Annotated in this window: 97 protein-coding genes and 1 tRNA gene (1 of these 98 only partly in view); 59 read left to right on the top strand and 39 right to left on the bottom strand. The window is 73.5% G+C overall.

Translation table 11 applies throughout. The features are described from left to right. Positions 1-26 precede the first annotated feature (26 nt). From ACFVVU_RS06565 to ACFVVU_RS06445, 25 genes are all read left to right on the top strand, one after another. Positions 27-1,553 (top strand): efflux RND transporter periplasmic adaptor subunit, encoded by a 1,527-nt coding sequence (locus ACFVVU_RS06565; protein ID WP_387788598.1) that lies wholly within the window; start codon positions 27-29, stop codon positions 1,551-1,553. Next, a complete protein-coding gene (locus tag ACFVVU_RS06560) occupies positions 1,553-2,383 on the top strand; it encodes an ABC transporter ATP-binding protein (RefSeq protein WP_380689350.1) in 831 nt (276 codons plus the stop codon). The genes ACFVVU_RS06565 and ACFVVU_RS06560 overlap by 1 nt, the downstream gene beginning before the upstream one ends. Next, positions 2,380-3,591 carry an ABC transporter permease gene (locus ACFVVU_RS06555; protein WP_387788597.1) on the top strand — a complete coding sequence of 404 codons (1,212 nt, stop codon included), beginning with the start codon at positions 2,380-2,382 and terminating at the stop codon, positions 3,589-3,591. Before ACFVVU_RS06560 ends, ACFVVU_RS06555 begins: the two co-directional genes overlap by 4 nt. Positions 3,592-3,607: 16 nt before the next feature. Next, complete coding sequence (locus ACFVVU_RS06550; RefSeq protein ID WP_380689345.1) at positions 3,608-4,207, top strand: hypothetical protein; 600 nt, start codon at positions 3,608-3,610, stop codon at positions 4,205-4,207. A gap of 293 nt (positions 4,208-4,500) precedes the next feature. Beyond that, positions 4,501-5,256 (top strand): response regulator transcription factor, encoded by a 756-nt coding sequence (locus ACFVVU_RS06545; RefSeq protein ID WP_380690397.1) that lies wholly within the window; start codon positions 4,501-4,503, stop codon positions 5,254-5,256. Between the two features lie 20 nt (positions 5,257-5,276). Next, positions 5,277-6,842, top strand: coding sequence for a sensor histidine kinase (locus ACFVVU_RS06540; protein WP_387788596.1), 1,566 nt, complete (start codon positions 5,277-5,279; stop codon positions 6,840-6,842). A 127-nt stretch (positions 6,843-6,969) separates the two neighbouring features. Further along, positions 6,970-7,581: a Uma2 family endonuclease gene (locus ACFVVU_RS06535; protein WP_387788595.1), complete on the top strand. Its 612-nt coding sequence runs from the start codon at positions 6,970-6,972 to the stop codon at positions 7,579-7,581. A 39-nt stretch (positions 7,582-7,620) separates the two neighbouring features. Next, positions 7,621-8,517 (top strand): oxidoreductase, encoded by an 897-nt coding sequence (locus ACFVVU_RS06530; RefSeq protein ID WP_387788594.1) that lies wholly within the window; start codon positions 7,621-7,623, stop codon positions 8,515-8,517. Positions 8,518-8,614: 97 nt separating this feature from the next. Further along, positions 8,615-10,027, top strand: a complete 1,413-nt coding sequence (locus ACFVVU_RS06525) for an oxygenase MpaB family protein (RefSeq protein ID WP_387788593.1) — start codon at positions 8,615-8,617, stop codon at positions 10,025-10,027. Between the two features lie 353 nt (positions 10,028-10,380). Continuing rightward, a complete protein-coding gene (locus ACFVVU_RS06520; RefSeq protein ID WP_387788592.1) occupies positions 10,381-11,925 on the top strand; it encodes a cytochrome ubiquinol oxidase subunit I in 1,545 nt (514 codons plus the stop codon). A 31-nt stretch (positions 11,926-11,956) separates the two neighbouring features. Next, positions 11,957-12,982 (top strand): cytochrome d ubiquinol oxidase subunit II, encoded by a 1,026-nt coding sequence (gene cydB / locus ACFVVU_RS06515; RefSeq protein ID WP_387788591.1) that lies wholly within the window; start codon positions 11,957-11,959, stop codon positions 12,980-12,982. 4 nt (positions 12,983-12,986) lie between these two features. Next, entirely contained in the window at positions 12,987-16,478 is a 3,492-nt protein-coding gene (cydD, locus tag ACFVVU_RS06510; protein WP_387788590.1) for a thiol reductant ABC exporter subunit CydD, read from the top strand. Between the two features lie 66 nt (positions 16,479-16,544). After that, positions 16,545-18,371: a GAF domain-containing sensor histidine kinase gene (locus ACFVVU_RS06505; protein WP_387788589.1), complete on the top strand. Its 1,827-nt coding sequence runs from the start codon at positions 16,545-16,547 to the stop codon at positions 18,369-18,371. Positions 18,372-18,603: 232 nt separating this feature from the next. Then, complete coding sequence (locus tag ACFVVU_RS06500; RefSeq protein WP_380683817.1) at positions 18,604-19,026, top strand: DUF1508 domain-containing protein; 423 nt, start codon at positions 18,604-18,606, stop codon at positions 19,024-19,026. After that, positions 19,016-19,423, top strand: coding sequence for a hypothetical protein (locus ACFVVU_RS06495; protein WP_380683816.1), 408 nt, complete (start codon positions 19,016-19,018; stop codon positions 19,421-19,423). Before ACFVVU_RS06500 ends, ACFVVU_RS06495 begins: the two co-directional genes overlap by 11 nt. A 379-nt stretch (positions 19,424-19,802) precedes the next feature. Beyond that, positions 19,803-20,876 carry a PstS family phosphate ABC transporter substrate-binding protein gene (locus ACFVVU_RS06490; protein WP_387788588.1) on the top strand — a complete coding sequence of 358 codons (1,074 nt, stop codon included), beginning with the start codon at positions 19,803-19,805 and terminating at the stop codon, positions 20,874-20,876. A gap of 133 nt (positions 20,877-21,009) precedes the next feature. After that, entirely contained in the window at positions 21,010-22,050 is a 1,041-nt protein-coding gene (locus ACFVVU_RS06485) for a substrate-binding domain-containing protein (RefSeq protein WP_387788587.1), read from the top strand. 44 nt (positions 22,051-22,094) lie between these two features. Further along, a complete protein-coding gene (locus ACFVVU_RS06480; RefSeq protein ID WP_387788586.1) occupies positions 22,095-23,132 on the top strand; it encodes a substrate-binding domain-containing protein in 1,038 nt (345 codons plus the stop codon). Positions 23,133-23,263: 131 nt separating this feature from the next. Further along, on the top strand, positions 23,264-23,863 hold the full coding sequence (locus ACFVVU_RS06475; protein ID WP_387788585.1) for a hypothetical protein: 600 nt from the start codon (positions 23,264-23,266) through the stop codon (positions 23,861-23,863). Positions 23,864-24,098: 235 nt separating this feature from the next. Further along, the gene (locus tag ACFVVU_RS06470) at positions 24,099-26,879 is read left to right on the top strand and encodes a hypothetical protein (protein ID WP_387788584.1); all 2,781 of its coding nucleotides are present in this window, start codon (positions 24,099-24,101) and stop codon (positions 26,877-26,879) included. A gap of 166 nt (positions 26,880-27,045) precedes the next feature. Further along, positions 27,046-28,065: a phosphate ABC transporter permease subunit PstC gene (pstC, locus tag ACFVVU_RS06465; RefSeq protein WP_387788583.1), complete on the top strand. Its 1,020-nt coding sequence runs from the start codon at positions 27,046-27,048 to the stop codon at positions 28,063-28,065. Positions 28,066-28,160: 95 nt separating this feature from the next. Further along, positions 28,161-29,420, top strand: coding sequence for a phosphate ABC transporter permease PstA (gene pstA, locus ACFVVU_RS06460; protein WP_387788582.1), 1,260 nt, complete (start codon positions 28,161-28,163; stop codon positions 29,418-29,420). A gap of 38 nt (positions 29,421-29,458) precedes the next feature. Then, on the top strand, positions 29,459-31,438 hold the full coding sequence (locus ACFVVU_RS06455) for a phosphate ABC transporter substrate-binding protein PstS (RefSeq protein WP_387788581.1): 1,980 nt from the start codon (positions 29,459-29,461) through the stop codon (positions 31,436-31,438). After that, positions 31,435-32,370 carry a sortase gene (locus ACFVVU_RS06450; protein ID WP_387788580.1) on the top strand — a complete coding sequence of 312 codons (936 nt, stop codon included), beginning with the start codon at positions 31,435-31,437 and terminating at the stop codon, positions 32,368-32,370. Before ACFVVU_RS06455 ends, ACFVVU_RS06450 begins: the two co-directional genes overlap by 4 nt. Positions 32,371-32,408: 38 nt before the next feature. After that, a complete protein-coding gene (locus ACFVVU_RS06445; RefSeq protein WP_387788579.1) occupies positions 32,409-33,371 on the top strand; it encodes a phosphate ABC transporter ATP-binding protein in 963 nt (320 codons plus the stop codon). 18 nt (positions 33,372-33,389) lie between these two features. On the opposite strand, the gene ACFVVU_RS06440 is transcribed toward ACFVVU_RS06445, so the two are convergent. After that, positions 33,390-34,229: an HAD-IIB family hydrolase gene (locus ACFVVU_RS06440; RefSeq protein WP_380715341.1), complete on the bottom strand. Its 840-nt coding sequence runs from the start codon at positions 34,227-34,229 to the stop codon at positions 33,390-33,392. Positions 34,230-34,391: 162 nt separating this feature from the next. Here ACFVVU_RS06440 and ACFVVU_RS06435 point away from each other — a divergent pair, with 162 nt between their 5' ends. The 6 genes from ACFVVU_RS06435 (at position 34,392) to ACFVVU_RS06410 (ending at position 39,274) form a co-directional block, all read left to right on the top strand. Then, positions 34,392-34,580, top strand: coding sequence for a hypothetical protein (locus ACFVVU_RS06435; protein ID WP_380682664.1), 189 nt, complete (start codon positions 34,392-34,394; stop codon positions 34,578-34,580). 77 nt (positions 34,581-34,657) lie between these two features. Beyond that, complete coding sequence (locus ACFVVU_RS06430) at positions 34,658-35,545, top strand: LLM class flavin-dependent oxidoreductase (RefSeq protein WP_387788578.1); 888 nt, start codon at positions 34,658-34,660, stop codon at positions 35,543-35,545. A gap of 149 nt (positions 35,546-35,694) precedes the next feature. Continuing rightward, a complete protein-coding gene (locus ACFVVU_RS06425; RefSeq protein ID WP_380682661.1) occupies positions 35,695-36,669 on the top strand; it encodes an ABC transporter ATP-binding protein in 975 nt (324 codons plus the stop codon). Further along, complete coding sequence (locus tag ACFVVU_RS06420) at positions 36,653-37,567, top strand: ABC transporter permease (RefSeq protein WP_380682660.1); 915 nt, start codon at positions 36,653-36,655, stop codon at positions 37,565-37,567. The genes ACFVVU_RS06425 and ACFVVU_RS06420 overlap by 17 nt, the downstream gene beginning before the upstream one ends. A gap of 9 nt (positions 37,568-37,576) precedes the next feature. Further along, positions 37,577-38,494: an ABC transporter ATP-binding protein gene (locus ACFVVU_RS06415; protein WP_355362282.1), complete on the top strand. Its 918-nt coding sequence runs from the start codon at positions 37,577-37,579 to the stop codon at positions 38,492-38,494. Positions 38,495-38,557: 63 nt separating this feature from the next. Next, positions 38,558-39,274, top strand: coding sequence for an ABC transporter permease subunit (locus tag ACFVVU_RS06410; RefSeq protein WP_355362280.1), 717 nt, complete (start codon positions 38,558-38,560; stop codon positions 39,272-39,274). A 43-nt stretch (positions 39,275-39,317) separates the two neighbouring features. On the opposite strand, the gene ACFVVU_RS06405 is transcribed toward ACFVVU_RS06410, so the two are convergent. Next, entirely contained in the window at positions 39,318-40,586 is a 1,269-nt protein-coding gene (locus ACFVVU_RS06405; RefSeq protein WP_387788577.1) for a CynX/NimT family MFS transporter, read from the bottom strand. A 76-nt stretch (positions 40,587-40,662) separates the two neighbouring features. Then, on the bottom strand, positions 40,663-41,412 hold the full coding sequence (locus ACFVVU_RS06400; protein ID WP_387788576.1) for a FadR/GntR family transcriptional regulator: 750 nt from the start codon (positions 41,410-41,412) through the stop codon (positions 40,663-40,665). 178 nt (positions 41,413-41,590) lie between these two features. Here ACFVVU_RS06400 and ACFVVU_RS06395 point away from each other — a divergent pair, with 178 nt between their 5' ends. Then, positions 41,591-42,355 carry a sporulation protein gene (locus tag ACFVVU_RS06395; protein ID WP_380682657.1) on the top strand — a complete coding sequence of 255 codons (765 nt, stop codon included), beginning with the start codon at positions 41,591-41,593 and terminating at the stop codon, positions 42,353-42,355. Between the two features lie 27 nt (positions 42,356-42,382). Here the strand turns inward: ACFVVU_RS06395 and ACFVVU_RS06390 are convergent, their stop codons facing one another. From ACFVVU_RS06390 to ACFVVU_RS06345, 10 genes are all read right to left on the bottom strand, one after another. After that, a complete protein-coding gene (locus ACFVVU_RS06390) occupies positions 42,383-44,284 on the bottom strand; it encodes an LCP family protein (protein WP_387788575.1) in 1,902 nt (633 codons plus the stop codon). A 169-nt stretch (positions 44,285-44,453) separates the two neighbouring features. Then, the gene (locus ACFVVU_RS06385) at positions 44,454-45,302 is read right to left on the bottom strand and encodes an HAD family hydrolase (protein ID WP_380682655.1); all 849 of its coding nucleotides are present in this window, start codon (positions 45,300-45,302) and stop codon (positions 44,454-44,456) included. 100 nt (positions 45,303-45,402) lie between these two features. Continuing rightward, a complete protein-coding gene (gene serS, locus ACFVVU_RS06380) occupies positions 45,403-46,677 on the bottom strand; it encodes a serine--tRNA ligase (RefSeq protein WP_355362268.1) in 1,275 nt (424 codons plus the stop codon). A gap of 546 nt (positions 46,678-47,223) precedes the next feature. Next, a complete protein-coding gene (gene pheA, locus ACFVVU_RS06375; protein WP_387788574.1) occupies positions 47,224-48,159 on the bottom strand; it encodes a prephenate dehydratase in 936 nt (311 codons plus the stop codon). 168 nt (positions 48,160-48,327) lie between these two features. Further along, the gene (gene efeB / locus ACFVVU_RS06370; protein WP_387788573.1) at positions 48,328-49,626 is read right to left on the bottom strand and encodes an iron uptake transporter deferrochelatase/peroxidase subunit; all 1,299 of its coding nucleotides are present in this window, start codon (positions 49,624-49,626) and stop codon (positions 48,328-48,330) included. Positions 49,627-49,635: 9 nt separating this feature from the next. After that, positions 49,636-51,732: a FixH family protein gene (locus ACFVVU_RS06365; RefSeq protein WP_387788572.1), complete on the bottom strand. Its 2,097-nt coding sequence runs from the start codon at positions 51,730-51,732 to the stop codon at positions 49,636-49,638. Positions 51,733-51,745: 13 nt separating this feature from the next. Beyond that, positions 51,746-52,258, bottom strand: coding sequence for a copper chaperone PCu(A)C (locus tag ACFVVU_RS06360; RefSeq protein ID WP_380682650.1), 513 nt, complete (start codon positions 52,256-52,258; stop codon positions 51,746-51,748). Then, positions 52,255-52,935 (bottom strand): SCO family protein, encoded by a 681-nt coding sequence (locus ACFVVU_RS06355; RefSeq protein WP_380682649.1) that lies wholly within the window; start codon positions 52,933-52,935, stop codon positions 52,255-52,257. The genes ACFVVU_RS06360 and ACFVVU_RS06355 overlap by 4 nt, the downstream gene beginning before the upstream one ends. A gap of 77 nt (positions 52,936-53,012) precedes the next feature. Next, positions 53,013-53,783, bottom strand: a complete 771-nt coding sequence (locus tag ACFVVU_RS06350) for a YcnI family protein (RefSeq protein WP_387788571.1) — start codon at positions 53,781-53,783, stop codon at positions 53,013-53,015. Between the two features lie 211 nt (positions 53,784-53,994). Next, positions 53,995-54,834, bottom strand: a complete 840-nt coding sequence (locus ACFVVU_RS06345; RefSeq protein WP_387788570.1) for a hypothetical protein — start codon at positions 54,832-54,834, stop codon at positions 53,995-53,997. Positions 54,835-55,085: 251 nt separating this feature from the next. Between ACFVVU_RS06345 and ACFVVU_RS06340 the strand changes: the two genes are divergently transcribed. Further along, complete coding sequence (locus ACFVVU_RS06340; protein WP_387788569.1) at positions 55,086-55,742, top strand: ATP-binding protein; 657 nt, start codon at positions 55,086-55,088, stop codon at positions 55,740-55,742. A gap of 57 nt (positions 55,743-55,799) precedes the next feature. On the opposite strand, the gene ACFVVU_RS06335 is transcribed toward ACFVVU_RS06340, so the two are convergent. After that, positions 55,800-56,810 (bottom strand): LPXTG cell wall anchor domain-containing protein, encoded by a 1,011-nt coding sequence (locus tag ACFVVU_RS06335; RefSeq protein ID WP_387788568.1) that lies wholly within the window; start codon positions 56,808-56,810, stop codon positions 55,800-55,802. Between the two features lie 111 nt (positions 56,811-56,921). Continuing rightward, positions 56,922-57,911 (bottom strand): LAETG motif-containing sortase-dependent surface protein, encoded by a 990-nt coding sequence (locus ACFVVU_RS06330; RefSeq protein WP_387788567.1) that lies wholly within the window; start codon positions 57,909-57,911, stop codon positions 56,922-56,924. Positions 57,912-58,122: 211 nt separating this feature from the next. On the opposite strand from ACFVVU_RS06330, the gene alc reads away from it, so the two are divergent. The 3 genes from alc to ACFVVU_RS06315 all read left to right on the top strand — a co-directional run bounded on the left by alc (position 58,123) and on the right by ACFVVU_RS06315 (position 60,956). Further along, positions 58,123-59,235, top strand: a complete 1,113-nt coding sequence (gene alc / locus ACFVVU_RS06325; RefSeq protein WP_387788566.1) for an allantoicase — start codon at positions 58,123-58,125, stop codon at positions 59,233-59,235. Between the two features lie 85 nt (positions 59,236-59,320). Further along, a complete protein-coding gene (locus ACFVVU_RS06320) occupies positions 59,321-59,584 on the top strand; it encodes a hypothetical protein (RefSeq protein ID WP_355362218.1) in 264 nt (87 codons plus the stop codon). Positions 59,585-59,642: 58 nt separating this feature from the next. Next, complete coding sequence (locus ACFVVU_RS06315) at positions 59,643-60,956, top strand: amidase (RefSeq protein WP_387788565.1); 1,314 nt, start codon at positions 59,643-59,645, stop codon at positions 60,954-60,956. Positions 60,957-60,960: 4 nt separating this feature from the next. On the opposite strand, the gene ACFVVU_RS06310 is transcribed toward ACFVVU_RS06315, so the two are convergent. Beyond that, a complete protein-coding gene (locus tag ACFVVU_RS06310) occupies positions 60,961-61,617 on the bottom strand; it encodes a TetR/AcrR family transcriptional regulator (protein WP_387788564.1) in 657 nt (218 codons plus the stop codon). Between the two features lie 172 nt (positions 61,618-61,789). Here ACFVVU_RS06310 and ACFVVU_RS06305 point away from each other — a divergent pair, with 172 nt between their 5' ends. Beyond that, positions 61,790-62,680 carry an alpha/beta fold hydrolase gene (locus ACFVVU_RS06305; RefSeq protein ID WP_387788563.1) on the top strand — a complete coding sequence of 297 codons (891 nt, stop codon included), beginning with the start codon at positions 61,790-61,792 and terminating at the stop codon, positions 62,678-62,680. After that, positions 62,677-63,300 carry a TIGR03086 family metal-binding protein gene (locus tag ACFVVU_RS06300; RefSeq protein ID WP_387788562.1) on the top strand — a complete coding sequence of 208 codons (624 nt, stop codon included), beginning with the start codon at positions 62,677-62,679 and terminating at the stop codon, positions 63,298-63,300. The genes ACFVVU_RS06305 and ACFVVU_RS06300 overlap by 4 nt, the downstream gene beginning before the upstream one ends. A 349-nt stretch (positions 63,301-63,649) precedes the next feature. Here the strand turns inward: ACFVVU_RS06300 and ACFVVU_RS06295 are convergent, their stop codons facing one another. After that, positions 63,650-64,606, bottom strand: coding sequence for a pirin family protein (locus tag ACFVVU_RS06295; protein WP_380683844.1), 957 nt, complete (start codon positions 64,604-64,606; stop codon positions 63,650-63,652). A 141-nt stretch (positions 64,607-64,747) separates the two neighbouring features. Next, positions 64,748-65,251, bottom strand: a complete 504-nt coding sequence (locus tag ACFVVU_RS06290; protein WP_380683843.1) for an SseB family protein — start codon at positions 65,249-65,251, stop codon at positions 64,748-64,750. Between the two features lie 226 nt (positions 65,252-65,477). Here ACFVVU_RS06290 and ACFVVU_RS06285 point away from each other — a divergent pair, with 226 nt between their 5' ends. Together ACFVVU_RS06285 and ACFVVU_RS06280 are read left to right on the top strand one after the other, a co-directional pair. Beyond that, positions 65,478-67,307, top strand: coding sequence for an acyl-CoA dehydrogenase (locus ACFVVU_RS06285; protein WP_380683842.1), 1,830 nt, complete (start codon positions 65,478-65,480; stop codon positions 67,305-67,307). 314 nt (positions 67,308-67,621) lie between these two features. Then, positions 67,622-68,935: a M18 family aminopeptidase gene (locus ACFVVU_RS06280; protein WP_380690263.1), complete on the top strand. Its 1,314-nt coding sequence runs from the start codon at positions 67,622-67,624 to the stop codon at positions 68,933-68,935. Between the two features lie 90 nt (positions 68,936-69,025). Here ACFVVU_RS06280 and ACFVVU_RS06275 read toward each other — a convergent pair whose 3' ends face one another. Further along, a complete protein-coding gene (locus ACFVVU_RS06275) occupies positions 69,026-70,843 on the bottom strand; it encodes an NHL domain-containing thioredoxin family protein (RefSeq protein WP_387788561.1) in 1,818 nt (605 codons plus the stop codon). 320 nt (positions 70,844-71,163) lie between these two features. Here ACFVVU_RS06275 and ACFVVU_RS06270 point away from each other — a divergent pair, with 320 nt between their 5' ends. Next, the gene (locus ACFVVU_RS06270) at positions 71,164-71,586 is read left to right on the top strand and encodes a DUF350 domain-containing protein (RefSeq protein ID WP_380683049.1); all 423 of its coding nucleotides are present in this window, start codon (positions 71,164-71,166) and stop codon (positions 71,584-71,586) included. A 51-nt stretch (positions 71,587-71,637) separates the two neighbouring features. On the opposite strand, the gene ACFVVU_RS06265 is transcribed toward ACFVVU_RS06270, so the two are convergent. Next, positions 71,638-71,991, bottom strand: a complete 354-nt coding sequence (locus tag ACFVVU_RS06265; protein ID WP_380683050.1) for a winged helix-turn-helix transcriptional regulator — start codon at positions 71,989-71,991, stop codon at positions 71,638-71,640. A gap of 105 nt (positions 71,992-72,096) precedes the next feature. Between ACFVVU_RS06265 and ACFVVU_RS06260 the strand changes: the two genes are divergently transcribed. Beyond that, positions 72,097-73,005, top strand: a complete 909-nt coding sequence (locus tag ACFVVU_RS06260; protein WP_380683051.1) for an NAD(P)-binding domain-containing protein — start codon at positions 72,097-72,099, stop codon at positions 73,003-73,005. A 22-nt stretch (positions 73,006-73,027) separates the two neighbouring features. Here ACFVVU_RS06260 and ACFVVU_RS06255 read toward each other — a convergent pair whose 3' ends face one another. Then, positions 73,028-74,086, bottom strand: a complete 1,059-nt coding sequence (locus tag ACFVVU_RS06255; RefSeq protein WP_380683052.1) for an aldo/keto reductase — start codon at positions 74,084-74,086, stop codon at positions 73,028-73,030. Between the two features lie 196 nt (positions 74,087-74,282). Here ACFVVU_RS06255 and ACFVVU_RS06250 point away from each other — a divergent pair, with 196 nt between their 5' ends. From ACFVVU_RS06250 to ACFVVU_RS06240, 3 genes are all read left to right on the top strand, one after another. Then, positions 74,283-75,344 carry a hypothetical protein gene (locus tag ACFVVU_RS06250; RefSeq protein ID WP_387788560.1) on the top strand — a complete coding sequence of 354 codons (1,062 nt, stop codon included), beginning with the start codon at positions 74,283-74,285 and terminating at the stop codon, positions 75,342-75,344. Positions 75,345-75,438: 94 nt separating this feature from the next. After that, a complete protein-coding gene (locus ACFVVU_RS06245) occupies positions 75,439-76,401 on the top strand; it encodes an NAD(P)/FAD-dependent oxidoreductase (protein ID WP_387788692.1) in 963 nt (320 codons plus the stop codon). Between the two features lie 29 nt (positions 76,402-76,430). Then, positions 76,431-77,345 carry a class I SAM-dependent methyltransferase gene (locus ACFVVU_RS06240; protein WP_387788559.1) on the top strand — a complete coding sequence of 305 codons (915 nt, stop codon included), beginning with the start codon at positions 76,431-76,433 and terminating at the stop codon, positions 77,343-77,345. Between the two features lie 61 nt (positions 77,346-77,406). Here the strand turns inward: ACFVVU_RS06240 and ACFVVU_RS06235 are convergent, their stop codons facing one another. From ACFVVU_RS06235 to ACFVVU_RS06205, 7 genes are all read right to left on the bottom strand, one after another. Next, the gene (locus tag ACFVVU_RS06235) at positions 77,407-77,760 is read right to left on the bottom strand and encodes a DUF6087 family protein (protein ID WP_380683055.1); all 354 of its coding nucleotides are present in this window, start codon (positions 77,758-77,760) and stop codon (positions 77,407-77,409) included. Positions 77,761-77,924: 164 nt separating this feature from the next. Beyond that, a complete protein-coding gene (gene metG, locus ACFVVU_RS06230) occupies positions 77,925-79,655 on the bottom strand; it encodes a methionine--tRNA ligase (protein ID WP_387788558.1) in 1,731 nt (576 codons plus the stop codon). Between the two features lie 249 nt (positions 79,656-79,904). Next, positions 79,905-80,096, bottom strand: a complete 192-nt coding sequence (locus ACFVVU_RS06225) for a DUF397 domain-containing protein (protein ID WP_380683057.1) — start codon at positions 80,094-80,096, stop codon at positions 79,905-79,907. A gap of 31 nt (positions 80,097-80,127) precedes the next feature. After that, positions 80,128-80,319, bottom strand: a complete 192-nt coding sequence (locus ACFVVU_RS06220) for a DUF397 domain-containing protein (RefSeq protein WP_380683058.1) — start codon at positions 80,317-80,319, stop codon at positions 80,128-80,130. Next, positions 80,316-81,179 carry a helix-turn-helix domain-containing protein gene (locus ACFVVU_RS06215; protein WP_380683059.1) on the bottom strand — a complete coding sequence of 288 codons (864 nt, stop codon included), beginning with the start codon at positions 81,177-81,179 and terminating at the stop codon, positions 80,316-80,318. Before ACFVVU_RS06215 ends, ACFVVU_RS06220 begins: the two co-directional genes overlap by 4 nt. A 529-nt stretch (positions 81,180-81,708) precedes the next feature. Further along, a complete protein-coding gene (locus ACFVVU_RS06210; protein WP_387788557.1) occupies positions 81,709-82,311 on the bottom strand; it encodes a GNAT family N-acetyltransferase in 603 nt (200 codons plus the stop codon). A 127-nt stretch (positions 82,312-82,438) separates the two neighbouring features. Then, positions 82,439-83,722, bottom strand: coding sequence for an adenylosuccinate synthase (locus tag ACFVVU_RS06205; protein WP_380683061.1), 1,284 nt, complete (start codon positions 83,720-83,722; stop codon positions 82,439-82,441). Positions 83,723-83,848: 126 nt separating this feature from the next. Here ACFVVU_RS06205 and ACFVVU_RS06200 point away from each other — a divergent pair, with 126 nt between their 5' ends. The 3 genes from ACFVVU_RS06200 to purM all read left to right on the top strand — a co-directional run bounded on the left by ACFVVU_RS06200 (position 83,849) and on the right by purM (position 87,737). Further along, positions 83,849-84,757: a diacylglycerol kinase gene (locus ACFVVU_RS06200; protein ID WP_380683062.1), complete on the top strand. Its 909-nt coding sequence runs from the start codon at positions 83,849-83,851 to the stop codon at positions 84,755-84,757. Between the two features lie 231 nt (positions 84,758-84,988). Then, entirely contained in the window at positions 84,989-86,572 is a 1,584-nt protein-coding gene (gene purF / locus ACFVVU_RS06195) for an amidophosphoribosyltransferase (protein WP_355362164.1), read from the top strand. Between the two features lie 76 nt (positions 86,573-86,648). Next, positions 86,649-87,737, top strand: coding sequence for a phosphoribosylformylglycinamidine cyclo-ligase (gene purM, locus ACFVVU_RS06190; RefSeq protein WP_355362162.1), 1,089 nt, complete (start codon positions 86,649-86,651; stop codon positions 87,735-87,737). Positions 87,738-87,904: 167 nt separating this feature from the next. On the opposite strand, the gene ACFVVU_RS06185 is transcribed toward purM, so the two are convergent. Next, entirely contained in the window at positions 87,905-88,162 is a 258-nt protein-coding gene (locus ACFVVU_RS06185; RefSeq protein WP_327679361.1) for a DUF3073 domain-containing protein, read from the bottom strand. A 415-nt stretch (positions 88,163-88,577) separates the two neighbouring features. Continuing rightward, the gene (locus ACFVVU_RS06180) at positions 88,578-89,738 is read right to left on the bottom strand and encodes a Glu/Leu/Phe/Val dehydrogenase dimerization domain-containing protein (RefSeq protein WP_380685288.1); all 1,161 of its coding nucleotides are present in this window, start codon (positions 89,736-89,738) and stop codon (positions 88,578-88,580) included. A gap of 245 nt (positions 89,739-89,983) precedes the next feature. On the opposite strand from ACFVVU_RS06180, the gene ACFVVU_RS06175 reads away from it, so the two are divergent. Both ACFVVU_RS06175 and bldC read left to right on the top strand, forming a co-directional pair. Next, positions 89,984-90,889 carry a hypothetical protein gene (locus ACFVVU_RS06175; RefSeq protein WP_387788556.1) on the top strand — a complete coding sequence of 302 codons (906 nt, stop codon included), beginning with the start codon at positions 89,984-89,986 and terminating at the stop codon, positions 90,887-90,889. Positions 90,890-91,435: 546 nt separating this feature from the next. Continuing rightward, on the top strand, positions 91,436-91,642 hold the full coding sequence (gene bldC / locus ACFVVU_RS06170) for a developmental transcriptional regulator BldC (protein WP_014137253.1): 207 nt from the start codon (positions 91,436-91,438) through the stop codon (positions 91,640-91,642). A gap of 387 nt (positions 91,643-92,029) precedes the next feature. On the opposite strand, the gene ACFVVU_RS06165 is transcribed toward bldC, so the two are convergent. From ACFVVU_RS06165 to ACFVVU_RS06135, 7 genes are all read right to left on the bottom strand, one after another. Then, positions 92,030-92,103, bottom strand: a tRNA-Asp gene (locus ACFVVU_RS06165). A gap of 129 nt (positions 92,104-92,232) precedes the next feature. After that, positions 92,233-96,234, bottom strand: coding sequence for an ATP-dependent RNA helicase HrpA (hrpA, locus tag ACFVVU_RS06160; protein WP_387788555.1), 4,002 nt, complete (start codon positions 96,232-96,234; stop codon positions 92,233-92,235). A 155-nt stretch (positions 96,235-96,389) separates the two neighbouring features. After that, positions 96,390-96,995 carry a hypothetical protein gene (locus ACFVVU_RS06155; protein ID WP_387788554.1) on the bottom strand — a complete coding sequence of 202 codons (606 nt, stop codon included), beginning with the start codon at positions 96,993-96,995 and terminating at the stop codon, positions 96,390-96,392. Continuing rightward, positions 96,992-97,561 carry a hypothetical protein gene (locus ACFVVU_RS06150; RefSeq protein ID WP_387788553.1) on the bottom strand — a complete coding sequence of 190 codons (570 nt, stop codon included), beginning with the start codon at positions 97,559-97,561 and terminating at the stop codon, positions 96,992-96,994. The genes ACFVVU_RS06155 and ACFVVU_RS06150 overlap by 4 nt, the downstream gene beginning before the upstream one ends. Before the next feature lie 69 nt (positions 97,562-97,630). After that, positions 97,631-98,416, bottom strand: a complete 786-nt coding sequence (locus ACFVVU_RS06145; RefSeq protein WP_387788552.1) for an alpha/beta fold hydrolase — start codon at positions 98,414-98,416, stop codon at positions 97,631-97,633. Positions 98,417-98,500: 84 nt separating this feature from the next. After that, positions 98,501-99,961, bottom strand: a complete 1,461-nt coding sequence (locus tag ACFVVU_RS06140) for an MFS transporter (RefSeq protein ID WP_387788551.1) — start codon at positions 99,959-99,961, stop codon at positions 98,501-98,503. A gap of 105 nt (positions 99,962-100,066) precedes the next feature. Then, positions 100,067-101,047 carry an NADPH:quinone reductase gene (locus tag ACFVVU_RS06135; RefSeq protein WP_387788550.1) on the bottom strand — a complete coding sequence of 327 codons (981 nt, stop codon included), beginning with the start codon at positions 101,045-101,047 and terminating at the stop codon, positions 100,067-100,069. Positions 101,048-101,276: 229 nt separating this feature from the next. On the opposite strand from ACFVVU_RS06135, the gene ACFVVU_RS06130 reads away from it, so the two are divergent. The 3 genes from ACFVVU_RS06130 (at position 101,277) to ACFVVU_RS06120 (ending at position 104,819) form a co-directional block, all read left to right on the top strand. After that, on the top strand, positions 101,277-102,509 hold the full coding sequence (locus ACFVVU_RS06130; RefSeq protein ID WP_387788549.1) for an acyltransferase family protein: 1,233 nt from the start codon (positions 101,277-101,279) through the stop codon (positions 102,507-102,509). Between the two features lie 36 nt (positions 102,510-102,545). Continuing rightward, positions 102,546-103,394 (top strand): NAD(P)H-binding protein, encoded by an 849-nt coding sequence (locus ACFVVU_RS06125; RefSeq protein ID WP_380686561.1) that lies wholly within the window; start codon positions 102,546-102,548, stop codon positions 103,392-103,394. Between the two features lie 210 nt (positions 103,395-103,604). Then, complete coding sequence (locus ACFVVU_RS06120) at positions 103,605-104,819, top strand: IS701 family transposase (RefSeq protein WP_387788548.1); 1,215 nt, start codon at positions 103,605-103,607, stop codon at positions 104,817-104,819. 14 nt (positions 104,820-104,833) lie between these two features. Here the strand turns inward: ACFVVU_RS06120 and ACFVVU_RS06115 are convergent, their stop codons facing one another. Both ACFVVU_RS06115 and ACFVVU_RS06110 read right to left on the bottom strand, forming a co-directional pair. Continuing rightward, positions 104,834-106,999, bottom strand: a complete 2,166-nt coding sequence (locus tag ACFVVU_RS06115; protein WP_387788547.1) for a helix-turn-helix domain-containing protein — start codon at positions 106,997-106,999, stop codon at positions 104,834-104,836. A gap of 156 nt (positions 107,000-107,155) precedes the next feature. Next, the gene (locus tag ACFVVU_RS06110) at positions 107,156-108,313 is read right to left on the bottom strand and encodes a transaldolase family protein (protein ID WP_380685095.1); all 1,158 of its coding nucleotides are present in this window, start codon (positions 108,311-108,313) and stop codon (positions 107,156-107,158) included. 250 nt (positions 108,314-108,563) lie between these two features. Between ACFVVU_RS06110 and ACFVVU_RS06105 the strand changes: the two genes are divergently transcribed. The 6 genes from ACFVVU_RS06105 to ACFVVU_RS06080 form a co-directional block, all read left to right on the top strand. Further along, complete coding sequence (locus tag ACFVVU_RS06105; RefSeq protein ID WP_387788546.1) at positions 108,564-109,178, top strand: flavodoxin family protein; 615 nt, start codon at positions 108,564-108,566, stop codon at positions 109,176-109,178. Between the two features lie 38 nt (positions 109,179-109,216). Next, on the top strand, positions 109,217-110,392 hold the full coding sequence (locus ACFVVU_RS06100; RefSeq protein ID WP_380685094.1) for a 3-deoxy-7-phosphoheptulonate synthase: 1,176 nt from the start codon (positions 109,217-109,219) through the stop codon (positions 110,390-110,392). A 148-nt stretch (positions 110,393-110,540) separates the two neighbouring features. Further along, positions 110,541-111,314 carry a 2,3-dihydro-2,3-dihydroxybenzoate dehydrogenase gene (locus ACFVVU_RS06095; RefSeq protein ID WP_380685093.1) on the top strand — a complete coding sequence of 258 codons (774 nt, stop codon included), beginning with the start codon at positions 110,541-110,543 and terminating at the stop codon, positions 111,312-111,314. Next, complete coding sequence (locus ACFVVU_RS06090; RefSeq protein ID WP_387788545.1) at positions 111,307-113,286, top strand: anthranilate synthase family protein; 1,980 nt, start codon at positions 111,307-111,309, stop codon at positions 113,284-113,286. The genes ACFVVU_RS06095 and ACFVVU_RS06090 overlap by 8 nt, the downstream gene beginning before the upstream one ends. A gap of 107 nt (positions 113,287-113,393) precedes the next feature. Beyond that, positions 113,394-114,197, top strand: coding sequence for an arylamine N-acetyltransferase (locus ACFVVU_RS06085; protein ID WP_380685091.1), 804 nt, complete (start codon positions 113,394-113,396; stop codon positions 114,195-114,197). Positions 114,198-114,205: 8 nt separating this feature from the next. Continuing rightward, on the top strand, positions 114,206-114,296 hold the start of the coding sequence (locus ACFVVU_RS06080; protein WP_355362129.1) for a DUF4440 domain-containing protein. It continues 317 nt past the right edge of the window; 91 of the gene's 408 nt are visible here — the first part of the coding sequence; it begins with the start codon at positions 114,206-114,208; its stop codon lies off the right edge, out of view.

Genomic DNA, 114,296 nt, shown 5'->3' with positions numbered 1-114,296 from the left:
AAGAGCGCCCCGGGAAGCTGTCCGCCATGAAGGTGTTCCCGCGACGGCGAGGTGCCGTCCTCGTCAACTCCGCGCTCGGCGTGGCCCTGCTCGGTGCCGCCGCCCTGGCGTACACCGTGCTGGACGACGGCACCGGCACGGCGGCCGCCAAGGCCCCGGTCCGGACGGCCACCGTCACCAAGGGCACGGTCCTGGCCACGGTGTCCGGAACCGGCACCCTGGCGTCGCCCACCGACGCGGCCCAGGACTTCACCACCGGCGGGCGGCTCACCGCCGTCAAGGTGGCCGTCGGTGACACGGTGACCAAGGGGCAGGTGCTCGCCACCGTCGACACCACCGCGGCGCAGCAGCAGGTGGACGCCGCGCAGGCCGCGTTGAACACCGCCACCGTCAACCTGGCCAAGGCGCGCGCGGGGGTCACCACGACCACCGTGCAGCAGCTGCCGGCCAGGGCCAACGGCTCGTCCGGCACGTCGGGGTCCTCCGGCGCGGGCGGGTCGGGCGGCCGCGGGGCGGACGGGAGCAGCGCGTCCGCCCCGCAGGCCGACCAGCCGGCGGCGGCCGGTCCCTCGGCGACGGCCGACCCGTCCGCGCAGACCAGCCCGTCCGCGCGGGCCACCGTCCCGGCGGCGACGGCCGGCGTCCCCGAGCCGCAGACCACCACCATCACCACCACCAAGGTCGACGACGCGGCGGTCGCCCAGGCCGAGCAGCAGCTCGCCACCGCGCAGACCAATCTCGCCAACGCCCAGGCGGCGCTGGCCGGCACCACGCTCACCGCCTCGGTGGACGGCACGGTCGCCTCGGTGGCGGGCCGGGTCGGCGACACCGTCGGATCGACCGGCGGCTCCTCGTCCTCCTCCGCGGGCGCCAAGTCGTCCACGGGCGCCTCCTCCGCCCCCAGCGGCTTCATCGTGCTGACCAACCCGACCGGGATGCAGGTCACCGCCAACTTCTCCGAGCTGGACTCGCTCAAGCTGAAGAAGGGCGAGGCCGCCACCGTCACGCTCAACGCGCAGTCCGACAGCAGGTTCAACGCCTCCGTGCTGTCGGTGAGCCCGCTGCCGGTGAGCGGCTCCGGCGGGGGCTCGGCCGCCGTCCAGTACGCGGCGACGCTGCAGCTCTCCGGGGACACCGGCAAGCTGCGCACCGGGCTGAGCGCGACCGTCTCGGTGGTCACCGGCGAGGCGGACGACGCCCTGTCGCTGCCGACCGCCGCCCTGTCCGGCACCGGCGCGAGCCGGACCGCCACCGTGGTGCACCCGGACGGGAGCACCGAGCGGGTCACCGTCGAGGTGGGCGTCGAGGGGGACACCACCGTGCAGGTGGTCTCCGGGCTGGCCGAGGGCGACAAGGTCGAACTGGCCTCCACCAGCGGGTCGAACGGCTTCCCCAACGGCTCCTTCCCGGGCGTGAACGGCGGCCAGGGCGGCAACGGCAACCGGGGAGGCGGTACGGGAACCGGCGGCGCGGGGGTGGCCGGCATCGGCGGCGCCGTCGGCGCTGCCGGAGGTGCCGGTGGCACGGGCGCCGGCCGGGGCGGTGGCCGCTGATGCCCCACCGCCTCCCCGCCCCCGCCCGTACCGACGCCCACCCCCACCCGTTCCCCGCCGCGCCGGCCCCGGTGATCCGGATCCGCCGCCTCACCAAGTCCTACGGCCACGGCGACGCCACCGTGCACGCGCTGCGCGGCCCCGACGACCCGGCCACCGGCGCCCCGCTGGGCGTCGACCTGGACGTCGAGCAGGGTGACTACGTCGCCGTGATGGGCAGCTCCGGCTCCGGCAAGTCCACCCTGATGAACATCCTCGGCTGCCTCGACGTGCCGACCTCCGGCCGCTACCTGCTGGACGGCATCGACGTCGGCCACCTGGACGAGCAGCAGCTCGCGCTGGTCCGCAACCGCAAGATCGGCTTCGTCTTCCAGTCCTTCAACCTCGTCCCCCGCACCACCGCGCTGGCCCAGGTCGAGCTGCCGCTCGCCTACGCGGGCGTGCGGGCCGCCGAGCGCCGCCGCCGGGCACTCGCCGCGCTCTCCCTGGTCGGCCTCGCCGAGCGCTCCGGGCACCGGCCCAACGAGCTCTCCGGCGGCCAGCAGCAGCGCGTCGCGGTGGCCCGGGCGCTGGTCACCGCGCCCGCGATGCTGCTCGCCGACGAGCCCACCGGCAACCTGGACAGCCGCTCCACCGAGGAGGTGCTCGCGCTCGTCGACGGCCTCAACGCCACCGGCCGCACGGTCGTGCTGATCACCCACGAGGACGAGGTCGCCCGGCACGCCAAGCGGGTGCTGCGGCTGGTCGACGGCGCGATCGTCGCCGACGTCCGGCAGGCCCCGGTGGACGGGCCGCCCCCCGCGCTGCTCCGGGCGGGGGTGCCGGCGTGATCCTCTGGCAGACGCTCCGCTTCGCCGCCGGCGGCCTGGCCGCCAACAAGGTGCGCTCCGCGCTCACCATGCTGGGGGTGCTGATCGGCGTGGCCTCGGTGATCCTGCTGCTGGCCGTCGGCAACGGCTCCTCGGTCGCGGTCAAGGAGTCGATCACCTCGCTCGGCACCAACGCGCTGACCGTGACCGCCGGTTCCGCCACCGGCGGCGCGCGCTCCGCCGGCACCGCCAGGAAGCTGACCGTCGCCGACGCCAGGGCGCTGGCCACCGAGGCGGACGCCAGGGCGGTCCGGTCGGTGGCGCCGGTGGTGACGGCGAGCGGCACCGCGCTGTACGGGGACATCTCCTACAGCCCCGGTTCGATCGTCGGCACCTACCCGGCGTACTTCGAGACCGCCAACCAGCGGATCGAGCACGGCGAGTACTTCACCCAGGACGACGTGCTGGCCTCCCGCAAGGTGGCGGTGCTCGGGGCGACCACCGCCAAGCAGCTGTTCGCCGGCGCCGACCCGGTGGGCAAGGCGATCACCGTCGGCGGCACCCCGTTCACCGTGGTCGGCGTGCTGCGGGCCAAGGGCGGCACCGGCTTCACCGACCCGGACGACGTGCTGATCGCCCCGCTGCCGACGGTGCAGAACGCCTTCACCGGCTTCGGCTCGGTCAACCAGATCCTGGTCCAGGCCGGTTCGGCGGACGACACGGCGGCGGCCCAGGCCGAGATCACCCGCGTCCTGCTCGGCGCGCACGCGATCGCCGACCCGAGCCGGGCGGACTTCCGGATCAGCAGCCAGGCCTCGCTGCTCAGCACCCGCGAGTCGACGACCAGGACCTTCACGGTGTTGCTCGGCGCGGTGGCCGCGATCTCGCTGCTGGTCGGCGGGATCGGCATCACCAACATCATGCTGGTCACGGTCACCGAGCGGACCAGGGAGATCGGCATCCGCAAGGCGCTGGGCGCCCCGCGCGGGGTGATCCTCGGGCAGTTCCTCACCGAGGCCACCCTGCTGTCGGTGGTCGGCGCCGGGCTGGGGGTGCTGGCCGGGATCGCCGGCGCGCACTTCAGGATCGTCGGCATCGAGCCGGTGGTGATCCCCGAGTCGGTGCTCGGGGCGTTCGGGATCGCCGTCGCCATCGGTCTGTTCTTCGGCAGCTACCCCGCCAACCGGGCCGCCTCGCTGCGCCCGATCGACGCCCTCCGCCACGAGTGAGCAAGGACCGCAGACCATGAGCAACGAGATCGAGCCGCGCACCCCCGCCGAGCAGGTCGCCCTGCTCTCCACCGCGCCGGACGCCCGGGACGTCAGCGCCGAGCTGGCCGCGCCGCCGCGCCGCCGGCTGCCGTGGCTGCCGCTCGCCCTGGCCGGGGCGGTGATCGCCACGGCGGCGTTCGCCGGCGGCGCCTGGTACCAGCGGGACCGGGGCTCCGACCGCGCCGCCGGGTCCGGGCGGACCACCGCCTCCGGCGCGCAGCAGCCGCGGGCGGGCGCGTCCGGCTACCCGGGCAACGGCAACGGCACCCGCCGCAACGGCCAGGGCGGTCAGGGCGGCCAGAACGGCACCCGGGGCACGGTCAAGGCCGTGGACGGCAGCACCGTCTACCTCACCGACGCCAACGGCAACACGATCAAGGTGACCACCGGGGACGGCACCAAGGTGCAGCTCAACAAGGAGGGCAAGGTCGGCGACCTGCAGCCCGGCCAGAGCGTCACCGTGATCGGCACCCCGGCCGGGGACGGCGGCTACGCCGCGACCCAGCTCGTCGAGGGCGCCACCGGCTTCGGCCCCGGCCCGTCCGCCCCCTCCCGCCCCGCCTCCACCGGCTGACCCGGCCGCTCCCCGGACACCCGCGCGGCCCGGCCCCACCTCCCCGGGGCCGGGCCGCGCACCCCTTCCGCTCCACCGTTCCGGGGGCCCGGTGGTCCGGGGTGGAGGCCGTGCGCACACCATCCAGCCCCGCCCTGCGGGGCTGTCCACAGGAAACCGCCCGATAAGGTGTTAATCCAACATTCATCGATGGCCCATAGCCTCCCCGGGCTAGCCTCGAGCTGAACGCCATCGTCCGACCGGGAGGCGGAACCCCCGTGCAAGGCACTGTGTCGACACCAGGAACTCCGGCGGTGAACAGCGGCGGCCAGGGGGAGGCCTACCTCCTCGTCGTCGACGACGAACCGAACATCCGCGAGCTGCTGTCCGCCTCGCTGCGCTTCTCCGGCTTCCGGGTGGCGTCGGCCGCGACCGGTGCCGAGGCGCTGCGGCTGGTCGCCGCGGACCGTCCGGACCTGGTCGTGCTCGACGTGATGCTGCCCGACCTGGACGGCTTCACCGTCGTCGAGCGGCTGCGCGAGCAGACCAGCCGCGGCCTCATCGCCGGGCCCGCCCACGGCCACCCCGGCGACCACCTGCCGGTGCTCCTGCTCACCGCCAAGGACGGCGTCGGGGACAAGGTGCAGGGCCTGGCCGCCGGGGCCGACGACTACGTGACCAAGCCGTTCAGCCTGGAGGAGCTGATCGCCCGGATCCGCGCCATCCTGCGCCGCTCCGGCGGACCGGCCGAGGACGGCCGGCTGATGGTCGCCGACCTCGTCCTCGACCCGATAGCCCACGAGGTCACCCGCGGCGGCGGTGTCGTCGCGCTCTCCCCGACCGAGTTCAAGCTGCTGCACTACCTGATGGCCAACGTCGGCCGGGTGGTCTCCAAGGCGCAGATCCTCGACCACGTCTGGGCCTACGACTTCGGCGGCGACCTGTCCATCGTCGAGTCCTACATCTCCTACCTGCGCCGCAAGCTCGACTCCGGTCCGGCCCACGGGCCCAAGCTGATCCACACCGTGCGCGGCATCGGCTACGCCCTGCGCCGCCCGCCGCAGGGTTGAGCGGCACGGAGCCGTCCGCCGTGGAGACCGCCGTGGTGGGGACCGCGGCGCCGCCGGGCCCGGCCCGGCCGCGCCGCCGCGTGCGGCTGTCGCTGCGCGCCCGGCTGCTGGTGCTCGCGCTCGCGCTGGTCACCACCGGGCTGGTGATCAGCGACACCGTGGTGCTCGGCACCGTCCGGCACCAGCTGGTGCAGCGGCTCGACGAACAACTGGAGCGCTACGGCGAGCCGCTCGCCCACCGGGCCCCGTCCCGGCTCAACTGGCCGGACGCCAAGCAGCAACAGCAGCTCTCGGTCACCGGCAAGCGCGGCTCCTCGCAGTACCTGGCCACCCTGCCCAGCCAGTACCTGGTCCAGTACCTGTCCGCCGACGGCAAGGTGCAGTTCGTGGTGCGCCAGCCGGTCTCCGAGAACGACCCGGCTCCGCAGCTGGCCGGCTTCGACCCGGCCAAGGTCGACCCGGACACCCCCTTCGACCTGCCCGACCAGCGCCGCGGCCGGGACCGCTGGCGGGTGCTGGTGGTACCGGTCCAGCGGCAGAGCGCCCCGGTGGCCAGCGTCTTCGCCGCGCCCACGCCCACCTCCGCGTACGTGATGGTCGCCGTCTCCCGGGAGGACGTCGACGGCACCGTCGCCCGGCTGCGCACCGCCTTCCTCGGCATCGGCGGCGCCGTCCTGGTGCTGATCGCCGCGCTGGGCCTCTTCGCGGTGCGGGCCGGTCTGCGGCCGCTGCGCCGGATCGAGGAGGGTGCCCAGCGGATCGCCGCCGGCGAGCTCTCGCACCGGATGCCCGTCCTGCCGCCGCACACCGAGGTCGGCCGGCTGTCCATCGCGCTGAACGGCATGCTGGCGCAGATCGAGTCCGCGTTCGCCGCCCGCGCGGAGTCCGAGGCCCGGATGCGGCGGTTCGTCGCGGACGCCTCGCACGAGCTGCGCACCCCGCTGGCCGGCATCCGCGGCTTCGCCGAGCTGTACCGGATGGGCGCCCTGCCGTCCGAGGCCGACGTGGCGCGCACCATGGACCGGATCGAGAACGAGGCGGTGCGGATGGGCGCCCTGGTCGAGGACCTGCTGGTGCTCGCCCGGCTCGACGAGGAGCGCCCGCTCGACCTCGCCCCGATGGACCTGCGCACGCTCGCGGCCGACGCCCTGCACGACCTCACCGCGCTCGACCCGGGCCGCCCGGTCGCGCTCACCGGACCGGCCGGCAGCGGCCCGCCGGGGCCGGCGCCGGTGCTCGGCGACGAGGCGCGGCTGCGCCAGGTGGTCACCAACCTGGTCGGCAACGCGGTCAAGCACACCCCGCCCGGCACCCCGGTGCGGATCGGCGTGGGCACCGACGGCGGCCGGTGCCTCCTGGAGGTCGCCGACTCCGGCCCGGGCCTGACCGCCGACCAGGCCGCCCTGGTCTTCCACCGCTTCTACCGCGTCGACGCCTCCCGCAGCCGCAACGACCGCCGCGGCGGCGCCGGCCTCGGCCTCGCCATCGCCACCGCCCTCACCCACGCCCACGGCGGCGCCCTCACCCTCCACACCGCCCCGGGCACCGGCGCCACCTTCCGCCTGGAACTCCCCCACCAGGGCTGAAACCCCCTGATCGAGTGAACCTCGCTCGCTCACCCCCGCCATCGGCCGACGGCGTGTGAGGGTACGGCCGTGGCTTGTGCGGGGCCGCGCGGGCTGATCACACTGGACGGGAATGAGGGGTGTCTCGATGTTCGCGCTCGTAGCCGAGGAGACCGTCGTGGACCTGGACCAGGCGCTGTGGCAGGTGTGGAAGGCGATGGAGGTTCCCGAGGGCTTCCACGCGGAGATCATCGAAGGAGCCATCGAGATGTCACCTGCGGGCGGGGCCCGGCACATGATGATCAACCGGCGGATGCTTCTCGCCCTCCATGACCATCTGCGGGGCACCGGATGGGCTCCGGGAAACGACGGAAACGTCATCAGCGGTCTCAACGTCACGATTACCGACATCTACGTCGCGCCGGACGATCTTGAGGAGATCGTGCACCCCGAGGGCCTGGGGATCCTCGCCTCCGGCGTCGCCGTGATGGTCGAGACCGTCTCCCCCGGCCACAAGAACCGCCAGCGCGACCGCGTCCTCAAGCATCGTGCGTACGCAACCGCCGGCGTCCCCGTGTACGTGATCATCGATGACTACGACGACGGCGGTGCCGTCACCGTCCTCACCGGCCCCGACCCCGATCGGGGTGCCTACGCCCGCTCCGAGCGGACGCCGTACGGTGAGGAGGCGGTGATCCCGGAGGGACCGGCGAAGGGGTTCGCGATCGGTCCGGGGATCACCGGAGGCCGGCAGGACTGACCCGCTCGGCGGAGCGCTTTCCGGGGGAGGATGGTGATCATGACGACCACTCATGTCCCCGTCCCCGACGCCTCCGCGGCCGGCTCCTTCCTCCTCGGCGGCGAGCTGCCGGTGTCCCGGATGGGCTTCGGCGCGATGAAACTGCCCTCCCGCGACTGGGGCGGCCCCGCCTGCGACCCCGAGCAGAGCCTGCGGGTGCTGCGCCGGGCGCTGGAGCTGGGCATCGACCACATCGACACCGCCTGGTTCTACTTCTTCCGCGAGGTCTCCGCCAACGGACTGATCCGGCGGGCCCTGCACCCCTACCGGGACGAGCTGGTGATCGCCACCAAGGTCGGCCCCGGCCGGGAACCGGACGGGTCGTGGATGGACCCGGCCGACCGGGACGGCGTGCGCGCGGCCGTCCACCGCAATCTGCGCGAGCTCGGCGTGGACCATCTCGACCTGGTCTACCTGCGCCGGATGCCCAGCCAGTCCTCGATCGCCGAACCCTTCGCCGAGCTGGCCGAGTTGCGCGCGCAGGGGCTGATCCGGCAGCTGGGCGTCAGCAATGTGGACGCGGCGCAGCTGGCCGAGGCCGAGGCGCTCGCCCCGGTGGTGGCGGTGCAGAACAAGTACAGCGTGCTGGAGCACGACGAGGCCGACGACCGGCTGCTGGCCGACTGCGCCGAGCGGGGCATCGCCTTCGTGCCATTCTACCCGCTGGGCGGCACCGGCGTGCCCGACCACCCGGCCCTGCGCCGGGTCGCCGAGCGGTACGGCGCCACCCGGGCCCAGGTGATGGTGGCCTGGCTGCTGGCGCTCTCGCCGGCGATCCTCGCCATTCCGGGCACCTCCTCGCCGGCGCACCTGGAGGAGAACACCGCCGCCGCCGCGCTGCGCCTGGACGCGGCGGACCTGGCGGACCTCGCAGAACTGACAGAAGCTGCTATGTAGGACTGTCTGACCAATCCAGCGTCTGGTTTCCCCGCCGGACGGCCGGGAAGGGCCCCGCCCGTACGCGAAGGTCCCGCAACTCCCAGGAGATTCCCGGATGGCAGCGTCAGCAGCGTCGGCAGCGGCAACGGCGTCGGCACCCTCGGCGGCACGTTCCGAGGTGTCCTTCCGCCGGGACCTCTCGGAGTGGCGGATCGTGCTCGTCGCCTGGCGGCTGCTGGTGCTCCAGGCCTCCCATCCGGTGGTCGCGGCCGGGATGGAGGAGCACTCCACCTACCGCGGCCACCCCTGGCGCCGGATCGAGCACACCCTCCGCAGCGGGCGCCGGCTGTTCCAGGCGGACCAGGAGCAGCTCTGGCGCGAGGTCCAGCGGCTCGACCGGGCGCACCGGAGGATCCGCGGCACCACCGAGGACGGCCGGGCGTACGACGCCCACGACCCGGCCACCCGGGCCTGGGTTTTGCTCACCCTCTTCGAAGCGGTCGCCGCCATGCGGGAGTTGAGCGGGGATCCGTACACGCCGGACGAACTGGATTCGCTGTACCGGGAGTTCGCCGAGATCGCGGCGGTGTTCGGGCTGCCCGCCGGGGAGTTGCCCGCCACCGTCGCCGAGCTGCCCGGCTACCTGCGGCGGACGACCGTCGAGCGGCTGGAGTTCACCGGGACGGCGCGACACCTGCTGTACGACATGCTGCACGAGGCCCCCTGCCCGCGCCGGCTGCGCTTCCTCGGGCCGGTGGGCTGGCGGGTGCTGCGGTCGCTGGTGGCCCGGGTGGTCACCGAGCTGACCGTCGCGGACCTCCCGGCGGTCTACCGGGAGCGGTTCGGCCTGGTCCGCACCCGCCGCGGGGCGCTGCTGTCCGGGCTGCTGCACCGGGGCGGCCGCGCGGTGCTGACCGGCCTGCCGGACCGCTACCGCTACCGCGCCCCGGGCGTGCGCCCGCCGTCCCGGCCCCGCCGGATGCCGCGCCAGGACACCCGGCCGCCCCGGCTGGAACGCTTCTTCCGGGAGGTCCTCGACCAGACCGGCGACGGCCTGCTCACCGCCCGCGACCTGCAGGCGATGGCGCACAACGTCTGCTGGCAGCTGGAGCTCTCCGAGGAGGGCGAGGGCCGGGTGCACGCCGCGTTCGAGGCGTGGTGGGAGCAGCTGCGGGCGACCATGGACACCGACGGCGACGGCCGGATCAGCCGGGACGAGTACGTCGCCGCGACGCTGGCCGGCTGCGACCGCGACCCGGCCTACCTGGAGGGCGGCCTGCTGCCCGCGCTGCGCGCCGTCTTCGCGGCGGTCGACACCGACGGGGACGGCCTGCTGGACTTCGCCGAGTACCGGGTGCTGTTCGACGGCCGCCGGGTGCACCCGGCCGAGCTCTCGCACGGCTTCCGCCGTCTGGACACCGACGGCGACGGCGTCATCACGGTGGCCGAGTTCCTGCGCGGCTTCGTCGACTTCTTCACCGCCCGCGCCCCCTCCGCCCCCGGCACCCAGCTCCTCGGCCGGGCCTAGGACCGGCAAGGCCCAGCAGGCCCGGAGCACGGCCTCGGGGGAGGGGCCCGAATGGGGCCGCCTTGGAGGATCCGGTGGCTGTCAATGTACGGATCGTCCAGATTTTCCGCGGCGCGCGCCCGGTCGCTCGTTGTGGTCCGACGGGGCCCTTCGCAGACTGTGCCCACGGCATCGCTGCCGGTCAAACCCCACCCCGCCGGTGAATCACCTGTAAGAGTGGTGGATACTGATGCTTGTGAACGTGTTCACGTTCACAAGCGGACAAGCTTGCGCGCTTGAGCAGCGGTCTCCGGCTATAGATGAAGTTTGTCCTGAAATATGACCTCGACAGGGTCGGTTGGAGAGAGGGCGACGTGGAACTGGCAATCGCTCACGAAACCATCGCGCGATGGCAATTCGGCATCACCACCGTCTACCACTTCCTCTTCGTTCCGCTCACCATCAGCCTCGCCGCGATCGTCGCCGGGCTGGAGACCGCGTGGGTGCGGACGAACAAGGAGAAGTACTTCCACGCCACCAAGTTCTGGGGCAAGCTCTTCCTGATCAACATCGCGATGGGCGTGGTCACCGGCATCGTCCAGGAGTTCCAGTTCGGCATGAACTGGTCCGACTACTCCCGCTTCGTCGGCGACGTCTTCGGCGCCCCGCTCGCGATGGAGGCGCTGATCGCCTTCTTCTTCGAGTCGACCTTCATCGGCCTGTGGATCTTCGGCTGGGACAAGCTGCCGAGGAAGCTGCACTGCGCCTGCATCTGGATGGTCGCGCTCGGCACCGTGCTCTCCGCCTACTTCATCCTGGCGGCCAACTCCTGGATGCAGCACCCGGTCGGCTACGCGGTCGACCCGGTCACCGGGAAGGCCCAGCTCAACGACATCGCGCGGGTGCTGTTCCAGGACACCACCGTCACCGTCGTCCTGCACACCCTGACCGCGGCCTTCCTCACCGGTGCGGCGTTCGTGGTCGGCATCGCCTCCTTCCACCTCTGGAAGGCCAAGCGCAAGCCGGAGGGCGCCAACCCCAAGCGGGTCGCCGCGATGCGCACCTCGCTGCGCATCGGCCTGGTGCTCGCCGTCGTCGCCGGCCTCGGCACCGCGCTCAGCGGCGACCAGCTGGCCAAGGTCATGTTCCGTCAGCAGCCGATGAAGATGGCCGCCGCCGAGGCGCTCTGGGACACCAAGGCCCCCGCGCCGTTCTCGATCTTCGCGGTCGGCGACGTCAGCAAGGGCCACAACTCGGTCGAGCTGGAGATCCCCGCGGCGCTGTCCTTCCTCGCGAACAGCGACTTCAGCTCCTCCGTCCCCGGCATCAACGACACCGCCGCCGCCGAGGCCGCCAAGTACGGCGGCGACCCCAAGGACTACATCCCCAGCATCTTCGTCACCTACTGGGGCTTCCGCCTCATGATCGGCTTCGGGATGACCTCCTTCGTGGCCGGCCTGATCGGACTCTGGACCACCCGGAAGAAGCGCTTCCTGGCACCGGAGTTCCGCACCGGCGACGAGGAGGTGCCGCGCCTGATGCTCACCCCGACGAAGGAGCTCGGCCCCTTCCTCACCAAGTGGAGCTGGCGGATCGGCATCCTCACCATGGGCTTCCCGCTGATCGCCAACAGCTTCGGCTGGATCTTCACCGAGATGGGCCGGCAGCCCTGGGCCGTCTTCGGACTGATGACCACCGCGAGCGCCGTCTCGCCCAACGTCGGCATCGGCACCCAGATCGGCGCGCTGACCACCTTCACCGCGCTGTACGCGATCCTCGCCGTCATCGAGGTCAAGCTGCTGGTCAAGTACGCCAAGGCCGGCCCGGCCACCGACGAGCAGCCGCCCGCCAAGGACCCGTCCCTGCGCGGCCCGGCCGCCGACGACGACGCCGACAAGCCGCTCGCCTTCGCCTACTGAGGCCCCCGAGGATCGATAGGACCGACACACCATGGAACTTCACGACGTCTGGTTCGTCCTGATCGCCGTCCTCTGGATCGGCTACTTCTTCCTGGAGGGCTTCGACTTCGGCATCGGCGTCCTGACCAAGACGCTGGCCAGGAACACCACCGAGCGGCGGGTGCTGATCAACACCATCGGCCCGGTCTGGGACGGCAACGAGGTCTGGCTGCTGACCGCCGGCGGCGCCACCTTCGCGGCCTTCCCGGACTGGTACGCCACCCTGTTCAGCGGCTTCTACATCCCGCTGCTGATCATCCTGGTCTGCCTGATCGTGCGCGGCGTCGCCTTCGAGTACCGGGCCAAGCGGCCCGAGCCGCGCTGGCAGCGCAACTGGGAGGAGGCGATCTTCTGGACCTCGCTGATCCCGGCCTTCCTCTGGGGCGTCGCCTTCGCCAACATCGTGCGCGGTGTCGACATCGACGCGCAGAAGAACTTCGTCGGAAGCTTCTGGGACCTGCTCAACCCGTACGCGCTGCTCGGCGGCCTGGTGACGCTCGTCCTGTTCGTCTTCCACGGCTCGGTGTTCGCCGCGCTCAAGACGGTCGGCGAGATCCGCGACCGGGCCCGGGCCACCGCCCTGCGCACCGGCCTGGCGACGGCGGCGCTCGCCGCGGTCTTCCTGATCTGGACCCAGGCCGACCACGGCAACGGCTGGAGCCTCGCCGCCCTGGTGATCGCGGTGCTCGCGCTGGTCGGCGCGCTCGCCGCCAACCAGGTGGCCCGCGAGGGCTGGGCGTTCGTCCTGTCGGGCGTGACGATCGTGGCCGCCGTGGCCATGCTCTTCCTCTCGCTCTTCCCCGACGTCATGCCGTCCACGCTCAACCCGGACTGGAGCCTGACCGTGAGCAACGCGGCCTCCTCGGCCTACACGCTCAAGCTGATGACCATCGTGGCGGTGGTCTTCACCCCGCTGGTGCTGCTCTACCAGGGCTGGACGTACTGGGTGTTCCGCAAGCGGATCGGTGTCCAGCACATCCCTGGGCACGACCCGGCCGCCGCCCTCGAAAAGGCCTGACGCCGTGAAGCCGGTCGACCCCCGACTCCTCGGGTACGCCCGCACCACCCGGGTCTTCCTCGCCGGGACCGTCCTGCTGGGCGCGGCGAACGCGGCCCTGGTGGTCGCCCAGGCGGGCCTGATCGCCGAGCTCGTGGTCCGCGGCTTCCAGCAGCGGACCGGGCTCGACGAGCTCACCGCGCCGCTGGCGCTGCTGGTGCTCACCGCGATCGGGCGCGGGCTGGTCGGCTGGCTCACCGAACTCACCGCGCACCGGTCCGTCGCCCGGGTGAAGTCCACCCTGCGGCGCCGGCTGCTCGACCACGCCACCGCGCTCGGCCCGGCCCACCTGGCGGGCCGGCGCACCGGCGAACTCACCGCCCTCGCCACCCGGGGCGTCGACGCGCTCGACGACTACTTCGCCCGCTACCTGCCGCAGCTGGCGCTCGCCGTGGTCGTGCCGGTCACCGTGCTGCTGCGGATCGTCGGCGCCGACGTCACCTCGGCCGCGATCATCGCCGGCACCCTGCCGCTGATCCCGCTGTTCATGGTGCTGATCGGGATGGCCACCCAGGCCCGGATGGACCGCCAGTGGACCACCCTCGCCCGGCTCTCCCACCACTTCCTGGACGTGGTCGCCGGGCTGCCCACCCTCAAGGTCTTCAATCGGGCCCGCGCCCAGGCCGCCACCATCGCCCGGATCACCGCCGACTACCGCCGGGCCACCCTGCGCACCCTGCGGATCGCCTTCATCTCCTCCTTCGCCCTGGAACTGCTCTCCACCCTCTCGGTCGCGCTGGTCGCCGTCTCGATCGGCTTCCGGCTGGTGAACGGCAGCCTCGACCTGGAGACCGGGCTGCTGATCCTGATCCTCGCCCCCGAGGTCTACTTCCCGATCCGCCAGGTCGGCGCGCTCTACCACTCCAGCGTCGAGGGCCTGACCGCCGCCGACCGGATCTTCGAGGTGCTGGAGACGCCGCTGCCGGCCGCCGGCACCGCCCCCGCGCCGGACCTCGCCGGGGCCGTCGTCGAGGCCGACGGCCTCACCGTGCGCTTCCCCGACCGCACCGCGCCCGCCCTGGACGGCGCCGCGCTGGTGCTGCGCCCGGGCGAGACGGTCGCGCTCACCGGCCCGTCCGGCGCCGGCAAGTCCACCCTGCTCGGCGTCCTGCTCGGGCTCACCGCCCCGGACGCCGGCACCGTCCGGATCACCGCCGCCGACGGCCGCACCCATGACCTGGCCGACCTGGACCCGGGGAGCTGGCGGCGGCAGATCGCCTGGGTGCCCCAGCACCCGCACCTGTTCGCCGGCACCGTCGCCGACAACCTGCGGCTCTACCGGCCCGAGGCCACCGACGACCAGCTGTGGGCGGCCCTGCGCTCCGCCCACGCCCTCGACTTCGTCACCCGGCTGGACACCCCGCTCGGCGAGGACGGCGCGGGGCTCTCCGCCGGCCAGCGCCAGCGGCTCGCGCTCGCCCGGGTGCTGCTCGCCGACGACCGGCCGCTCGTCCTGCTCGACGAGCCCACCGCCAACCTGGACGGCGCCTCCGAGGCGGCCGTGGTGGACACCGTGCGGGCACTGGCCGCCGACCCGGCGCGCACCGTGCTGCTGGTCGCCCACCGGCCCGCGCTGCTGGCCGCCGCCGACCGGCGGGTCCGGCTGGACGGCCCCGCCGCTCCCCCGGCCTCCCCGGCGGCCGTCCCGGTGCTCGCGCACCGCGGCCGGCCCACCCCGCCGGCCCCGGAGGACGCGCCCGCGCCCGGTCCGGACGCGGCCAGGCCCCGCCTCGCGCTGTCCGTCCTGCTGGGCGCGCTCGCGCTCGGCTGCGCCGTCGCCCTGATGGCCACCTCGGGCTACCTCATCTCCTACGCCTCCGAGATGCCGCCCGTCCTCTACCTGATGATGGCCGTCACCTCGGTGCGCGCCTTCGGCATCGGCCGCAGCGTCTTCCGCTACGCCGAGCGGCTGGTCTCGCACGACGCCGTGCTGCGCACCCTCGGCACCCTGCGGGCCGCGGTGTACCGCCGGCTCACCGCGCTCGCCCCGGCCGCGCTGCCCGCGTTCCGGCGCGGCGACCTGCTCTCCCGGCTGGTCGCCGACGTCGACGCCGTCCAGGACCACTACCTGCGCTGGCGCCTGCCGGCCGCGGTGGCCGCGGTGGTCTCGCTGGCCGCCGCCGTCGCGATGGGCGCCTTCCTGCCCGCCGCCGGTCTGGTGCTCGGCGCCGGCCTGCTGCTCGCCGGCCTGGTGGTGCCCGCGCTGACCGCCCGCTGGTCGGCCGCCGCCGAGCGCCGCCAGGCCCCGGCGCGCGGACGGCTCGCCACCACCGTGCTGGACGCGTTCAGCGGGACGGCCGAGCTCACCGTGGCCGGCGCGCTGCCCGCCCGGCTCACCGCCGTCCGCGCCGCCGACACCGCGCTGACCGGGCTGGCCGCCCGCTCGGCCACCACCGCCGCGCTCGGCACCGGGCTGATCACCCTGCTCACCGGCCTCACCGTGGCCGCCGCCGCTGCCGTCGGCCTGCGCGGCGTCGAGTCCGGGGCGCTCGCCCCGGTCTGCCTGGCCGTTGTGGTGCTCACCCCGCTGGCCGCCTTCGAGGCCGTCACCGGCATGCCGCTCGCCGTCCAGGCCCGCCGGCGCAGCCTGGCCGCCTCGGAGCGGCTCGCCGAGGTGCTGGACGCGCCCGCCGCCGTCGCCGAGCCCGCCGCGCCGAAGGCCCTGCCCGAGCAGCCGCTGCCGATCGCCGTCCGCGGGCTGACCGCCCGCCACCCCGGCCAGGAGGCCGACGCGCTGTCCGGCGTCGACCTCGACCTCGCCCCGGGCCGGCGGATCGCCGTGGTCGGCCCGTCCGGCTCCGGCAAGACCACCCTCGCCCAGGCGCTGCTGCGCTTCCTCGACCAGGACGCCGGGAGCGTGGTGCTGGCCGCCGGCCGCCCGCAGGCGGTGGACAGCCGGGAACTCGCCGGGGAGGACGTCCGCCGGGTGATCGGGCTCTGCGCCCAGGACGCGCACGTCTTCGACAGCTCGCTGCGCGAGAACCTCCGCCTCGCCCGGCCGGACGCGGACGAGGACGAGCTGCGCGCCGCCCTCGCCGCCGCCCGGCTGCTGGACTTCACCGAGACCCTGCCGGACGGCCTGGACACCATGGTCGGCGAGCACGGCGCCGCCCTCTCCGGCGGTCAGCGCCAGCGGCTCGCGCTCGCCCGGGCGCTGCTCGCCGACTTCCCGGTGCTCGTCCTGGACGAGCCCGCCGAGCACCTCGACCTGCCCACCGCCGACGCCCTCACCGCGGACCTGCTCACCGCCACCGCCGGCCGCACCACCGTCCTGATCACCCACCGCCTGGCCGGTCTCGACGACTCCACGGTCGACGAGGTGATCGTCCTGGACGCCGGCCGGGTCGTCGAGCGCGGTGGCTGGTCCGAGCTGCTGGCCCTCCCGGCCGGCCGCCTGCGCGCCATGCACGCCCGGGAGCGGGAGGCCGACGGCCTGCTGACGACCGCGGTCGGATAACCGGAGCGGACCGCCGCCCTCGCGTCGTTCCTTATGTCTAAAAGCGTACAAACTACGCTCTTCCTCATGGACCCCACGCCAGAGCCGCCCGACGCCGCCACCCCCGGTGAGCCCGAGCCCGACCAGGCCCCGCACCGGGTGCCCGAGATCTCCTCGCTCGGGCTGGACACGCTGGTCACCGAGGTGTCCGAGCGGCTGCAGTCCGCCGCCGCCGTCACCGACCGGATGCAGCGGCTGCTGGAGGCGGTGGTCTCGGTCGGCGCCGGGCTCGACCTGCACGCGACACTGCACCGGATCGCCGCCGGCGCGGCCGAGCTGGTGGACGCCCGGTACGCCGCGCTCGGGGTGGTCGCACCCGGCGGCCACGGGCTGCAGGACTTCATCCACGTCGGCGTCGACGACGAGACCGTCCGCGAGATCGGCGAGCTGCCGGTCGGCCGCGGCATCCTGGGCGCGCTGATCGACCGGCCCGAGCCGCTGCGGCTGAGCGACCTCACCGCCGACCCGCGCTCCTACGGCTTCCCGCCGCACCACCCGGGGATGAAGACCTTCCTCGGCGAGCCGATCCGGATCCGTGACGAGGTGTTCGGCAACCTCTACCTCACCGAGAAGCGCAGCGGCGGCGCCTTCACCCCGGAGGACGAGCAGGTGGTGCACGCGCTGGCCGCCGCGGCCGGGGTCGCGATCGAGAACTCCCGCCTCTACGAGGAGGGCCGGCGCCGGGAGCGGTGGATCGCCGGCGCGGCCGCCGTCACCACGGCGCTGCTCTCCACCGACGAGGCGGAGGTGGCGCTCAACGTCGCCGCCGAGCAGGTCCGGGAGCTGGCGGACGCCGCGCTGGGCATGATCCTGCTGCCGGTCACGGACGGGGACTCGGGCACGGTCCGGATGCGGGTCGCCCACGCCTCCGGGGAGGACGCCGAGTTCGTCCGCGGCGAGCTGCTGCCGTCGGACAGCTTCGCCTCCCGGCTGCTCCAGCGGGAGAGCGTGCACCTCGACGACATGTCCACCGACCCGACCGTGGTGATCCGGCTCGCCCGCCGCTTCGGTCCCTCGCTGGCCGTGCCGATGGTCGCCGCCGGCCGGGTGCTCGGCGGGCTCTGCGTCTGGCGCTCACGCGGCGCGGTGCCGTTCTCCGAGGCCGAGAAGCAGCTCGCCGAGACCTTCGCCTCGCAGGCCGCGCTCGCGCTGCGGCTCGCCGAGGGGCAGCGCGACCAGCAGCGGCTCGCCGTCTTCCAGGACCGCGACCGGATCGCCCGGGATCTCCACGACCTCGTCATCCAGCGGCTGTTCGCCACCGGCATGATGCTGGAGGGCGCCGCCCGGCGGGCCGTCGTGCCGGAGGTGAAGGTCCGCATCGGCGAAGCGGTGGACGAGCTGGACGCCACCATCCAGGAGGTCCGCACCACGATCTACGCGCTCCAGCACGGCGATCAGGGTGACGCGGCCGACACGCTGCGGACCCGGGTGCTGCGCGAGTGCAGCCAGACCGCGGCGGCGCTCGGCTTCAAGCCCTCGGTCTCCTTCGTCGGTCCGGTGGAGAGCCTGGTCGGCGAGAAGACCGGACGTCAACTGCTCGCCGCGCTGCGGGAGATGCTGTCCAACACGGCCCGGCACGCCCGGGCCTCCCGGGTCGGCGTCGAGGCCGACGCGACCGTGCACCTGGACGACGGCGGGCGCCCGGTCGGCGGCGACCCGGAGTCGCTGGACCGGGGCGGCCGGCCCGGCGTGCTGCTGACCGTCACCGACGACGGCGTCGGCATCCCCGCGGGCGGGCGGCGCAGCGGACTGCGCAACCTGGCGCGGCGCGCCGAGGCGCTCGGCGGCGACGCCTGGCACGAGCCCGGCCCGTACGGCCGGGGGACCAGGGTGCGGTGGACGGCGCGGCTGTGAACACCCGTCCGGTCGATGGGTGCGCCCTCATGGCTCTTCGAACGGTTCGTGAACGACGGGGATCCGGCGCGGGGTCGGTTGGCGCGCAGTTGGTGTGCACCCGGTGAAAGTTTAACGAGAGAGAACTTCCCGGCCAACGGAGCAAGTTGTGTATTTCGTGCCCTTCCGGCGCTCTCGTGTGCACACATAGCTTTACTCCCGTCTCGGAGAGGAACCGGACGGTGGGGGAGCAGTGGACGCGTCGAGCCGCGGTCACACCGCAGCAGGGGCAAGTCGTGGGGGGTTCCGGGCCGAACGGGCGCCGGACGGGCGGTACCGCTGGCAGTTGAAAGCACCGAACGGACGCGTCGTCGCGGTCACTCCGGCCGCGTACGAGACGGCCGGGGACGCGGAGCGCGGCTTCGACGGCTTACGGGCCGCCGCGGAGGGGCTCACGGCCCGGATCACGCACGTCCGGGACGGCATCGGCTGGGTCTGGGTGATCCCCGGCTCGCGCAGCCTGCCGGAGGTGCGGTCCAGCCGTGCCTACGAGCGGTACGCCACCTGCCAGAACGCCTTCCGGCGGTTCGTCGTGCTGCTGGCCAAGCAGCCGGCCCTGGAACGTACCGAACTCTCCGAACGGGGGCCGTCGTTGAGAACCTCAGATGTCCGCTGACCGGCGCGGGCCGCGCCTGCTGACCGTACCGGTCGGCGACCGCTCGCTGTCCTGGGCGCTGCGCGCGGCGAACGGGCGGCAGCTCGGCGTCGGCGTGCGCACCTATCGCGGCGAGCACGAACTCGCCGACGCGGTCAGAGAGTTGATCATCGAGCGGACCTCGCTGCGATGTACCGTCGGCCAGTCCGAGGCGCGTCTGTGGGTGTGGACGGCCTTCCTGCCGGTCCGCTCCACCCGCCCGGGGGCCGCCGACGCCGCCGGACCGGTGGCCCGCAGCGCCCGCGGATACCTGCGGCGTGACCAGTGCCAGGCCGGCGTGACCGGCTTCCTGGCCGGACTCCAGCGGCTGGGGCAGGAGTTGCGCCGCCCCGGCCGGGAGGACACCTGGCCGTTCTGACGGTCAGTCCGCCGCCGCCCCCAGCCGCCTTCGGGCGGCTTCTCGCGTTGTCCCCCGGCGCGGACCCCGTTTCCCCCTCTTCCGGTGAAGCGCAGGTATCCGGCAACCCCCCGAGCCGCCACCTGGAGAAGAACGTCACCGGCCCCTGACCTGCGACTTTCCACCCCTCCACGGCCGTGCTGACCTGTTGCTAAACCTCTCCGAACCGAGAAATCGACAATTGCCGGCGCCGGCTGTCGGCCCTTCCGACGGAACCGCGCCGACCGACAGGATCGGCACTGCCGGAACGGGCCGCCGCGGACGCGGCTCAACGGCCCCGGGACTGACGACCAGTACCCGGGCAAGCGATGTACGTCTCTCCCACCGGAGGAACAGGAACATGCGCAAGACCGCTGCCAAGCTGCTCGCCGCCGCCGCCATCGCCACCTCGGTCGCCACCGTCGCGAGCGGCGTTGCCGTCGCCGACCCGTCGACCCTGCCCACCCTGCCGGCCGCGCAGGACATCGTGGGTGTCGGCTCGGACACGACCCAGGAGGTCCTGAACGGCCTGTCGCTCGGCTACAACGCCGCGCTGACCGCCGCGGGCGACACCACCTCGCCGCGTCTGTACAGCTGGGACGCGACCGGCACCTCGCCGATCACCACCAAGACCGGTGCCACCTCGATCGCCCGCCCGAACGGCTCCGGCGCCGGCATCGGCCGTCTGGAGAACCTCACCAGCGCCACCGTCGACTTCGCCCGCTCCTCGCGTGGCCCGGCCAACGGCACCGACCAGGTCACCGACGTCTTCGTCGCCTACGCGAAGGACGCGGTCTCCTGGGCGGCCAAGGCGGGCGGCAACGCCCCGGCCGACCTCACCACGGCGCAGCTGAAGGACATCTACACCTGCAACAAGACCACCTGGAACGCGCTCAACCCGGCGTGGCCAGCCACCACCATCAAGCCGTACCTGCCGCAGTCCGCCTCCGGCACCCGCGCCTTCTTCCTGAAGGCCCTCGGCGGCGCCGTCCCGCTCGTCCCGGGCACCTGCGTCGTCGACGGTCTGCAGGAGAACACGGGCACCGAGGCGGCCCTGAACGACAACAACGCGCTCGTTCCCTACTCCGTCGCCCACTACATCGGCCAGGTCTACTACGGCCACACCAGCCCCAGCGACAACGCGGGCCCGGTGACCATCCGCAACATCAACGGCATCAACCCGGTCACCACCAGCCCGTCGGCCGTCATCACCGGCTCGTTCTCGACCTCCGCCTTCGGCCGCAACGTCTACAACGTGGTCCGCAGCGCGGAGTGGACCGCCACCGACGCCCACGGTGTCGCCCTGCAGAAGATCTTCGGCTCCAACGGCTACATCTGCAGCACCGCCGGCGCCACCATCCTGAAGAACTACGGCTTCCTGCCGATCCTCACCTGCGGCATCACCTCGCAGCCGCAGCCGCCGGCCGGCTCCTGATCCACCCCGCCCCATCTGCTCCACCTGTAGGAACCGGCGGCCACGGGCCTCGTGCCCGTGGCCGCCGGCCCGGTGGTTCGCCGGGAGCGCTCACCGACACACCGTCACCGTCGCACAGGGACCGGGAGAAACGATGCGAAAGACCATGGGCAAGCCGCTCGCCGTCGCCGCGCTCGCCGCCTCGCTGGTCGGTCTGACCGCCGGTGCCGCGCTCGCCGACCCGCCCGTCGTACCGAACCCCGGCGACATCGTCGGGGTCGGCTCGCAGACCACCGCGCCGCTGTTCAACCAGTACTCCACGGACTACAACGCCGCCCTGACCGCGGCGGGTGACACGACCTCGCCGCGGCTGTACAGCTTCGACGCGGTCGGCCCCTCGCCGATCGTCCTGAAGGCCGGGACCGGACCCGTCGCCCGGCCGACCGGGAGCACGAGCGGCCTGGCCTACCTGCACGCCGTCCCGAGCTCGGTGGACTTCGTCCGCATGGACCGGGGCCGGCTGACCACCGACCCGCTGTCCGACACCTTCGTGGCGTTCGCCAAGGACGCGGTGTCCTGGGCGGCGAAGTCCGGGGGCCACGCGCCGGCGAACCTGTCCACGGCGCAGCTGAAGGACATCTACACCTGTGTCTCGACCAGCTGGACGCAGATCGATCCGACGCTGCCGAACGCGACGATCAAGCCGTTCCTCCCGCAGCTCGGATCCGGCCTGCGCGACTTCTTCCTGAAGGCCCTCGGAGGCGGTACGCCGATCACCCCCGGTGCCTGTGTGACCAGCGGCGTCCAGGACAACCAGGGCACCGACCCGGTCCTGAACGACGCCGACGCGCTGGTCCCGTACTCGGTGGGCCACTACGTCGGCCAGGCCTTCTTCGGCCGCAGCACCGGCTCCGACGCGCCCGGAACGCTGACCGTCCGCAGCATCAACGGCATCGCGGCGGTGAACGCGGTGGCCCAGACCATCAACGCCCCGTTCGCCGCGACCGTCTACGGCCGGGCGCTCCACAACGTGGTCCGGGGCGCCGACTGGACGGCGACGGACGCGCACGGGGCGGCGCTGCGGAACATCTTCGGCCCCAGCGGCTTCATCTGCCGCAGCGCGACGGCCATCGCCGACCTCAAGAGCCACGGCTTCCTGCCCCTTCCGAGCGTCGCCTGCGGCAGCACCAGCTGAGCCGACGACCACAAGCCCCTCACCGACACCGGAGAACCCCGAGCATGCGCAAGGCTTTTGCCCGAACAACGGCGAGCACCGCCCTCGCCACCTCCCTCGTCCTGGTGGGAGGGCTGGCCGCCGCCGACCCGGCCGTGCTGCCGAGGGCCGAGGACATCGTCGGGATCGGGGCCGAGACCACGGCGCCGCTGTTCAACCAGCTGTCCACGGACTACAACGCCTTCCTGGCGGCCGCCGGTGACAGCACCTCGCCGCGTCTCTACAGCTGGGACACGAAGGGCAGTCCGTCGATCGTCCCGAAGGCCGGAGCCGCCCAGCGCTCCCGTGTGGACGGCTCGGGCGCCGGCATCTCAGGTCTGGAGAACACCACGACCGAGGTGGACTTCGCCCGGTCCTCCCGTGGCCGGCAGCCGATCGACCAGCAGTCCGACGTCTTCATCGCGTTCGCCAAGGACGCGGTGTCCTGGGCGGCGAAGTCCGGGGGCCACGCGCCGGCGAACCTGTCCACGGCGCAGTTGAAGGACATCTACACCTGCGTCACGACGAACTGGCAGCAGATCGACCCGGCACTGCCGAACGCGACGATCAAGCCGTTCCTGCCCCACACGTTCTCCGAGTCCCGCGAGTACTTCCTGAAGACCGTCGGCGGGGGCGTCCCGGTCAACCCGGGTGGCTGTGTCGTCACCGCCCCCCAGGAGAACCAGGGCACCGATCCTCTGCTGAACGACGACGACGCCGTCGTCCCGTACTCGGTGAGCCGCTACATCTCCCAGGTGTACTACGGCCACACGTCGGGTGCCGATGCCCCGGGGCTGCTGACCGTCCGGAGCGTCAACGGGAAGGCGCCGGTGGACGAGGTCGAGAAGACCATCGGCGCGGGCTTCCTCGCGTCGCCCTACACGTTCGTGGTCCACAACGTCGTCCGCCAGTCGCAGTGGACGGCGGCCGACGCCCGGGGCACCGCGCTGCGTGCCGTCTTCGACCGGGCCGGGTGGCTCTGCGCGAATCCGGCTGCGAGGGCGGCGGTCAAGAGCCACGGTTTCGTGCAACTGCCGTCCCAGGCGTGCGGAACCACCTTCTAGAGCGCCTGATTCCAGGCGCTGGAATCTTCGGCCGCCGTCACCCGCCGGGCAGTGCGGGGCGGCCGGCCGCGGGGGCGACCTTCTCCGGTCGCCTGCACCACCCAGCACACACCTCTCCCAAGGAGCACAGCATGTCCCGTACCCGCGCCCGTCTCGCCGCGACCGGCACCGCCGTCGTCCTCGCCGTCACCGGTATGAGTGGTGCGGCCGTCGCCGACACGGCCCCGGCGAGCACGCCGTCCACCGGCAGCGCGGTGGTCAACTCCAGCACCACCTTCCTGAAGGACCAGGCGCTCAACGGCATCGTCGTCATCCCGCTGCCGTCCGCCACCCCCTCGTACGACAGCACCACCGGCATCAACACCACCTTCCAGGTGACCGGTGGCAGCGCCGACCTGTTCAACTTCTACGGTGACATCGAGCTCGGCGGTGGCCTGCTCTTCGTCAACATCTTCACGGGCAAGAGCGTCACCTTCGGTCAGCTCCACTTCAACGTCGACGCCTGGTCGCTGACCGGCGTTCCGGTGGGCTCCACCGACGCGGTGCAGCTGCTGGACCCGAAGGGCCGTCTCCAGCTCGGTGGCAGCGCCGCCAACGCGACCCTGTCCTCCTCGGACCTCCAGCTGGACGCGGCCGGCGCGACCTACCTGGACACCAAGCTGAAGACCGACTTCTTCAAGGCCGGTCAGTCGGTCGGCTCGTTCTCCCTGAAGTTCACCCAGGGCAGCTGATCGGCCATCAGATAGCCCTTCGGGTATGACGACGGACCCGCGCCACGGCGCGGGTCCGTCGCATGCGGAGTTCCCAACTCCGCTACGGAGTCGTTGCGTTGTGTTCTCGTACACCCTGGCGACCGGATTCGGCCATGTCGGGCTGGCCGAATAGTAGGCAACCGGAGCCGTCAGCCTGAGCGCGACCATTCCCTCGTGCCGCCCCGGCGGCTCGCACATCCCGGAGGTGCCCGCCATGAGATTCCGCGTACCCGATCCGAGAGAACGAGGGCGGTGGCGCCGGCGACTACCTCCGCTGGCCCTCGTCCTGGCCGTGGTCGGCGCGGTGGTGACGGTGCCGGTCGGGCTCGGCGCCGTGACCGAGGCGCACGCGGCCTCGTCGAAGACGGTGACGGCGAAGCCGATCTGGATTCCGGACTTCCAGGGCGGCGGGACCTACGGGCCCGAGGGGCACGTCACCGTCTCGCAGACCGAGAACCTGATGGACCAGGTGATCGATGTCTCCTGGACCGGCTTCACCCCGAGCGTGAACCGGTACGACCCCAGCACCCCGCCCACCACCGTGGTGGCGGGTGGCGAGGACGTGGTCTATCCCGTGCGGGTCTACCAGTGCCGCGGTACGGACCCGAAGGTCACGGACTGCTACGGAAGCAGTCTGTTCGAGGCGGATCCGGCCAAGGGCTTCGAGAATCCCAGGCCCGAGCCGGGCACGACCGCGCCGGACTTCCCGTCGAACATGCGGATCGGCGTGACCGGAACGGACGGCTCCGGGCGCCTCACCATGGAGCTCTGGTCGAGCCGGCTGAGCCCGCACCTGGGCTGCGACGCGACGCACCCCTGCTCCATCGTGGTCGAGCCCAACTACGGTGGCGACCCGCTGGACCTGATCAACCGTCACCAGGGGAAGCCCGACTGTTCGAGGCACCTGTACGACTTCAGCTACGACTACGACCTCTACTCGGCGACCGACCAGTGGACGAACGGCGCGTACACGAACCCGAGGACAGGTGCCCTGGCCGGTGAGATGTGCGCCTGGGAGAACCGGACCGTCGTCCCGATCAGCTTCGCCGCCACGCCCAAGGAGTGCGGGGACACCACCCCGAACGTGATCGCCACGGGCCTGGAGATGCTCAACCGGGCCATGCAGCAGTGGATCACCGGACTCTGCGGGGACAAGACGCCGCTGACGGTGCAGTACACCTCGGCCGGCGGTGAGCCGGCGGCCCGCAAGTCGTTCCTCGCGGGCTCCCGCATCGATGTCGGCCTCACGGCCGTACCGGACCGGGAGACCCCCACCCGGCCGTACGTGTACGCGCCGCTCGCCACGACCGGGATCTCGATCGCCTTCTGGGTGGACGACCCGTCGACCGGTCGGCAGATCCGGGACATGCGGCTGAACCCACGGCTCGTCGCCAAGATGTTGACCCAGACCTACCAGGCCGTGGGCGGTAGGACGCCGACGGTCGACGGGAACCCCGCCTGCATCTTTGCGGACCAGGAGTTCCAGCAGCTCAACAAGCTGCCGGAGGGGATGTCCTGGCCGGGCTGTGACACCGGGCCGGACGGTCCCAGCCCGGTGGTGCTGGGCACCTCGACCGACCTCACGTACCAGCTGACCTCGTGGATCGCCGGCGACCCCGACGCGGCGCGCTTCCTGGAGGGCGAGCGCGACCCGTGGGGCACCCGGGTCAACCTGCGCTACCTGCGGCCGGGTCTCTACCCGACCGATCAGCTCATTCGCGAGGACGAGAGCGGCCTGATCCCGGCCCCGGACGACACGAAGCCGCAGCCCGACTCCGTCAAGTACTGGAAGCGGTTCGAGTGGAACCCGCTGCAGACCGGCCTCAGTGAGGTGATCCGGTACATCCAGCAGGGCCAGTCGACCGCGCGGAGCCGGAACCCCGACTCGAACGGCGGCTACCCGAAGATCGCCGCGCGGCCGGCGGGTACCCGTTTCAGCTTCGCGATCCTCGACAGCGGCCAGGCCAAGGCCTACCGGCTGCCCGAGGCCGCGCTGCAGAACGCGGCCGGCGCCTTCGTCCAGCCCTCGCTCAACTCCTTCCAGGCCGCGGTGGGGGACATGCCGGTCGACCCGGTGACCGGTACCCAGCTGCTGCCCTACGGAGAGGCCAACACCCTCTACGCCCTCGACCAGCGGCCGTACCCGCTCACCGTCGTGCAGTACGCGATGGTGCCGACCGCCAAGCTGTCGGAGACGAAGACCGCCGACGTGAGCCGCTTCCTGAGCACGGTCATCGACAGCGGTCAGCTGTACGGCGTCGAGGCCGGCCGGCTGCCCGAGGGCTTCCTCGCGCTCACCAAGGAGCAGAAGGCCCAGGCCCAGGAGGCGCTGACCCACCTGCAGGCGCAGGACGGCAAGCTGCCCGGCAACCAGAAGCCGGCCACCCAGCCCACTGGGCCCACCGAGCCGACCGAGCCCGGGACGCCGACCGAGGGCGGGAACGGCTCCGGCACCATCGGCGGCTCCGGTGTCGACCCGGGTACGACCGCAGGCGGCGCCGGGACGACCGGCGGTACGTCGGGTTCCGGCAGCAGCGGCTCCACCGGGGGCGACTCCGGCTCCGGGATCGGCGGCGGCTCCGGCCTGTCCGACGGCTCCGGTTCGTCCGGTGGCTCCGGCTCCTCGGGCGGGCTCGGCTCCTCGGGCGGGCTCGGCTCCTCCGGCGGCGGTTCGGACAGCGCCACCACGGGTGGCGCCGGCGGGACCACCCCGGTGGCCACCGGGGCGACGCAGCCCGGTGCCAAGCCGGCCACGACCCCAGGCCAGGGCTCCGGTCAGGGCGCCGGCCCGCTCGCGGCGGCCCCGGTGGCCGCGGGTTCGCCGCTGCCGGACCGCTCCGGCGGTGCGCGGCTGCTGCTGCCGATCGCGCTGATCGCCGGCCTGGTGCTGCTGGTCGGCGGCCCGGCGGCGCTCGTCCTGGGCGGGACCACGGCCGGTGCGCGGATGACCGCGACCGCCCAGTCCCTGTGGGCGCGGATCCGCCGCCGCCCCTGACCCCCGCCCGACCGCCCGTGACTCGGCGGGGCCGCCGTTCCGGCCCCGCCGAGTCCCCTTCCCGGGGGCGGGTACCCCTGTTCCGGCGCCTCGCGCCGGGGCGGCGGTGTTCGTCCACCGATCCCTGTACCGAGCACTTTCCACCGAGCGCGCCGGAGAGCAGACCATGACAGCCGCCGCCGAGCCCGCGGCACCCCACGCCGGGGCTCCAAGCCAGCCCGATCCCGATGTACCCCGCACCATCACCGCCCCCGCCACCAACGGCGACCGGGTGTTCCGCGGCCTGCTGCGCGCGGCCGGCCTCTCGGTCTTCGCGATCATGGGGCTGATCGCGTTCTTCCTGATCCTGCGCGGCGCCCAGGCGCTGCGCGCGGTCGGCTTCGACTTCTTCACCGAGAAGAAGTGGCAGACCCAGGCGCACAACTTCGGCATCGCCTCCGTGCTGCCGAACGGCATCCTGATCGCGGTGATCGCGCTGATCATCGCCGTCCCGGTGGCGATCGCGGCGGCGATCTTCATCTCCGAGTACGCGCCGGTGAGGCTGCGTGCGACGCTGATCTCGCTCGTCGACCTGATGGCCGCGATCCCCAGCATCGTCTACGGCCTCTGGGGCCTGTTCTTCCTCCAGCCCCGGATCATCGGCACCGTCCGCTGGATGTCGAACCACTTGGGCGACGCGATTCCCTTCCTGAAGGTGCGCACCGGAGACATCGGCACCTCGTACACCTCGTCGACCTTCATCGCCGGCGTGGTCGTCTCGCTGATGATCATCCCGATCATCATCTCGCTGAGCCGCGAGGTCTTCTCCCAGGCCCCGCAGGGCGAGCGCGAGGGCGCGTACGCGCTGGGCTCGACCCGGTGGGGCATGGTGCGCACGGTCGTCCTGCCCTTCGGCAAGGGCGGCGTGATCGGCGCGGTCATGCTCGGCTTCGGTCGCGCGATGGGCGAGACCATCGCCGTCGCACTGATCATCTCGCCGAGCTTCGACGTGATGAGCCATGTGCTGGAGAACGGCGCCAACTCGATCTCGGCGCTGATCGCGCTGCGGTTCGGAGAGTCGGACGCGCTGTCGCTGTCCGCGCTGATGGCGGCCGGCCTGGTGCTCTTCGGGATCACGCTGCTGGTCAACGTGGCCGCGAGCTTCGTGATCAGCCGCTCCCGTTCCGGCGCGGCGACGGCGGACTGAGCCGTGGCCGCTCCGAGAAACCGCCGTCAGGACGCCCGGGCCACCGCCCGCCCGGTCCGCCGACCGCTTCCGCTCCGCTGTGAAGGGACGCCCCGATGACCACCCTCGACAAGCCGCCGGCCGAGGCGCTCGTGCCGGGGTCGGCCCCGGCGCCCGGGCCGACCCCGGCGTCCGCGACCGCTTCGCCGCCGGAAACCCAGCGCCCGGAGCGGAAGCTGAAGCTCGGCGGGGTGACGCGCGAGGACTTCTTCACCATCCTCGGCGCGGGTGCCGGCTCGCTCGGCCTGATCTGGGTCCTGTTCGAGCGCGTGCTGCCGTTCAGCGGTGTGCTGGGCTTCCTGATCTGCTGGTACGTGCTCTTCCTGGCCGGCTACTTCATGCTCGGCCGGCTCCAGTGGGGCGGGCCGATGGTCCGCGAGCGCCTGGTGTCGGTGGTCGCCTGGACCTCCGGTCTGCTGGTGGTCGGCCTGATCGCCGACCAGATCGGCTACGTCACCTCGCGCGGCTGGGAAGCGGCCCAGCACGTCAACTTCTTCACCGAGTCGATGGAGAAGACCGCCTCGCTGTCGCCGATCACCTCCGGCGGCGCGCTCCACGCCATCGTCGGCTCGCTCGAACAGCTGGGCCTGGCCACGTTGTTCGCCGTCCCGCTGGGCATCGCGGCCGCCGTCTTCATGTCCGAGATCGGCGGCCGGATGGCCCGCCCGGTGCGCACCCTGGTCGAGGCGATGACCGCGCTCCCGTCGATCGTCGCCGGTCTGTTCATCTTCGGCGTCATCATCCTCACCCTCGGCTTCGACCGGAGCGGTTTCGCCGCCTCGCTGGCGCTGACCGTGATGATGATGCCGATCGTCACCCGGGCCGCCGAGGTGGTCATCCGCCTCGTCCCGGGCACCCTGCGGGAGGCCTCGTACGCGCTCGGCGGCAGCCAGTGGCGGACGGTGTGGAACGTCGTCCTTCCGACCGCCCGCCGTGGTCTGATGACGGCGGTCGTGCTCGGCATGGCGCGTGCCGTGGGCGAGACCTCGCCCGTCCTGCTGACCGCCGGCTTCACCTCCCGGTTCAACGCCAACCCCCTTGAGGGCCCGCAGACCTCGCTGCCGCTGTACATCTGGAGCTACGTCAAGCTCCCGTACGACGCGATGATCGCCCGAGGCTTCGCCGCCGCCCTGACCCTGATGGCGGTGGTGCTCATCCTGTTCGTCACCGCCCGCATCCTCGGCGGCCGAGCCGCCGGGGAGATGAGCCGTCGTCAGAAACGCAAGCTGGCCCGCGCCGCGCGGACCGCGGCCCGGTCGGCGGCGGCACCCGAGGCACCGACCGGCCACCTGGCCGTCGCCACCGGAGAGCACTGATGTTCCGACCCACCACCCTCCGCACCAGAGGAGTTCCCATGTCGCGGGAGGCCGAACGCCGCCCCCTGGCACGTCCGTTGGGCGTGCTGATGTCCACCCTGCTCGCGGCCGGTTCCCTGCTGCTGGGGCAGGCCGTCCCGGCGCACGCCGCCGTCGCGCTCACCGCGAGTGGCTCCAGCTGGGCCTTCCCGGCGATCGACCAGTGGCGCCAGGACGTCGGTCCGCAGGGCATCCAGATCGACTTCAACGCGGTGGGCTCGGCCCGCGGCCGCACCGAGTGGAACATCGGCCGCAACGACTTCAGCGCCTCCGACGTCCCGTTCCGCACCAAGGAGGACACCGGCGCCAGCTCCGGCGTCAAGCAGAACGGTGAAGGCGGTGTCGAGAACGTGGTCTACGGCTACTCCTACGTGCCGATCACCGCCGGCGGCACCGCGCTGATGTACCACCTGACCGTCGGCGGCAAGCAGGTCCGCGACCTGCGGCTGTCGGCCCAGACCATCATGGACATCTTCACCAAGAAGATCACCAACTGGAACGACCCGAAGATCACCGCCGACTACGGCAAGACGCTGCCGAACCTGCCGATCACCCCGGTGGTCCGCTCCGACGGCTCCGGCGCGACCGCCCAGTTCACCCGGTGGATGGGCCGCTCCTTCCCCACCCAGTGGGACGAGTACTGCAAGTCCGTGAACGGCGTCTCCTGCGGCGAGTACACCGAGTTCTACCCGAAGTCCGGTCAGATGACCGCGCAGAGCGGCTCCGACGTCGTCGCCGGCTACATCAAGGCCGCCGCCGGCGAGGGCACCATCGGCTACGACGAGTACGCCTTCGCCAAGCGCAGCGACATCCCGGTCGTGAAGGTCCTCAACCCGGCCGGGTACTACACCCTGCCGACCGCGTCCAACGTGGCCGTCGCGCTCACTGCCGCCCAGATCCGCGGTGTCGACGACGACACCCCGCAGGACGACCCGAACTACCTCCAGCAGAACCTGAACGGCGTCTACACCAACGCGGACCCGCGCTCGTACCCGCTCTCCAGCTACAGCTACCTGATCGTGCCGCGCACCAATTCGCTCAAGGCGCTCCCCCGGTTCAACAACGACAAGGGCGCCGCGCTGAGCAAGTTCCTCTCCTACGTGCTCTGCCAGGGGCAGGGCGAGGCGGACGAGCTGGGCTACTCGCCGATCCCGCGCAACCTCGTCCGCGGCGGGCTGCTCCAGACCCAGCACATCCCCGGCAACGCCAGCCCGGTGGACCCCAACACCCTGTCCAACTGCGGCAACCCGACCTTCAACTCGGCCGGTGAGCTGACCCTTCTCAAGAACGCCCCGCAGCCCAACCCCTGCGACGCCAAGGGCCAGCCGCTGGACTGCAAGCTCGACGGGAACGGCAAGCCCGTGAGCGCCGGCGGCGCCTCCGGCGGTACGGGCGGCACCGGTGGCGCGGCCTCCGGCGGCGCTACTGGCGGCACCGGCACTACCGGTGGCGCGGCCTCCGGCGGCACGGGCGGTACGGGCGGCACCGGTGGCGCGGCCTCCGGCGGCGCTACTGGCGGCACCGGCGCCAAGACCGGCAACGGCAAGAACAGCCAGACGCCGGGCGCCGGCGGCACGGGTGGAACGGGCGGTACGGGCGGCACCGGTGGCGCGGCCTCCGGTGGCACGGGCGGCACCGGCACGGGTGGAACGGGCGGCGCGGCCGGCACCGGCGGTGCCGCGGCCGCCGACCCGAACGCGCCCGTCGCCGACCCGAACGCGCCCGCCGGCGACGGCACGGGCACGGACGGCGCGGCCGAGGACGTCGTCGACCCGCAGACCGGCCAGGTGGTCGCCCGGGGCCGCGGGTCCGGCGGCACCACCGAGGTCGCCGCCGACGTGGTGAACGTCGGCGGCCGGCCCGAGGACTGGACGCTGAGCGTCCTCACCGCGCTCGAACTGCTCGCCGTCGTCGTCGTCCCGCCGCTGCTCGGCCGCCGTCTGCTGCGCCGCCGCTCGCAGACGGGCGGCCGGTCATGACGGCCCCCGCCCTGGAGAAGCCGGTCGGCGCGGCGCAGCCCGCGCCGGCCCCGGCGGCCCTCGGGCCCGCGCCCGTGCCCGCCGCGGCCGGGCCGGGCCGGGACGGCTCCGGCCGGACGGCGAAGCGGGTCCGGTTCCTGCAGGCGGCCTGGGCGGTGAGCCTGCTGGCGGCGCTCACCATGGGCTTCGTCGGCTACCTGTTCACGCTCTCGCACGTGCAGGAGAAGCACTTCCAGTCCACCTCCTACAAGTCCTTCCGGGACCAGCTCGCCAAGGCGACCGCCCCGACCGGCAAGGCCGGGGACGGCGCCCCCGTCGCGCTGCTGGACATCCCGGCGATCGGGCTGCACCAGGCGGTCGTGGTGGAGGGCACCACCGGCCGGGACCTCATGCGCGGTCCCGGCCACCGCCGGGACACCGCGCTGCCCGGGCAGACCGGGGTGTCGGTGGTGTTCGGCCGCGGGGCGACCTTCGGGGCGCCGTTCGGCGAGCTGACCAAGCTGCGGGTGGGCGACAAGATCCAGGCCACCACCGGGCAGGGCACCTTCACCTACACCGTCAACGTGTACGGCGACGAGGACCACCCGATCGTGGACCCGGTGCGCAACCGCCTGGTGCTGGTGACCAGCGACTCCAACTGGATCGCGAGCTCGACGGTGCTGATCGGCGCCCGGCTCGACGGCGACCCGGCGGCCAACCCCGGCGGGCGCCCCGCCACCGTGCCGTTCGACAAGGCGCTGGCCGCCGACAAGGGCGCGCTGGCCGCACTGCAGCTGTGGACGCTGGGCCTGCTCGGCGCGGTCGTCGCCGCCGTCGTGCTCGCCCGGTACTGGCACCGCTCGGCCGCCTACCTCAGCCTCGCGCCGGTGATCGGCGCGCTGCTCTGGGCGGTCTACGAGAACGCCGCCGCCCTGCTGCCCAACCTCTACTGAAGCGCGCCCGGAGGACCGTACCGATGACGGATGCACCGATGACCGACCTACCGCACGACCAGGCCCCGGGGCCCGACGAGACCACCATGACGCTGCCGGCCGCCGACTACGCGGGCCACGCCGACCAAGCGGACCACGACGGCTACGACGGGCACGACGGCTACGACGGGCAGCACCTGCTGTACCCGCAGGACGCGCACTACGAGGGCTACGACCAGGAGCCCGCCCTCGCCGGACTGGAGACCCGGGACGTCTCCGCCTGGTTCGGCTCCCGCAAGGTGCTGGAGCGGGTCTCGCTCGCCATGCCCGCCGGCGAGGTGACCGCGCTGATCGGCCCGTCCGGCTGCGGCAAGTCCACTTACCTGCGGATCCTCAACCGGATGCACGAGATGGTCCGCGGCGCCGCGCTCTCCGGCGAGGTGCTGCTGGACGGCGACGACGTCTACCGGCCCGGCCGGCGCCCCGCCGACGTGCGCCGCCGGATCGGCATGGTGTTCCAGCGGCCCAACCCGTTCCCGGCGATGTCCATCAAGGACAACGTCTCCAGCGGGCTCAAGCTCGCCGGCATCAAGGTCGCCAGGGACGAGCGCGACCACCTGGTGGAGACCAGCCTGCGCCAGGCCGGCCTCTGGGACGAGGTGGCCAGCCGCCTCGACGCCCCCGGCGGCTCGCTCTCCGGCGGCCAGCAGCAGCGCCTGTGCATCGCGCGGTCGCTGGCCGTCTCGCCGGACATCCTGCTGATGGACGAGCCCTGCTCGGCGCTCGACCCGACCTCGACCCGCCGGGTCGAGGAGACCATCGCCGAGCTGCGCGGCCGGCTCACCATCGTGATCGTGACCCACAACATGCAGCAGGCCCAGCGAGTGTCGCAGAGCTGCGCGTTCTTCCTGGCCACCCACGACACCCCCGGCCGGATCGTCGAGGCCGGGCCGACCGAGCAGGTGTTCCACCAGCCGCACGACCAGCGGACCTCGGACTACGTCAACGGCCGCTTCGGCTGATCCGACCCGCTCGCGCCCTCAGTCGCCGCGGTGCCGGAGGATCTCCTCCAGCACCGCGGCGACGCCGTTCTGCTCATTGCTCATCGTGTGTAGCGGCACCGCCGCCAGCACCTGCGGATGGGCGTTCGCGACGGCGTACGCGGTGCCGGCCCAGGCCAGCATCTCCAGGTCGTTCGGCATGTCGCCGAAGGCCACCACCTCGCTCCGGTCGATCCCCCGCCCGGCGCACCAACGGGCCAGCGTGCTGGCCTTGGTGACGCCGGGCGCACTGATCTCCAGCAGCGGTATCGGCGCCGAGCGGGTGATCTCGGCGAGTTCCCCGGCGGCGTCCCGGGCCTCGCTCAGCAGCTTGTCCGGGTCCAGGTCCGGGTGCTTGGCGAGCAGCTTGTACAGCCCGCGCACCGGGCCGCCCGGGCCGAGCAGCTCCTCGGCCGGGCCGACCGGGTGGTTCTCGTCCTGCCCCCACATCCGCACCTCGTAGCCGGGCTCGCGGGCGAACCCGGCCGGGTACTCGAAGGCGAACGCGGTGCCCGGCAGCTTCGCCCGCAGCCGGGCCACCACCGCGAGCGCGTCCTCCCCGGCCAGCGGGAAGGACTCCAGCAGCTCGCCGCGCCGCACGTCCACCACCGCGCCGCCGTTGGAGCAGATCGCCACCCCGTGGCCGCCGATGTGCGCGCTCACCTGCTGCATCCAGCGCGGCGGGCGGCCGGTCACGAACACCACCTGGATCCCGGCCGCCTCGGCGGCGGCCAGGGCGGCGGCGGTTCGCTCGGTGACGGTGCCGCCGGAGCAGAGCAGCGTGCCGTCCAGATCGGTGGCGATCAGCCGGGTCGGGGGAGCGGTGCGCGGTGTGGTCACCGCTCCATCTTCGCCCACCGCCGCCGCTCTCCCCCACTCCCCGTCCGGCGCACGTTTCGGCCCCCGCTGCGCCAGTTCCGGCCGATCAGCCCGCTTCCGGGGTGTCCCACCGCCTCCGACCGGGCAGGACTCTCCTCGGCCACCCCGTCGGCAGGAAGAGCCATGCGAACTCGCCAGGTCCCAGACGAGATCGAGATCGAGCCCGCGCCCCTCCCCGAGGAGGCGGTCCCGCCGCCTTCCCGCGAACCCGTGCTGATCGGCGACATCCTCTTCGACACCCTCGCCGACCTCGCCCGCCGCGGCAGCCCCGCCCACCCCCTCCGCCTCCCCGCCCAGCGCCCCCACCCCTGACCTCCCCGCACCCGGCTCCCCGCACCCGGCTCCCCGCCTCCCGCACCGCCCCCGGCGGCCCGCGTAGGGTCGGGGCCATGCGACTGAGCACGGTGATCCTCCCCATCCACCGGTGGGGCGAGGGGCAGAAGATCTGGCGGCGGGCCGAGGACCTCGGGTTCCACGCCGCGTACACCTACGACCACCTCTCGTGGCGGTCGTTCCGGGACGAGCCGTGGTTCGGCGCGGTGCCGACGCTCACGGCGGCGGCCACGGCGACCGAGCGGCTGAGGATCGGGACGCTGGTGACCTCGCCGAACTTCCGGCACCCGGTGACGCTGGCGAAGGACCTGATCACGCTCGACGACGTGTCCGGCGGGCGGCTGACGGTGGGGATCGGGGCCGGCGGGACCGGGTTCGACGCGACGGCGATGGGCCAGGAGGCGTGGTCGCCGAAGGAGCGGGCGGACCGGTTCGGGGAGTTCCTGCCGCTGCTGGACGAGTTGCTGCTGCGCGACGCCACGACCCGCGAGGGCGCGTACTACTCGGCGGTCGAGGCCCGGAACATCCCCGGCTGCGTGCAGACCCCGCGGGTGCCCTTCTACGTCGCCGCGGCCGGGCCGCGCGGGATGCGGCTGGCCGCGGAGTACGGGCAGGGCTGGGTGACGTACGGGGACCCGAAGGCCCCGGCGGACGTGCCGGTGGAGCAGGCGCCGGCGGTGGTCGCCCAGCAGATCGCGAAGCTGGCGGCGGCCTGCGAGCAGCGGGGCCGGGACGTCGCGACGCTGGAGAAGGTGCTGCTCCAGGGTTCGACCGCGGAGAAGCCGCTCCAGTCGCTGGACGCCTTCGTGGACTGGGCCGGGACGTACCGGGAGGTCGGCATCACCGAGCTGGTGATCCACTGGCCGGTGCCGGACTCGATCTTCGCCAACGACCTGGCCGTCTTCGAGCGGATCGCCACCGAGGGCCTCGCCCAGCTGGCCTGACGGCGCGTCGACGCCCCCGGGGTCCGGTACCCGGGGGCGGGCGCGGTGTCCCCTAGGGGAAGGGCGGGGCGGCGTCATACCCGAGCAGCAGGCGGGCTCGTCATCGCAGCTCATGACCGGGCGCGGGGCCGGACACTACGGTGAGGAACGTGTCCACTGTCATCAAGACGGACGGCCTCACCAAGAGGTTCCCCCGGGTGACCGCCCTCGATCAGCTGACCGTTGAGGTCGAGCCCGGGGTGGTCGGTCTGGTGGGGGCGAACGGGGCGGGCAAGTCCACACTCATCAAGATCCTGCTGGGGCTGGCCCCGGCGACCTCCGGGACCGGGCGGGTGCTCGGGCTGGACATCGCCACCCAGGGGTCGGAGATCCGCGAGCAGGTCGGCTACATGCCGGAGCACGACTGCCTGCCGCCGGACGTCTCGGCCACCGAGTTCGTGGTGCACATGGCGCGGATGGCCGGGCTGCCGGCCGCCGCCGCCCGCGAACGGACGGCGGACACGCTGCGGCACGTCGGGCTGTACGAGGAGCGCTACCGCCCGATGGGCGGCTACTCGACGGGCATGAAGCAACGGGTGAAGCTGGCGCAGGCGCTGGTGCACGACCCGAAGCTGGTGCTGCTGGACGAGCCGACCAACGGTCTGGACCCGGTCGGCCGGGACGACATGCTGGCGCTGATCCGCCGGGTGTACACGGACTTCGGAATCTCGGTGCTGGTCACCACCCACCTGCTGGGCGAGCTGGAGCGCACCTGCGACCACCTGGTGGTCATCGACGGCGGCAAGCTGCTGCGCTCCTCGTCCACCGCCTCGTTCACCGGCACGACGGCCACCCTGGCCGTCGAGGTGACGGACCACCCGGAGGACCACGCCCTGGACGCGGGCGCCGCGGTGCGCGAGCGGCTGGCGGCGGCGGGGCTCTCGGTGGAGCCGGAGGGCACGCGGATCCTGCTGGTCCGGCTGGCGGGTGACGACACGTACGACACCATCCGGGACGCGGTCGCGGACCTCGGGCTGGGGCTGGTGCGGCTGGAGGAGCGGCGGCACCGGGTCGCCGAACTGTTCACCCGGGACGCGGGGACGACGGAGAACGAGGGGGTTACCGCAGATGTCACTGCCTCCTGAGTTCAGGCCGGTCGACACCGGCGTCATCCACGACATCGGCTACCGCGGCTACACCGGCCCCCGGCTCGGCCGGGCGTACGCCACGCGCTCGCTGTTCACCCAGAGCCTGCGCGCCGCGTACGGCCTCGGACGGTCCGGCAAGTCCAAGGTGCTGCCGATGATCGTGCTGGGCGCGGCCACCGTGCCGGCCGTGATCATCGTGGCGGTCGCGCTGATGACCGCGTCCGACCGGCTCCCGGTGGACTACGCGCAGTACCTGAGCGCGATCGGGCTGGTGACCTCGATCTTCCTCGCCTCGCAGGCACCGGTGCTGTTCTCCCGGGACCTGCGCCACCACACCGTGCCGCTGTACTTCTCCCGCCCGATCACCCGCGCCGACTACGTTCGGGCCAAGTTCGGGGCGATGGCCTGCGCCCAGCTGCTGCTGATGGTCGCGCCACTGGTGGTGCTGTACGTCGGTTCGCTGCTGATCAAGCTGGACTTCGGCGACCAGACCGAGCACTTCTGCTACGGCCTGGTGGCCGCGGTGCTGTACGCGCTGGTGCCGACCTCGGTCGCGGTGGTGATCGCCGCCGCCACGCCGCGGCGCGGCTTCGGGGTGGCCGCGATCATGGGCTACCTCGCGGTCAGCACCACGGTGGTCGCGGTCGTGGTCGGGATGAGCATGTCCACCGTCGCCGTCGGCGGGAACCTCCCGGACTCCACCCAGTGGGCGGTGCTGCTGTCGCCGGGCGGGCTGGTGGAGAGCCTGGTCAACGAGCTGTTCGACCTCGGTGGTACCGGCCCCGAGCGGATGCACGCGCCGGGCGGGCTCGGCCTGCTGGTGTTCACCGCCGTCGCCGTCGCGATGGTGGCCGGCTCGTACCGGCTGCTGCTGCGCCGCTACCGGAACGTTTGAGAGGGCGTCATGGCCACCATCACCATCGACAAGGTCTCCCGCTGGTTCGGGAACGTGGTCGCCGTCAACGACGTCAGCATGGCGATCGGCCCCGGCATCACCGGCCTGCTGGGGCCGAACGGGGCCGGCAAGTCGACCCTGATCCACATGATGAGCGGCTTCCTGGCGCCGTCGACCGGGGCGGTGACCCTGGACGGCGCGCCGATCTGGCGCAACCAGGAGGTGTACCGGCAGATCGGCCTGGTCCCCGAGCGGGAGTCGATGTACGACTACCTGACCGGCTGGGAGTTCGTCCTCGCCAACGCCGAACTGCATGGGCTGCCCCACCCGGGTGCCGCGGCCCGCAAGGCGCTCGCCCTGGTCGAGATGGAGTACGCCCAGGAGCGGCGGACCGGCACCTACTCCAAGGGCATGAAGCAGCGGGTCAAGATGGCCTCGGCGCTGGTCCACGACCCGGCCGTGCTGCTGCTCGACGAGCCGTTCAACGGCATGGACCCCCGCCAGCGGCTCCAGCTGATGGACCTGCTGCGGCGGTTCGGCTCGGACGGCCGGACGGTGCTGTTCTCCTCGCACATCCTGGAGGAGGTCGAGCAGCTGGCCCGGCACATCGAGGTCGTGGTGGCCGGCCGGCACGCCGCCTCCGGTGACTTCCGGAAGATCCGCCGGCTGATGACCGACCGCCCGCACCGCTACCTGGTCCGCTCCAGCGACGACCGGCGGCTCGCGGCGGCGCTGATCGCCGACCCGTCGACCGCCGGCATCGAGCTGGACCTGCAGGAGCGGGCGCTGCGGATCCAGGCGGTGAACTTCCAGGGGTTCACCACCCTGCTGCCGAAGGTCGCCCAGCGGGCCGGTATCCGGCTGTACACCGTGGCACCGGCGGACGAGTCGCTGGAGAGCGTGTTCTCCTACCTCGTCTCCGCGTAGCGGCCCGGACGCCGTCCCGCCGACCGGCACCCACCTCCAGGACCTCAGGAAGGCCGACCCACCATGAACCCGACCGTCGCCAGGCTGACGCTGCGCGGCCTGCTCGGCCGCCGCCGCGGCCTGCTGCTGCTGGTGGTCCCCGCCCTGCTGCTGGCCGTCTCGGCGATCACCGCCGGGTCGAACGGCGACAAGCACGAGCTCGTCGTGAACGTCCTCGGCAAGCTCGGCCTCGGTACCCTGCTGCCGATCCTCGGCCTGGTCGTCGGTACCGGAGCCATCGCCACCGAGATCGACGACGGCTCGATCGTCTACCTGCTGGCCAAGCCGTTGCCGCGGTGGAAGATCATCACCACCAAGCTGACCGTCGCGATCGGCACCACCTGGGCCTTCGCGGCGCTGCCGATGCTGCTCGCGGGCCTGCTGCTGTACGGGACGAAGGAGGGCCTGGCGCTCGCCTACACCGTCGCCGCGCTGGTCGCCGGGGCCGCGTACAGCGCGCTGTTCCTGCTGCTCGGCGTGGTGACCCGGCACGCGGTGGTGGCCGGGCTGGCGTACGCGCTGGTGTGGGAGTCGCTGGTCGGCAACTTCGTCGCGGGCGCCCGCACGCTCAGCATCCAGCAGTGGGGGCTGGCGGTGGCCGAGTCGGTGGCGGCCGAGGGCTCGATCACCTCGGCGGTCTCGCTCGGCGCGGCCGTGCCGCTGCTGCTGGTGGTCGGCGTGGCGGCGACCGCGCTGGCCTCGGTGCGGCTGGCCGGGCTCACCCTCGCCTCGGAGGAGTGAGGAGCGGGGCGCGCCCGGCCCGGGCCGGCGGGGGCGGACGGGGTCAGAGCGTCCGGTCGCGTCCGGCGCCCCAGCCGGCGGCGGCGACCACGGTGGCCAGCACCAGCATCAGCGCCAGCGGGGTGGTCCAGCCGCCGGTCAGCTGGTGCAGGGCGCCGGCACCGACGGGGCCGGCCGCCGCGACCAGATAGCCGACCGCCTGCGACATGCCGCCCAGCTGGGCGGCGCCGGCGACGCTGTCGGTGCGCAGCACGATGAAGGCGAGTCCGAGGCCGAGCGAACCGCCCTGGGCGACACCGAGGATGGTGGCCGACACCCAGGCGCCGGGCACCGGGGCGATCAGCAGGACGGCGATGCCGAGGCCGTTGAGCGCGGCCATCGAGACGGCCAGCGCCCGCTGGCGGGTCATCCGGCCGGCGAACAGCGGCACCAGGAAGGCGCCCGCCACCTGCACCAGGTTGGAGAAGGCGAAGACCAGACCGGCCTCGCCGCGGTCCATCCCGTGGTCGGCCAGGATGGTCGGCATCCAGGCGACCAGGGTGTAGACCAGCAGCGACGAGATGCCCATGAACAGGCTGATCTGCCAGGCCAGCGGCGAGCGCCAGATGCCCTCGATCGGACGGGAGGCGGCGGCCGGCGCGACCGGCGCCGCGGTGCTTCCGGCGGTGGTCCCGGCGGCGGCCCGGGCCCGCAGCACCTGCGGCAGCCAGGCCACCGTGGCGACCAGCGCCAGCACCGACCAGGAACCGAGCGAGGCCTGCCAGCCGCCGCCCAGCGCGTGCTCCAGCGGCACCGAGAGGCCGGCCGCCATCGTCGCGCCGACCAGCATGGTGGTCGAGTAGACGCCGGTCATCGCCGCGGCCCGGCCCGGGAACTCACGCTTGACCAGGCCCGGCATCGAGACGTTCAGCACGGCGATCGCGACGCCGATCACCACGCACCCGGCGTACAGCGCCACCACCGAGGGCAGCACCCGCAGCAGCACGCCCGCGCCGAGCACCAGCACCGCGCCCAGCACCACCCGCTCGGTGCCGAACCGCCGGGTCAGCCGCGGGGTGAGCGGGGCGCCGACGCCCTGGAAGAGCACCGGCACGGTGGTGATCAGCCCGCTCGCGGTGGCGGAGAGCCCGAAGGTGTGCTGGATCTCGGCCACCATCGGCGACACCGCCGCCAGGCAGGCGCGCATGTTCAGGGCGACCAGCACGATGCCGGTCAGCAGCAGCGCGGGGTGCGCCAGCCGGCTGCGGACGGGGAGCGGGACGGTACCCGCGGAGGTGGTGGCAACCGGCTGCTGGGCACGGGTGACGGCCATGGGTGGTGCTGCTTTCGTGGAGTTCAAGGCGTGCGGGGGCACACCGGGTGAGCGGGGAACGGGGGCCTCGGCCCGTTCACTTCCGGGCGGCGATGGCGGCGAGGAGCTGCTCGACGGCCGCGGTCGGCTCGGCGAGCAGCGCGCGACACGCGCGCTCGGCCAGTTCCGGGTCGCCGCTCTCGATCGCGTCGACGAGGGCCTGATGGGTCGCCACGACCACCTCGGGCATCTCGTGGTCGCCGAACGCCGTCCGCATCGACTCGCGCACCGAGGCGCCGAAGTAGCGGTACACCTCGGTCAGTGCCGGGTTGTGCGCGGCCTCGACGACGGCGGTGTGGAACTCCAGGTCGTGCTCGACGGTCGCCTCGCGGCCGGCCCGCTCGGGGTGCGCCGCGATCACCTCGGCCTCGCGGGCCAGCGCGGCCCGCATCCGCCGGATGTCCTCGGGGGTGTGCCGCAGCGCCGCCAGCCGGGCGGCCTCGGTCTCCAGCGCGGCGCGGACCTCCAGGACGTCCCGCACCCCGGAGCGCTGCACGCCGCGCAGCACGGCGGCCGGGTCGCTGGTGGAGCGCACGAAGGTGCCCTCGCCCTGCCGGGAGACCAGCATGCCCGCGTGCACCAGGACCCGGATCGCCTCGCGGACGGTGTTGCGTCCGATGCCGAGGCGCTCGGCGAGCTCGTGCTCGGTCGGGATCCGCGAGCCGACCGGCCAGACGCCGGCGCTCAGCTGCTCCCGCAGCTGCTCGATCGCGGTGTCGACGAGGGAGCGCCGCCCGGCGGTCTGCAGTGTGTCCTGGGCGCTGTGGGCGCTGTGGGCGCTGCTCATGGCGGGCTCTCCTCCCCGGGCGTGGGCCGGCTACGGGCTGGTCATCGGTCATCCTACAACTGCTTGTCCGGTCATCCTACAACCGGCGGTGAACAGCGCGGGAACCGCTCGCGTCGGCCTGGCGTTCCTCCCGACGACCGGTGAGTCCACACCCCTTTGATACGAGGAGAGCGTCCGCATGGTGTTCAAGAAGCTGCTCGGTGCCCTGGGCGTCGGCGGTCCCGGCGTCGACACCGTCCTGAGCACGCCGGTCGTGCAGCCCGGCGGGACGATGGCCGGCACGGTCGAGCTGACCGGGGGGACGGTGGAGGCGGACATCCGGGGGATCACGCTGACCCTGGTCGCCCAGGTGGAGATCGAGCACGAGGACGGCGAGAGCACCGGCCTGTACCCGTTCGCCCGCTTCTCGGTGACCGCGCCGCTGAAGCTGGCGCCGGGCGAGAACCGCTCGATCCCGTTCGCCGTCCAGGTGCCGTGGGAGACGCCGGTCACCACCATCGCCGGGCAGCACCTGCACGGCATGCGGCTCGGGGTGCGCACCGAGGTCGACATCGCCGGCGCGCTGGACAAGGGCGACTCCGACCCGCTGGAGGTCGAGCCGCTGCCGGTGCAGCGCCGGATCCTGGACACCCTGCTCCAGCTGGGCTTCCGGTTCCGCTCGGCGGACCTGGAGGCCGGGCACATCCGCGGCACCGGGCAGACGCTGCCGTTCTACCAGGAGATCGAGTTCTCCTCGGCGCCGCGGTACGCGCACGCCTGCAACTCGCTGGAGGTCAGCTTCGTGACCACCCCGGGCAAGGTGGAGGTGGTGCTGGAGGCGGACCGGCGCGGCGGTCTGTTCGGCGGTGGCGGGGACGTGATCCGCACCCATGTGGTCGACCACGGCCAGGCCGGCGAGGACCTCACGGAGCTGGTGGACGGCTGGATCCGCGCCGCGCTCTGAGGCCCCCGCGCGCCCCCGCTCCCTCCGTCAGCCGTAGGAGACGTTGCTGCAGATGTCGTCGTCGGCGGAGCGGGCCTGGCCGACCACCTCGGCGGGCAGCGGGGCCGGGCCGCCGGACGGCCCGGCGGCAGCCGGAGCGGGCCCGCCGGACGCCGCGCCGGTGGCGTAGTCCAGACCGAGCCGCAGGCTGATCCCGGCGCCCGGCCCGGGGGCCACCGCGGCGCCCGGGAAGAGGGCGGCGACCTTCTGCGCGTTGCTCCGCTGCCCGGCCCCGTACTCGACGGTGGTGGTCGCCGCCCGGGCGGTGCCGCGCGCGGTGGCCGTCCCGGCCACGGTGACCCGGGCCGCCCGGAGCGTGTCGGCGGCCCGGGCGGCCAGGCCGGGGGTGCCGGTGCCGTTCTGGACGGTGACCCGGATCGGCGCACCGTCGGCGCCGAGCGGCGGGAGCGGTGGGGTCCTCGGGGCGGTCGGTGCCGTCGGGGTGGACGGTGGGGACGGTGGTGCGGCCGGTGACGGTGCGGGCGGCGCGGCGACCGCGTCCGGCTGGTGGCCGGTGGCGTCCTGGCCGTCGATGGTCCGGTCGGCCTGCAGGGTCCGCCACAGGGTGTCGACCGCCGGGTGCACCAGGTCGATCCGCGCGCCGTTGTAACGCCAGGGCGTGGTCAGGAACTTGACCTCGTGCAGGTCGATGTCCTTGAGCGTCAGGGCGAAGTCCACCAGCTTGGCGGCCGAGTCGAGGCCCGGGTCGACGGTCATCGAGCGGGTCGCGGCGTCGGCCAGCGGCAGCAGCGTGCCGGGGTTCAGGCCCCTGGTCTTGATCCGGGCCAGCAGCGAGGCGAGAAAGGCCTGCTGACGCTTCATCCGCCCGACGTCGGAGTCGTCGCCGATGCCGTGCCGGAGCCGGACGTAGTCCAGTGCCCGCTGCCCGGAGACCCGCTGGCGGCCCTTGGTGAGCACCACCTTGCCCTTCCGGCCCAGATTGGGGTTGATGTTCCCCTCGTGCACGGCGTTCGGCAGGCAGACGTCCACGCCGCCGACGGCGCCGGTCATCGCGGCGAAGCCGGCGAAGTTGACCTCGATGGTGTGGTCGATCCGGATGCCGGTGAGCTTCTCCACCGTGTTCTGCGTACAGGCCGGGTTGCCCGACTCGGAATTGCCCACCGAGAAGGCGGAGTTGAACATCTGCCCGGGCTGCTCCCGGGTCCAGCCGCCGTTCGGGAGCTTGCACCGGGGGACGGTCACCAGGGCGTCGCGCGGGATCGAGACGCCGACCGCGTGCCGGTGGTCGGCGTGGACGTGCAGCAGGATCGTGGTGTCGGAGCGGGCGCCGCCCTCGTTGCCGCCGCCGAGGTCGCCGTTGCCTCCGGCGCGCGAGTCGGAGCCGATCAGCAGCACGTTGACGGGCCGGTGGCCGTGCGCGTCGGCGCTGGGTTCGGGCGGGCGGTCGGGGGCGATGGCGTCGGGGTCGAAGGACCGGAGGTTGCCGTTCAGCCGGTAGTACACCGCGGCGCCGGCGCCGGCCAGGGCCACCAGCATCCCGGCCAGTGACCAGGCGATCAGCCGCCGGGCGCCGCGCCGGCCGCACCGGGCCGCCGCCCGCCGACCGGTGCGGGTCCGGGCGGTGCGGGCCGGCGTCGTCCGGCCCTGGGCGGCCCGGGCCTGCGCGGTGTGAGTCTGGGCGGCGCGGGTCTGTGCGGTGTGAGTCTGGGCGGCGCGGGTCGGTGCCATCCGGCCCTGCGCGACGCGGGTCTGCGCGGCGAGGGCCTGCCCGGTACGGCCCTGCGCGGCCCGGCGGGCCTCGGCCCGGCCGCCGGAACGCGGCAGCGGGAACCGGCCGGGGGCCTCTTCGGGGGGTTCGGTCCGGACGCCGCCGTCGGCGCGCCGCCGCCCAGCCGGATCCGGCGGGCCCTGGTCCCACTGGACTGACATGGCGCGCACCTCTCAGCGGCGGAAGCGGGCAACCCTGGGAGCATACAAACCCCTCCGGTGCCCGCCCGGCGGCCCGGGACGGCCGCACCCCCGCCGACCCGCGGCTTCGCCGTGGCGGCTCACCGCAGCATCACCCCAACGGCTGAACCGGCGGGGGCCGCGGCGAGGTTCACCCGTTCGGGTAGAGCCGCTCCAGCACGGCCGCGACGCCGTCCTCGTCATTGCTCAGGGTGACCTCGTCGGCCACCGCGAGCAGCTCCTGGTGCGCGTTGGCCATCGCGACGCCGTGCCGGGCCCAGCCGAACATCGGCACGTCGTTGGGCATGTCGCCGAAGGCGATGGTGTCGGCGGCCTTCACCCCGAGCCGGTGGGCGGCGACGGCCAGCCCGGTGGCCTTGGAGAGGCCGAGCGGCAGCAGCTCGACGATGCCGGCGCCGGCCATCACCACGCCGACCAGGTCGCCGGCCGCATGGCGGGCGGCCTCGGCCAGGGCGTCGTCGGTCAGCTCGGGGTGCTGGATGTACAGCTTGCTGACCGGGGCGCTGAGCAGTTCGTCCTTCGCGGTCCGGACCACCGGCAGCTCGGAGCCGATCTGCAGTTCGTAGCCGGGGCCGGCCAGCACGTCGCCGTCCAGGCCGTCCTGGCTGGCGGCGACCGCCAGCGGGCCGGTCTCCTCCTCGATCCGCTGGATCGCGAGGGCGGCCACCCGGCGGTCCAGGGTGAGCGAGGTGAGCAGCCGGTGCTCGCCCGCGTCGTAGACCTGGGCGCCCTGGCCGCAGACGGCTATGCCGCGGTAGCCGATCTCGTCGAAGACCGGGCGGGCCCAGGTGGCCGAGCGGCCGGTGACGATGATGTGCAGCGCCCCGGCCGCGGTGGCGTCGGCCAGCGCCGCGCGGTTGCGCGCCGAGACGCTCTCCACGCTGTTCAGCAGGGTGCCGTCGAGGTCGGTGGCGACCAGCTTGAAGGGCAGGTCGCCACCGTCCACGGGGGAGACGGGGCTGGGGCTGGTGGTGCTCATGGGCCGTGTCTCCCGGGAGTTGCTTCGTTGCTGCGTCCGCGTCGCTGCGTCCGCGTCGCCGCGGCTGCGGCCGGTGCCGGTTCCGGCACCGGCGGCGGTCCTACTTGGCCGGCTCCAGGACGGCGCGGCCACCGAGGTACGGGCGGAGCGCCTCGGGCACGACGACCGAGCCGTCGGCCTGCTGGTGGTTCTCCAGGATCGCCACGATGGTGCGCGGGACGGCGACCAGGGTGCCGTTCAGCGTGGCCAGCGGGCGCACCTTGCCCTCCTCGCGCATCCGGATGGCGAGGCGGCGCGACTGGTACTCGGTGGTGTTGGAGGTCGAGGTGACCTCGCGGTACTTGCCCTGGGTCGGGATCCAGGCCTCGATGTCGAACTTGCGCGCGGCCGAGGCCCCGAGGTCGCCGGAGGCGACGTCGATCACCCGGTAGGGCAGTTCGAGGGCGTTGAGGAAGTCCTTCTCCCACTGGAGCAGGCGGCGGTGCTCGTTCTCGGCGTCCTCGGGCGTGGTGAAGACGAACATCTCCACCTTCTCGAACTGGTGGACGCGGATGATGCCGCGGGTGTCCTTGCCGTAGGTGCCGGCCTCGCGGCGGAAGCAGGACGAGTAGCCGGCGTAGCGCAGCGGCAGCTTCTCGGCGTCGAGGATCTCGTCCATGTGGTACGCCGCGAGCGGGACCTCGCTGGTGCCGACCAGGTAGCGGTCGTCGCCCTCCAGGAAGTACACGTTCTCGGCGGCCTGGCCGAGGAAGCCGGTGCCGTCCATGGCGGCCGGGCGGACCAGGGCCGGGGTGATCATCGGGGTGAAGCCGGCGGCGGTGGCCTGGGCGATCGCCATGTTGACCAGGGCGAGCTCCAGCAGCGCGCCGACACCGGTCAGGTAGTACGACCGGGCACCGGCGACCTTGGCGCCGCGCTCGGTGTCGATCGCGCCGAGCAGCTGGCCCAGCTCGACGTGGTCGCGGGGCTCGAAGCCCTCGGCGGCGAAGTCGCGCGGGGTGCCGATCTCCTCCAGGGTGACGAAGTCCTCCTCGCCGCCGACCGGGGCGGCTGGGTCGATGAGGTTCGCCAGCGAGCGGAGCAGGCGCTCGGCCTCCTCCTTGGCCTCGGTCTGCTCGGCGTCGGCGGCCTTGACCTCGGCGGCCAGCTCCTTGGTGCGCTGGAGCAGGGCGGCCTTCTCCTCGCCCTGGGCCTTGGCGACGAGCTTGCCGAGGCCCTTCTGCTCGTTGCGCAGTTCGTCGAAGCGCGTGCCCGAGGACCGGCGACGCTCGTCGGCGGAGAGGAGGGCGTCGACCAGGTCGACGTCCTCGCCACGGACGCGCTGCGAGGCGCGCACTCGGTCAGGGTCCTCACGGAGCAGGCGAAGGTCAATCACGGGCCCAAGCCTACCGGGCGGGCGCCTGTCCACCGGTACCGGTTTTCCCCTGGGGATAACTCGCTCCAGCCTGTGGATAACCGCTGTGGGAAACCGCCCGGAGGCCGGTTATCCACAGGTTCGGGGCGGAGGCTGTGGATCGTGGGGCGGCGCCGGTGGACGAGGAGGCGAACCATGGAATTCGGGTTTCAAACCTGAATTGACCTTCTCGGGCGAGCGAATTGAAGCACTCGGACGGGTGATTTGCTGGCACCCGGGTGACTCTGGTCCGATTAGTCATCTCTGCGACGCAAACCGATGATCCGACCGAAACGTGCAGTGGCTAAACCGGTTTGTCGATTCATCCCCAGGCCTGTGGATAACTCGGACCTGTGGACAGTGCCCACCCCTGTGGACAAGCCCCGCACCGGGGCGACCGCCCTGTGGACGGCCGCCCGGCGGGGTGGAAAACGGTTCGAAAAGGACACGTGGCCGCCGAATGGCGCCCGGATGTCCGACCGGCTCGGCCGGCCGGACTCGGCCGCACTCGGCCCGACCCGACCGGACTCAGATGTCCCCGCGGCCGTCGAGGCAGCGCGAGAGCCAGTCCGAGGCCGCGCCGAAATCCGCGTCCGAGGTACCCGGCCGCTGGTGCTCCGACGTCTGCCGGCCGGCGCGCGGATAGGACCCGAGGAAGCGCACCTGCGGGCAGATCCGCTTGAGGCCCATCATCGCCTCGCCCACCCGGCGGTCGCTGAGGTGCCCCTCGCAGTCGATGAGGAAGCAGTAGTTGCCCAGCCCCTCCCCGGTCGGCCGGGACTCGATCCGCATCAGGTTGACCCCGCGCACGGCGAACTCCTGCAGCAGCTCCAGCAGCGCGCCCGGGTGGTCGTCCGGCAGCCAGACCACCATCGAGGTCTTGTCCGCCCCGGTCGGCGAGGAGACCCGGCCGGGCCGCCCCACCAGCACGAACCGGGTGGTCGCGCTCTGCGCGTCCACGATGTCCTTGACCAGCGGGTCGAGACCGTAGATCGGCGCCGCGAACTCGCCCGCGAACGCCCCGTCGTACCGCCCCTCGGCCACCAGCCGGGCGCCGTCCGCGTTGGACGCGGCGGACTCCCAGTGCGCGTCCGGCAGGTTGGCGGCCAGCCAGCGGCGGACCTGCGCCTGGGCCACCGGGTGGCTGGTGACCGTCTTCACGTCGGACAGCGCGGTGCCCGGGCGGACCAGCAGCGCGAAGGTGATCGGCAGCAGCACCTCGCGGTAGATCATCAGCGGCGCGCCGGAGGCCAGTTCGTCGTTGGTCGCCGTGACGGCGCCCTCGACCGAGTTCTCGATCGGCACGAACGCACCGGACGCCTCGCCGCCGCGCACCGCGTCCAGCACCAGCTGCACCGAGGACATCGGCACCAGCTCCCGGGTCGCCGCCTCCGGCAGGGTGCGCAGGGCCGCCTCGGTAAAGGTGCCCGCCGGCCCGAGGTACGTGTAGCGGGTTGCCGACATGACGCCTCCAAGGGGAACGGGACCTGTGGGGAACAACGGCGGATCGCCGAAAGGAGTCACCTTAGCCACTCCGCCGTCCTCCTGTGACCGCGGTCCGCTCCGTGGGAGGAGGACGGACGATCCGTGGACGGCGGATGGCCCGGGCGCGGGGTCGGGCACCGGGACGGGTCAGTCGAGCAGGGTCTGCCCGATGTACCCGCCCTGCGGCGCGCCCGGCGGGACGGCGTACACGCCGCTCGCCTCGTGCCGCAGGAAGCGGGAGAGCCCGTCGCCCCGGGCCAGCTTGCGCTGCACGGGGGTGAACCCCTTGCGCGGGTCGGCCTGGAAGGCGAGGAACAGCAGTCCGGCGTCCGGCGAGCCGTCGGCCAGCAGCCCGTCGTGGTACGAGAACCCGCGCCGCAGCATGGCGGCCCCGCCGTTGGCGGCCGGTGCCGCGACCCGGATGTGGGCGTCCGAGGGGACGGCCAGCGACCCGTCCGGGGCCTGGGCGGCGAGGTCCACCGGTGTCCGCTCGCCCGCCCCGGCGGGCGCGCCGAGCGGGGCGCCGTCCGACTTGCGCCGCCCGATCACCCGCTCCTGGCGGTCCACCGGGAGCGCCTCCCAGTTGTCCAGCAGCATCCGGATCCGCCGGAACACCAGGAAGGAGCCGCCCGCCAGCCAGGCCGGCTGCTCCCCCCCGGCGGCGACGAACACCTTGGCCGCGAAGCCGTCCTCGGTGGGCTGCGGGTTGTTGGTGCCGTCGATCTGGCCCATCAGGTTGCGCCCGGTCATCGGCGCGGCGGTGGCGCCGGGCGTCCGGGCGAAGCCGGACGCCTGCCAGCGCAGCGCCGCCGTGCCGGCCGCCTGACGCTGCAGCACCCGCAGCGCGTGCACGGCGACCAGCGCGTCGTCGGCGCCGATCTGCACGAACAGGTCGCCGTCGCCGCGCGCCGGGTCCAGCGCGTCGGCCGGGAAGGCCGGCAGCGGCTCCAGCCCGGCCGGGCGGTGGTCGGCCAGGCCGGCCTTGTCGAACAGGCCCGCGCCGAAGCCGAAGGTGACGGTGAGCGAGCAGGGGCCGGCGTCCAGGGCGACCTGGTTCTCGAACTCGTCGGCCGGCTCGCCCACGGCCATCCGGGCGGCCGTCCGGGACCAGCGCCGGAGCAGGGTGCGCAGGCCGTCCCGGCCGACCCCGCCGGCCAGGTCGAAGGCGGCCAGCTGGACCCGGGCCTGCTGGGGTTCGAGGATGCCGCCCTGGTGCTCGCCGTGGAACGCCACCCGGGCGGGCCCGAGGCCGGCGCCGGCCTCGGCCGCCGGGCGGTGCGGGCCGGGCCGGTCCACGGCCACGGCCGTGCCGGCCCCGGCGCCCGCGCCGATCACCAGGCCCGCCCCGGCGGTGCCCAGCAGGGCCCGCCGGGTGAAGCCGGTGGCGGTGCCGTCGGACGTGCCGTCCTGCCCGGTGGTGCTGTCGGTGCCGGTCTCCGTGGCCATGATCCGTCCCTATCCGATCTTCAGCTGCTTGATCTCCGTGGTCTGGTCGATGTCGGAGGATCTGATGACCACCGACACGACCCAGTTCCCGGCGAGCGGCAGCTGCGCGGTCCCGGTCCAGCGCCCGGTGCCCTCGGGGGTGAGCGGGACGGTGAGCGGGCCGAGGTCGCGGTCCGGCAGGGTGAAGGCGAGCTGCACCTCCGGCACCTCGACCGGCTGTCCGTCCGTGCCGTCCAGCTTGAGGTGCACCTCGTTCGAGCCGGTGCCCGCCGGGTTGAGGGTGACCGTCGCGGTGCCCTTGGCGTTCGGCGTGCGGCCCTTGGTGTCGTACGGGAGGGCGAGCTCCACGGTCCGGCCCGGCACGGTCTGCGGGGCGGGCGCCCCACCGGTCGTGCCCCCGGCCGCGGCGCCGGCCGCCGGGGCGGTGCCGTTGGCCGCCCCGGCCTCGACCTCGCCCGCCACCCGTCCGGGCGGGGCGTTGGTGAGCAGGGTGGTGGCCACCAGGACGGCCACCGCGACGGCCGCCTCGACCAGCACCGAGCGGCGCAGCCCGGCCCGGGTCGGGGTGAGCCCGCGGTCCCGGTCGGCGTTCTCCCGGGCGGCCCGCTGCCGGGCCAGCTGGGCCCGCCGGACCGGGTCGTCGGAGTCCTCGTCACCGGCGTCCGGGGCGCTGCCGCCGGTACCGCCGCCGACGCCGCCGGCCGCGACGGCGACCGCCGCCGGGGCGATCTCCGCCGCCTCCTCCGGGGCGGCCCGCAGCCGGGCCAGCCAGCTCCGGGACATCCAGGCGGCGCCGAGCATCGCGATCACGCAGCCGGTCTTCACCAGCAGCAGCCGCCCGTAGTCGGTGCCGGTCAGCGCGCTCCAGCTGCCGAGGCCGCGCCAGGACTGGTAGACGCCGGTGCCGGCCAGCACCACGACGGCGCCGAGGGCGAGCTTCGAGAAGCGGTCGGCGACGTCCGCGCCGATGCCCTCGCGCAGCCCGACCAGCATCGCCGCGAGGCCGCCCAGCCAGAGCGCCATCGCGACCAGGTGCAGCATGCCGAGCGGCAGCGCGAGCCAGACCTGGATGCCCACCGAGGCGTGGTCGGCGCCGACCCAGGTCGCCGAGAGCGCGACGGCCAGCACCAGTCCGGCCACCCCGAGGCCCAGCCGGGCCTCGCGCTGCGGGCGTTCGGCGGCGCGCCGCTCCAGCTCCCGCAGTTCGGCCTCCTCGGCGTCCCCGGCGGCCGACCCGGCCCCGGTGGTCCCGGTGGTCCCGGCGGTGCCGGCGGTGCCGGTGGCCGGGGCGGTCCGGCCGGTGGGCTGCCCGAGCTGGCCGACGAGCAGCGACAGGAACACCCCGCTCGCCGCGAGCAGCAGCAGCCGGGCGGCCAGCGCGGTGCCGATCCGCTCGTCCAGCGTGGCGCGGACCAGCGACAGGTCGAACGCCTTGCCGATCCCCGAGCCCCGCTCGTACGGGCCGCGCAGCATCAGCACCGTGACCGTGGACACCAGCAGCGCGACCCAGCCGCTCATCAGCAGCCGCTGCACCGGGCGCCGGGCCACCCCGGCCGGCCAGCAGAGCAGCACGAAGCCGGCCGCCCCGACGAGCAGCGCGAACGCCCCGTACGCGACGGCCCGGCCGGTGCCGTAGACCGCGGCGACCAGGCCGTCCGCCTCGGCGCCCTGCAGCGCGGCGGTGGAGACGGTGGTGGCCGACGGCGCGCCGACGGAGAAGGTGAACGCCCCGCCGATCGGGTGCGAGTCGTCCGACACGGCCCGCCAGGCGACGGTGTAGGTGCCGTTGGCGAGCCCGCTGCCGAGTCCGACCCGGGCGGTGTTGTCCTTGCCGTCGGCGTGCCCCGGGTTGCCCGCGTCCACGGCCTTGCCGGCCGGGTCGAGCACCCGCACCGAGTCCGAGGAGAGCGAGACGGCCTCGCTGAAGGTCAGCGTGACGTACTGCGGGGCGGCGGGCAGGACGGCGTTCTGCGCGGGGTCGGTGGACTGCAGGGTGGCGTGCGCGGAGGCGGGTCCGGCGCCGCCGAGCAGCAGCGCGAGGACGGCGCCGAGCACGCCGATCAGCCCGGCGATCCGCCGTCCCGCCAGTCCCGGTGCGGTGAGCATCGTGCGGTGTCCCTTACTGCTGGCCGGGGCGGTAGGTGAGCTCCTTGACCGGCACCTTGACCGAGATGGTGCCGGTCCGGGCGAAGGTCAGGTCGAGTTCGAGCTCGTCGCCGAGGGCGGGGGCCTTCTGCCACCCCATGATCATCAGGTGCGTGCCGCCGCGGGCGAGCTGCAGCGCGCCGTGCGCGGGGACGTCCAGCTTGTCGACCTGCTCCATGGTGGTGGCCGTGGAGCGGTGCATGGTGACCGAGGAGGCGCCGGGGCTGGAGACCTCGACCAGCTCGTCGCCCTGGCCGCCGTCGTTGCGCACCGTCAGGTATCCGGCCGCCATGCCGCCGCTCGGCGGCAGCGGGATGTAGGGGTCGGCGACGCTCAGCCGGGCCGCCGCGCCGGCGGACGCTCCGCCGCCGGCGGCGCCGTTCCCGCCGTCCGCCCCGCAGGCCACCAGGAACGCGCCGGCGCCCAGTGCCGTCGCCAGCGCCGCCCCGGCGAGTGCCGTCCGGCGGAATCCGAGGGGGCCCTTCACGCGGCGACCCCCTTGGCGAGCAGCGGCAGGTCGTGCTCGAAGGTCTTCACCTCGGTGCCGCTCAGGTAGAGCAGGTGGGCCTTGTCGTCGGAGGGCAGGAAGGCCAGCACCTGGGCGCCGTGAGTGGAGGTGACGGTGCCGTCCGCGTTGATCACCGGGTCCTCGATCAGGATGCCGAGCGCCTTGGCGGCGGTCTTCACCTTCTCCAGGTCCCCGGTGAGGCCTATGAAGTCGCTGCCCATCGAGTCCAGCCAGCTGCGCAGCACCTGCGGGGTGTCGCGCTTCGGGTCGGTGGACACGAACACCACGTCGACCTTCTGCCGCTCCTCCGGGGAGAGCTTCTTCATCGCCACGCCGATGTCGCCCATGGTGGTCGGGCAGACGTCCGGGCAGCTGGTGTAGCCGAAGAAGAGCAGGGTGGTCCGGCCCTTGGTCTGCTGGCGCAGGTCGTACGGCTGGCCGGAGGTGTCGGTCAGCTGGAGGTCCGGCTTCTCGAAGTTCTTGCCGAGCACGGTGCCCTCGTAGGGCGAGTCGGACTTCTGCTGGACGACCTTGGCGGGGGAGGCCGAACCGCCGGCGTCGGAGCCGCAGGCGGTCAGGGTGAGCGCGGCGGCCAGGGCGACGGCGGCGGCGCCGGCCAGGCGGGCGGAACGGGCGGAGCGGGCGGAGCGGGGCATGGGAGAGGTCCGATCGTGTGCGGTGGAGCACCGGTGGGGCCGCGCCCGGGCCGGGTGCGGCCCCACCGGTGCTGGGGTCAGGAGGCCGAGCCGCCGTTCTTGCGGCGCAGGCCGAGGACGCCGACGGCGGTGCCGATCACACCGATCACGATGCCGACGACGCCGAGCACCCGGGCGGTGGAGTCGCTCGCCTTGTCGTCGGAGGCGGCCTTGTCGCCGGTGGCGGCGTCGCCGTGGGCGGCGTGGGTGTCGGCGGCGGCCGACGGGGAGGCGGTGGCGGTCACGCCGTGGCCGTCACCGGCGGGGGCCTTGGTCAGCTTCAGCACCGGGGCGGGCTTGGCCGGCTCCGGCTGGCCGTCCTTGGCCTCGTCGATCCAGCGCACGACGTCGCCGTTCTCGTAGCTCTGCAGCGTCTTGAAGACCAGGCTGTCGGTGTCGGTCGGCAGCGGGCCGAGCGAGACGCGGAACTCCTGGAACTGGCCGGGGGCGATCTTCACCCCGGCGTCGGCGGTCCAGGTGATCTTGGAGACGGCCTCGTTGACGTCGTTGCCGTGCACCTTGAGCGGCTTGTCCAGCTTGGCCTTCTCGACGGTGGCGGTCCAGCCCGGCAGCGGCTGGGTGCGGACCGAGGCCAGCGGGTGGTCCAGCGGGAGGTTGACCTCCAGCTTCACGGTGCCGGCGGCGTCGTTCTCGTTCGGCACCCGGAAGTCGACGGCGGTGTAACCGCCCTGGTCGGCGCTGCCCGGGTTCACGGTGACGTGCGCGGAGGCGGGGCCGGCCAGCGCCACCACGGCGGCGGCAGCGGCGAGGGCGACGGCGGCGGTACGGCGGGGGGAAAGGGAACGCATGGGGTTCGTGGTCTCCGTTCGGAGGCTCGGCGGGCAGGCCCGCTCCCGGGCACGGGAGGATCCGTGCCGCGGCGGGGCCGCGCGGCGTGGGGAGGAGGTGGGGGAGGGCCGCAGGACCGCGCGAGTCGGGCGGGTACGGCTCGGCTGCGCGTACACCCGTCCGCCGTCGGGCCCGAGCCGGTGGGGGACCGGGGGGCGCCGTGGACGCGGGTCAGTACGCGAGGGCCCCGAGCGGCGGGCCGCGCCGCACCACGCTGTGCCGCAGCACGGCACCGGCCGGCAGCGGGTCGTCCCCGCCCCGGCGGGTGGACCGCCGGACCGGGCCGGCGGGCAGGCCGAACAGGCCGCGCAGCAGCACCGCGGCCAGGGCGCACGCGGTGCGCAGCGGCGCCGCCGTGCGGGCGTGCGCGGCCGACGCGGCGATCCGCACCAGCCGCCAGAGCGCTGCCTCGCCGCGCCGCAGCCACCAGCCGGCCACCAGGGCCGCGGCCAGGTGGGCCGCCAGCATCGTCGGTGTCATCCCGAGCACGCCGCCCTGCCACCACGGCACGGTCGCGTACGCGTGCGGGTCCAGGCCCGCCCCGGCGACCAGCTGCTCGGCGGTCGGGCTGCCGGGCAGACCGGCCAGGGTGCCGGGCCGGCCCTCGTTGCAGACCAGCCGGCCGGCCACCTGCGGCAGGGTCAGCGGGCCGGAGCCCGGCGGACCGCCGTGGTGCGGACCGGCCGCGCCGGAGGCCGCGTGGCCGGCGAAGGAGTGGAAGAGGCAGTGCAGCCCGAACTGGCCCGCCGCCAGCGCTCCGGCGATCGCGCCGAGCGAGCGCTCCCGCCCGCCGAAGGCGGTGGCGAGCACCAGGGTGGCGGCGAAACCGGTCGCGAGTGCGGGAAGGGCGACGTCCCCGCCGCCCGCCAGCGCGTGCCCGGCGGCCGCTATCAGCGTGCACACCAGGGCGAACGGGACCGCCCTGGCAAGCCGCAGGTCCCAGGCGGCGGCCCCCACCGGCGCGTCCGGTGCGGGGGCGCCCGGGTGCGGGGCGGCGGCTGGGGCAGTCATGGCCGGGCCATCATCTCATCGCCTACCCCCGCCGGACCGGCAGGGTGGGAAATCCCTACGAATGCCCCGACCGGCCCTGCACGCCACCCCGCGCGCCACCCCGCGCACCCCTCGGGCACGCGCCGCCCGGCACATGCCCGTCCCCCCGTCCATCCGCCGAACGGGCGGTAGCGGACCCCGGGCACGGTTCACCTGCGCACCGCCCGGAGATACCTCGTTATATGTGGAGCCGCAGCCAGGAGGGACCTCCCGTGGACATCTGGTGGACTCTGCACCTCAAGCGCGACCCGGCCAGCGTGCCGTTGGCCCGCCGCATACTGCTGGGCGCGATGGCGACCGCGGGCGTCGATCCGCAGATCGCCCACGACCTCGGCGTCGCCCTCAGCGAGGCCTGCGCCAACGCCGTCGAGCACGGCGCGGGCGGCCGGCCCGACGACGGCTACCAGGTCACCGCGTCGATCAGCGGCGACCTGCTGCGGATCGAGGTGACCGACTCGGGCCCCGGCCTGCCCGGCCCGGCGGCCCCGGCGGCGCGCCGTCCGGCCCCCGCCCCGGCGCCGCCGACGGCCCGCCCGGCCGGGCGCCCGCAGCCCCGCCCGCGCTCCCGGCACGGCCGCGCCACCGTCCCCGGTCCGCTGCTCACCACCCACCGCCCGCGCCGCGACGGCCGCCCGTACGACACCCACGTCCTGCCGCCGGCCGCGGAACCGGCGCCGCTGCCCCTGCTGCGGCCCCTGGACCTCGACGGCCTGCCGGACCTCACCGCCGAGTCCGGCCGCGGCCTCTTCCTCATCCACGCCCTCACCGACCACGTCCAGCTCCGCAACCACCCGCTGCGCGGCGCGATCGTCAGCTTCGACAAGATCCTCAAGTGGCAGGACGACGCCCTGCTCCCCCGGGCGTCCTGACGGGTCCGCCCCGGCCCGCGGGGCGGGACGGGGCGGGTGGGCCGGTGGTGGTGGGGGTCAGTCGCGGGTGGGCTTGCGGCGGCGGGCGACCAGCAGGGCGGCGGTGCCGAGGAGGACGGCGGCGCCGCCGGTGATGGCGATCGGGGTGGTGGCGCTGCTCGCGCCGGTGTCGGCGAGGCGGGTGCCGGTGGCGCCGGTGCCGGTCGAGCCGCCGGTGGTGCCGGCCGGGCGGACGGTGGCGCTCGGCGAGGGCGAGCCGCTCGCGGTCGGGGTGGTGGTGGCCGTGGCGGTCGGGGTGGCGGACGCGGTCGAGGTCGGAGTGGTGGTGGCCGAGGGGGACGACGTGGCCGGGGCCTTGTCGACGGCCTTGATGGTGGAGGAGTACGCGCCGATCAGCCGGTTGCAGGTGTACTTGACGTTCTGCGGGCCCACTCCGTACGGGAGCACCTCGGAGGCGCCGTCGAGGGAGAGGTAGAACTCCTGCCACGGCGAGTCGGAGACGGTGAGCCGGATCGTCGCCGTGATCATCTCGTTCGGCTTGACCTGGAAGGAGCCGAGGGACACCGAGCCGTGGTCGGTCGTCGCGTCGGCCGGCTTCCAGGCGCCGTTCTGGACCTTGACCTCCGACTTGGGCTTCCAGAGCCCCTTGTTGGAGTCGATCTTGTAGGTGAGCTCGAAGTCCGTCAGCGTGGTCGAGCTGGTGTTCTGGAAGGAGACGGCGATCTCCTGCGCCGTGCCGTCCTTGACGAGCGTGAACTCGGCGGGACTGACGTGGACCGGCATCTTGACGTCGCGCTGGTACATGCAGCCGGACGGCAGCGTCGGCGTGGCGGACGGGGTCGCGGTCGGCGTGGCCGTGCCGGTGGCGGTCGGGGTGGCCGTCGCCGACGGGGTGTCGGTCGGTTCGGCGGTCGCTTCGGTGGTCGGCGCGCCGGTCGGCTCGGCGGTCGCGGTGGCCGAGGGCTCGGAGGTCGGGTCCGCGGCGAAGGCGCCGGAGGTGCCGGCCACGGTCATCCCGGTGGTCAGGACGAGCAGGGCGGCTGCGGCGGTCAGACGGGAGGTGCGCACGATCACGGCTCCGGCGGTCGTTGGCGGTGACGGGTGGTCAAGGCTCTGTCAGGTGGACGTCCGAGGGATACGAACGGTTGTGCGTACCCCTCGGACCTCTTCGGTCGGCGATCAGCCGTGCGCGCCGGCCTTGCGGCGGCGCAGCGCGAGCAGCGTCCCGGCGCCGGCCGCGAGCACGACGGCGCCGCCGACGGCGATCGGCAGGGTGTTGGAGCTGGAGCCGGTTTCGGCCAGGTGCGGCCCGCTCGCCGCGGACGGCGAGGCGGAGGCGGAGGGCTTGGCGGAGGTGGACGCGGTACCGGTGGCCCCGGCCAGGGTCAGCTTGAACTCGCCCTCGTAGTAGTTGATGTACTGCGTGCAGCCGTTCTTGTCGGGCTTGGCCGGGTGGGGCAGCACGGTGTTGTCCATGGCCGTGTCGCCACCGCCGAAGTTGCCCGAGTACTTGGCCAGCGGCGCCTTGGCGGTGGGCGTGATGCGGAACTGGAGGGTGAGCTTCTCGCCCTTGCCGAGCCGGAAGGTGCCGGTATCGGCGGAGGAGTTGTTCATCTGCGCGGGCTTCCAGTCCTGGCCGGGCGCGCGGAACTGGACGGTGAAGTAGTCCTTGTCCCACGCGTGGCTGTCGACGCCGTCCTCCCGGTCGAACACGGACAGGTAGAGGTAGGTGTGGAACTTCGGCAGCTCGACCTCGCTGAGGTTCTCCCAGGTGACCGAGGTCTCCTGGGTCGTACCAGGGGCGATGGTGGTGCCCCACAGCCCGGTGCCGCCGACCTTCAGCCAGTCGTAGCCCTGGTACACGCCGCCCGAGCAGCCGGAGCCCGGTGCGGTGGTCGGCAGCAAGGTCGGCGGGACAGAGGGCCGGTTCGTCGGGGTGGCCGTGGTGGTGGCGCTCGGGGAGGTGCTCGCCGAGGGGGTGGCGGTGGCGCTCGGGGTGGCGGTAGCGGTAGCGGTAGCGGTGGCCGTCGCGGACGCCGTGGCCGTGGCCGTGTCGGTGGCCGACGGCGTGGGCGGGACGGCGACGGCGCCGGCGGTGGCCGCGCCGGCCGTCGCACCGAGGGAGAGCACGAGCAGGGTGGACGCGGCCAGGAGGCGGGAAGAGCGCAAGGTCTTGGCTCCAGCGTTTCTTGATGAACTATGTCCGAATATGGGCAACTTGGCGACCGGATCCGAGAGCCCGGTGGCGTCGCAGGAGCGGCACCCTACGGGACGTGGGCGAAGGGCCTTCATCCGGGGTGGCCGGAAAGCGACCCCGGCCGGACGCCTGGCCCGGTTCCCGGTGATGGACCTGACCGGTCGTCGGGGCGAGGGTGGAGCCATGACCGCCGAAGCGAACGCCAGCCCGAGTCCCGACCGTTCGTCCGACCGGTTGCCCGACGCGGACGCCCCGCCGTACGGGGGCGGCGACCCGTACGCCGACTACCGGGCCGCCGAGTTCCCGTTCACCGCCCTGGTCGACCTCGCCGACCGCCGGCTCGGCGGCGCCGTCGTCGCCGCCAACGACGAGCTGTTCGCCGAACGGGAGAACCTGCTGCTGCCCCGGCCGGCCGAGTTCCGCCCGCACACCTTCGGCAACAAGGGCCAGCTCATGGACGGCTGGGAGACCCGCCGCCGTCGGGGCGCCGGCGCCGACCACCCGCACCCGGCCGAGGACGACCACGACTGGGCGCTGGTCCGGCTGGGCGTGCCGGGCGTCGTGCACGGCGTCGTCGTCGACACCGCGCACTTCCGGGGCAACCACCCGCGGCAGATCGTCGTCGAGGGCGCCGAACTCCCCGGTACCCCGGGCCCGGAGGAGCTGCTGGCCGCGGCGACCGGCTGGCACCCGCTGGTCCCCCGCTCCCCGGTGCGCGGCCACGCCGCCAACGGCTTCGCCGTCGCCGACCGCCGCCGCTTCACCCACCTGCGGCTCAGCCAGTACCCCGACGGCGGCATCGCCCGCTTCCGGGTGCACGGCGAGGCCCGTCCCGACCCCGGCTGGCTGGCCGCGCTCGGCACCTTCGACCTGGCCGCGGTGGAGAACGGCGGCGCCGTCGAGGACGCTTCGGACCGCTACTACTCCGCCCCGGCAAGCCTCCTCCTGCCCGGGAAGTCCCGGGCGATGGGCGACGGTTGGGAAAACCGCCGGCGCCGGGACGCGGGCCACGACTGGGTCCGGCTGCGGCTGGCCGGGCGGGGCGCGGTCCGGGCGGTGGAGATCGACACCGGCTACTACGTCGGCAACGCGGCCGGCTGGGCGGCGCTGTCCGGCCGGGACGAGCGGGGCGCGGACCCCGGGGAGTGGTTCGAGCTGGTGCCGCGCACCCGGCTGCAGCCGGACGCCGTGCACCGCCTGGTGATCGACGCCCCGCGCCCGGCCACCCACGTCCGGCTGGACGTCTTCCCGGACGGCGGGATCGCCCGGCTGCGGCTCTGGGGCGGGCTGGTCTGACTCCCGCAGGTCCGGTCCGGCATCGGGGGCCGCTCCGCTTGCCGGGCCCGCCGGGCCGCCGGACGATGGGGTAATGATGCACCGGATGCGTGCCGAGTACGCCCCCGGCGGCGCCTCCGCCGGGGTGCGGATGTGGCACATGGTCCGCGGCGGCGGGAGCGTGGCGATGTGCGGCCGGGAGCTGGACGAGCGGGCACCCGCCCGGGAGGCGGCGGACTGGGGCCGCACCCGCGAACTCTGCTGCCACACCTGCGGGGCCTACCTGCTGCGCGAGGCGCCCTGGCTGGGCGACGAGCACCGGCCGGGCCGGCCCGGTGACCAGCGGGAATCGGCCTGGCCGACGGAGTGAGCGCCGCACCGGTGGTGCGGTGAACGGTCCCGCCGGGGCCGGGGCTACCGTGGTCGGCATGGAGCAATCCCTGGTCCGGCCACGGTCGTTGATCCGTGAGGCCGCCGCGCTGCGTGCGGGCGTACCCGCCCTGGCCGTCCACGTCGACCGGCTCTGCGCCCGGATCGACCAGGTGGACCCGCTGATCCACGCCTTCGTGCCGGAGGCCGGCCGCGCCGACCGGCTGCACGCCGAGGCCAGGGCGCTCGCCGCCCGCCACCCCGATCCGGCGCAGGCGCCGCCGCTGTACGGGGTGGCCGTCGGGATCAAGGACATCGCGCACGTGGACGGCCTGCCCACGCACGCCGGCTCCGCGCTGCCGCCGGGCGTCCTGGCCGGACCGCAGGCCACCGTGGTGGACCGGCTGCTGGCGGCCGGGGCGCTGATCGCGGGCAAGACGGTGACCGCCGAGTTCGCGGGCGGCGCCCCCGGACCGACCCGCAATCCGCACCACCCGGGCCACACCCCGGGCGGCTCCAGCAGCGGCTCGGCGGCGGCGGTGGCGGCGGGGCTGGTGCCGCTGGCGATCGGCACCCAGACGGTCGGCTCGGTGGTCCGCCCGGCCGCCTACTGCGGTGTGGTGGGCTTCCGGCCGACGCACGGGCGGATCCCGGCGGCGGGCGTGATCCCGAACGCGCCGAGTCTCGACACGGTGGGCCTGTTCACCGCCGACCTGGCCGGCGTCGCGCTGGCCGCCCCGCTGCTCTGCGACGACTGGGACGACCGGCCGCAGCCGGGGCACGACGACGTCCCCGTGCTCGGCGTCCCGGTCGGCCCGTACCTGGAGCGGGCCCGACCGGAGGCGCTGGAGGCCTTCCGGCGGCAGCTGGAGCTGCTGTCCGCCCGAGGGCTGATGGTCCGCCAGGTCGATGCGCTGCCGGACTTCACCGAGCTGGAGCGGCAGCTCCGGACGATCAACCGGTTCGAGATGGCGGCCTCGCACGCCGAGTGGTTCGAGCGCTTCGGCGCCCTCTACCGGCCGGAGACGGTGGCGGGCATCCGGCACGGCCGGGGCGTCGACCGGGCCGCGTACGAGGCGGCGCTGCGCGCCCGCGAGGCGTTCCGGACGCGGCTCGCCGCCCAGCGCCGGCGGGCCGGGGTGGACCTGCTGCTGGCCCCCTCGGCGACCGGCCCGGCGCCGCTCGGGCTGGACAGCACCGGCAGCGCCGTGATGTCGCTGCCGTGGAGCTTCGCCGGGCTGCCCGCGCTGAGCCTGCCCGCCGGGGTGACGGTCCGGGGCCTGCCGCTGGGCCTCCAGGTGGTCGGCGAGGCCGGGGCGGACGAGCGGCTGCTCGCCGGGGCGGCGGTCCTGGAGCGGGTGCTGGACGCCTGAGGCCCTACTCCGCCCGCAGCGCGGGGGTGTCCGGGTCGGTGGCGTCCGCGCGCAGCCGGCGCAGCGCCGCGCGGTGGGCGCGTTCGTACGGGGTGTCCTCGTCCAGCAGCAGGGCCTGCGGGTTGGCGTTCTCCAGCAGGGCGATCAGGGTGAACGTGATGTCCTCCAGATCGGCGTCGGCGCGCAGTTCGCCGGTGTCCCGGGCGCCGGCCGCCAGGCCGAGGACGGTGGCGTGCCACTCCCGCCAGTTGGCGGCGAGGGCGTCGCGCAGCGGGCCGGGGCGGGCGTCGTACTCGGCGTTGACCTCGTAGAAGAAGCAGCCGCCGGGGAAGACCCGGGCACGCGCGTAGGCCAGCCAGGACTCGCAGAGCAGCCGCAGCTTGCGCAGCCCGGGGGGCTCGGCGGCGATCGGGTCGAGCACCGCGTCGGAGAAGATCCGCCGGGCCGCCCGGACGGTGGCGAGCTGGAGCTCCTCCTTGGAGCCGAAGCCGGCGAAGACCCCGCTCTTGCTGAGCCCGAGGTCGGCGGCGAGCCGGCCGATCGACAGGGCGTCCAGGCCCTCGACGGAGGCGATCTCCACGGCGCGGCGCAGGACCGTCCGGCGGGTCTCCTCGCCGCGTTGCACCCGTCCGTCCGCGCGGGACGTGCTCGCTCCGGCCACCACCGCTCTCACCTCAGTCCTCCGGTCGTCCGTCCGTGCCGCCAGGGTAGCCGGGCAGCCTGCCGACCAGAAAAAAGCACGAACGGTCGTGCTAATATCTCGCCCAGTTCGGCCCCTGCCCTCGGCATTCACAGCTCGGCATCCGCAGCTCGGCATCCACAGGGAGTTCCGCATGGACCCGGCCGTCGCACTGATCCGCACCACCCTGAACACCGTCTCGCTGGCCGCCCCCGGCCTCGCCGGCCGGGCCGCGTTCGAGATCTACCGCCACCCGCTGCGGCGCGGCCGGGTCCGCACCCGCGAGCGCGAGGTGCACGACCGGGCCGTCACCGGGACGCTGCGGCACCGCGGCGAGCGGGTGGTCGTCCACCGCTGGGGCGACGGCGGGCGGCCGGTCCTGCTGATGCACGGCTGGCAGTCCCGGGCCTCCCGGTTCGCGGACTTCGTGCCCCGGCTGAACGCGCTCGGCCTCACCGCCGTCGGCTACGACGCCCCGGGGCACGGCGACTCCGGCGGCCGGACCGCCACCGTGCTGGACCACCGCACCATCGCGCTGCGGCTGCAGGAGGAGTACGGAGCCTTCGAGGCGGTGATCGCCCACTCGCTGGGCGTCAACGCGGCCTTCCTGGCGCTGCGCGAGGGGCTGCGGGCCGGGCGGCTGGCCGCCGTGGCCGGGGTCGCCGAGGTCTCCTGGCTGCCCGCCGGGTTCTGCGCCAGGCTCGGCCTGAACGCCACCGTGCGTCGGGAGTTGACGCGTCGGGCGGAGGGCGGCGCGATGTTCCCCGGGGTCGCCGACGTGCGGAGCCACTTCGACGCCACCCGCCGCCCCGAGGAGATCGCCCCGCCGATCCTGGTGGCGCACGACGAGCAGGACGACGTCGTCCCGTTCGCCCAGGCCCGCCGGCTGCGGGCGGCGTACGGGGACCGACTGGAGCTGCTGCCCACCCGGGGGCTGGGCCACCGGCGGATCCTCACCGAGCCGACCGTGATCGACCAGGTGATCGGCTTCCTGTCCGCCGGGACGGCCGAGCCGACCGCGGCGACCGAGGCGGGTGCGGTGTGAGCCTGCTCGAACTGCACAGCCACTCCCTGGAGTTGGCCGCCGCCGTGGTGGACACCGTGCTGCCGGAGCAGCTGGTGCTGCCGACGCCCTGCGCGGGCTGGTCGCTGCGGCGGCTGCTGGAGCATGAGGTCGGCCAGCACCGGGGGTTCGCGGCCGCCGCCGACGGCGCCGGGGCGGACCTCGCGCACTGGCGCGACGTCCCGGTGCACGGTGATCCGGCCGGCGCGTTCCGGCACTCGGCGGCGCGACTGACCGCGGCCTTCGCCCTCGCCGCCGCGACGCCGCGGCCCGCCCCGCTCCTGCTGCCGGAGATCCGCGCCGACGAGCCGTTCCCGTTCGAACAGGCGGTCGGCTTCCATCTGCTGGACACCCTGGTGCACGCCTGGGACGTGGCGGTCGCGCTGGGCTCGCCGGCCCGGCTGGTGGCCGCCGTGGAGGACGAGCCGCCGCTCGCCGGGGCACTGCTCGCGGTGGCCGGGGCGGTGCCGGCGACCGCGGCTGACCGGGCGCCGGGGCGGGCCTTCGCCGCCGTCCGGGCGGCCGACGGCTCGGCCGGCCCGTTCGGGCGCGCGCTGGCCCTGTTGGGCCGTGACCCGGCCTGGGCGGTCCCGGTGCGCTGAAGCCCGCCGGCCGCCACGGGCCGCCGTGCTGCCGGTCTTCGTGCTACCGGCGGTCGTCGCGCTGCTCGTCGGGGAAGCGTGGCCCGCCGATGAAGAAGAGCAGTGCGGCGGTCGGGAAGCCGAACGAGGCGGCCGTCACCACGATGAACTGCCAGAACATCCCTCGCTCCTCACCCTCGGCCGAAACGTGCGTCCGTGGTCCGACGGTAGGGCCGGATCCCCCGCCCTGCCACCGGGGCGGGCGGGGCGGCGCGCGTACGGCGCACGGCTCACGACGAAGCCCCGGCCCGCTGCGCGCGGCTGCGGTAGCCGTACGCGGGGGGCCGGGGCGAGGGCGTCACGGGGGTGACTACCGGTCGGCGGGGATGGTGCCGAGGCGGCCGGCCTGGAAGTCCTCCATGGCCTGCTGGAGTTCGCGGTGGCTGTTCATCACGAACGGGCCGTAGTGGGCGACGGGCTCGCGGATCGGCAGGCCGCCGAGGAGGACGACCTCGAAGTTGTTGTCGCGGGAGTCCTGCTTCTCGTCGGCGCGGATGGTGATCGAGTCGCCGTCGCCGAAGACCACGGCCTGGCCGCGGTGGAAGGGGCGGTGCTCGGTGCCGGCCGAGCCGTTGCCGGCGAGGCCGTAGGCGAGGGCGTTGAAGTCGGAGCGCCAGGGCAGGGTGATCTGGGCACCGGGGTTGATCGAGGCGTGGATCATGGTGATCGGGGTGTGGGTGGAGCCGGGGCCCTGGTGGCCGTCGATCTCACCGGCGATGACGCGCAGCAGCGCGCCGCCGTCCTCGGTGCTGAGCAGCTTGACGCTGCCGCCGCGGATGTCCTGGTACTTCGGGGCGATCATCTTGTCCGAGGCGGGCAGGTTCACCCACAGCTGGAGGCCGTGGAACAGGCCGCCGGACCGCACCAGGGACTCCGGCGGGGTCTCGATGTGGAGGAGGCCCGAGCCGGCGGTCATCCACTGGGTGTCGCCGTCGGTGATGGTGCCGCCACCGCCGTGCGAGTCCTGGTGGATGAACGTTCCGTCGATGATGTAGGTGACGGTCTCGAAGCCGCGGTGCGGGTGCCAGGGGGTGCCCTTGGGCTCGCCGGCCGCGTAGTCCACCTCGCCCATCTGGTCCATCATGATGAACGGGTCGAGGAACTTGGTGTTGATCTTGGCGAAGGCGCGGCGGACGGGGAAGCCCTCGCCCTCGAAGCCCTCGGGAGCGGTGGCCACGGTGAGGACCGGCCGGGCGCTCGTGACGGCGGGGTCGGGGGTGGTGACGCGCGGGAGGGTCAGCGGGTTGTCGACGGTCACGGCGGGCATGTCGGCCTCCTTCGGGGGTGCTCCTCTGGCCTGTGTCCACGAGATTAGTTCAATCCTCAACAAGAAGCAAGTTGAATTTTGAACCAAATCCGCGCGGGCCGACCGGCGGGCGGGGCCGGGCGGCCCCCCGACCATCGTCCGTCAGCCGTACATCCGCCGCATGGTGAAGTCGACCATCTGCTCGACCGCCTTGGCGTCGAACACCATCCGGTGCTCGCCCTCCATGTCCAGCGCGAAGCCGTAGCCGGTCGGCAGCAGGTCGAGGACCTCGGCGCCGGTGACGGTGAAGTGCTTGGAGTCCTTGCCGGCGTAGCGGCGCAGCTCCTTCAGCGAGCTGAACATCGGGATGACCGGCGTCGGGGTGTTGTGCAGGGCGAGGAAGCCCGGCCGGTCGCCGCGCGGGCAGTGCACCTTGGAGGTGATGAAGATGGCCTGGAAGTCCTCCACCGCCATCGAGCCGGTGGTGAAGGCCCGCACCGCGTCCGCCAGGGACGGTGGCGAGGGCTCCGGATAGAGGGACTGCTGTGCGCTCGGCGGCTGCTCGCCGTACGGGCCCGGGCCGGGCATGCCGTTCATGCCCGGCTGCGGCCCCGCCTGCTGCTGGTAGGGGTCGCCCGGGTACGCGTTCTGGTCATAGCCGTACACACGGACAGGCTATCGGGAGCGCGGGGCCCCGCGCGGGCGTCGATCCTGACAAGGTGTGGCCGTCCCGGCTTGTGGGACGTGACCACGTTCATACGGTTATCCGCAGAGGATTCACCGACGGGGGCTTGAAACAAGTTACCGCTGGGTAGCATCATGAGGCCTACTGGTGGGTACGGGCGCCCGAACGCGGAGATGTCCCGGAAGCGACGAACCGGAGATAACGGCCATGGGTCACTACAAGTCCAACCTGCGGGACGTGGAGTTCAACCTCTTCGAGGTGTTCGGCCGCGAGCAGGTGTACGGCACCGGACCGTTCGCGGAGATGGACGTCGAGACCGCTAAGAACATCCTGAGCGAGATCGCGCGCCTCGCCGAGAACGACCTCGCGGCGTCCTTCACCGACACCGACCGCAACCCCCCGGTGTTCGACCCGGAGACCAACACCGCGCCGATCCCGGCGGCCTTCAAGAAGAGCTACCAGACCTTCATGGACGCCGAGTGGTGGCGCCTGGGCATCCCGGAGTCGATCGGTGGCCAGGTCACCCCGAACTCGCTGATCTGGGCCTTCGCCGAGCAGATCCTGGGCTCCAACCCGGCCATCTGGATGTACTCCTCCGGCCCGGCCTTCGCCGGCGTCATCGCCGAGGAGGGCACCGAGGCGCAGCTGGAGGTCGCCAGGCGGATGACCGACCGGCTGTGGGGCTCCACCATGGTCCTCACCGAGCCTGACGCCGGCTCGGACGTGGGCGCCGGCCGCACCAAGGCGGTTCAGCAGGAGGACGGCTCCTGGCACATCGAGGGCGTCAAGCGCTTCATCACCTCGGGCGAGCACGACATGTCCGAGAACATCATCCACATGGTGCTGGCCCGCCCCGAGGGCGGTAAGCCGGGCACCAAGGGCCTGGGCCTGTTCATCGTCCCCAAGTTCGACTTCGACTGGGAGACCGGCGAGCTGGGCGAGCGCAACGGCGTCTACGCCACCAACGTCGAGCACAAGATGGGCCTGAAGGCCTCGAACACCTGCGAGATGACCTTCGGCGCCAAGCACCCGGCCAAGGGCTGGCTGCTCGGCGAGAAGGTCGACGGCATCCGCCAGATGTTCAAGATCATCGAGTTCGCCCGGATGATGGTCGGCACGAAGGCCATCGCCACCCTCTCCACCGGCTACCTGAACGCGCTGGAGTACGCCAAGGAGCGCGTGCAGGGCGCCGACATCTCGCAGTTCCTGGACAAGACCGCCCCGCGCGTCACCATCACCCACCACCCGGACGTGCGCCGCTCGCTGCTGACCCAGAAGGCGTACGCCGAGGGCATGCGCGCCCTGGTGCTGTTCACCGCGTCCACCCAGGACGACATGGCGGCCGCCAAGCTGCGCGGCGAGCGCGACGAGGCCGCCGAGCGCCTCAACGACCTGCTCCTGCCGATCGTCAAGGGCTACGGCTCGGAGAAGTCCTACGAGCAGCTCGCCCAGTCGCTGCAGACCTTCGGCGGCTCCGGGTACCTCCAGGAGTACCCGATCGAGCAGTACATCCGGGACGCCAAGATCGACACCCTCTACGAGGGCACCACGGCCATCCAGGGCCAGGACTTCTTCTTCCGCAAGATCGTCAAGGACGGCGGCCAGGCGCTCACCGCGCTCTCCGAGCAGATCCAGAAGTTCCTCGGCTCGGCCGCAGGCGGCGACGCCCTGGCCGCCGAGCGCGAGCTGCTCGCCAAGGCCGCCGGAGACCTGGAGGCCATCGTCGGCAAGCTGCTCGCCGACCTCTCCTCGGTCGAGCAGGACGTCAAGAACATGTACAAGGTGGGCCTGAACACCACCCGCCTGCTGATGGTCTCCGGCGACGTCGTGGTCGGCTGGCTGCTGCTGCGCCAGGCCGCGGTGGCCCTGGCCAAGCTGGAGGCCGGGGCCTCGGAGAAGGACGTGCCGTTCTACCAGGGCAAGGTCGCGGCCGCCCGCTTCTTCGCCAAGAACGTGCTGCCGACCGTCGCCTCGCAGCGCCTGATCGCCGAGGGCATCGACAACGAGATCATGGAGCTGGCGGAGGAGGCGTTCTGACGCCCACCCGTCTCCCGCCGCCGCCCTGCACCGGGCACGCCGCGCGTGACACCTTCCCGACCGCCTGACCCCACCCTCACGCCGAAGGGCCCGGTCCCCCCGACCGGGCCCTTCGGCGTGTCCGCAGGCCCGGTCGAGGCCCGACCGGCCCGCCGATGGCCCAGCAGCGGTGAAGGGGGCGTCAGTTCACGGTTCTGTCTGTGTTGTGCATCCGTTGGGATGCTCCGAGTGTCATGTCCGTGTACGGGCATATGCTCAAGGTGCGAGGCTGATCCCCCATTTCGGCCCCGGCCCTCCCTCGACCCAGGAGCAGCATGTCGACCGCCGCCCGCCAGGCCTTCTTCGACCGGACGCACACCGATGACCTGATCGCCTTCCTCGGCACCTCGCCGTCGCCCTACCACGCGGTCGCGAGCGCGGCCGAGCGTCTGGAGAAAGCCGGCTTCCGGCAGGTGCTGGAAACGGACTCCTGGGACGGTGTGGCCGGTGGCCGGTACGTCGTCCGCGGCGGCGCGCTGATCGCCTGGTACGTGCCGGCCGGCGCCGGCCCGGAGACGCCGTTCCGCGTGGTCGGCACCCACACGGACTCGCCCAACCTGCGGGTCAAGCCGATCCCGGACACCGGGTCGGCGGGCTGGCGGCAGGTGGCGGTGGAGATCTACGGCGGGGTGCCGCTGAACACCTGGCTCGACCGGGACCTCGGCCTCTCCGGGCGGCTCACGCTGCGCGACGGCAGCCGGCGGCTGGTCCAGCTGGACGAGCCGCTGCTGCGCGTGCCGCAGCTGGCGATCCACCTGGACCGCCAGGTCAACGACGGCATGAAGCTGGACAAGCAGCGCCACCTCACCCCGATCTGGGGCCTCGGTCCGGTCGACGAGGGCTCGCTGATCGGCTACGTCGCCCAGCGGGCCGGGGTCGACGCGGCCGACGTGACCGGCTGGGACCTCATGACCCACGACGTCCAGCCCGCCTCCTACCTGGGCCGGGACCGCGAGCTGCTGGCCGGCCCGCGGCTGGACAACCTGCTCTCGGTGCACGCCGCCACCGCCGCGCTGGCCGCGGTGGCCACCGCCGCCGAGACGGACGGTGCCGTGCTGCCGTACATCCCGGTGCTGGCCGCCTTCGACCACGAGGAGACCGGCAGCGAGTCGGACACCGGCGCGCAGAGCCCGCTGCTCGGCAACGTCCTGGAGCGCAGCGTGTACGCGCGCGGCGGCGGTCTGGAGGACCGGGCCCGGGCGCTGGCCGGCACCGTCTGCCTCTCCTCCGACATGGGCCACGCCGTCCACCCGAACTACAGCGAGCGGCACGAGCCGGGCCACCACCCGCTGCCCAACGGCGGGCCGATCCTCAAGGTCAACGTCAACAACCGGTACGCCACCGACGGCGTCGGCCGGGCGGTGTTCGCGGCGGCCTGCGAGAAGGCCGGCGTGCCGTGGCAGACCTTCGTCTCCAACAACGCCATGCCCTGCGGTACGACGATCGGCCCGATCACCGCGGCCCGCCTCGGCATCCAGACCGTGGACTGCGGCATCGCGGCGCTCTCCATGCACTCGGCCCGCGAGCTGTGCGGCGCGGAGGACCCGTACCTGCTGGCGAGCGCGATCAAGGCGTTCCTGGAGGGCTGAGCCCCCCGCGGGGCGCAGGTGCGGGACGCAGAACGAACGGGGCCCGGCGAGTGCGAACTCGCCGGGCCCCGTGTCCGTGCCGCGGGCCGGTTACTCCAGGCCCGCCAGCACCAGCGGCAGCCGGCGCGCGCCGTCGGCGGTGAGCTTCACCGGCACGCCCCAGTCCTGCTGGTGGACGTGGCAGGCCGGGTACTCGATCGCCGGGTCGTCGTCGCAGGACGCCGCCATCGCCGAGACGTGCAGCACGCCCTCGGTCACCGTGTCGGAGAGCACCAGCTCACGGGAGAGCGCGGAGTCCGCGCCCGCGCCGGAGACCAGCAGTTCGGGCGGGGTGGCGCTGACCAGCAGCCGGGTGGACGGGCCGTAGCGCTCGTCCAGCTTCTGGCCGGTGGGGGCCTGGAAGACCACGTCCAGCCGCAGGGCGCCCGGGGCGACCTCGGTGGCGGCCCGCTGGGTGCGGTGCGCCACCGCGTCCACCCGGACGGCCTCCTCGGGCAGCCGCAGCCTGGTCAGCCGGTGCCGGGCGGACTCGACCACCACGATGTCGCCGTCGGCCAGCACCGCGCCGGACGGCTCGCGCAGGTCGGTGGCCAGCGTGCTGACCTCGCCGCTCGCCGGGTCGTAGCGGCGCAGCGCGTGGTTGTAGGTGTCGCTGACGGCCACCGAGCCGTCCGGCAGCACGGTGACGCCCAGCGGGTGCTGCAGCAGGGCCTGACCGGCCGCGCCGTCCCGGTGCCCGAAGTCGAACAGGCCGGTGCCGACGGCGCTGTGCACGGTCCCTGTTCCACGTGAAACCCAGCGCAGCGCCGAGGTCTCGGAGTCGGCGACCCAGAGCCGCTCGCCGTCCGCCGAGACCGCCAGGCCGGACGGCTGGGCGAACCAGGCCTCGGCGACGGGGCCGTCGACCAGGCCCTCGTTGGTGGTGCCGGCCGCGACGCCGACGGTGCCGGTGGCCGGGTCGTACGCCCACAGCTGGTGGACGCCGGCCATCGCGATCCACACCCGGCCGTCGAACCAGGCGACGTCCCAGGGCGAGGAGAGGTCCACCTCGCGGGCCGGTCCCTCGGTCGCGGAGCCCTGCCACCACTGCCGTCCGGTGCCGGCCAGCGTGGTCACCTTGCCGTCGGCGAGCCGGACGCCGCGCAGCGCGTGGTTGACGGTGTCGGCGACGACCACGTCGTAGTCGACGGTGCCCTCCGGCAGCAGCGCCAGGCCCTGCGGCTCGCTGAACCGGGGCGCGGTGCCGTCCACCAGCCCGCGCACGCCGTCGCCGATCCGGCGCACCACGGTCTCGCCGTCGGCCTCCAGCTCGACGAGCGAGTGGTGGCCGGAGTCGGCCACCAGGAAGTGGCCGTTCGGCAGCCGGACGGCCTTGCCGGGGAACTTGAGGTCCCCGGCGGTCGGCTCGGGCGCCACGTACGGGCCGTCGCCGCGTCGCAGCGTGCCCTTCGCCGCGTGCTCGGCCTCCAGCTCCTCGACCAGCCGGGCGATGGCGTGCGCGTGGCCCTCGCCGGCGTGCTGGGCGACCACGTACCCCTCCGGGTCGATCACCACCAGCGTCGGCCAGGCCCGCACCGCGTACTGCTTCCAGGTCGCGAGCGCCGGGTCGTCCAGCACCGGGTGGTGCACCTCGTACCGGTCCACCGCGTCCACCACGGCCCGGTGGTCGGCCTCGTGCACGAACTTGGGCGAGTGCACGCCGACGATCACCACGGTGTCCCGGTGCTTCTCCTCCAGCTCCCGCAGCTCGTCGAGGACGTGCAGACAGTTGATGCAGCAGAACGTCCAGAAGTCCAGAATGGTGATCTTGCCCCGGAAGTCGGCGAGCGCCAGCTCCTTGCCCCCGGTGTTCAGCCAACCGCCTGCCCCGACCAGCTCGGGGGCGCGTACACGTGCACGAGATGCCATAACCCCATCAAACCGCACGGCGGGTGTCCGCATTCCGGGCACCCGGGGGTGCCCGGACGGGACGACGGGCTCGGGCGACGAGGTGGGGCAGGAAGCGGGCGCCCTGGTGGGTGATGGGGCTGTCGTCGGTCTCGCGGATGCCGAGGCCGGCGGCATCGCCGTCGCAGCCGATGGTGCGGGAGGGTTCCGTTCCCGCTCGGAGCCCGACCGCGATGGGTTATCTTTTGCCGATCCTTGACCGTGGGAGGAAGCCCGCGCAACGGGCGGCCCGGCCCGCGGTGTGCGACCTGCGACACGGACCCCGGGGGGCTGGACAACCCATGAACGACATCCTGCACGGTCTCGGCGCGGCGGCGGCCTTCGGCGGCGTCGGCGTGGTCCTGCTGCTGCTCGGCATCGGCCTGGTGGACGCCCTGACGCCCGGCCGGCTCGGCCACCAGATCTGGATGGAGCGCAACCGCAACGCCGCCGTGCTGCTCAGCTCGGCGCTGCTCGGCATCGGCGGCATCGTCTTCACCGCGATCCTCTACACCTACGAGGACTTCGGGAAGGGCCTGGTCTCCACCGCCTGCTTCGGCCTGCTGGGGCTGGTGCTGATGGCCGTCGCCTTCTGGGTGGTGGATCTGCTGACGCCGGGCAAGCTGGGCGCGATCCTGGTCGACCCGGAGCCGCACCCGGCGGTCTGGGTGACCGCCAGCTGCAACCTCGCGGTGGCGGCGATCGTGTCCGCCGCGATCGCCTAGACCGGCGCGATCGCCCGGGGCCCGACGCGATCGCCCGGGCCGGAGCGGGCGTCAGGCGGCCGGGTGCGGGACGCCGTTCAGCACGTGCTGCCGTCCCCAGGCGCCCAGCGGTGCCAGCGCCTCGTTGAGCCGCCGCCCGGCCGGCGTGAGCGAGTACTCGACCCGCGGCGGCACCTCGTCGTACGACTCGCGGTGCACGATGCCGTCCGCCTCCAGTTCGCGCAGGTGGGCGGCGAGCACCTTCTCGGTGATCCCCGGCACCTGCCGGCGCAGCTCGCCGAAGCGCAGGCTCGGCCGCTCGGCCAGCGCCCAGAGGATCAGCACCTTCCACTTGCCGCCGATCACGTCCATCGCGGCGTCGATCCCGCACACGTGCGCACCGGGCCTCGGCACGGTTGCCGTCATGTCCCGCCCCCACCCCTTCGCCGGCCTGTTCGCTCACCTCAGGGTAACCACCCACTCCGAAGTGCGTACTTGATCGTTTCCGGGGGCGGAACCAGGCTGAACGGCATGACACGGAACCTTTCTGACACCTCCTCGACGACCTCGCCCGCCCCGCTCACCCTGCTCGGCCTCGGCGCGATGGGCACCGCGCTGGCCGGTGCCTGGCTCGCCGCCGGGCACCCGCTCACCGTCTGGAACCGCACCGCCGCCCGGGCCGAACCGCTCGCCGCCCGGGGCGCCGTCGTCGTCGCCACCGCGGCCGAAGCGGTCGCCGCCAACCGGCTGGTGGTGGTGTGCCTGCTCGACGACGACTCGGTCGAGGAGGCGCTGGCCGACGCCGACCTCACCGGCCGGGACGTCGTCAACCTGATCACCAGCACCCCCGGCACGGCCCGCGCCCGCGCCGCCTGGGCGACCGGGCGCGGCGCCCGCTACCTGGACGGCGGGATCATGGCCGTCCCGCCGATGATCGGCGTCCCGCAGGCCGGCCCGTACGTCTTCTACAGCGGTTCGCAGGAGCTGTTCGAGGAGCACCGGGCGGCGCTCGCGGCCCCGGCCGACGCCCGCTACGTGGGTGCGGACGCCGGTCTCGCCGCGCTGCACGACGTGGCGCTGCTGAGCGCGATGTACGGGATGCTCGGTGGTGTCGCGCACGCGTTCGCGCTGGTGCGCGGCGAGTCCGTCGACCCGCGCTCGCTGGCCCCGCTGCTCTCGTCCTGGCTCACCGCGATGACCGGCTCGGTCGCGGCCACCGCCGAGCAGCTGGCGGCCGGCGACTACACCGGCGGCGTCGTCTCCAATCTGGCGATGCAGGTCGCCGGCGTGCCGACCTTCCTGCGCACCGCCGAGGAACAGGGTGTGAGCCCCGAACTGCTCACCCCCTACTTCGGCCTGATGCGGCGCCGCCTCGCCGCCGACCCGGCCCGGCACGGCGTGGAGGACCTCACCGGAGTGATCGACCTCCTGCGCGCGTAGCGGCCCGGCACCCGGCGCGCGGTCAGCCGGCCGCCGGGCGGTCGGCGGCGAGGCGGCGGCGCAGGGCCGGGTCGGTGAGGGGGCGGGGCTGCCAGACGCCGTCCGGGGGGTAGACGTCGGTGCCGGGCGGGACGATCGCGTCGATGCGGTCCAGGGTGGCGTCGTCGAGCACGAGGCCGGCGCCCTTGAGGGCCGACTCCAGCTGGCCGAGGGTGCGTGGTCCGATGATCACCGAGGTGACCGCCGGGTGCGCCAACGGGAAGGCGAGGGCCAGTTCGGGCAGGGTGCGGCCGAGGCCCTCGGCGACGGCGGTCAGCTCCTCGACCGCGGCCAGCTTGGCCTGGTTGACCGGCAGCGCCGGGTCGAAGCGGGCCGGCATCAGGGCGGGCCGGCCGCTGGTCAGGTCGACCGGCCGGTCCTTGCGGTAGCGGCCGGTGAGGAAGCCGGAGGCGAGCGGGGACCAGGTCAGCGCCCCCATGCCGAGCCGCTGCACGGTCGGCAGGACGGCGCGCTCGACGCCGCGGGCGAGCAGCGAGTACGGCGGCTGCTCGGTGCGGAACCGGGGCAGGCCGCGCCGCTCGGCGAGGTGGTGGGCCTCGACGAGGTCGTGGGCGGGGAAGGTCGAGCAGCCGAAGGCGAGGATCTTTCCGGCCCGCACCAGGTCGCCGAGGACGGCGAGGGTCTCCTCCAGGTCGGTGGCGGGGTCGGGCCGGTGCACCTGGTAGAGGTCGATCCGGTCGGTGCGCAGCCGGCGCAGGCTCTCCTCGACCTCGCGGACGATCCAGCGGCGGGAGTTGCCGCCCCGGTTGCGGCCCTCGCCCATCGGGAAGTGCACCTTGGTGGCGAGCACGACGTCGTCGCGGTCGCCGCGGGCCTGCAGGGCCTTGCCGACGATCTCCTCGGACTCGCCGGCCGAGTACATGTCGGCGGTGTCCACGAAGTTGATGCCCGCGTCGAGCGCGGCGTGGACGATCCGGGCGCAGTCGTCGTGGTCGGGGTTGCCGATCGCGCCGAACATCATCGTGCCGAGGCAGTAGGTGCTGACCTCGATGCCGGTGCCGCCGAGGGTGCGGTAGCGCATGGTGGTGGTCCCCCTGGGGTCCGTCGGTGGTGGGTGCGGTTCGCTGATTCCGCTGCCGACCCTAGGAGTTGGAGTGCGCTCCAACGCAAGGCGCGGTCCCGGGGGTGCGCGGTCCCGGGAGTTTCCCTCTGCCGGGGGAGCCGGTTCGTCCCGGCGGGCGAGGTGCGGCCGGTAGGGCCGCTGCGACCGTGGCGGTATGACGACGGTGGACGGGCGGCGGCCGGCGGGCCGGTGGCGGCGGGTGGACGGATGGCGGACCGACGGGCGGGCGGTGGCCGCCTGGGGCGTCGGCTACGCGGTGTTCGGCGCGGGCTGCGCGCTGGGCGGGACAGCGCTGTTCGGTGCCGCCGCGGTGGGCTGGGCGGTGGTGGCGGTGGGTCTGGCCGCGGCGGCGGCCGGGGCGGTGCTGGGCGCGGCCGGGCCGGGTCGCGCGGTGCGCGGAGTGCTCTGGACGCTCTGCGGACTCGCCGTGGCCGGCGCTTTCGGCCTGCTGATGGACGCGATCACGCTGCTGTTCGGCCAGGGCGTGGACAGCGGGCCGGGCGCGGCGCAGCACGTGCTGGCGGCTCTCGGCGCGGGGCTGCTGGCGGCCGCGGCGCGCTCCGGCACCGCGCCGTCCGCCGGCTCGCGCTCCGCGGGTCCGCGCTCGGCCGCCCCGCGCCCCGCCCCGTCGGCCGCCCCGCGCCCTGCCCCGTCGGACGCCCCGCGCCCCGCCCCGTCGGCCGCCTCGGGGGCGGTCCAGCTCACGGCGCTCGCGGGGAGTGCGGCGTTCGTGCCGTACGTGGCGATGAAGCTGTGCTGGGCCTCCGGCGGCACCTTCGCCGGGATGAGCGGCGCCGAGATGCACGCCGCCTCCGTGCGCAACGGCGCCTCCGGGATCTGGCTCACCCTGGAGTCCTGGGGCCTGGACGGGACCGCGCTGCTGGCGGGGCTCGGGGTGTTCCTGCTCTGGGGGCTGGTCCGCCCCTGGGGGCAGGTGTTCCCGCGCTGGACCCTCCCGCTGGCCGGCCGCCCGGTGCCGCGCCGGCTGCCGCTGGTGCCCGCCCTGCTGGGGGCGGCCACCCTCGCGCCGTACGGGGTGGTGGGCGTCGGCTGGTCGGCGCTGGCCACGGCGGGGGTGGTGGAGGTGCCGCCCGGTGACTTCCCGACGGCGGCGGACACTCTGCTGGTCGCCTGGATCGGCCTGGGCGCGTTCGCGGTGTACGGGGCGGCCCTGGCGGTGGCGGCCCGCTCGTACTGGCGGCGCACCGCCCGCTGAGCGGTCGGGCGGGTGTTGCTGAAACAGCAACGAAAGTTGCCTCCCTCCTGGTGGTCGGCGCAGCCTGGCGGTGGAGGTGATCGCCGTGAGCGAGATGCGAAACGGGACCGTTCCCGAGAGTTCCGCCGCCACCGACGGCCACGACGTCGTGGTGGTCGGCGGCGGTGCCGCCGGGCTGAGCGCGGCCCTGGTGCTGGCCCGGGCCTGCCGCCGGGTGGCCGTGGTGGACGCCGGTCAGCCGCGCAACGCCCCGGCCGAGCGGATGGGGGGCTTCCTCTCCCGGGACGGCGTGCCCCCGGCCGCGCTGCTGGAGACCGGCCGCGCCGAACTGGCGGGGTACGGGGTCGACCTGCTCGACGCCCGGGTGGACCACGTCGAGCCGGTGCCCGCCGCGGACGCGCTCGCCTTCGACGTCCACCTGGCCGGCGGCCCGGCCCTGCGCGCCCGCCGGGTGGTGGTCGCCACCGGTCTGCGCGACGGCCTGCCGGAGCTGCCGGGCCTGGTCGAACGCTGGGGCCGCGACGTACTGCACTGCCCGTACTGCCACGGCTACGAGGTCCGCGACCGCCCGCTGGGCGTGCTGGGCACCCACCCGGGCGCGGTGCACCAGGCGCTGCTGCTGCGCCAGTGGTCGGCGGACGTGGTACTGCTCGCGCACACCCTGGAGCTGTCCGCGGACGACCGTGCCCGGCTCGGCGTCCGGGGCGTGCGGGTCGTCGAGGGCGAGGTCAAGCGGGTGGTGGTCACGGACGACCGGCTGCGCGGCGTCGAACTGGCGGACGGTACGGCCGTGCCGCGCGAGGCGGTGTTCCTCTTCCCGCGCATGGTGCCCCGGGACGCCCTGCTGTTCGGCCTGGACTGCGAGCGCGACGAGCAGGGCTGGGTGACCACCGACCGCACGGGCCGCACCAGCGTGCCCGGGGTGTGGGCGGTGGGCAACGTCGCCGACCCGCGCGCCCAGGTGGTCACCGCCGCCGGAGCGGGCGCCGCGGCGGCGTTCGCGCTCAACCACGACCTGGTGGACGAGGACGTCGAGCGCGCCCTCGTCGCCGCCTGAACCGACCCACCGAGAGGACGGAGTCCCCCATGACACCGCACGCCCACACCCATCGGCACGGCCACTCCCACGGCCACGCGCCCGCCCACCCGCACGGTCACCAGCACGGTCAGGAGGCCGAGTTCGACTGGGACGCCCTGGCCGGCCACCTGGAGCGCGAGGCCGAACTCAAGGTGCCGGCGGTCACCGAGGCCGCCCGGTGGCTGGGCGCTCTGCTGGACGGCGCCCCCGTCCACCGGGTGCTCGACGTGGGCAGCGGCCCCGGCGTGGTCGCCGGGCTGCTCGCGGACGCCTTCCCGGCCGCCGAGGTCGTCGCCGTGGACCAGTCGGACGCCCTGCTGGAGCGCGCCCGCACCCGCTCGGCCGGTCGCGTCGGTACCCACCGCGCCGACCTGCCGGAGGAGTTCGGCACGCTCGGCAGGGCCGACCTGGTCTGGTCCGGCAACGCGATCCACCACCTGGGCGATCAGCAGGCCGCGCTGACCGCGCTGGCCGCAGCCCTGCGCCAGGGCGGTCTGCTGGCCGTCGCCGAGGGCGGCCTCCCGGCCCGCTACCTCCCGCGCGACCTCGGCCTCGGCCGCCCCGGCCTGCAGGCCCGCCTGGACGCGGCGCACGAGGAGACCTTCGCGGCGATGCGCGAGTCCGTCCCGGACGCGGTGGCGGTGGTCGAGGACTGGCCGGCCCTGCTGGCCGCCGCCGGGCTGATCCCCACCGGCAGCCGGACCTTCCTGGTCGACCACCCGGCCCCGCTGGACACCCCGGCCCGCGAGTTCCTGCACGTCCAGCTCTCGCGCCGCCGCGGGCAGTTGGCCGATCTGCTGGACGAGTCCGACCTCGCCGCGCTGGACGCCCTGCTGGACCCCGAGGCCCCCACCGGCATCCTCGCCCGCCCCGACGCCTTCTACCTCGCGGCCCTCACCGTGCACACCGCCCGGAAGGTCTAGGCGAGGTCCGCAACTCGCCGTCGGCGCGGGCAGGACGGTCCGGCCGCGGGCGGAACGGCGGTCAGTGGTCCGGCTTGCGGTGCCGGCCGGTTCCCCGGCGCAGCAGCGGGACGGGCGTGTCCGCGTGCGGGAAGAGGGCCTGCGGCCCGGAGGCCCGCTCGGGGCGGACGATCAGCGGATAGGCCCCGGCGTAGTCCTGTGCCACCGCGAGGGGCTGCCAGGTGTGGCCGTCCCACTCGACCACCAGCCGGGGCACGTCCTGGAAGAGGTGTGCGGCGCGCCGGGGTCCGGGGGCGAGGGTGATCGCGTCCCGCGTCCCCGGGGCCCGGCGGCGGCGTGCCCGCTCGGCGTACCAATGGGCCAACGGCTCGTCGGCCAGGGGTTCTTCGGCGAACGGATCGTCCTCGGCGGCCATCGTCGGCGCCTCCCTCGCGTGTCGGTCGGGACGGCCAGTCTGGCCGATCCGCCGGGCGCCGGGCGATTCCACGATCGGGTGAAAAACCGATGGACGGCCGCCTCCCGGCACGGGGAGACGGCCGTCCGTCGAACACGCGCCTGTGCGGCCAGGCGCCTACGTGCCTATTCGCCGCCGCCGAAGCGCTCGGTCCAGGAGGCCAGGTCCTCGTCCGTGATCTTCGCGAACAGCACCGGCGGCACCGTGAACGGCGTCCCGGCCGGCACCGCGTCCAGCGCCCGCGCCGCGTCCGCGTCCACCCAGGTGGCGGTGCGCGCCGGGGCGTCGGCGGGCAGCGCGAAGGCCTCGCGCATCGCCTGCGCCGCCGCCGGGATGAACGGCTCGGAGACCACCGCGTACAGGTGGATGAGGTTCATCGCCGTGCGCAGCGTCAGCGCCGCCGCCTCCGGGTCGGTCTTCACCTGCAGCCAGGGCGCCTTCTCGTCCAGGTAGGCGTTGCCCGCGCTCCACAGGGTGCGCAGGCTCTGCGCCGCCTTGCGGAAGTTGAGCGCCTCCAGCTGCGCCTCGTAGTCGGCCAGCAGTTCGGCGATCTGCGCGCCCAGCCGCTGCTCCGCCTCGCCCGCCGGGTTCCCGGCCGGCACGTCGTCGCCGAACCGCTTGCGGCTGAAGGACAGCACCCGGTTGACGAAGTTGCCGAGGGTGTCGGCGAGGTCCTTGTTGACCACCGAGGCGAAGAGGTCCCAGGTGAAGCTGGAGTCGTCCGACTCGGGCGCGTGGGCCATCAGGAAGTAGCGCCAGTAGTCGGCCGGCAGCAGCTCCAGGGCGACGTCGGTGAAGATGCCCCGCTTCTGGCTGGTGGAGAACTTCCCGCCGTAGTACGTCAGCCAGTTGAAGGCCTTGACGTAGTCGACCTTCTTCCAGGGCTTGCGCGAGCCGAGGATCGTGGCCGGGAACATCACCGTGTGGAACGGGACGTTGTCCTTGGCCATGAACTCGGTGTAGCGGACCGTCTCGTCCGCCTCGTACCACCAGGACTTCCAGTCCCGCAGCTCGCCGGACGGCGCCGCGTCCGACCACTCCTTCGTCGCGCCGATGTACTCGATCGGCGCGTCGAACCAGACGTAGAAGACCTTGCCCGCGGCCGCCAGCTCCGGCCACACGTCGGCCGGGACCGGCACGCCCCACTCCAGGTCACGGGTGATCGCGCGGTCCTGCAGGCCCTCGGTCAGCCACTTGCGGGCGATCGAGGAGGCCAGCACCGGCCACTCGTCGCCGTGCGCGGCGACCCAGTCCTCCACCTGTCCGGTCAGCTTCGACTGGAGCAGGAACAGGTGCTTGGTCTCCCGCACCTCCAGGTCCGCGCTGCCGCTGATCGCCGAGCGCGGCTCCAGCAGGTCGGTCGGGTCCAGCACGCGGGTGCAGTTCTCGCACTGGTCGCCGCGGGCCTTGTCGTAGCCGCAGTGCGGGCAGGTGCCGACGATGTACCGGTCCGGCAGGAAGCGGCCGTCCGCGTTGGAGTACACCTGGCGGATCGCCCGCTCCTCGATGAAGCCGTTGGCGTGCAGCTCGCGGGCGATCTCCTGGGTGATCTCCCGGTTCTGCGGCGAGGAGCTGCGGCCGAAGTAGTCGAAGGAGAGCCGGAAGCCGTCGTAGACCGCCTTCTGCTGGTGGTGCGCCCGCGCGCAGAACTCCGCCACCGGCAGTCCGGCCTCCTGCGCGGCCAGCTCGGCCGGCGTCCCGTGCTCGTCGGTCGCGCAGATGTACAGCACCTCGTGCCCGCGCTGGCGCAGGTACCGCGAGTAGACGTCCGCCGGCAGCATGGACCCGACCATGTTGCCCAGGTGCTTGATCCCGTTGATATAGGGGAGGGCGCTGGTGATCAGGTGCCGAGCCATCCTCGGATGCTCCGATTTCTCCCGCACGCACCCCTGTCCCGGAGTGCCGTGACGGGCGCAGGGTCTGGGACGGCGAGGGGAACCGGGCACAGGCGCCGCCTCCCGGGCTGCCGGCCAGAGCGACGTTCCACTGTGGGCTCCCCAATCCTAGCGAAGCCCGCCCCTCCCCCTCGCGTCCATTTCCCCGGGGCCGCCGCGCCGCGCTCCGCCGCCCCCGCGGGACGGAGGGGCGGCGGAGCGGGACACGCCCTACCGCTCGACGAAGTGGTCGAACTCGCCGGCCTTCACCCCGAGGACGAAGGCGGCCCACTTGCGGGGGGTGGTGCGGACGACGATGGCGTCGTTCCTGGGGTCGCGGATCTCGACCATGCCGTTGACGGTGCGGATCTCCAGGGCGTCGTCGCCCTCGCCGCCGGGGGCGGCCTTCTGCCAGCTGTCCATGAGGTGGGCTCCTCTGTCGGGGGTGGGTGGGTCACCGGGTGGTGAGGTGGTCGAACTCGCCGCGTTTGACGCCCTCGATCCAGCGGGCGAAGGCCTCGGCGGTGGTGGTGACGGCGGAGTCGGGGGTGTCGGACTCGCGGATCTCGATCCGTCCGTCGGCGGCCCGCACTTCGAGGCACTGGTTGCTGTTGCCGCTCATCGAGGACTTCTGCCAGTCGGTCATCGGGGTGGCCGGCCTTCCAGGTCCGTCATGATGCGCCGGACGAAGTCGCGGGTCTCCTCGGGGGCCAGGGCGAGGGAGTCGGACTCGGTGACGATCGAGCGGTAGGACGCCAGGTCCGCCTCCGAGTCGATGAACTGCGGTCCCTGGGTCAGGTCGATCTGCACCGTGTCCAGCTCGGGGACCGGTCCGTGGGCGAGGAAGAGGTCCTCGCCCGAGCCGGGATAGGTGTCGACGCTGAAGGGGATCGCGCGGACGGTGACCCCGGGGCGCTCGGCGTCGTCCAGCAGGCTGGCGAGCTGTTCGCGCAGGACCGCGGGGCCGCCGAACTGCATCCGCAGCGCGGCCTCGTGTATGAACGCGGTGAACGGCCGGCCGGCGGCCAGGACCTGCTGGCGCTCGGTGCGGAAGGCGGTCCGTACGTCGGCGTCGTGGCGCGGCAGCGGCGGACGCAGCCGGGCGAACATCGCGGCGGCGTACCGGCCGGTCTGGAGCAGGCCCGGGATCGAGGTGGTGTTCAGGACGAGCAGGGACTCGGCGTGGTGCTCCAGTTCGGCGATGTCGAGCATCCCGGCGGGGACGCGCCCGCGGAAGTGGTGCCACCAGTGCTTGCCGCGGTCCTGGGTCATCAGCGTCAGGGCCTCGACGAGCGGGGGGTTGGAGCACCGGCAGGCGGCGGCCCAGGAGCGGAGGCGGTCGGCGCTGATGCCCGACTTCCCGTTCTCCATCTGGGAGATCTTGGGAACGTCCGTGCCCAGGGCCGCCGCCATGGCCTTCGGGGTCATGCCCGCGTGCTCGCGCAACTTGCGCAGTTCCGAACCGAGTCGTTGCTGGCGCACGCTGGGCGACAGGCGTGGGGGCATGCGCGTCTCTCCTCGGTCGGTGCCTTCGGTGCAGTTTGCCGCCCCGTGGACACCGGGTCCACCGTGTCGCTCGATAGGGTGAAGTGCGCCAGACGCAGTAGCAACTGTTGCCCCTGAAACCCTAGCGTCGTCGCCATGGGGCCGGTCTGCGCCGGCAGCCGGGCCCCACCCCTCAACTGGACTGGAGACAGTCGATGTTGCTTCCACCGGGGATCGGGGCCGAGCCCGACGGGCCGCGCCGCGGGCGGTCGCGCGGCGCCGTCCGGCCGCCCTCGCCCCGAACCCGTGCGCGAGGGCTTGACCTCGTCGCCGCTTTGGCCGATGACTGGGGTGTGGAACTCATCGGGGTGTGCGGCGGGGCGGTCCGGGCCGTGGCGGCGGTCGATCGCTGATGGCCGTGGTGTTGCTGACGGGCCTGCTGGTGTCGGTGGTCTTCGTCGGGGTGGTCGCGCAGATCATCGCGACCCGTCAGCCACGGGAACGGCGGTCGGGCAAACGGGACTTGGCGCCCCGTAGGGAGAAATAGCGGTCAGCCGGCGGCGAGCCGCCGCTCCAGGCGGGCGCGGGCGGCCGGCCACTCGTCGCGCAGCATCCCGAAGTGGGCGGTGTCCCGCCAGACGCCGTTGGCGCGCCGCTTGTCGTGGCGGTGCACGCCCTCGAAACGGGCGCCCAGCCGCTGGATCGCGGTGCGCGAACGGTCGTTGAGCGCGTCGGTCTTCCAGAACACCCGGCCCATGCCCAACTCCTCGAACGCGTGGACGAGCAGCAGCAGCTTCGCCTCGGTGTTGACGGCGGTGCGCCAGACCGACCGGGCGTACCAGGTGCCGCCGATCTCGACGAGCTCGTCCTCGGCGCTGAACGCGTAGTAACCGGTGATGCCGACGGCCCGGCCGGACGCGAGCTCGATCACGGCGAACTTCACGGCCCTCCCGGCCGCCGCCTCGGCGAGCCGGAAGTCGAGGATCGCGCCCAGCTCCTCCTCCGAGGCCGGCGGGGCGAACGGGATCCACCGCCACACCTCCGGGTCCGGGCCGACGGTGTCCCACAGGTCGGACAGGTGGCGGCGCTCCAGCGGCTCCAGGCGGACGTGGCGGCCGGTGAGGACGACGGGCACGGGCAGCTTCGCGGTCATGATCCGGAACGGTAGCCCGTCAATGTACTAGAGGCAATTGTTTTTTGTGCTAGTTCAATGATCCGGGGGCAAAGGAAGAGGCCCTGCGGACCGAGCGGTCCGCAGGGCCTCCCCGGGAGGACCCGGCCTACAGGAACGAGTTGATCTGGATCGTCTCGTCGCGGCCCGGGCCGACGCCGATGGCCGAGATCGGGGCGCCCGACATCTCCTCCAGCGCCTTCACGTACGCCTGGGCGTTCTTCGGAAGCTCGGCGAAGGTCTTCGCCTTGCTGATGTCCTCGCTCCAGCCCGGCAGCGTCTCGTAGATCGGCTTGGCGTGGTGGAAGTCGGACTGGTTGTACGGCAGCTCCTCGACCCGCTGCCCGTCGATCTCGTACGCCACGCAGACCGGGATCTGCTCCCAGCCGGTGAGCACGTCGAGCTTGGTGAGGAAGAAGTCGGTGAGGCCGTTGACCCGGGTCGCGTAGCGCGCGATCACCGCGTCGAACCAGCCGCAGCGGCGGTCGCGGCCGGTGGTGACGCCGCGCTCGCCGCCGATGCGGCGCAGCGCCTCGCCGTCCTCGTCGAGCAGCTCGGTCGGGAACGGGCCGGAGCCGACGCGGGTGGTGTAGGCCTTCAGGATGCCGATGACCCGGTCGATCTTGGTGGGGCCGATGCCGGAGCCGGTGCAGGCGCCGCCCGAGGTCGGGTTGCTGGAGGTGACGAACGGGTACGTGCCGTGGTCGACGTCGAGCAGGGTGCCCTGGCCGCCCTCCAGCAGGACGACCTTGCCGGCCTTCAGCGCCTCGTCGAGCACCAGGGTGGTGTCGGCCAGGAACGGCTTGATCTTGTCCGCGTAGCCCAGGTACTCCTCCAGCACCAGGTCGGCGGGGATGGCGCGGCGGTTGTACAGCTTGACCAGCAGCTGGTTCTTGTCGTGCAGCGCCGCCTCGATCTTCTGGCGCAGGATCGACTCGTCGAAGAGGTCCTGGACCCGGATGCCGACGCGGTTGATCTTGTCCGCGTAGGTCGGGCCGATGCCGCGGCCGGTGGTGCCGATCCGGCGCTTGCCGAGGAAGCGCTCGGTGACCTTGTCCAGGGTGCGGTGGTACGGCGTGATCAGGTGGGCGTTGCCCGAGATCAGCAGCTTGGAGGTGTCGATGCCGCGCTCGTTCAGGCCGTTGAGCTCGGAGAGCAGCACGCCCGGGTCGATGACGACGCCGTTGCCGATCACCGGCGTCACATTCGGGCTGAGGATGCCGGAAGGCAGCAGGTGCAGCGCGTACTTCTGGTCGCCGATGACCACCGTGTGACCGGCGTTGTTGCCGCCCTGGTAGCGGACGACGTAGTCGACGGAGCCGCCGAGGAGGTCGGTCGCCTTCCCCTTGCCCTCGTCTCCCCACTGAGCGCCAACGAGCACGAGTGCCGGCACAGGCGTACACCCCTTCCGGTTGGGGCATCCTGCGTAGGCCGCAGTCTGCCCCGAGATAGACGAAGCCCCTGGCGCAATAGCGCAAGGGGCTCTTGCACCGAGAGATTACCTGAGGAAGGACCGGTTGTGTCGTCCCTGTCCACGCCTGCAACCGGCGGCCCGGAGCCGCTTCTCCTGCTCCTCGACCCGGCGGCCCGGCAGTCCGACGGCGAGTCGGTGCGGATCGCGAGGGACGTTCTCTCCGGTGGGACGGACGTCAAGGTGGCCTGTCCGGAGACGCCTTCCGAGCTCGACCGGGTGCTTTCGCACCGCGGCCGGAGGCGACCGGTGGTGATCGGTTCCGATCTGGCCCTCCAGCGGGTGCTCCAGGCGCTCCACCGCCAACGTGAGCTGGGGACGGACCCGGTGGGCCTGGTGCCGGTCGGCCGGCCGGAGGAGGTGGCGGCGGCCCGCGGACTGGGCGTTCCGGCGGCCCCGGTGGCGGCGGCGCGGGCGGTGCTGGCGGGCGCGCCGCGCAAGCTGGACCTGCTGGTCGACGACGGCGGCGGGGTGGCGCTCGGCGGGGTGCGGATCTCGGGGAGCGGATCTCGGCGGCCGGTGGGCCGTCCGAGCGGCTGGCGTTCGCTATGGGCGAAACTGGCTGCGGCCGAGCAGGGGACCGTACTCACCCCGGAGCGGACCGGACGCCCGGGCCGGGGCGAGCCGGGCGCCGGGGAGCAGAGCTCGCGGCTGCGGGTCGAGGCGGACGGCCGGCTGCTCGCCGACGTGCACCGGCCGGTCCGGGTGGTCCAGGTGACCCTGCCGGCCGGCGGGGCGGCCGGCGAGGGCGTGATGGAGATCGTGGTCCGCGCCCCCGGTGCCCTGCTCCGGGCGAAGGCGGCCAGCGTCTCGGTGGCCGGCCGCGGCTTCGGCTACCTGGCGGACGGCCGCCCGGTCGGGCCGGTCCGGGCCCGCACCTGGACGGTCCACCCGGGGTGCTGGGGCCTGCTGCTGCCCGCCGCGCCGCCGCCCCGCGCCGACGGTGCCCCCGGGTGAGCAGGCTCACGTTGGACGAACGGCGGACGAACGCCGGGCGAAGCGCCGGACCCGCCCGGAACACGCCAACGGGCGCGGGCCGCAAGGCCGGGCGGGTCGGCCGTCCGTTCCCGCAGACGCAAACCCGTCTCTGGTAAGGGGTTTTGTCTACGCGCGTTACCGGCCCACGCCCGGTCAGCTCCGGTCGCCCGGGTGCCCGAGGGCCGGATCGGCTGGCCTAGACTCGAAGGCGTGCCACGTGGTGACGGAAGACTCAACCACGATCTTCTTCCCGGCGAGAAAGGCCCCCAGGACGCTTGCGGCGTCTTCGGTGTCTGGGCTCCCGGCGAGGAGGTCGCCAAGCTCACGTTCTTCGGCCTTTACGCCCTGCAGCACCGCGGTCAGGAATCCGCGGGCATCGCAGTGAGCAACGGCTCCCAGATTCTCGTCTTCAAGGACATGGGGCTCGTCTCCCAGGTCTTCGACGAGGCCTCGCTGGGGTCGTTGCACGGGCATATCGCCGTCGGACACGCCCGCTACTCGACCACCGGTTCCTCGGTCTGGGAGAACGCCCAGCCGACCTTCCGGGCGACCGTGCACGGCTCGCTGGCCCTCGGTCACAACGGAAACCTGGTGAACACCGCCGAACTGGCGGCCATGGTCGCCGAACTCCCCGGCGAGGAGCACGTCTCCCGCTCCGGGAGGACGGCCGCGACCAACGACACCGACCTGGTGACGGCGCTGCTCGCCGGCCACCCGGAGCTCTCCATCGAGGAGACCGCCAAGGTCGTCCTGCCCAAGGTCAAGGGCGCCTTCTCGCTCGTCTTCATGGACGAGAACACGCTCTACGCCGCCCGTGACCCGCAGGGCATCCGCCCGCTGGTGCTGGGCAGGCTGGAGCGCGGCTGGGTGGTCGCCTCCGAGACCGCGGCGCTGGACATCTGCGGCGCCTCCTTCATCCGCGAGGTCGAGCCGGGCGAGCTCATCGCCATCGACGAGAACGGCATGCGCACCTCCCGGTTCGCCGAGGCGAAGCCCAAGGGCTGCGTCTTCGAGTACGTCTACCTCGCCCGCCCGGACACCACCATCGCCGGCCGCAACGTCCACCTCTCCCGCGTGGAGATGGGCCGCCGGCTGGCGAAGGAGGCCCCGGTCGAGGCCGACCTGGTGATAGCGACGCCGGAGTCCGGCACCCCGGCCGCGATCGGGTACGCCGAGGCCAGCGGCATCCCCTACGGCTCCGGCCTGGTGAAGAACGCCTACGTGGGCCGCACCTTCATCCAGCCCAGCCAGACCATCCGCCAGCTCGGCATCCGGCTGAAGCTCAACCCGCTGCGCGAGGTCATCCGGGGCAAGCGCCTGGTCGTGGTCGACGACTCGATCGTCCGCGGCAACACCCAGCGCGCCCTGGTGAAGATGCTCCGCGAGGCCGGCGCCGCCGAGGTCCACATCCGGATCTCCTCGCCGCCGGTGAAGTGGCCGTGCTTCTTCGGCATCGACTTCGCCACCCGCGCGGAGCTGATCGCCAACGGCATGACCATCGAGGAGATCGGCCGCACCCTCGGCGCGGACTCGCTCTCCTACATCTCGATCGACGGCATGATCGAGGCCACCAAGCAGCCGAAGGACCGGCTCTGCCGGGCGTGCTTCGACGGTGAGTACCCGATGGAGCTGCCGGACCCGGCGCTGCTCGGCAAGCTCCTGCTGGAGGCCGAGATCAAGGGCGGCCAGCAGACCCCCGCGGTCCGCGGCAAGCCGACCAGCGGCAGCGACCTGGACGGCGTCCAGTCGCTGCTCGGCGGGGCGGGCGCGGCCGACGCGCTGCGCCGCCCGTAACGAGCCCACGGTGGGGTCCCGCGAACCGGGGCCCCACCGCTGTTCCAACCCCCACCACAGACCCGAAAGGGCCGCAGTGACCAGCTCCAACCAGAACGGCGCCACCTACGCCGCCGCCGGTGTCGACATCGAGGCGGGCGACCGCGCCGTCGAGCTCATGAAGCAGTGGGTGAAGAAGGCCAACCGCCCCGAGGTGGTCGGCGGTCTCGGCGGCTTCGCCGGCCTCTTCGACGTCTCCGCGTTCAAGAACTACGAGCGGCCGCTGCTGGCCTCGGCCACCGACGGCGTGGGGACCAAGGTGGCCATCGCGGCCGCCATGGACAAGCACGACACCATCGGCCACGACCTGGTCGGCATGGTCGTCGACGACATCGTGGTGTGCGGTGCCGAGCCGCTGTTCATGACCGACTACATCTGCGTCGGCAAGGTCGTCCCGGAGCGGGTCGCCGCGATCGTCAAGGGCATCGCCGAGGGCTGCGCGCTGGCCGGCTGCGCCCTGGTCGGCGGCGAGACCGCCGAGCACCCGGGCCTGCTCGGCCCGGACGAGTACGACGTCGCGGGCGCCGGCACCGGCGTGGTCGAGGCGGACGCGCTGCTGGGCGCCGAGCGGGTCCGGGCCGGCGACGTGGTGATCGCGATGGCCGCCTCCGGCCTGCACTCCAACGGCTACTCGCTGGTCCGCCACGTGCTGCTGAACCAGGCCGGCTGGAAGCTGGACCGCAAGGTCGAGGAGTTCGGCCGCACCCTCGGCGAGGAGCTGCTGGAGCCGACCCGGATCTACTCGCTGGACTGCCTGGCGCTGATCCGGGCCACCGAGGTGCACGCCTTCTCGCACGTCACCGGCGGCGGCCTGGCGGCCAACCTGGCCCGGGTGATCCCGGACGGCCTGCACGCCCGCCTGGACCGCGGCACCTGGACCCCGCTGCCGGTCTTCCGGACCGTCGCCGAGGTCGGCAAGGTGGCCACCCTGGAGATCGAGAAGACGCTCAACATGGGCGTCGGCATGGTCGCGGTCGTCCCGCCGCACTCGGTGGACACCGTGCTGGCGGTCCTGGAGGACCGCGGCGTGGAGTCCTGGGTGCTGGGCGACATCGTCGACCGCACCGCCGAGCACGAGGACGGCGCAGCCCTCTACAACGCCTACGAGGGCTTCACGGCGGGCTGAGCCCCGGCCGGTGCGCGGAAGGCCCCTCCGGCGGCGCCGGAGGGGCCTTCCGCGTCCGCTGCCCGAGTCCCGGTGCCCGAGGGCAGCGGACGCGGGTGCGGGAACGCCGAAAACCGGCCCGGTGCACTGGGCACCGAGGCCGGTCTGGTCAGACTCGGACTGGGAGACTACGCGCGACGGCGGGCCTGCGATGGCCCGGTACCCGACTCGGTGTCGTCGTCCTCGCCGTCATCGGCGTAACGAGCCGCGTACTCCGCGTACGGGTCGTCGTCCTCGTCCTCTTCGATCGGCTCCGGCTCGATCGGGGAGGTGGAGGGCGATACGCCCAGCTCGCTGGAGAGACGATTGGCGTCGAACCCGCCGCTGTTGTACTTCAGCTCGCGGGCGACCTTCGTCTGCTTGGCCTTGGCCCGGCCGCGCCCCATGGGTCGACCCCCTCAACGATGGGGCTCACGGCCCCGAGTCTGACACGTGTTCATGATCAAGAGCGGCCTGCCCGAATGGGGAGAACCGTCCCTTGGAGCATTAACGGTACCTGTTTCTGCCGCTGGACGGTACGTCGTCAGTGTGACGTGGCGCGCACCAGCCGCACCCGCGACCAGGTCGTCCCAGGTCAGGGGAGGTTTTGCGGCTTTCTGCACGCTGTCCGGAGGTGTCTCAGGTCCGTTGTTTCCTCGTCGATTATCCCCCCAAGGGGGACCTTGGATCACCCGATCGGGTGCAGAATCGAGAATCCGGTTCCACATTGTGATGCGCGGGGGACGGACGTGGACGTCCCCCGCGCATCGTCGGTCGGGCGCCGGGCGGGCACCGGTCGAGCCGGGCCCGGCCGGACCGGGATCAGCCCCGGCGGGCGCCCGGCAGCAGCACCGAGCGCAGCGCGCTGATCTCCCGCATCCGCTTCTCCGCGAGGCGGTCGGCGGCGACGGCCGGCGGCACGCCGTCGGCGGCGGCCCGGGTGAAGATCTCCAGGGTGGTGTCGAAGATCTTCGTCGCCTTGTTCTTGGCGCGCTCGAAGTTGAAGCCGTCGATCTCGTCGGCGACCTGGATGACGCCGCCGGAGTTCACCAGGTAGTCCGGGGCGTAGAGCAGGCCGCGGTCGGCGAGGTCCTTCTCGACGCCCGGGTGGGCCAGCTGGTTGTTGGCGGCGCCGCAGACGATGGCGGTGCCGGACTCGCCCAGCGCGGCCACGGTGTCGTCGGTGAGGGCGCCACCGAGCGCGCAGGGGGCGTAGACGTCCAGCTTGGCCTGGAGCAGCGCGGCGGTGTCGGCGACGACCTCCACCTCCGGGTGGGCGGCCCGCACGCGGTTGACGGCCGCCTCCGAGACGTCGGTGACGACGACGGTGGCGCCGTCCGCGACCAGGTGGCCGACCAGGTAGTGGCCGACCTTGCCGACGCCGGCCACGCCGACCCGCTTGCCGCGCAGGGTGGGCTGACCCCAGCGGGCCTGGGCGGAGGCGCGCATGCCCTGGAAGACGCCGAAGGCGGTCAGGATGGACGAGTCGCCGGCGCCGCCCTGCTCGGGCGAGCGGCCGGTGACGAACTCCGTCTCGCGCGCCACGACGTCCATGTCCTGGACGTAGGTGCCCACGTCGCAGGCGGTGATGTAGCGGCCGCGCAGCGACTCCACGAAGCGGCCGTAGGCCCGGAGCATCGCCTCGTTCTTGTCCTTGTTCGGGTCGCCGATGATGACGGCCTTGCCGCCGCCGAGGTCGAGGCCGGCCAGCGCGTTCTTGTAGGACATGCCGCGGGAGAGGTTGAGCGCGTCCTCCAGCGCCGCCTCCTCGGAGGCGTACGGGAAGAAGCGGGTGCCGCCGAGGGCCGGGCCCAGCGCGGTGGAGTGGATGGCGATGATCGCCTTCAGCCCCGAGGAGCGGTCGTGGCAGAGGACGACCTGCTCGTGGCCGTCGCCGGTGGCGCCGTCCTGGGAGTTGCCGAAGATCCTGCCGAGCACGCCGGGTGCGGAGTGGGTCGGGGCGGCGGTCTGTACGTCGGTCACTGTGGTGACTCCAGTATTCGAGGCCCGCTTGCTGTGGTGCGGGCGCCTAGGGCGAAGCGTAGTCGCGGGGGCGCCGACGATCCGCCCCCTTGGCGAAGCTCGTCCCGGTTGTCCGAGGGGTGAGACGGGGGTGGTCGCCAGCAGCCCGTTCACGCCCCGGGGGTGCGTCCGCGAACGGGGCCGGCGGCGGCCACCCGCCGCCGGACACTCCCGGGCGGCGGGGGGTGCGTGCGACGATGCAGGACGTGACCGTCGTCCGTACCTCCGTGCTGCCGCCCTACGCCGCGCACCTGCGGGTCTACGAGCCGCTGGCCGCCTACCCGGAGCCCGACCGGGCGCACTGGCAGGCCTTCGCGGCGGAGCACGGCCCGGACGCGCCGGAGGCGGGCCGCTCGGTGGCCGCCGCGGCGCTGGCGGAGCAGCGCACGGCCCTGGCCGAACTGGTCGGCCGCACCCCCCGGGCGCTGCCGGAGCGGGAGAGCGAGCGGGCCTTCGTCCGGCTGGTGGACGGGGTGCTGTACATCTGTCCGTGGGCGACCAGACTGCGCAACTGGCAGGCGCTGGAGGAACTGCGGGCCGGGGCGCCGGTGGCGCTGCTGGACACCGCGCTGCCGCCGGCCACCCGGGCGGAGGCGGAGGCGGACCGGGAGCGCTGGCGGGCGGAGCACCCGGACGCCCGGCCGTGGATCCTCACCAGCCGGTGGGAGGTGCCGGTGCGGTGGTTCCTGCCGTTCGGGGACGAAGATCGATGCTTCGTTCCCGCAGGGGCGGGGGAGAAGGGAGGGGAAGGAGTCCGGGGGGACCGGGCGTCGGCGTTGTTCTACCTGACGCCGATGGCGCAGGCGCGCCGCCGGGTGGCCCGGGCGTACCGGGCGTTGCGCGAGGCGGTGCCGGAAGGGGAGCTGGTGCGGGGGGCGGAGCAGATCGGGCGGTGGCTGGAGGAATTCCATCCGCGGTCGCTGGTGGAGCTGGACTACGGGGGGCTGGTGCACCTGCTGGGGCCGGACAGGCTGTTGGCGGACCGTTCGGCCGGGGAACTGGAGGACGGGCTGCGGGCGCTGCGGGCGGGGGACTCGGCGGAGGCGCTGCGCGCGTACGAGGCGCTGACGACGCGCTGGCGGCGGGTGCTGGCGCTGCGCCACGCGAACTGAGCCGGACGGGCCCGGGTGCGGCCGGGCCGCGCTGAGGGGGCGTCATCGCTGGCCGGGGCGGGTGTCGGTGGTACTTGTCAGACTGTAAGAGTCTTACGGCCTGACCCGTGTGACCAAGGTCCTGGTTCGGGTCAATACCTGTCGAACGTGACACTACTCACTGTTGACGCGAACTCACCCCTATGTGCAAAAATGGGACAACCAGCCCAACTTCACGTGAGCGTGCCCACTTTTGGGTGGTTCTGGAGTCGATGCGTGCTTTGCGGGGAAACGGAGGGTCTGGTCCCCTCATAACCGAATGTCACTATTAGGTGACCGCCCGTTATGAGGTGGTCCATCGCGATCCGTCGGCCTTGAACCCGTGAGGGGTCAATTTTGGCGGTTTGGTCGATAGGGCTGGACGGATGGTGTAGTTGTAGACACCAGGACAAGCCGTTCGTCCTATAACCGACTCGGCCCGTCTATGCCATTTCGGGCATCGCGGGCCAAGGTGCAGAATTTGAAGGATAGAACCGCCCTGGTTCGGTTCTCCCGAGGAGGCCGCTCATGACCGCTCGTACCCCCGATGCCGAGCCCCTGCTGACTCCGGCAGAGGTCGCCACCATGTTCCGTGTGGATCCCAAGACCGTGACCCGCTGGGCTAAGGCCGGCAAGCTCACGTCGATCCGCACGCTGGGCGGCCATCGCCGTTACCGTGAGGCGGAGGTGCGCGCCCTGCTGGCCGGTATTCCGGCGCAGCGCACCGAGGCCTGACCGGCCGAACGCTCAAGGCTCTTTCGAAGGGGCTGCTTACCGGACTCCGCCGGGTCCGGTAAGCAGCCCCTTTGTTTGTTCCGACGGGCCCGGGCGCAGTTCGTCCACGGCACTCCCGTGCTCGTGCGATCCATCCGGAATGTTGAACTCCGGATAACGATTTGAGGGAGAAGAGGTGGGGGGGATTTACTGTGAATAGCAGTACAATTTTACATATTAAATTAGCCCCTTCCGGGAAGGGGGCCCGAAGGGCCGGTTCCCGGGAATGTCGGGTGACGACCATCACACGCATAGTCACTTGTGGTCTAGACCTAGTCCGGGTAAAAGGGCCGGCCCGGCAAACGCGAAAGGCCCGGAACCAAACGGTTCCGGGCCTTTCGACTACGGCGATCCCGACGGGACTTGAACCCGCGACCTCCACCTTGACAGGGTGGCGAGCTAACCAACTGCTCCACGGGACCAGAGTGTTCCTGATCCGTCCGCTCCGCTTGTCCTTGTCGGCCGCGCTGCGAACAAGACAGATCGTAGCCCATGTGGGGCCCCCAGGTCGAACCGGCTCCGAACCGGCTCCCGAGGGCCCCCGGCGCAGCTCAGAGCGTGGCCCTGGCCGCCTCCATCGCCTTGGTGATCCGCTTCTCCGAGACCGGCGACGGCGTGCCGAGACCCTGGGCGAAGAAGCTGACCCGCAGCTCCTCGATCATCCAGCGGATCGCCCGCACCTCCGGGGAGGGCTCCCGCCCGGCCGGGACGGCCGCCAGCAGTTCCCCGTAGGCCTGCTGGACCTGCTGCACCTTCAGCAGCTGCTGGGCGTCCCGCTGTGGGTGGTTGGGCAGCGCCTCCAGCCGGCGGTCCACCGCCAGCAGGTAGCGCTTGAGGTCCGGCAGCCGCTGCCAGCCGGTCTCGGTGACGAAGCCCGGGTGCACCAGCGAGGCCAGGTGCAGCCGGATGTCGTTCACCGCGTTCAGCAGCACCGGGCTGCTCACCGACTTCAGCCGGGTCGACGCCTTGTGGAAGGCGATCAGCGCGGTGGCCGTCTTCAGCGTGGTGTCCGCCGAGAGGTCGTACAGATCGGCCCGGACCTTGTCGCGCAGCACGCCGAACGCCGCCTCGTCCCAGGCCGGTCCGCCGGCGAGCGTCATCAGCCGGTCGGCGGCGCAGGCCACCACGTCCTCGAAGAGCGCCGGGATCGAGCCGTGCGGGTTGTACGACAGCGCGAGCTTGGCCTGGTTGCCCAGCCGGCCCTGGATCGACTTGGCGGGCGAGGTGGTGGAGAGCATCAGCAGCCGCCGGGTGCCCTCCCACATCGCCTGCTCCTGCGCCTGCGGGGTGTCGAACAGCCGGATGCCGACCGTCTCCCGCTCGTCCACCAGCGCCGGGTAGGCGCGCAGCGCGTGGCCGCGGGAACGCTGCTCGAAGGTGCGCTGCAGCACCGGCAGCCCCTCCGGCCAGGCGGTCAGCCCGGACTGCTCGATGCCCCGGCCGGAGGCGGCCGAGGAGAGCGTCTCCTTCAGCTTCGGGTTGAGCCGCTGCCGCAGCTCCTCCAGGTCCTTGGACTCGGCGAGCTTCTTGCGGCCGTCCACCACCCGGAAGGTCACCTTGAGGTGCTCCGGGACCCGTTCCTCGTCCCAGGCCTCCGGCGGCACGGTGACCGCCGTCAGGCGCTTCAGGGCGTGCTCCAGGGCCGGCAGCAGCGGTTCCTGGCGCTCCTGGTGGTTCCTCAGGTCGCGCAGCGCGGCGCGGGCGAAGTCCGGGGCGGGCACGAAGTTGCGCCGCACCGCCTTGGGCAGCGCCTTGATCCAGGCGGTGACCAGCTCCTCGCGCAGGCCCGGGATCTGCCAGTCGAAGCCCTCCGCGGTGACCTGGTTGAGCACCGGCAGCGGGATGTGCACGGTCACGCCGTCCGCGTCGCTGCCCGGCTCGAACTGGTAGGTGAGCTGGAAGCGGAGCTTGCCCTGCTGCCAGTGGTCCGGGTAGTCGGCCTCGGTGACGCCGTCGGCGGCGTCGTTGATCAGCATCGACTTCTCGAAGTTGAGCAGGTCGGGCTGGTCCCGGCGGGCCTGCTTCCACCAGGAGTCGAAGTGCCGGGTGGAGACGATGTCGTCGGGCAGCCGGCCGTCGTAGAACTCGAACAGGGTCTGGTCGTCGACCAGGATGTCCCGGCGGCGGGCCCGGTTCTCCAGCTCCTCGACCTCGCTGAGCAGCTTGCGGTTCTCGGCGAAGAAGCGGTGGTGGGTCTCCCAGTCGCCCTCGACCAGCGCGTTGCGGATGAACAGCTCGCGACAGAGCTCCGGGTCGATCCGGCCGTAGTTGACCTTCCGCTGCGCGACCACGGGCACCCCGTAGAGGGTGACCTTCTCGTACGCCAGGACGGCCCCGGACTTCTTCTCCCAGTGCGGCTCGCTGTAGTTGCGCTTCACCAGGTGGCCGGCCAGCGGCTCGACCCACTCCGGCTCGATCTTCGCGTTGATCCGGGCCCAGAGCCGGGAGGTCTCCACCAGCTCGGCGGACATCACCCAGCGCGGCGGCTTCTTGAACAGGCCGGAGCCGGGGAAGACCGCGAACCGGGCGCCGCGCGCGCCGCCGTACTCGCGCTTCTCCACGTCGAACAGGCCGATGTGCGAGAGCAGGCCGGCCAGCAGCGACTGGTGGATCCGGTCGGCGTCCGGCTCGGCGTCGTCGTGCGCCTCCTCGATGGTGACGCCGAGCTGCTTGGCGACCGTGCGCAGCTGGGAGTAGATGTCCTGCCACTCCCGTATCCGCAGGTAGTTGAGGAACTCGGCCTTGCACATCCGGCGGAACGCGGAGGAGGACAGCTCGCGCTGCTGCTCCCGCACGTAGCGCCACATCGACAGGAAGGAGAGGAAGTCGGAGGTCTCGGAGGTGAAGCGGCGGTGCCGCTCGTCGGCGGCCTGGCGCTTCTCGGCGGGGCGCTCGCGCGGGTCCTGGATGGAGAGCGCGGCGGCGATCACCATGACGTCGCGCACGCAGCCGTTCCGGTCCGCCTCCAGGACCATCCGGGCCATCCGCGGGTCCACCGGGAGCTGGGACAGCTTGCGGCCGAGCGGGGTGAGCCGCTTGCGGACGTCCTTCTCCTCCGGGTCGAGCGCGCCGAGCTCGTGCAGGAGGCTGATGCCGTCCTTGATGTTGCGGGAGTCCGGCGGGTCCAGGAACGGGAAGGCGGCGATGTCGCCGAGGCCGGCGGCGGTCATCTGGAGGATGACCGAGGCCAGGTTGGTGCGCAGGATCTCGGCGTCGGTGAACTCGGGGCGGGAGAGGAAGTCCTCCTCCGAGTAGAGCCGGATGCAGATGCCGTCCGAGGTGCGGCCGCAGCGGCCCTTGCGCTGGTTGGCGCTGGCCTGGCTGATCGCCTCGATCGGCAGCCGCTGGACCTTGGTGCGGTGGCTGTAGCGGGAGATCCGGGCGGTGCCGGGGTCGATCACGTACTTGATGCCGGGGACGGTGAGGCTGGTCTCGGCGACGTTGGTGGCCAGCACGATCCGGCGGGAGTGCGAGCGCTGGAAGACCTTGTGCTGCTCGGCGGAGCTCAGCCGGGCGTAGAGCGGCAGGATCTCGGTGCTCTTGAGCTTGAGCTTGGTGAGCGCGTCGGCGGTGTCGCGGATCTCGCGCTCGCCGGAGAGGAAGACCAGGATGTCGCCCGGGCCCTCGGCCTGGAGCTCCTCGGCGGCCTCGCAGATCGCCTGGATCTGGTCGCGGTCGCGGTCCGCCTCGTCGGCGTCGCCGTCCTCGTCGCCCTCGTCCACGACCGGGCGGTAGCGGACCTCGACCGGGTAGGTGCGGCCGGAGACCTCGACGATCGGGGCGTCCTCGAAGTGCCGGGAGAACCGCTCCGGGTCGATGGTCGCGGAGGTGATGATCACCTTGAGGTCGGGGCGGCGGGGCAGCAGCTGCTTGAGGTAGCCGAGCAGGAAGTCGATGTTGAGGCTGCGCTCATGGGCCTCGTCGATGATCAGGGTGTCGTACTGGCGCAGCTCGCGGTCGGTCTGGATCTCGGCGAGCAGGATGCCGTCGGTCATCAGCTTGACCAGGGTGTCCGGGCCGACCTGGTCGGTGAACCGGACCTTCCAGCCGACCGCCTCGCCGAGCGGGCTGCGCAGCTCCTCGGCGACCCGCTCGGCCACCGTGCGGGCGGCGATCCGGCGGGGCTGGGTGTGGCCGACCAGGCCGCGCACTCCGCGGCCCAGCTCCAGGCAGATCTTGGGGATCTGGGTGGTCTTGCCGGAGCCGGTCTCGCCCGCCACGATCACCACCTGGTGATCGCGGACGGCTTCGAGGATCTCGTCCTTCTTCTGGCTGACCGGCAGCTCGGCGGGGTAGTCGATGGCGGGCACGGCGGTGCGGCGGCGCTCGACCACCAGCTCGGCCCTGGCGACGTCGGCGGCGATCTCGGCGGCGATCTTCGCGCGCGCCTCGGGTTTGCGGACCCGGCGCGCGCCGTCCAGCCGGCGGCCGATCCGCACCTGGTCGCGCAGGGTCAGCTCGGGCAGGCGCGCGGCCAGCTCGCCGATGCCGGGCCCCTCGCTCCGGGCGGACTCGGCGGCGGACTGGACTGCGGGAGAACTCACGGCGGGCATCCCTCTAGGTTCGCAAGGAGATGCGGTCGGGCGCACCTCGGTTTTCGAGCGACTCCAGTGTCACAGGGGACGCCGGTCCGCTGCCAACGGCGGCCCGGGACGCCGTCGGCACCGTCCGGAGCGGGCCGGCCGCGGTGCGTGAGGAGCGGCCGGGCTCACCTCGTCAGGAGGAAGACCAGCGTGCCGAGCGGGACGAGGACGAGCGCGACGAGGTAGCCGGCCACCGTGGGCGGGATCCGGTCCCGCAGCTGCCTCCGGGGCCGGACCCGGCCGGACTCCTCGGTGCTCAGCTCCCACCGGGCGAGGATGCGGCGGTACTGCTCCTCGAAGTCCGGGGAGGGGTAGAGGGGGCTGTCCGCCAGCCCGGGGAGCGCGCGGCGGCGGCCGTCGGCGAGGAACATCCGCACCTGGGACGCGGTCCCGCCCTCGGCCTTGGTGGTCCGCACGTCGATCCAGCGGATCTCCTGCCAGGGGTGGGTGCGTCCGCGCCCGAAGCCCCAGCAGACGGTGATGCCCCCGGGCCCGACCGCGCTGAAGCTCCGCCGGGCGAGCGCCAGGCCGAGGCCGATGAAGGCGAAGGTGCCGCCGGCGAGCCACAGGGCGCCGGTGAGGCCCAGGCCGCGGATGGTGGCGGCGGCCTCGACGGCCGGGACGAGGAGCACCAGGGCCAGGTGCGCGGGGGACGGGCGGTAGCGGTCCCGCCCGCGGAAGACCAGTTCGCCTGCGTCCGGTGCCCCGGGTCCGGACCCGGCCGGCGTCACCACTTGTGGATCACGATCACGGGGACGACGGTGCCGATCACGACGATGGCCACCAGGGCGACCAGCTGGGAGGTCGGCAGGTCGAGGAACTTCTTCGGCGGTCGCACCCGGGCGGCGGGCTCGGTGCTGAGGTGCCACCAGTTGTGCACCCGCCACACCTGCTCGTCGAAGTCGGGCGAGGGGTGCGAGTGGTCCTGGACGAGCCCGGTCAGGAAGCGGCTGCGGCCGTTGGCGAAGTGGATCTGGAGCATGCGGCACGGCCCGAACCGGCTCTCCGTCTCGTACACCTCCATCCACCGGACGTCCTGCCAGGGATAGGTGCGGCCGCGGCGGCGGACGGGGCCGTGGATGGTGATCCCGGCGGGGCCGACCGTGCTCCACGAGTCGCGGGCCACCAGGCGGGGGACGGAGAGGACGGCGATGCCGCCGGTCATCCAGAGGAGGGTCGTGGTGCCGAGGTCGTACACGACCCGGGCGCCGGCGATGGCCGCGGCCATCCCGAACCAGATGGCGAAACTCCAGGACCAGTGGTACCGGTCCTTCGAGCGGAAGGTCAGTTCGTCCACGGTCGAAACCCTACGCCCCGGGTGATCATGTGTCATCACCCGGGGCGGGACCTGTTGTTGGGGCGCTGATCAGCCTTCCTGGAGGACGAAGTCGCGGACCAGGCGGGACCACTCGGCGCCCTGCTCGTAGACGACGACGTGACCGCTGTCGATCTCCGCGTAGGTGCTGCCGGTGATGGCGTCGGCGAGCTCGCGGGAGAGCCCGACCGGGACGGTGGCGTCCTGGGTGCAGCCGATCACCAGGGTGCGGGCGGTGATCCGGGGCAGCAGCGGGCGGATGTCGGCGCGCAGGTTGAGGTCGATGTGGCGCAGCGCGCCCTCGGTGGGCTGGTTGCCCTTGATGATGCCTTCGAGCGCGGCGTGGTCCAGCGAGTTGAGGTGGTCGCGGCTGAACGCGGTCAGGGTGCCGAAGCGGCCGAAGGCGTCGGCGTCGCCGCGGATGGCCTGCCAGGTGGTCATGTGGTTGCGCAGGTAGGCGTCGTCCGGGCGGCTCCAGCCGGAGGTGAGCACCAGGCTGCGCACCAGCTCGGGGCGCAGGGCGGCGAGGGTGGCGGCGACCACCGAGCCGAGCGAGAAGCCGACCACGTCGGCCGGGCCGTCGCCGGCCGCCTCGATCACGGCGGCGATCTGCTCGGCGAGCAGTTCGGGGGTGAGCTCGCGGCCGTCGTCCTCGGTGTCGCCGCAGCCGGCGAAGTCCGGCAGCAGGACGGTGCGGACGTCGGTGAAGTCACCGGTGAGGTGGCCGAAGGTGCCCGCGGCGCCGAAGCCGGTGCCGTGCACGAAGACCAGGGGAGGGTGGCCGGAGCCCGCCACGGTGTAGGAGACGCGGGCGCTGGGGCTTTCGACGATGGGCATGGCGGAGGTTCTCCTCGAGGAAGCGGAACGGAAGGGCGGACGGAAGGCGGAACGGGTAGCGGAACGGAGCCGGGGCGGGGTCGATCAGGCCAGGCTCTTCGCGGCACCGTCGTCGACGGCGTCCGCGGCCGGGCGGGGGGCGCGGTCGAAGCCGAGTGCGACCAGGACCAGGGCGACGATGCCGCCGGTGGCGACCAGGACGGCGGTGCGCAGGCCGTCGGTGGTGGCCGAGCGCAGTGCCTCGCCGGTCAGGCCCTCGGTGCCGGCGTTGGCGATCGCCACCAGGGCGCCGAGGCCGACCGCGCTGCCGACCTGCTGGCCGGTGGAGACGATGCCGGAGGCGATGCCCTGCTCGTAGGGGTGCACCCCGGTCGAGGAGGCGGCGAACATCGTGGTGAAGATGACGCCCTGGCAGACGCTGAGCACCACCAGGCCGGGCAGCAGGGCGACGTAGCTGCCGTCCGGCTCCATGGCCAGCGCCGCCGCGGCGGTGCCGAGCGCGCCGAACAGGTAGGAGGCGATCAGCGTGTTGCGGGCGCCGAAGCGGGTGGCGAGCCGGCCGCCCAGCATCGAGCCGAGGAAGCCGCAGGCCATCGGGATCAGGAAGGCGACGCCGGTGCGCAGCGCGCTGTACTCGTGCACGGTCTGGAAGTAGACGGTCAGGAAGTACAGCAGGGTGCCGAAGCTCGCCATGAACAGGAAGGTGGTGAGCACGCCGGTGGACAGGTTGCGGTTGCGGAAGAGCCGCAGCGGCATCAGCGGGTCGCCGGCCCGGGACTCGATCGCCACGAAGGCGGCGAGCAGGCCGAGGCCGAGCACGGCGGTGATCAGCACCAGCGGCGAGGTCCAGCCGGAGGCGGGTGCCTGGACCAGGGTGAAGACCACCAGGGTGGCGCCGGCGGTGGAGGTCAGCGCGCCGGGCAGGTCGAAGGAGCGGCCGCTCCCGCGCGGGCCGTCGGCGGCGATCAGCCGGGGCGCGAGCAGGGCGGCGCCGCCGGCCAGCGGCACGTTGACGTAGAAGACCGCCTGCCAGCCGAAGGCCTCGGTGAGCACCCCGCCGGCCAGCGATCCGATGATCATGCCGCTGGCGCCGGCCGCCGCCCAGACCGACAGGGCCCGGTTGCGCTCGCGGCCCTCGGCGAAGCCGGTGACCACCAGGGCGAGGGTGGCGGGGAACAGGAAGGCGCCGCCGAGGCCCTGCAGGGCGCGGGCCGCGACCAGCAGGCCGGGGACGTTGGCCAGGCCGCCGAGCAGCGAGGAGCCGGCGTACAGCAGCAGGCCGAGGACGAACATCCGGCGGCGGCCGAAGAGGTCGGAGGCCCGGCCGCCGAAGAGCAGGAAGCCGCCGAAGGCGACCGCGTAGGCGCTGACCACCCACTGCAGGGTCTGTGCGGAGAAGCCGAGGCCGCTGCCGATCTCCGGGAGCGCCACGTAGACGATGTTGTAGTCGATCGAGACGATCAACTGGGCGAACGCCAGCAGGGCCAGCAGGAGGCCCGAGCGGCGCGGCCCGGCGGCCTGCTCGGCGCCGGCGGACGGGGACATGGGGGAGCCTTTCGGTGGCGGTCGGGGGGAGCGTCGGCCAGGGGCGTACGGGGCGTACGGGGCGTACGGGGCGTGCGGGAGGTGCGGGGGACGCGGGGCGAGCCGTCACGGCCCGGGGGTCAGGACGACCCGTCGGCCGTTCAGCTCGCCCTTCTCCAGCCGCTGGTGGGTCTCGCCGGCGGCGCTCAGCGGATGGATCTCCAGGGCCCGTGGGCGCAGCCGGCCGGCCGCGAGCAGCCGGTTGACGGCGACCGCGGCCTCGGCGAGCTCGGCGGTGGTGGCGTGCGAGATGACGAACCCGCGGATCGAGCCGTCCTTCATGTAGAGCCGGCCGGCGGGCAGTTCGGGGCGGGAGCGGGCGCCGGCGAGCAGCACGATCCGGCCGCGCGGGGCGAGCAGGTCGACGGCGGTGGCGAGGTCGTTGGTGCCGGAGGTGTCGAGGTGGACGTCGATGCCGCCGGGGCAGGCGGCGCGGAGCAGGTCGGGCAGGTCGGGGGCGCGGTAGTCGAGCACCTCGGCGGCGCCGAGGGCCCGGCAGTGCCCGGCGTCGCCGGGGTTCGCGGTGGCGACCACCCGGGCGCCGGCCTCGGTGGCCAGCACGATCAGGGCGCCGCCGACGTTGCCGCCCCCGCCGCCGACCAGCACGGTCTCGCCGGTGCGCAGCCCGCCGTGGGTGAACAGGGCGAGGTACGCGGTGGCCGCGGGGTGGACGACGGCGACGGCCTCGGCCGGGTCGGTGTCCGGGGGGAGGTGGTAGAGCCGGTCGGCGGGGACGGCCGCGCGCTCGGCCGCCGCGCCCTGCCGGCCCTCGTGGCCGAGGCTGTTGCTCCAGACCCGGTCACCGGGGGTGAAGCCGGGGGCGCCGGGGCCGGCCCTGACCACCGTGCCCACGAGGTCCCGCCCGATCACGAACGGGAAGGGCAGGGCGGTCGGGAAGAGCCCCGAGCGGACGAAGGTGTCGACCGGGTTGACCGACACGGCGGTCACCTCGACCAGGACGTCGGTGGGGCCGGGGACCGGCTCGGGCACCTCGCCGTGACGGATGACGGTGGCCGGTCCGAGCTGCGGAATGAACGCTGCACGCATGGGGCCGATCCTGCGGGAGATGCGCACGGGCGGCGTCGGATCGCGGCATCGTTCGTCAACTCCCTTGTCTCGGAAGGAAAGCAGGGTGTGGACGGGTTGTCCCCCGACCTGACATAGATGCTACACCGATCGGTGCAATCTCTCATCTGCACGGAGTAGTTTACTTGGTCTGCGGGTGGGGCCGGCCTGCCTCCGTCCCCACCCATCGCCCGACCCCAAGGACGGAACCATGGCCACCGACCGACTCCTCGCCCAGCCGGGACCGAGACCCGCCGGCGGGAGCGGACCGGGCACGACGCGCCCAGCCGCCGTCCGTCTGCCGTCCCTGACCGGCCTGCGCTTCCCCGCCGCCCTCGCGGTCTTCGCCTACCACGCGGCGCTGCCGATCCCCACCCTGCGGTTCTTCGCCGACGACCGCGCCGAGTACCGCTTCACCGACCTCGCCGACCAGGCCGGCGGCCTCGGCGTGGCCTTCTTCTTCGTGCTCAGCGGCTTCGTGCTGACCTGGTCGGCCCGCCCCGGAGACACCGCGACCGGGTTCTGGCGGCGGCGCCTGGTCAAGATCGTCCCGAACTACGTGGTCACCTGGGCGCTGGCCCTGGTGCTGTTCGCGGGTGCCTACACCCCGGTCCGCACCGCCGTGCTCAACCTGCTGATGGTGCAGGTCTGGATACCCGACTTCAACACCTACTTCAGCGTCGACCCGCCGAGCTGGTCGCTCGGCGCCGAGCTGGTCTTCTACCTCTCCTTCCCGCTGCTGCACCGGGCGCTGCGCGCGATCCGCCCCGAGCGGCTGCCGTACTGGATAGCCGGGGCGGTCGCCGCCGTCGTCGCCACCCCCGGCCTCGCCTACCTGCTGCTGCCCGACACCCCGGGCGTTCCCGGGGGCTACGGGGCCTCGGTCTCCCAGTACTGGTTCGCCTACGTGCTCCCGCCGGTGCGGATGGTCGACTTCGCGCTCGGCATCCTGGTCGCGCTCGCGGTGCGCTCCGGCCGCTGGCGCGACATCGGCATGGTCTGGTCCGGCGTGCTGCTGGTGGCCGGCTACGCCGCCACCCGCTGGGTGCCCTACCTGTACGCCCAGCGGGCCCTCACCGTGCTGCCGATCGCGCTGCTGGTCGCGGCCACCGCGATCGCCGACCGGGACGGCCGGTTCACCCCCTTCCGCAACCGGACGATGACCTGGCTCGGCGAGATCTCCTTCGCCTTCTACCTGCTGCACTTCGTCGTGCTGACCGAGCTGCGCGACCTGCTCGGCACCCGGATGTACTCCACCGTCGAGGGTGTCGGCCTGCTGTTGCTCGCCATCGCGGTGACCGTGCTGCTCTCCTGGGTGCTGTACCGGCTGGTCGAGGCGCCGATCACCCGGCGGTTCTCCGCCCCGCGCCGCAAGCCGGCCGGGACGGCCGCGGCGCCGTCCTCCGCGTCACCCTCGTCCTCCTCGTCCTCCCCGTCCCCCTGACCTTCCCGACCGACGTTCAGAAAGCGAGCCGTACCCATGGGCAAGATCCTCGTCACCGGGGCGACCGGCCAGGTCGGCGCCGAGGTGCTGGCGCACCTGCTGGCGGCCGGCGCCGACGTCCGGGCCGGCGCCCGGACCCCGGAGAAGCTGACGCCGCCGGCCCCGGCCGACACCGCCGTGCTCGACCTCACCGACCCCGACACCTACGGCCCGGCGCTGGCCGGGGTGGAGAAGGTGTTCCTCTACGCCGTCCCGCAGAGCACGGCCGGCTTCCTCGCCGCGGCGAAGGAGGCGGGCGTGCGGCACGTCGTGGTGCTCTCCTCGCAGACCGTGGTGGAGTCCTTCCCGGTGCAGAAGCCGATCGTCGAGATGCACCGCGCGGTCGAGGAGGCGGTGCTCGCCTCCGGGATCCCGCACACCTTCCTGCGGCCGCACAACTTCGCCACCAACATCCTGATGTGGGGCTGGCCGGAGTCGATCCGGGCCGAGGGGCGGATCCGCTTCCCGTACCCGGAGTCGCACAGCGACGCGATCCACGAGAAGGACATCGCCGCGGTCGCGGCGGCCGTGCTCACCGGGGCGGGCCACGAGGGGCAGGCGTACTTCCTCAGCGGCCCGGTCTCGATCACCCAGCGCGAGCAGCTGGCGGCGCTGTCCGAGGCGCTCGGACGGCCGCTGGAGTTCGAGGAGCTGACCGAGGCCGAGGCGCGCGAGGCGCTCGCCCCGATCGTCCCGGTCTGGGTGATGGACGCGGTGGTCGGCTACTGGGCCGGCTCCGACGGCGTCCCCACCGAGGTGTCCGACACGGTGGAGCGGCTCACCGGCCGCCCGGCCCGGACCTTCGCCGAGTGGGCCCGCGACCACGCCGCGGACTTCACCGCCTGAGTGCCCGACCCGGGCCCGCCACCGGGGCCCGCCGTACCGGAATGCGGATCCGCCGCACCGGTCGGCGGGACCCCGGTGGCCGGGCCACCACCGACCGCGCCGGACGGGTGGGCCGCGCACCTTAGCGGGACGGGGCGCGAAGCCTAGGGTCTGGACACGGACCCCGGCCGTGAGTACGGCGCAGCCACACCGCGATTCGAGGGGGGACCGATGAGCGGAACAGCCATGACCCGACCGCTGCCGGTGGAGCCGCAGGCCCCGCCGGAGGACGGCCGGTTGCTCGACGCCTCGCACGAGGTGCTGCTCAAGGAGCTGTGCGGGGTGCTGTTCGCCTCGCTCCCGCGCAGCGACCAGCGCCGCAAGGGCGCGCAGTACCTGCGCGGACTGCTCGGCGCGAGCGGACGCAAGTCGATCCGCAACATCGCCACCATGGTCGGCGGTCCGGCCGCCGAGCAGAGCCTGCACCACTTCATCACCAGCTCCACCTGGGACTGGGGCCCGGTCCGCCAGGCGCTTGCCCAGCACCTCGCCCGGATCGCCCCGCCGCAGGCCTACGTGCTGCGGCCGATGGTCGTCCCGAAGGCCGGCGACCACTCGGTGGGCGTGGACCGCCGCTTCATCCCGGCCCTCGGCCAGGTGCTCAACGCCCAGCAGGCGGTGGGCGTCTGGGCCGCCTCGGAGAGCTTCAGCGGGCCGGTCAACTGGCGGCTGCACCTGCCGCGCACCTGGCTGGAGGACGCGCCGCGGCGCAGCCAGGCCCTGATCCCGGACGAGGTGGACGCGGAGAGCCTCGGCGACTGCGCGCTGGAGGCGGTGCTCGGCCTGCCCGCCCGCTGGGGCCTGCCGGCCCGCCCGGTGGTCGCGGACGCCCGGGACGCCGACGGGCTGCGGCTGGTGCGCCGGATGCGGGCCGAGCGGGTGCCGATGCTGGTCCGGGTGAACGGCTCCTTCCCGCTGCGGCCGGTGGCGCCGCTGCCCGGCCACCCGGCCGGGCCCGGGCCGGCCTGCCAACTGCTCACCGCCGCCCGGGAGCTGCGCCGGCCGGTGGTCTGGTCGGACGCGGCGGGCGCGCTGCGCGCCGGGCTGGTGGCCGCGGTGCGGGTGCGTCCGGCCTGGCCGGGGCCCGCCCGGGCGGACCGGGGGCGGCGCGGCGGCGCGGACCTGCTGTTGCTCGGGGTGGGCACGGTCGGCGGGCGCTGGCCGGCCGAGCTGTGGCTCACCGACCTGGTGGACCTGCCACCGGCCGGGCTGGTGCGGCTGGCCCGGCTGGCCGAGCGGGTGGACCGGGACTTCACCCGGACCGCCGACCGGGTCGGGGTGCGGGACTTCGCCGGGCGCTCGTTCGGCGGCTGGCACCGGCACATCACGCTGGCCTCGGCGGCGCACGCGGTGGCGGTGCTGGCCCGCGGCGACGACCGGCCGTGAGCCCCGGGCGGGCGTCAGCCGCCCGGGCCGGGGTGGCCGTTGCGGCTGTCGCTCGGGCCCCGGGCGTCGCGGGTGTTCTGGGTGTCCCGGGTGTTCTGGCTGTCGAGGGCGTCGGGGCTGTCCGACCCGTCGCGGGAGTCGCGGCCGTCCCGGCCCTCGCGCCCCTCGCGACCGTCCCGGGTGTTCCGGGTGTTGCGGTCGAGCAGTACCCGGCGCACCCGGCAGAGCTTGAGCGCCAGCTGGATCTCGAAGGAGCGCTCGGGCTTCAGCCAGTCCGGGCCGAGCAGTTCGCCGATCCGCTCCAGCCGCCGGGCCACCGTGTTGGGGTGCACGTGCAGCCGCTGCGCCGCGTGGGTCGGGCTGTTGCCGGTCTCGAACCAGGCCTGCAGGGTGCGGGTCAGCTCGGTGAGCCGCTGCCGGTCGTAGTCGAGGACCGGCCCGACGGCCGACTCGATGAACCCGTCGATGTCATGGTTGTCCGCCAACAGAACGCCCACGAACCCGAGTTCGCGCGCGGAGGCGGCACGGCCGACGGCGCCCAGCGAGGTCATCGCGTCCAGGCAGCGCAGCGCCTCGCGGTAGCCGTGCAGGACCGAGGTCGGGTCGCAGACCGGCCCGGCCGCGCCGACCGTCACCGGCAGGCCGAGCAGCGGGGTGAGCTCCTCGGCGACCGCCCTGGCGGCCCGGCCCGGATCGGCGCCGGGCAGCAGCAGTACCGCCCGGCCGTTGTGCACCCGTTTGAGGCCGCCCATCCGGTGGGCGTACAGGCCGGCCCAGGTCGCCGTCCGCCCCTGGGCCTCGCCCTCGGGCCGGGCGACCACCAGGACGTGCTCGGCGGACAGGTCGATGCCCAGCCGGCGGGCCCGCGCGGCCAGTTGCTGGGGCGGGCGCTGCGGGTTGCTGAGCAGTTCGTCGAGCAGCTCGTCGCGGACCGGGCGGGCCGGGGCGGCCGACCGCTCGCCCTCCAGCAGCAGGGCGACCGCGAGGGCCTGCGCGACGCTCTGGCAGAACTCCGCGGCGCGTTCGGCACGTTGGCCGGACGGGCGGGCGAGCAGGGTGCCGAGGTCGGTCGAACCGGCGCGCACCGGGGTGGCCCAGAGCGGTCCGGCCAGCCGGACCGGACGCCCGGCTGCGTGGGTGTCGACGGCGGTGGCCAGCACGGTCGGCTCGTCGAGCTCGGGCAGCTCGCCGGCCGAGGCGAGCACGGTGCCGTCGCTGGCGTACACCCGCAGGCCCAGGTCGAGCCGGCGGCCGGCGTCCCGGACCAGGGCGTGCGGGTCGCGGCCGGAGAGCGCCAGGTCGACCAGGCTCCGGTGCACCTCGGCGAGTTCACCGGCCGGGTCCGCCCGGTCCGTGCCGCCCGAACCGCCCGAACCTTCCGTGCCGCCCGGACGGCCCGCCTCGTCCGAACGGTCCGCCGGGGCGACCGGCCGGCCCGGCGGACCGGCGGGCGCCCGGGAGGCCCGCTCCAGCAGCCGGGCCTTCTCGATCGCCACCCCGGCGAGGTCGCCGAGCGCGGCCATCAGCGAGATCTCGTCGGTGGTGAAGTAGCGCACCGCGCGCTCGGCGACGTACAGCGTGCCGAACGGCCGGCCGCGGTGGCCCAGCGGGACGGCCATCACGGCCCGCAGCCCCTCGGCGCGGATCGTCGCGTCGACCACCGGGCTGCGCCGGATCCGCTCGTCGGCGAGGTAGTCCGGGGTCCAGAACGGCCCCGGGTCGGCCGGTACGCCGCCGCCCAGGCCGAAGCCGTCGGGCACGGCCAGGCCGGCCCGCAGCGACCCGCAGGTGCCGTCGGTGGTGCGGATCCGCACCGGCTCCGGCCCCGGCTCGCCGCCGGGCGGTTCGGTGGTGGTCAGGCAGGACAGGTCGGCGCCCAGCAGCAGCCGGGCCCGGCGGGTGATCACCCGCAGCAGGCTGTCCAGTTCGTAGGGCAGGGCCAGGTCGCGGGCGGTGTCGGCGAGCGCGGTCAGCCCGGCCTCGCGCCGGCGGCGGCGCTGGGACTGGGAGCGGATGGACAGACCGAGCTGCTCGATCCGGCAGAGCGCCGCCCGTTCCCGGGCGGACTCGCAACCCCGCCGGGCCTGCTCGACCAGCTCCGCCACCTCGGCGGCCGGCGCCTCGCTGGCCAGCAGTTCCAGGACGTTGAACGCGATTGAGTCGGCCGACCGTCGCGTCATGACCTTCCCTCCCCCAGGCCCTCCTGGACGAAGGAGTGCGTGACGGCCTGCTGATCGGAAGGTATGCGGGGGCGGTTGGTCCCGTCAAGAACGGGTCCGGGCGCCCGCCGGGGGCACATGCCAAGGCGGTGACGGCCAGTCAGCCCTCCGGCGCGATCAGCTCAGTCGGGCCGGTTCCGGATCGCCGGACAGGCCGGCCGGGCGGCCCTCGACGGCGGTGTGCAGCCGCCGCCAGTGCTCGACCAGCCCGGGGACGCTCTCCTCCTCCAGCCGCCGGGCCACCGCGCCGTAGTCGATGCCGAGCCGGCCCAGCCGGTCGAGCACCGCGCGGGCCGCCTCGTGCCGGCCGAGCAGGGTGTCGCCCTCCAGCCGGAGCTTGCGGACCGCCTCCTCCAGCACCGGCCGGGTCATCGCGTGCGCGGTGCCCCAGGACACCAGCCCGGCCACGTACCGGGCCTGCGCGGCGGCCCCGCCGAGCGCCGAGTCGGTCCACAGCAGCCGCTGCGGGCGCGCCCCCGAGGCGCGCAGGGTGCGCCAGCGGCCGTCGCCGAGCCGGTCCTCGTAGGCCCGGTACATCAGCCGGGCCGCGGCCTGGGCGGTGAGGCCGCGCAGCGCCGCGGCGTCCGGCCCGGGGATCGCGGCGAGCCGCCGGTCGATCTCCCGGTCGACCCGGCCGACCGGCAGCGAGGCCACCGAGGCGATGCCGGCCAGCCGGTGGCCGGCCGCCAGCGCCTGCTCCAGACCGTCGAAGTAGGCGTCCACCACCTGCCCGTAGCGCCGCACCGAGTAGAGGCCGGTGGCGTGCACGCCGAGCCCCAGGCCCAGGCAGTCGCGGATCGCGGTCAGCCCGGCGGGGGTGGCCGGAATCTTCACCAGCAGGTTGGGCCGGTCCACCGCGCGGGCCAGTTCGACGGCCTCCGCGACGGTCGCGGCCGGGTCGTGGGCCAGCCGCGGGTCCAGGTCGGCGGAGACCAGGCCGTCGTGGCCGTGGGTGGTGCGGAAGACGCCGAGGAACTCCTCGCAGACCAGCCGCAGGTCGTGCACGGTGGCGGCCCAGACCGAGCCCTCGGGGGAGACGTGGTGGCCGGCCAGCCGGGCCAACTGGTCGGCGTAGGCCGGATCGTGCCGCAGCGGGCCGGCCAGCAGGGCGGGGTTGGTGGTGGCGCCGCGCAGACCCCTGCGCTCGATCAGCCGGCCGAGCAGGCCCGAGGCGGCCAGACCGCGGTGGATCCCGTCCAGCCAGGGTGAGACGCCCTCGGAGATCAGCGGCCGCAGGTCTCCGGTGCGGGGCGAGGCGGCCGGCGGCTTCTTCACTGCGGGATCACTGCTCCTCGGCTCTGCGACGGTCCGCAAACGGGCCGTGGACCGAGGATAGGGAGCAATTCGTGCCCGGAAAAGCGAGTCCTCCGGTCAATGTCAGGTCGGGACCGGTGAAGTGATCGGCGAGTATTTGATGGAGTCCGCCGCCACCTGACGAAGTGCCGGGAACTCCGTTGGCCGCTCGCCGGTCCACGGTCAACGATCAGGGGAACGCCGCGCCGTCGCCCCCGAGGAGTTCACCGCCGTGACCACCATTGCCGTCATCTATTACTCGTCGACCGGAAATGTCGCCAGGCTGGCCGAGGCGGCGGCCGACGCCGCCGGGAAGGCGGGCGCCGAGGTGCGGCTGCGCCGGATCGCGGACCTGCCGGACGACACCTACGTGCCGGGCACCGAGGAGGCCGCCCGGGAGCTGCGGGTCCGTACCGCGGACGTGCTCGAGGCCACCCTCGACGACCTGGCCTGGGCGGACGGCATCCTGATCGGCACCCCGGTGCGGTTCGGCCTGCCGGCCGCGCCGGTGCTGCGGTTCGTCGACTCGACGGCGCCGCTGTCGATCCCCGGCGGGCTGGCCGACAAGGCGGTCTCCGCGTTCACCTCGGGCTCGGCGCCGCGCGGCGGCCACGAGACGACGATCCTCGCGCTGCACAACGCCTTCTGCCACTGGGGCTCGCTGATCCTGGCCACCGGCTCCACCGACCCGGTGCTGTTCCGCCCCAACAACGGCAACCCGTACGGGGCCAGCGCGGTCTCCCGCAACGTGCCAGGTCAGGTGCACGAGGAGAACATCGCCGCCGTCGAGTTCCAGGCCCGCCGGGTGGTCCGGGTGGCCGGACTGGTCCGCGGCCTCGCCGACTAGCGACCGGACGGGTCCGCCCACCCGGGAGGGAGAGCACAGTGCACGACCCGCTCGCGGCCGCCCTCGCCGGCCGCCCCGCCGGGCAGCAGCCCGATTGGCCGGATCCGGTCGAACTCGCCGCCGTCCGAAAAGAGTTGGCCGACCGACCGGCCCTGGTGGAAGCCGCCGGGGTGCACCGGCTGCGCGCCCTGCTCGCCCGGGTCGCGTTGGGCCGCGCGCACGTCCTGCAGGCCGGCGACTGCGCCGAGGACCCCCAGGAGAGCAGCTCCGGGGACGTCGCCCGCAAAGCCGCGCTGCTCGACCTGCTGGCCGGCCGGCTGAAGCTCACCACGCACCGCCCGGTGGTGCGGATCGGCCGGATCGGCGGCCAGTACGCCAAGCCCCGTTCGCGCCCCACCGAGCTGTGCGACGGCGTCGAACTCCCGGTCTACCGAGGCCATCTGGTCAACGGCCCGGAACCCGACCGGGCCCGGCGCACCCCGGACCCGCGCCGGCTGACGGCCGGCTACGAGGCGGCCCGGCGGGTGATGGACCACCTCGGCCGGCTCGCCCCCGGCGAACCGGCCGCCGTCGGGCCGCCGCCGTGGACCAGCCACGAGGCGCTGCTGCTGGACTACGAACTGCCGCTGCTGCGCCGGGACGAGCGGGGCCGGCCGCTGCTCGCCTCCACCCACTTCCCGTGGATCGGCGAGCGCACCCGCGACCCCGACGGCGCCCATGTCGCGCTGCTCGCCCGGGTGGTGAACCCGGTCGGCTGCAAGGTCGGCCCGGCCACCACCGCCGAGGAGCTGCTGCGGCTGTGCGCCCTGCTCGACCCGGGCCGCGAGCCCGGCCGGCTCACCCTGATCGCCCGGCTCGGCGCGGACCGGGTCGCCGAGGTCCTGCCCGGGCTGGTCCGCGCCGTCCGCACGGCCGGGCACCCGGTGGTCTGGCTCAGCGACCCGATGCACGGCAACACCGTCCCCGGGCCGGACGGGCTGAAGACCCGGCTGGTGCCGGCACTGGTGCGGGAGGTCGAGGCCTTCCAGCAGGCCGTCCGCGCCGAGGGCGGCGTCGACGGGGGACTGCACCTGGAGACCACCCCGGACGACGTCACCGAGTGCGCCGACGACGGGTCGGGACTGGCCCGGGTCGGCGACAAGTACACGAGCCTGTGCGACCCGAGGCTCAACCCGGGCCAGGCGCTCGCCGTGGTGTCCGCCTGGCGCCCCTGAGGCCCGGTCCCGGCCGGAGTCCGGGTCCGGTCCCGGCCCGCACCCGAGTCCGGGCCCGGGCACCGCACCACCCCGTTCCGTCCCGTGCACCACCCCAACCCACCCGCGGCCCACGCCCCCGGGCCGCGTCCCCCAGGGAGGTCCGCACATGAGAAACAAGGTGGCATTCGTCACCGGCGCGGCGGGCGGCATCGGCGCCGCCGTGGTCCGGCTGCTGGCCGAGCGCGGTGCGCTCGTCGCGGCCGTGGACCGGGACGCCGAGCGCCTCGCCGAGCTCGCCGGCAAGCTGACCGCCGAGGGCCGCACAGTGGCCGCGATCCCCGCCGACGTCACCGACAGCGCCTCCGTCGAGGCGGCCGTCGAGGCCGCCGAGCAGCGGCTGGGACCGCTCGACCACCTGGTCAACAACGCCGGGGTGCTGCGGCTCGGCGCGATCCGCGACCTCAGCGACGAGGACTGGCGGACCACCTTCGCGATCAACGCCGAGGGTGTCTTCCGGGTCTCCCGGGCGGTGGTCCGCCGGATGATCCCGCGCGGGCACGGCGCGATCGTCACGGTGGCCTCCAACGCGGGCCTCGTCCCGCGCACCGAGATGGCGGCCTACGCGGCCTCCAAGGCGGCGGCCACCCACTTCACCCGCAGCCTGGGCCTGGAGGTGGCCCGGTACGGCATCCGCTGCAACGTGGTCGCGCCGGGCTCCACCGACACCCCGATGCTCAGCGCCATGTGGTCGGACGGCGAGGCCGGGCGGGCCGCCACCGTCGCCGGGCTGCCGTCCGCCTACAAGGTCGGCATCCCGCTCGGCAAGCTGGGCCGCCCCGAGGACGTCGCGCACGCGGTGGCCTTCCTGCTCTCCGACGAGGCCGGCCACGTCACCCTGCACGCGCTCACGGTGGACGGGGGTGCCGGGCTCGGTGCGTAGCGACCGACCGTCCCCGCTGGACCGGGTGCTGGCCGACCGGCCGCCCGCGTTCGCGCTGCTGCACCGGCCGGAGGCCACCGGCCCCGGCCTGGTGGAGCTGCTGATCGGCGAGGTGTCCGCCCCGGCGGTGCTGGCCGACCTGCCGCTGTCCGAGGAGCCCGAGGAGCCCGAGGAGTCCGGGGAGCCGGGGCCGCCCGGGGAACCGGCCGGCGAGCGGCACGAGCTGCTCGCCCTGGTCCCCTACCGGCAGATCGCCGAGCGCGGCTTCGAGGCCCCGGACGACGGCGCCCCGCTGCTCGCGCTGACCGTCACCGAACAGGCCGTGCTGCCGCTCGCCGACCTGCTCGCCCGGCTCCCGGACGGGCCGATCGAGCTGACCGGCGGCGGCTTCGACCTCGGCGACGAGGAGTACGCGCAGACCGTCCGCCGGGTGGTCGCGGAGGAGATCGGCGAGGGCACCGGCGCCAACTTCGTGCTCAAGCGCTCCTACCTGGCCGGCGTCGGCGGGGACGCCGCGGCCGCCGCGCTCACCCTGTTCGGCCGGCTGCTGCGGCGGGAGAGCGGTGCCTACTGGACCTTCCTGGTGCACACCGGGGAGCGGACGCTGGTCGGCGCCACCCCCGAGCGGCACATCAGCGTGCACGGCGGACGGGCGGTGATGAACCCGATCAGCGGCACCTACCGCTATCCGGAGCGCGGCCCGGACCTCGACGGGCTGATGGACTTCCTGGCCGACCGCAAGGAGAGCGAGGAGCTCTCCATGGTGCTCGACGAGGAGCTCAAGATGATGGCCCGGATCTGCCCGGGCGGCGGCCGGGTGGTCGGCCCGTACCTCAAGGAGATGGCCCGGCTCGCGCACACCGAGTACTTCATCGAGGGCCGCACCGGCCGGGACCCGCGCGAGGTGCTGCGCGAGACGCTGTTCGCGCCGACGGTGACCGGCAGCCCGTTGGAGTCCGCCGCCCGGGTGATCGCCAAGTACGAGCCCGGCGGCCGGGGTTACTACAGCGGGGTGGCCGCGCTGATCGGCCGGGACGCGGCCGGCGGGCGGACCCTGGACTCCGGCATCCTGATCCGCACCGCCGAGATCGCGCCCGGCGGCCGGCTGCGGATCGGCGTCGGGGCGACCCTGGTGCGGCACTCCGACCCGCTCTCCGAGGTGGCCGAGACCAGGGCCAAGGCGGCCGGCCTGCTGGCCGCGCTGACCGAGGGCGGCCGGGACCGGTTCGCCGCGCACCCGCGGGTGCGGGCGGCGCTGGCCGGTCGCAACGGGGGTCTGGCGGACTTCTGGCTGGCCGGGGACGCGGAGCGGGCCAGGCCGCGCCCCGGGCTGGTCGGGCGGCGGGTGCTGGTGGTGGACGCCGAGGACACCTTCACCGCGATGATCGGCCACCAGCTGCGGGCGCTCGGCCTGGAGGTCGAGGTCCGCCGGTTCGACGAGCCGTACGCGCTCGCCGGGACGGACCTGGTGGTGCTCGGGCCGGGGCCCGGCGACCCGCGCGACACCGCGCACCCGAAGATCGCCCATCTCCGCGCGGCGGTCCGGGAGTTGCTGGCCGCGCGGCGGCCCTTCCTGGCGGTCTGCCTGAGCCACCAGGTGCTCAGCGCCGAGCTGGGGCTGCCGCTGGTCCGCCGCGCGGTGCCCAACCAGGGCGTGCAGCGCGCGATCGACCTGTTCGGTGCCGCCGAGCGGGTCGGCTTCTACAACACCTTCGCCGCCTCCTGGGAAGCCGACGCGGGCGCTGCGGCGGCGTGGTTCGAGGCGCCCGGGGTCGGCCCGGTGTGGATCGCCCGGGATGCCACGACCGGCGAGGTGCACGCGCTGCGCGGACCGGGCTTCGCCTCGGTGCAGTTCCACGCCGAGTCGGTGCTCACCCGCGACGGCGTGCGGATCACCGGTGATCTGATCGAACACGCGTTGGTATTACCGTCCGCCGAGCGGAAAGCGCCGGAAGGGCCGGAATTCCCCTGACGAGTCGTACACGTCCCCCAACCGTTCCACCTGGAAAAGCATTACCGGAGCCGGAAAACCCCGGCGGAACCACCGCAACCACCGCAATCACCGACAAGGAGATCACCGTGCTGGACGACGCCTTGGTGGACGCGTATCTCGCCCGGATCGGCGCCGAACGGCCCGAGCGGGCCGACCTCGCCGCGCTCACCCGCCTCCAGGAGCGGCACGTGCTGTCCGTGCCGTTCGAGAACCTCGGCTACCACCTCGACGAGCCCGTCCACATGGACGAGCAGGTCCTCGACAAGATCGTCCGCCAGCACCGCGGCGGCGGCTGCTACGAGGTGAACCCGGCCTTCTCGTTCCTGCTCACCGCCCTCGGCTACCCGGTGGAGATCCTCCCCGGCCGGGTCCACCGCCCCGGCGGCACGCTCGGCGCAGCCCTGTGCCACCTCGCCCTGCGGGTCACCGTGGACGGCGAGCAGTGGCTGGTCGACACCGGCTTCGGCCGCAACAGCCGCCACCCGCTGCGGCTGGCCTCCCGCGAGGTCCAGCACGACCCGGACGGCGAGTTCCAGCTGGTCGACGTCGAGGGCGGCGGCTTCGACGTGCTGCTGAACGGCAGGCCGCTGTACCGGCTGGACGACCGCCCGGTGCGGATCGAGGACTTCCGCCCGACCCTCTGGTGGTACCGCACCGCGCCCGAATCGCCCTTCCTGCAGGACGTGTTCTGCACCCTGCGGACCGAGGACGGCCGGATCACCCTCAAGGGCAACCAGCTCTCCACGCTGGCCGGCGGGGAGCGCAGCACCCAGGAGTTCGCCGGCGACGCCGCCGTGCTGGAGGCCTACAAGACCCACTTCGGCTTCAGCCTCGACCGGCTGCCCGCCCAGCCCGCCGGCGGCGTGACCGCCGGCGTCCAGACGGGATGACCTCCGCCATGACCTCCGCGACCCCGCCGACCGACCCGGCCCGGCTGCCCGCCGTCTTCGCCGAGGCCTTCAACACCGGCGACCCGGCCGCCGTCGAGC

The organism is Kitasatospora sp. NPDC057965 (assembly GCF_042887135.1).
GTDB lineage: Bacteria > Actinomycetota > Actinomycetes > Streptomycetales > Streptomycetaceae > Kitasatospora.
The sequence above is the reverse complement of the archived record's forward strand: the minus strand, read 5'-3'. Positions and strand labels throughout refer to the sequence as shown.

What these genes read in the sequence shown, in the direction of transcription:
- ACFVVU_RS06565 (WP_387788598.1), top strand. Translation starts at nt 27, where the DNA reads ATGAAGGTGTTCCCGCGACGGCGAGGTGCCGTCCTCGTCAACTCCGCG.
- ACFVVU_RS06560 (WP_380689350.1), top strand. Translation starts at nt 1,553, where the DNA reads ATGCCCCACCGCCTCCCCGCCCCCGCCCGTACCGACGCCCACCCCCAC.
- ACFVVU_RS06550 (WP_380689345.1), top strand. Translation starts at nt 3,608, where the DNA reads ATGAGCAACGAGATCGAGCCGCGCACCCCCGCCGAGCAGGTCGCCCTG.
- ACFVVU_RS06535 (WP_387788595.1), top strand. Translation starts at nt 6,970, where the DNA reads ATGTTCGCGCTCGTAGCCGAGGAGACCGTCGTGGACCTGGACCAGGCG.
- ACFVVU_RS06530 (WP_387788594.1), top strand. Translation starts at nt 7,621, where the DNA reads ATGACGACCACTCATGTCCCCGTCCCCGACGCCTCCGCGGCCGGCTCC.
- ACFVVU_RS06525 (WP_387788593.1), top strand. Translation starts at nt 8,615, where the DNA reads ATGGCAGCGTCAGCAGCGTCGGCAGCGGCAACGGCGTCGGCACCCTCG.
- cydB (WP_387788591.1), top strand. Translation starts at nt 11,957, where the DNA reads ATGGAACTTCACGACGTCTGGTTCGTCCTGATCGCCGTCCTCTGGATC.
- ACFVVU_RS06505 (WP_387788589.1), top strand. Translation starts at nt 16,545, where the DNA reads ATGGACCCCACGCCAGAGCCGCCCGACGCCGCCACCCCCGGTGAGCCC.
- ACFVVU_RS06495 (WP_380683816.1), top strand. Translation starts at nt 19,016, where the DNA reads ATGTCCGCTGACCGGCGCGGGCCGCGCCTGCTGACCGTACCGGTCGGC.
- ACFVVU_RS06490 (WP_387788588.1), top strand. Translation starts at nt 19,803, where the DNA reads ATGCGCAAGACCGCTGCCAAGCTGCTCGCCGCCGCCGCCATCGCCACC.
- ACFVVU_RS06485 (WP_387788587.1), top strand. Translation starts at nt 21,010, where the DNA reads ATGCGAAAGACCATGGGCAAGCCGCTCGCCGTCGCCGCGCTCGCCGCC.
- ACFVVU_RS06480 (WP_387788586.1), top strand. Translation starts at nt 22,095, where the DNA reads ATGCGCAAGGCTTTTGCCCGAACAACGGCGAGCACCGCCCTCGCCACC.
- ACFVVU_RS06475 (WP_387788585.1), top strand. Translation starts at nt 23,264, where the DNA reads ATGTCCCGTACCCGCGCCCGTCTCGCCGCGACCGGCACCGCCGTCGTC.
- ACFVVU_RS06470 (WP_387788584.1), top strand. Translation starts at nt 24,099, where the DNA reads ATGAGATTCCGCGTACCCGATCCGAGAGAACGAGGGCGGTGGCGCCGG.
- pstC (WP_387788583.1), top strand. Translation starts at nt 27,046, where the DNA reads ATGACAGCCGCCGCCGAGCCCGCGGCACCCCACGCCGGGGCTCCAAGC.
- pstA (WP_387788582.1), top strand. Translation starts at nt 28,161, where the DNA reads ATGACCACCCTCGACAAGCCGCCGGCCGAGGCGCTCGTGCCGGGGTCG.
- ACFVVU_RS06455 (WP_387788581.1), top strand. Translation starts at nt 29,459, where the DNA reads ATGTCGCGGGAGGCCGAACGCCGCCCCCTGGCACGTCCGTTGGGCGTG.
- ACFVVU_RS06450 (WP_387788580.1), top strand. Translation starts at nt 31,435, where the DNA reads ATGACGGCCCCCGCCCTGGAGAAGCCGGTCGGCGCGGCGCAGCCCGCG.
- ACFVVU_RS06445 (WP_387788579.1), top strand. Translation starts at nt 32,409, where the DNA reads ATGACCGACCTACCGCACGACCAGGCCCCGGGGCCCGACGAGACCACC.
- ACFVVU_RS06435 (WP_380682664.1), top strand. Translation starts at nt 34,392, where the DNA reads ATGCGAACTCGCCAGGTCCCAGACGAGATCGAGATCGAGCCCGCGCCC.
- ACFVVU_RS06430 (WP_387788578.1), top strand. Translation starts at nt 34,658, where the DNA reads ATGCGACTGAGCACGGTGATCCTCCCCATCCACCGGTGGGGCGAGGGG.
- ACFVVU_RS06420 (WP_380682660.1), top strand. Translation starts at nt 36,653, where the DNA reads ATGTCACTGCCTCCTGAGTTCAGGCCGGTCGACACCGGCGTCATCCAC.
- ACFVVU_RS06415 (WP_355362282.1), top strand. Translation starts at nt 37,577, where the DNA reads ATGGCCACCATCACCATCGACAAGGTCTCCCGCTGGTTCGGGAACGTG.
- ACFVVU_RS06410 (WP_355362280.1), top strand. Translation starts at nt 38,558, where the DNA reads ATGAACCCGACCGTCGCCAGGCTGACGCTGCGCGGCCTGCTCGGCCGC.
- ACFVVU_RS06405 (WP_387788577.1), bottom strand. Translation starts at nt 40,586, where the DNA reads ATGGCCGTCACCCGTGCCCAGCAGCCGGTTGCCACCACCTCCGCGGGT.
- ACFVVU_RS06400 (WP_387788576.1), bottom strand. Translation starts at nt 41,412, where the DNA reads ATGAGCAGCGCCCACAGCGCCCACAGCGCCCAGGACACACTGCAGACC.
- ACFVVU_RS06395 (WP_380682657.1), top strand. Translation starts at nt 41,591, where the DNA reads ATGGTGTTCAAGAAGCTGCTCGGTGCCCTGGGCGTCGGCGGTCCCGGC.
- ACFVVU_RS06390 (WP_387788575.1), bottom strand. Translation starts at nt 44,284, where the DNA reads ATGTCAGTCCAGTGGGACCAGGGCCCGCCGGATCCGGCTGGGCGGCGG.
- ACFVVU_RS06385 (WP_380682655.1), bottom strand. Translation starts at nt 45,302, where the DNA reads ATGAGCACCACCAGCCCCAGCCCCGTCTCCCCCGTGGACGGTGGCGAC.
- pheA (WP_387788574.1), bottom strand. Translation starts at nt 48,159, where the DNA reads ATGTCGGCAACCCGCTACACGTACCTCGGGCCGGCGGGCACCTTTACC.
- efeB (WP_387788573.1), bottom strand. Translation starts at nt 49,626, where the DNA reads ATGGCCACGGAGACCGGCACCGACAGCACCACCGGGCAGGACGGCACG.
- ACFVVU_RS06365 (WP_387788572.1), bottom strand. Translation starts at nt 51,732, where the DNA reads ATGCTCACCGCACCGGGACTGGCGGGACGGCGGATCGCCGGGCTGATC.
- ACFVVU_RS06355 (WP_380682649.1), bottom strand. Translation starts at nt 52,935, where the DNA reads ATGCCCCGCTCCGCCCGCTCCGCCCGTTCCGCCCGCCTGGCCGGCGCC.
- ACFVVU_RS06350 (WP_387788571.1), bottom strand. Translation starts at nt 53,783, where the DNA reads ATGCGTTCCCTTTCCCCCCGCCGTACCGCCGCCGTCGCCCTCGCCGCT.
- ACFVVU_RS06345 (WP_387788570.1), bottom strand. Translation starts at nt 54,834, where the DNA reads ATGACTGCCCCAGCCGCCGCCCCGCACCCGGGCGCCCCCGCACCGGAC.
- alc (WP_387788566.1), top strand. Translation starts at nt 58,123, where the DNA reads ATGACCGCCGAAGCGAACGCCAGCCCGAGTCCCGACCGTTCGTCCGAC.
- ACFVVU_RS06320 (WP_355362218.1), top strand. Translation starts at nt 59,321, where the DNA reads ATGCGTGCCGAGTACGCCCCCGGCGGCGCCTCCGCCGGGGTGCGGATG.
- ACFVVU_RS06315 (WP_387788565.1), top strand. Translation starts at nt 59,643, where the DNA reads ATGGAGCAATCCCTGGTCCGGCCACGGTCGTTGATCCGTGAGGCCGCC.
- ACFVVU_RS06305 (WP_387788563.1), top strand. Translation starts at nt 61,790, where the DNA reads ATGGACCCGGCCGTCGCACTGATCCGCACCACCCTGAACACCGTCTCG.
- ACFVVU_RS06295 (WP_380683844.1), bottom strand. Translation starts at nt 64,606, where the DNA reads ATGCCCGCCGTGACCGTCGACAACCCGCTGACCCTCCCGCGCGTCACC.
- ACFVVU_RS06285 (WP_380683842.1), top strand. Translation starts at nt 65,478, where the DNA reads ATGGGTCACTACAAGTCCAACCTGCGGGACGTGGAGTTCAACCTCTTC.
- ACFVVU_RS06280 (WP_380690263.1), top strand. Translation starts at nt 67,622, where the DNA reads ATGTCGACCGCCGCCCGCCAGGCCTTCTTCGACCGGACGCACACCGAT.
- ACFVVU_RS06275 (WP_387788561.1), bottom strand. Translation starts at nt 70,843, where the DNA reads ATGGCATCTCGTGCACGTGTACGCGCCCCCGAGCTGGTCGGGGCAGGC.
- ACFVVU_RS06270 (WP_380683049.1), top strand. Translation starts at nt 71,164, where the DNA reads ATGAACGACATCCTGCACGGTCTCGGCGCGGCGGCGGCCTTCGGCGGC.
- ACFVVU_RS06265 (WP_380683050.1), bottom strand. Translation starts at nt 71,991, where the DNA reads ATGACGGCAACCGTGCCGAGGCCCGGTGCGCACGTGTGCGGGATCGAC.
- ACFVVU_RS06260 (WP_380683051.1), top strand. Translation starts at nt 72,097, where the DNA reads ATGACACGGAACCTTTCTGACACCTCCTCGACGACCTCGCCCGCCCCG.
- ACFVVU_RS06255 (WP_380683052.1), bottom strand. Translation starts at nt 74,086, where the DNA reads ATGCGCTACCGCACCCTCGGCGGCACCGGCATCGAGGTCAGCACCTAC.
- ACFVVU_RS06250 (WP_387788560.1), top strand. Translation starts at nt 74,283, where the DNA reads ATGACGACGGTGGACGGGCGGCGGCCGGCGGGCCGGTGGCGGCGGGTG.
- ACFVVU_RS06245 (WP_387788692.1), top strand. Translation starts at nt 75,439, where the DNA reads ATGCGAAACGGGACCGTTCCCGAGAGTTCCGCCGCCACCGACGGCCAC.
- ACFVVU_RS06240 (WP_387788559.1), top strand. Translation starts at nt 76,431, where the DNA reads ATGACACCGCACGCCCACACCCATCGGCACGGCCACTCCCACGGCCAC.
- ACFVVU_RS06235 (WP_380683055.1), bottom strand. Translation starts at nt 77,760, where the DNA reads ATGGCCGCCGAGGACGATCCGTTCGCCGAAGAACCCCTGGCCGACGAG.
- metG (WP_387788558.1), bottom strand. Translation starts at nt 79,655, where the DNA reads ATGGCTCGGCACCTGATCACCAGCGCCCTCCCCTATATCAACGGGATC.
- ACFVVU_RS06225 (WP_380683057.1), bottom strand. Translation starts at nt 80,096, where the DNA reads ATGGACAGCTGGCAGAAGGCCGCCCCCGGCGGCGAGGGCGACGACGCC.
- ACFVVU_RS06220 (WP_380683058.1), bottom strand. Translation starts at nt 80,319, where the DNA reads ATGACCGACTGGCAGAAGTCCTCGATGAGCGGCAACAGCAACCAGTGC.
- ACFVVU_RS06215 (WP_380683059.1), bottom strand. Translation starts at nt 81,179, where the DNA reads ATGCCCCCACGCCTGTCGCCCAGCGTGCGCCAGCAACGACTCGGTTCG.
- ACFVVU_RS06210 (WP_387788557.1), bottom strand. Translation starts at nt 82,311, where the DNA reads ATGACCGCGAAGCTGCCCGTGCCCGTCGTCCTCACCGGCCGCCACGTC.
- ACFVVU_RS06185 (WP_327679361.1), bottom strand. Translation starts at nt 88,162, where the DNA reads ATGGGGCGCGGCCGGGCCAAGGCCAAGCAGACGAAGGTCGCCCGCGAG.
- bldC (WP_014137253.1), top strand. Translation starts at nt 91,436, where the DNA reads ATGACCGCTCGTACCCCCGATGCCGAGCCCCTGCTGACTCCGGCAGAG.
- hrpA (WP_387788555.1), bottom strand. Translation starts at nt 96,234, where the DNA reads ATGCCCGCCGTGAGTTCTCCCGCAGTCCAGTCCGCCGCCGAGTCCGCC.
- ACFVVU_RS06145 (WP_387788552.1), bottom strand. Translation starts at nt 98,416, where the DNA reads ATGCCCATCGTCGAAAGCCCCAGCGCCCGCGTCTCCTACACCGTGGCG.
- ACFVVU_RS06140 (WP_387788551.1), bottom strand. Translation starts at nt 99,961, where the DNA reads ATGTCCCCGTCCGCCGGCGCCGAGCAGGCCGCCGGGCCGCGCCGCTCG.
- ACFVVU_RS06135 (WP_387788550.1), bottom strand. Translation starts at nt 101,047, where the DNA reads ATGCGTGCAGCGTTCATTCCGCAGCTCGGACCGGCCACCGTCATCCGT.
- ACFVVU_RS06130 (WP_387788549.1), top strand. Translation starts at nt 101,277, where the DNA reads ATGGCCACCGACCGACTCCTCGCCCAGCCGGGACCGAGACCCGCCGGC.
- ACFVVU_RS06125 (WP_380686561.1), top strand. Translation starts at nt 102,546, where the DNA reads ATGGGCAAGATCCTCGTCACCGGGGCGACCGGCCAGGTCGGCGCCGAG.
- ACFVVU_RS06120 (WP_387788548.1), top strand. Translation starts at nt 103,605, where the DNA reads ATGAGCGGAACAGCCATGACCCGACCGCTGCCGGTGGAGCCGCAGGCC.
- ACFVVU_RS06115 (WP_387788547.1), bottom strand. Translation starts at nt 106,999, where the DNA reads ATGACGCGACGGTCGGCCGACTCAATCGCGTTCAACGTCCTGGAACTG.
- ACFVVU_RS06095 (WP_380685093.1), top strand. Translation starts at nt 110,541, where the DNA reads ATGAGAAACAAGGTGGCATTCGTCACCGGCGCGGCGGGCGGCATCGGC.